The sequence below is a fragment of the Leptolyngbya sp. GGD genome (assembly GCF_026735145.1).
Classification (GTDB): Bacteria; Cyanobacteriota; Cyanobacteriia; order Leptolyngbyales; family Leptolyngbyaceae; genus Leptolyngbya; species Leptolyngbya boryana.
In genome coordinates, this window is record NZ_JAPQKE010000003.1 from 1 (window position 1) to 115,343 (window position 115,343).

Below are 115,343 nucleotides of genomic sequence, written 5' to 3' on the forward strand. Positions count from 1 at the left end.
GCTGAGGTCAACCTGGTTGAGCAATTACTTGAAATCTGGCAACGCAGAGGCACTGTCACATCCGGCTCTGTTAAAGAGCTTTGCGATCCGCTCAAAGCAGTTTATCCAAGTCAGCCTGGACGTTTTTATGCTTCTGCCAACCAGATGGTAACCTACACCTATCAATCCTGGCTGGCACTCCAGCAAACCCGTCGCCGCCGACTGGATGGCAAGCAGCGCTGGTTAGATGCAGTCAAGAGTGATGCGGAACTGCTTGAACTTAGCGGTTCCACGCTTGAAGCCATTCGGCAGCAGGCGCAAGCGATTCTGGATCAGGTCAGGGCAGACGATACAGATCCATCTCAGCCAACCGCAACGAAGCGCAAGCGAGCACAAGGGCAGATCCAATCTGCCAAAGATGGCAGTCTTATAGATCGATTGTTTAAGGCTTATGACGCTACAGACAACATGCTGTCTCGATGTGCCATTGCCTATCTCCTTAAGAATGACTGTGAAGTTTCCACTACCGAAGAGAACCCAGAGAAGTTTGCCCACCGCATTCATCGCAAACAGAAAGAGATTGAACAACTGGAAGCTCAGCTCCAGGCTCGTCTCCCGAAAGAGCGAGATTTAACAGGGGAAGTCTTTCTGGAAACATTAGCGATCTCAACACAACAACTTCCTGAAACGGTCGCTCAGGCGCAAGAGTGGCAAGCTAAGCTGCTGACCCGTCCTGCCTCTCTCCCTTATCCCATCATCTACGGCAGTGCGACCGATATATATTGGGGCAAGACAGCAAAAGGGAGAATAACTGTCACCTTTAATGGGATGGACAAGTATCTTAGCGCAGCAGAGCCTGATATCAAAACCTGGTTCAAGACTGATAAAGAGTATCCATTCCGTTTAGCTTGCGATCAACGGCAACTGCCTTTCTTCCAACGCTTCTTAGAAGATTGGCAAGCTTATCAAGCGAATAAAGGCACTTATCCGGCAGGCTTACTCACCCTGAGTTCAGCCCTCCTAGGCTGGAGAGAAGGCGAAGGCAAGGGTGACCCTTGGAACGTGAACCATCTTGCTCTCTATTGCACCTTCGATACTCGTTTAATGACCGCAGAAGGCACGCTAGAAGCCCAACAGGAGAAGATTGCGAAAACCCTCAAGAAGCTGACCCATTCAAACCCAGATCCTCGCAATCATTCAACACTCGATCGCTTGCAGAACTTACCCGAACGTCCTAGCCGGACTCCTTACGTGGGCAATCCCGAAATTCTAGTTGGCATCAGTATTGGGTTGACTGACCCGATCACAGTAGCGGTTGTCAATGGCAGAACTGGAGAGATACTCGCCTATCGTACGCCTCGTGCATTGCTCGGTGAGCAATACTGCTTGCTCAACCGTCACCGTAAACAGCAGCAGCAGAACCGCTTGCAGCGTCACAAAAATCAACAGCGTAGTGCCACATACCAACCCTCAGAATCAGAACTCGGTCAGTATGTTGACCAGCTGTTGGCAAATTCCACCATTGACCTCGCTCGAACTTATCAAGCAGGGAGCATTGTAGTGCCTAACCTGAAGAACGTTCGAGATTTACTTGCTAGTGAGATTCAAGCAAGGGCTGAAGAGAAGTGTCCAGGATCCGTTGCAGCTCAAAAGCAATACGCTAAAGCGTATCGTCTGACGATACATCAATGGAGTTACAACAGACTGATTCAAGCCATCTGTAGTCAAGCGACTCAACGGGGTATCACCGTTGAAGTCGGATCCCAGCCTCTCAAAGGCAATCCTCAAGAATTGGCAAAAGATATCGCGATCGCAGCTTATCACGCTCGTGCGATCACGGCAAAATAGTCTGACTTTACAGTACGTTCGAACCAAGACAAGTTAAGATGTAAAACAACAGCGCCGCAGTTCAAGCTCTCTGAGCCGCTGAATTGCGAAAAATGAGGGTCAGTTTAGTCGTTGTGAGACGACTGTACTTTCCGACCCTGGTAGCTGTCCGCTCGCTGACTGCCATCCTGGTACAGGTTTCGATTTGAGATTTGTGTGGGGATGGGAAGCTGTAGTTGTGGAATCCGTTCTTCAACTGTAGCGCAGGTGCGCGCCCAGCAGAAGTGAGTCAAGCCTTCACACGGTGGAGGTACAGGGGCGTTATCTCATCAATTACTTGATGGCGATGATGTGACTGAAGTGGCGGCTACTGAATCGCCTCCGAGCAAGGAGGAGTCCTCTAAACATTTTTGGCAAACCAAAGCAAGGGCAAAATGCCTAGGAGGTTCGCCAAAACCCTAAACTTCCCTACTGGCAAGGCTTTCATTCAACTGAAGATTGCCGGAGTAAGCTTTCAGAAAAGTCAAAAGAGCACTTTTTAGTCAGGTTTGCCAAAAGCGAACTTGGAGAGCTTATAGGAAAAGGGTTCCAGCGCTGGGAGTAGCAATCGCCCTCTCAGCAATGGGTGGGCTGAAAGAAAGATTCATCAGAATGCCGAGAGGGGCGCAAATCAGTAGCAATCGCCCTCTCAGCAATGGGTGGGCTGAAAGCGATTGTCGAATTCACTCCACTGCAAGTCGCTTGGAGTAGCAATCGCCCTCTCAGCAATGGGTGGGCTGAAAGACGGCTATGCGAATACGAATCAGATTGACTATCCCCTCGAAGTAGCAATCGCCCTCTCAGCAATGGGTGGGCTGAAAGGTAACAGCGTTGCGGCGACCAGTAGTGGCGGCAACGGGTAGCAATCGCCCTCTCAGCAATGGGTGGGCTGAAAGGTACAAATGAAACTTGCTCGCCAGATGGCAAACGGGTAGGTAGCAATCGCCCTCTCAGCAATGGGTGGGCTGAAAGGGCTTGCTAGTGGCTAGGCGATCGCATTCTTAATTGGTAGCAATCGCCCTTTCTGCAATGTATTGCATCCACAACATTGCAGAGCATTTCAGATTTAAGGTACCTGTAGCATCCTAAGAATCAAAGAAATTGCTTTGCCACCAAAGACTATAAATCAGGAGGACTGAAAGGCGCACTTCAATGGCATGAGGCTATGAAACAAGCTTCGCTATTCATGCAAAAAGGATTGAGGAAGAGACTGGTTATATATTGATTGAGTTTCTACATTATCGAAGATTGTATAGCTGGAATAACGCATAAGTCCCACGATACTAATTTGAGAAGCAGTAGACGAGTTCACTATAACGACGTTAATTTGCGAATCTCAAACAATCTCAGAAAAACGTGAAGAGCGACATCAATTTGCGAATAGAAAAGGATTTGAATTTAGCGACATCAATTTGCGAAGATTGGCAAAAACTAGCAAATTAGTCTAAAAACGACATTAATTTGCGAATCGCGACATCTAATGTGCGAACGTACAGAAAGGTATGGAGCTAAGGGGATTCGAACCCCTGACCCCTTCAATGCCATTGAAGTGCGCTACCAACTGCGCTATAGCCCCCCAAGCTATTATTTATCCTACTGCATTTACTCCGGTAGAGTTGCAAAAACTTGTTCAACAATTTGTTTCGTTTTTTCTTCTAACTGATTCCAATCGACATCGCCTGTTTCATCAATCAAATGGGTATCGATATCAACGGGATGCTCATCCAGCATGGGAGAGCGAAAACAAATTCGGTAGCATAATTCCCACAGATCGACTTTGATTTGGCGATCGTCTTTCTCTAAATGCAACTCATATCCAGGATATGGTGAAGGCATCTGAGACAATTCGGCTTCAATCTCTGCAGTCTGCTCTGGTGAAGCCGTCTCAAGCTGTTGTCGAAGCTGCAAAACTCTGGCTTTCGTCTCATCTGAAATGTTATCTGCCCAGATTTGCACATCCTGATATGTTCCTCGCCAGGTAGAACTGTCTAACTGCTTGCGAAGATTATCAATCAGGCGGATAAAAGCAGGCTGCATTAGAAGTTCTGCCTGCTGCCAGGTTTCGATCGTTGCAAATTTAGGCTTCATGAGTTCAAAATATCAGCTTGAATTAGTGTAAGCGTCTGTCGGGAGCGAGACTCAAATTGATGAAAATTGTATTCTTTGGAACGCCTCAATTCGCAGTGCCCACGTTGGAAGCATTGCTGAAATCCAACTCGTTTGAGGTCGCGGCTGTCGTGACTCAGCCTGATAAACGGCGGGGGCGGGGAAATGAACTGTCGCCTTCGCCGATTAAAGCGATCGCGCTTTCACACGAAATCCCTGTCTTGCAGCCGAAGAGTATTAAAAAAGATGTAGAGGGATTAGAGTATTTACGATCGCTCAACGCAGATGCCTTTGTCGTCGTTGCATACGGGCAAATTCTGTCGCAGGAAATTCTAGATATGCCGCGATTGGGCTGTGTGAACGTTCATGGCTCGATTTTGCCGAAATATCGCGGAGCTGCTCCGATTCAGTGGTGTTTGTATCACGGAGAGGCAGAAACCGGAATTACAACGATGCTGATGGATGCGGGCATGGATACAGGGGCAATGTTATTGATTGCGAAAACAGCGATCGCGCCGTTTGATAGCGCGCATGATTTGGCAGTTCGTCTCAGTACGATCGGAGCGGATTTGCTGGTGGAAACCTTGTTGAAATTCCCAGAGATTACACCGATTCCGCAGGACAACGAACAAGCCACTTATGCGCCGCTGATTAAAAAGCCGGATTACGAATTGGACTGGTCAAGAAGTGCGATCGAGCTTCACAATCAGATTCGAGGGTTTTACCCAAATTGCAACACTCAGTTTCGAGGAACTGGGCTGAAAGTAATGCAGACAATTCCGCTTGAAGGAGAGTTTTTGAATGAGTTTGAGGAATTGCGCGCGTTAAACTTGCCGACTGGAACACCCGGCGAAGTGGTCGAAATTGTCAAAAATTGGGGAGCCGTGATTCAGACTGGATCAGGGGCATTACTGCTTAAAGAAGTGCAGCTAGCCGGGAAACGCGCCCAGTCTGGATGGGATTTTGCGAATGGAATGCGGATTACCATCGGTGAAAAACTCTAAGCAACGCTAGAGCGACTCGATCGCGTCCGCAGGCCCTAATAATGAAATGTAAGGTTCACCAAAATACCGACAAGCAATTTCTTGGGCGGCCTCTGCGGAAACCTTCGCGATCGCGTCTTGAAACTGACTGTCGAATTCCACCCCTAAACCTAGCGTTTCATACCAGCCGAAAATTTGCGCCAGTTGCGAATTAGTTTGTTTGCCAAGCGCGTATTGTCCGAGTAATTTGTTTTTGGCAACTTGGATTTCTTCCGCGCTCAGCGGTGCATCACACAGTCGATCGACTTCTGTTTTTAAGCCGGAAAGTGCGATCGCAGTATTGGTGGGTGCAGTGCCCATGTAGGTGACAAAGTACGACGTATCTAATCGAGTCGGATAGAAGGCTGAGACTTCGTAAGCTAAGCCTCTTTTTTCTCGCAGTTCCACGAATAGCCGACTGGATAATCCATTGCCCAGATAGGTATTCAGCAATTTCAACGCAGCATAGTCTTCCATCGTTTCGGGCGTAACAGAAGGTGCAAGATAGCCCAGAATGACGATCGATTGTTGCGTATCCTGTGGAACAGCGCTGCGAGTCGGATTAGAAGCGACGATCGGTAAATTCAGATTCGGCAAGGGAACTAAGGGCGCGCGCCAACTGCCGAGAATTTCTTCAACTTGTGAGACTGCTTCTTCGGGTGTAATTCGTCCTGCAATGCTAATTGTCAGATTATCCGGACGAAAATGGGTTTGATAGTAGTGCTGTAAATCTTCGCGCTTTAGATTGGCAACGGTTTCGGCTGAGCCTAAGCCTGAGAGTGCGTAAGGATGATCCCCATACATGGCGTGGCGTAAGCGATCGAGTGCCACTGTAAAAGGTTGTTCTTGCTGAGATCGAATTGCCTGTAACGCTAAGCGACGTTCGAGTTCAACTTCTGATTCTGGAAAAGTTGCCGATCGCAGTAGTTCTCCTGCTAATTTCAACATTTCGGGAAAATCAGCAGAAACCGTTTTGATGCTGAGCAAAAAGTAATCTGAAGCCGCATCCGTACTTAGGCTCGCTCCGATCGATTCAACGCGTTCGGCAATTTCTAGAGACGAATGTTTTTCGGTGCCCTTCGTCATCACAGCGGCAACGAGGTGGGAGAGTCCAGCTTGCTCGATCGACTCCCAACGGCTACCCGCTTTGAAGAAAAGCCGCGCTGCAATGATGTCAGCAGACGGATTTTCAGTGACCAGCACGGTGACGCCATTGTCTAAAACCGTGCGATGAATGATGCGATTATGGGGCAAAGCAATAGTTGAAGTCACGATCGTTCTTAAAATTGACGTGTGTTGATTTTAGCAATCGGTCGGGAATCTGCCTTCTCGAATCGATTCGCGGCGACTCAAATCAGGTCTGTCTTGATAGACTCGAAGCGCGAATTTGATGAGCAATGCGATCATTAGTCGCCTGGTGTGACAACGATCGCCGCATAGTGATAAGGCGAAAGATATTGGCTGGCTAAATCGCGCAAATCTTCAACCGTAAAGGACTGAATCAAATGCGGATAAGCTGCAGCAGCAGTAATTTCTGCCAGCGAATGGTAGTAGCCATAGAGTCCGGCAAGTTGTCCAGGTGTTTCGATCGAGAACGCATAATCGTTACACAAAAGCCGCTTGGCGCGATCGAGTTCGGCTTGAGAAATGGGAACTGTCATCAATTGCGATAAGCGATCGCAGATCAAAGCTTCTACCCGTTGAAGATCGTCAGCATCTAACCAAGCCGCGATCGTAAACAAACTGGAATCACGCTGGAGCGAGAAACTACAGTCAATTCCCTGAACTAAATGTCGCTCTTCTCGAAGCTCTTGTACCAACCGCGAGGTGCGTCCTGCTCCTAAAACGGCTGAGATCAAGTCGAGTCCACATGCTGCTCTGAGCGGATCTTGCTGATTTGCTTGTTCAAAGCGTTTCCAGGGGAGCGTTTCGTCAACTTGCCCCACCGGAGCCTCCACACCTGGAGCCATCCAAGCCATTAATAATCTTGCCTGTTCTAAGCGAGGCAACTGAATTTCTTCACGGCGAATCGTTGTAATCGGGGGTTCTGCCTCGGCGATGTGAATTCGACATGCGTCTGCCTCTGGGAAAGTGTGAAAGGCTTGCTCGACTTGCTGTTTCACATGGTCTAGTCGAATGTCGCCTGTGACCACGACCGTCATATTTTCAGGCTGATAATGGGTGCGATGGAACGATCGCATTTCTGCTGCGGAGCGTCTCATCAAACTTTCTTCTGTGCCCAAAATCGATCGCCCATACGGATGCCGCTGATACACCAATTCCGCGAGAAATTGAAATGCGATCGCGTCTGGATTGTCATAAGTCTGCAAAATTTCTTCTAAAACGACTTCCCGTTCTCGCTCAAATTCGTCTTCGGGGATCGCGGCATTTAAGAGAAGTTCGCCCAGATATGGCAGGGTGTCGGCAAAGTCTTGTGCCGCAGTCGTCATGTAGAAATGCGCGTAATCATAGCTCGTTGCAGCATTCGTCATGCCGCCCCGTTTCTCGATCGCTTGATCAAATTCGCCCGGTGCAATTTTCTCGGTTCCTTTGAAAATCATATGTTCGAGAAAATGCGCCATGCCTGACCATTCATCCGGTTCTACAATCGAGCCTGCATTCACCCAGACATCGATCGCAGCAATCCCGGTCGTCGGCAAGTCATGATGAATCAGCGTTAAACCATTGTCGAAGCGATGAACAGTCGCAGGCACGAAAAGAGCGTTTTGGGGCGATCGATAAATGTTCAAGGGCTTAATTGAAGAACGAAGGTTTGGGGATCGATTTCTTAAGAAAGCAGATTGTGATCTAGAAAACTGACAAGCCTGCTTCAAATATGAAAAGCTTAAGAATCATGCAACATCTTTGAATAATTCAGGATGAATTTCTTGCGTCAAAGTGCAGAAGATAAATCGTTCAAAAGATAGATCTCAATTAGATCATTCATTGCACAAAACCCATTGCAAAACACAGTTCAGAATATATTTTTGATAAAACGTAACCTTCGGGATACAGACGTTTAAAAATAAAAACTCCCCTACTAGGTTCTAGTAAGGGATCAAGAAGTAGGATACCGCAACGCCGTCTTACCTCAGTTTTTGACCTGGTTAAAACCAGGTGGGTGTCGAAGTGGCGGATATAAAGTTTCCGGGTACAAGCCCGGTCTACTGCCATCAGCCTTTGTAGACTCCCAGATTCAAAAAACATAGATCATAAAACATTGTTGGCAGTCACCAACGCCGCAGCAAATCCTTCACTTATTCTAGCGGGTCAATCCGAAGTTGGGAAGCAGGGAGATTTTGGATAAAGAGAGGAAATCAGTTTTGGCAGCGATCGCCCATCTAGAGGGATGGAATGTCTTTGCGAGGTTGCAACTTTAGCCCTCTAACCGAGATTAGCCGTTCGCCGATTTGTCAGAGCTTCAAATCGCACTACCAATCCTCTCGCAGAATTGACCAGAGTTTCACATCTTCAAAGACTTCCCCTTTACGCACTCTTTGACGGAGCACGCCTTCTTGCACAAATCCATTATCTTGAAAGAGTTTTCCAGAAGCCGGATTTCTCACCAGATGATAGGCATCAATTCGATTCAGGTTTAAGTTTTCAAATCCAAAGCGAAGTATAGCTTGTAAGGCTTCGCTCATATATCCTTGTTCCCCAAGCGCAACTGCCAGCCAAAACCGCAGTTCTGCCCGAGCATGTTCGAGTTCGATCGAGCCAATTTCGATCACGCCACATAATCCTGGTTCAGCTTTACGCTCAATCGCAAAGGCAAAGGATCGTCCTGCCTCGGCCGCTGCAATTTGTGCTTGGATGTATCGTTCTGCTTCGCCTTCAGGATACGGATGCGGCAGCGAAATCATCATATCGGCAACTTCACGATCGCTTGCCGCAGTCTGGAGCGACGGCGCATCTGCTAGAGATAGAAAGCGAAGACTTAATCGAGGTGTTTCTAGGGGAGCGTGAGTTAGCATGAAACGCTTTCAGTTCGATCAACTGCTATGGGCAAATCCTACCACTGAAAAAGCCGAGTGCTCCTTTAATGCCGATACCAAATCTCTTCGATCGTGCTAGCAATCTCTAACGCTTGTTGCCTCAGATCAGTCACATCGTCTAGTAAAACCGTGACATGTCCTAATTTTCGACCTGGACGTGATTCAGATTTGCCATACCAATGCACAAACGTGTTGGGCAATTGAGCGATCGCGTTGCGTTGTTCTAAATACTCGCTTTCTGCTTGCTCAAATCCGAGCAAATTTACCATCAACGCACCCTGACAATTCAAGGCTGGACTGCCCAAAGGCAAATCGCTCACGGCTCGAAGCTGTTGTTCAAATTGTGAGGTTTCACAAGCATCGATCGTGTAATGTCCTGAATTGTGAGTTCGAGGTGCAATTTCATTGACAAGAACGCGATCGTCTTTCGTCAGAAATAGCTCAAACCCGTAAATTCCGACGACATCGAGCTTTTCTAGTACTGTTTGAGCAATTCGGTGAATCTCTTGCTGAACACCTTTTGAAACTTCAGCAGGCGCAATCACGCGACGACAGACTTGATTTTCTTGCTGCGTTTCCACGATCGGATAGATTGCAATTTCACCCGAACTTGAGCGAGCCGCCATCACCGCTAATTCGCGATCGAACGGAATGAATTCTTCCAGCACGATCGGCACATTCTGCAATTTCTCGATCGTTGGTTCCCAAGTTGCCGCATCGCGAATGATAAATGTCCCCTGTCCGTCGTAGCCTAACCGACGAGTTTTTAAGACTACCGGAAATTCAACATCTCGCTCACCAAGTAACCAGAAATCAGGAGTCGGGAGATCATAAGTTTTGAGAAATTCCCGCTGCACATATTTATCCAGCAACGGTCGCAATGCAGACAAGCTAGGGCGAAAGATCACATTCTGGATTTTAGCGAGCGCATCGAGATCGACAAATTCATTCTCGAATGTAATCACATCGACATGCGTGCTTAAAACCTCGGTTGCACTGGCATCGTTCACCCGCGCAAACAAAGTTTCTTGTGCCACAGACACGGCTGGATCACTTTCATTTGGGGTTTGCACGACCAATGTGAGATTCAGCTTTCTGGCTGCCTCTGCCATCATCCAAGCTAACTGTCCGCCGCCAATCACACCGACTCGGTTCATACTTGCCTCCTAAGACGGGCAACCGAGCGACTCACGAGTCTCGACCCCAGTTTTTGAGTTCGTTCCTTGAGCCACTTTGCACAACTCTCGAATCTGATAGCGATCGAGAATTGCCCCCGTAAAATCTGCCCCAGTGATATTAACATTCAAGAATTCACTGCGCAGCAACATCGCATCCGTTAAAATCGCATCGCTCAGATTCACCCGCACCATTGGAACTTGATCGACCATTGCCTGTTGCAGATTTGCACCATGCAGATTCGTCTCTGTCATATTCGATGCACTCATCGCAGCCCCGGACAAATCCGCATTCGAGAAATCTGCATCTGTGAGATTGGCATTCGTAAATTCTGCCAATCTCAAGGTCTGACCTGAAAAATTCTGCCCTTTCACATCTGCATTGCTATAAGACAACGGCGGGCGATATTGCTGGTCGTAGCGTTTTCCTACAATCGGATCAGCACCAGCGCTTGCCATGATCCAAACGCTGCAAATGAGAGTCAAGCATACGATCGCGATTCGCCGTCCCATAACTATCTTGCCGATTCAACACCCTTCACTGTAGCGAACTTTCCGCGATCGCAATCGTCACCCCTTGGATCACTTGTTTCGGCACTATCAAAATTTGCGTTTGTGCAGCACACATTGCTGCGGCTTCTGCCACACTCGACGTTTGTACAGTCATCGCAACGTGTAAAGAAGGATTGGGCACCGCGATCGTACTCAGCCGATCTGCGGAGAAGCATCGTAAGGGCAAATCGTGATCTCGACAATATTCGACCAGTCCAATTTCATCAGATTTACGATCGAGCGTTGCAATTCCTGCGATCGTCCTATGCTCCAATTGATACAGATCGAGAACTTGATCAATTGCAGTTTGAATGATCAACTTGGTCGCACCTCGACGACAGCCAATCCCAATCCAGAGGCAAAGCGACGACTGTTTCAGGTTAAGCCAATTGTCGAAAAGTTCTTGAGTACGGATTCTCACTGCAGCCAACTTAGTGCAAAATAGAACAAATTAGGGTGCGTTGGGTACGGAAAATGACTTGTCACCAACGTTTTAGGGCAAAAAAGATGCAAGTTTCTAAGCAATCGGCTCTCCCCCTCCTTTTGACTCTAGCAGCAGCAGCACTCACCACCGGATGCGATGATGCTCGTGATGCAGTTCGTGCTTCTACTCCAGAACTTTCAGCAGATCTCTCGCTTGGTGATCCTGCTTACTACGTCAATTTAGGACACGAACTGCAATCGAGTCGCAAATACGAAGAAGCGATCGCGGTCTATCGCAAAGCGATCGTGCTCGACATGGAAAACTCTGAAGCCTATAACGGTCTGGGACAAGCACTGATCGAACAACGTCGAATTGCAGAGGCGATCGCCGCCTATCGCCGCTCGATTGAAATTAATCCACAAAATGCCTCTGCCTATGCCGGATTGGGCAATGCCCTAGCCGATCGCAGACGCAACGAGGAAGCAATCGCAGCTTATCGCCGCTCGATCGAGGCGAATCCGAAGCAGATGATGGCTTATGCGGGTTTAGGGAATGTGCTGGCAGAGCAGAAGAAAATCCCAGAAGCGATCGCGCAGTACGAACAAGCCTTAAAAGCACCCGAGCAAACCGAGAAAGCGCAAGCGATCGCGTATGTCGGATTGGCACGAGCCTTGCAGACTCAAAATCGCACAGAAGAAGCGATTAATCTCTATCGCAAAGCGGCTCAAGTTGCGCCGGACTATGCGTGGGCACATATTTTCCTCGGTCATGCTTTAGCCAATCAGAATCAGTTCGATGCCGCGATCGCAGCTTACCAACAAGTGCTCAATCAGCCCAGTGAGCGCAAAGGCAATCTCGGCAATACCCATGCCATTGCACTGAATGGATTGGGTTCTGCTTTGCAGCGGCAAGGGAAACTCAAAGAAGCGATCGCGGAATACGAAAAAGCAGTCGATACAGATCTCAACTACGAAGCTGCCCAGAACAATCTGAACCGCGCCAAACAGCGTCTCGCCCAAGAAGTTTCCAAAACAACTTCGGCTCGGAGTTAACTCGCCGCATAATGGCAGAGATGACTTAATTCCGATGCCTTATGCGAACTCTGGCTGAAATCAACGAGAAAATTCAACGCGGAAGTGCGATCGTACGAACTGCCGAAGAGGTGAAAGCTCAAGTAGCAGAAATCGGAGTCGCTGCAACCGCAAAGCTCGTTGATGTCGTGACGACAGGCACGTTCGAGCCAATGGAGTCTTCGGGGGCAGTGTTGAACTTAGGACAAACTGATCCCCCGATCAAAATTCGCCAGTGTTGGGTCGATGGAGTGCCCGCATATGCAGGATTTGGCGCAGTCGATTTGTATTTGGGAGCGTCGCAGGTTGTAGAGTATCCGGGCGGATCAGAGCCGTTAGATCATGACGATCGAGAATCCCCAGATGCCAGACAGAGACAGCGCGGTGGAGGGCATGTGATCGAGGATCTGATTGCCGGACGATCGGTGACGTTGCGAGCACTCGGACAGGTGACTGACTGCTATCCGCGATCGTCTTTTGAAACCAGCATTACGCGGGACACGATTAATCAATTCTATTTATTCAATCCTCGGAATCTGTACCAGAACTTTATCGTGGGCGTGAATGGGGGCGATCGCCCTTTATTTACGTATTTAGGAGCACTACAGCCCCAATTGGGCAATGCTGTTTTCTCAAATCCGGGTGCAATTTCGCCGCTGTTGAACGATCCAGATTTGCAATTGATTGGCATTGGGTCACGGATTTTTTTAGGTGGGGGAATCGGCTATGTCGCTTGGGAAGGAACACAGCATTTTCCACTTCAAAAGCGCTTGCCCAATCGGACACCCATTGGACCCGCTTCGACACTTGCATTAATTGGTGATGCAAAACAGATGGATGCGCGCTGGGTGCGAGGCTGCTATTTCCGCGGCTATGGAGCTTCTTTGATGCTTGGGGTGGGAATTCCGTTGCCTGTGCTGAGCGAAGAGGTGATTGCCCATTGTGCGGTGCAAGATCAAGATTTGGTTGCTCCGATCGTTGATTTTTCGATTCCGCGCCGAGTCCGTCCCACCTTTGGACTCGTGAACTATGCCCAGTTAAAGTCTGGGAAATTAACGATCGATGGCAAAGTCGTGAGAGTCGCGCCGCTAGCAAGCCTTTATCTGTCCCGCCAAGTTGCAGTCGAGCTAAAACACTGGATTGAGGCAGGCACGTTCACATTAACTGAAGCTGTTGCCGCCATTCCCCACGATCGCGCATTTATTCCCCAAGATATGCGAGGGATGTAAATCCGTTTGGTGACAAATTTTGAATGGGTTGACCCGAGGAGAGGCAGGAGCGTTACACTGCGATGGAGTTTGACTAGGTAATTAAAGATATGGATACGAAAGCCGCAGTTGCCTACAAAGCCGGAGAGCCTCTCAAGATCGAAACGGTGCAATTAGAACCCCCAAAAGCGGGAGAAGTTTTAGTCGAAATCAAAGCGACTGGGGTCTGTCATACCGATGCTTATACGCTGTCTGGCGCTGACCCTGAAGGCTTGTTCCCAGCCATTTTGGGACATGAAGGCGCAGGCGTTGTGGTGGAAGTGGGAGCCGACGTCAAGAGTGTTAAGCCTGGAGATCATGTGATTCCGCTTTACACGCCAGAATGTCGAAATTGTGAGTACTGTCTCAGCGGCAAGACAAATCTTTGTCAAGCGATTCGATCGACACAAGGAAAAGGGGTGATGCCCGATGGCACTAGCCGATTCTCGATCGGGGGAGAGCCAATTCTGCACTACATGGGCACTTCGACCTTCTCAAATTACACCGTTCTGCCAGAAATTGCCGTTGCTAAAATTCGCGAAGATGCTCCGTTCGAGAAAGTCTGCTTAATCGGCTGCGGTGTGACCACTGGAATTGGAGCCGTGATCAATACTGCCAAAGTCGAACCCGGTGCAAATGTGGTGGTTTTTGGCTTAGGTGGGATTGGGCTGAATGTGATTCAAGCAGCTCGTATGGTCGGTGCGAACATGATTGTGGGAGTCGATCTCAATCCGAGCAAGCGGGCTTTAGCCGAGAAATTAGGCATGACTCACTTCGTCAATCCCAGCGAAGTAGAAGGCGATATCGTTCCGTATTTAGTAGACCTGACGAAAGGTGGAGCAGACTACTCCTTCGAGTGTATTGGCAATCCCAAAGTCATGCGACAAGCGTTGGAATGCTGCCATAAAGGTTGGGGAGTCAGTGTGATTATTGGAGTCGCTGGTGCAGGGCAAGAAATTAGTACTCGCCCCTTTCAACTCGTTACTGGGCGGGTTTGGAAAGGCACAGCATTTGGTGGGGCAAAAGGTCGCACGGATGTGCCGAAGATTGTCGATTGGTATATGGATGGCAAAATTAACATTGATGATTTGGTATCGAAAATTTTACCGATCGACGATATCAATCAAGCCTTTGATCTGATGCATCGAGGCGAAGTCATTCGCTCAGTCGTAACGTTCTAAAATTTCAATGGATTTAGTTAGTCAAACCAAATGCTTCGGAGGCTCGATCGAGGTTTATTCTCATGCCTCGATCGCTTGTCAGTCTCCGATGAAATTCTCGATCTATTTGCCGCCCCAAGCAAAAGCGAGATCGCTGCCAGTGTTGTACTTTCTCTCTGGCTTAACCTGCACCGAAGAGAATTTCATGGCAAAAGCAGGCGCACAACAGTTTGCCGCAAAGTATGGGCTGATCTTAGTCGCGCCAGATACTAGCCCCCGCAACACCGGAATTGCGGGGGAAGATGAGGATTGGGACTTTGGAACTGGCGCAGGATTCTATGTGGATGCCACGGCTGCACCTTGGAGCCAGCACTATCGCATGTATAGCTATATCGTCGATGAACTCCCAGAGTTAATTGGTGAAAACTTTCCAGTCTTACGCGATCGACAAAGCATCACCGGACATTCAATGGGCGGACATGGTGCATTAATCTGCGCCTTGCGAAATCCCGATCGCTATCGATCGGTTTCTGCCTTTGCGCCGATTTGTGCCCCGATACAATGTCAGTGGGGACAGAAAGCATTCTCAAATTACTTAGGAGCAAATCAGAACGACTGGCGATCGTATGATGCGAGTGAGCTAGTTCGAGTCGGGCAATTTCCCGGATCGATTCTCATCGACCAAGGCAGCGAAGACAAATTCCTCGCGAATCAGCTTTTGCCAACCGTATTTCAGCAAGCCTGTGCAGACGTTGGACAATCATTAAATCTGAGAATTCAACCCGGCTACGATCACAGCTACTATTTCATTGCTTCCTTCATTGAAGATCACATTCGCTTTCATGCAGAAATGCTTTGACGGATCGGAATTTCAATCCAAAATTCAGTTCCCTGACCCGGTTCAGAATGACAGTTTAGACTGCCCTGATGGTCTCGCACGACCACTTCATGACTAATCGCTAATCCCATGCCTGTTCCTTTTCCGATCGGTTTCGTTGTAAAAAACGGATCAAAGATGCGCGGCTGAGTTTGGGCTGAAATTCCGCATCCATTATCTGCGATCGAAATGAGCACGCGATCGTCATGAACTTGTTTTGTGCGGATACGAATTGTGGGATTCTCAACCGTTTCAAGCGCATCGATCGCATTACTCAGCAGATTCATAAACACCTGATTCAACTGCCCTGCATAGCATTCAACTGGGGGCAATTCCGCATATTCCCTAATCACCTCGATGCTGCAATCTCCCCCGTTTGGTTTCAAGCGATGCTGCAAAATCAGCAGTGTACTTTCGATTCCTTCATGGATATCAACTGGCTTCATTTTAGCTTGGTCAAGCCGTGAGAAATTGCGGAGAGAGAGCACGATTTCGCGAATTCGTTCTGTTCCGACTTGCATTGAAGCCAGTATTTTAGGTAAGTCTTGGCGAACAAACTCAAAATCAATCGATTCGATCAGATCAATCACTTCTGATCGAGGTTCAGGATAAGCTGCGCGATAAGCGTCAAGCAGCCTCAGCATATCGATCACATAATGATTCAAATAGTTGAGATTGCCATGAATAAAGCTGACCGGATTGTTAATCTCATGGGCGACTCCAGCGACTAATCGCCCTAAGCTCGACATCTTTTCAGTTTGAATCAACTGCGCTTGAGTATGCTTCAAAGAATGCAGCGTTGCCTCGATCTGCTGAGCTTGATGCTGAGTTTGCAAGAGCAATTCGGCTTGCTCAAGTCCGATCGTCAACTGAATCGCAACTTGTTTCACAAATTGAATCTCATGCTCTGTCCAATTGCGCGGACGATCGCATTGATGCACACACAATAATCCCCACAGTTCATCTCCTCGTAAGATGGGCGCAATCAAATGGGCACGAATCGCAAGGCGCTCTAAAATTGCTAAATAACAAGGTTCGATTACGAGTGCTTCCACATCTGAGATCGAACTCACCCGACCATGCCGATATTGGGTTGCAAACCGTTCTCCAAAGCAATAATCTTCGATACGCGTGCCCAAAACAGAGGAAAGTCCTGAAACCATATTTTCAGCAATCACCTGCCCTGTATTGTATTGACGATCTAAATCAAATTGATAAACGCAGACTCGATCGACATTCAACGATCTCCGAAGCTCTTCGGTTGCGGTCGCACAAATCTGCTCAACTTGCAGCGATTTCCGCATATTCGTCACCACACTGAACAGAACATGCTGCTGCTCAGTTGCTTTCTGCAATCGAGCCGTACGCTCTTGAACTTGAATCTCTAAACTGGCATTCAGCTTTTGCACATGTTGATGCGTTTCATATTGTTGAATCGCGCTTGAAAACTGATGAGCGATCGCGCAACCTAGCTCTAAATCTCCTGCTGTCCAAGACTGAATTTGTCCCCGTCGAGATTCACACCACGCCTTAAAAGACTGACGCGGATAAAGCTGCCGCTCGTCGGAGCTAATTTGCCCCGCCCAAAGAATCTCAGTTTCAATTTCATCTCGAAAGATAGTGAGATAGCCAAGCAATTCTCGGCGATACCACAAGGGCAAAATCAGTACCCCTCGGATTTTGAGCGATCGGAATGCAGGGTAGAACTTTTGCAATGCTGGCTCTTGATATAAATCCGCGATCGCCCAAACTGCATCTTGCTCAGACTGAAACTTATCTTGCCAAGCACTGTCTTCTTCGAGCAGCACAAATTCAGCCGTTTCGATACACTCATCTCTAGGAGCCATTGGCTGGCTCCCACATTGAAACAATCTGACACAAGCACTCGGCAGTTTTAGATTGCGAGGAGAATGTTCGACTGCCAATGATGTGGCATTCACCCACAGTCGTCCCCCTGACCCTGCAAAGGCTGAAACTGCTGTTTCTAAAGCAGCTTGAAGTTCAATCGTCGAAAGCGAATGCAGTAAGCAACTAATGCGACGTAGCGTCGATTCGCGATCGGCTTTAGCACGCGCTTGTTCGATCAAATGATACTGAGCAATCGCCACAGTCAGCAAATCAACGACCATCTGCAGTGCACTCACTTGTGCGTCTGAAAACGATCGCGCTTCAGCATGGTGAATGACAAACAATCCCCAAAGCTTGCCTTCTTGCAAAATTGGGACGACCAGCGAAGACTGAATTCCCATTGCCATCAGATATTCAGCATGACAGGCGTTCAGCGGACGATAGCGGATTTCATCGGGTGCAGTAGAATCAATTCCCGTTTGTCCAATGCGACGTTCAGCCACATTGACAATCGATCGCGCTCCGGTTCTTGCAAACAGTTCGCGTGCTCCAGGGGGAATATCATTCGCAGGAAATGTTAACCCTAGCAGCGAAGGGAGGCGTTGTTCGCAAATCCACTCTGCGACTACGGTTCCCGTTTCATCAGGATTAAACTGGTAGATTTTTACCCGATCACAACTTAAAACGGCACCGATTTCCTGAGCGATCGCAGCTAAAAGTTCAGATAAACTTTTCGACCTCCGAATCCAGTGTGTCACTCGCCCAAATAGTTCTGTATTCGGAGATGAAACATTCGTCTGAAACTCATCGCTCGTCATTTAATTCCGCCCTATCCGTACAAGTTAACTTCTATAGAAACTCTTAACTAGCGTGTTTCTATTTTTAGCCTCAGTATGGGCAGAGTTTTTTGGAAATCTACATGCAGAACGCAGGTTTTCGACTAATAATCATTCTTTTTTGAGCGATTAACGACCATTCTTTTTTGAACGATAATCTTGACATTCATTTGCGGCTGATGTCATCACAACATAAGGATTAACAGCACATTTCATGTAATGATTATTACTAAAGAATTGACATTTCTTACAGGGAAGTCGAGCGAGTTCACGGCTAACTCTCGTCGATTTCTGGTTGTACTTCCAAGTATCAGCAATCACATAGATTAAGCCAATCCAAATCGCAATAAAGCATAAGGGAATCAGCACCATTCCCCCGTCTGGCTGAGGAGAATTCGAGGGGGTAGAAGTGCGTTCGGGCGGGATTTGTGCGATTTGAGTGTTGGCAGTTGGGCTAGGTTGTTGAGGAGATAGGTAGAGAGACATAAGGCTAGAGGGGACGCAAAAAGACTGACCTACTCACTGTTTTATCGATCGAGCTTTTTGACTATCTCTATCAAGGGGACTGATTTCTATCAATGTGGGTATATCTACAGATGGACTTGCTGAAAGATGTAACGCGGATCAAAGGTCTGATAACGGATGTGAATCGCAGGTTGCCTCGATAAGATGGCGCAAAACATTGGAGATTAAAATGATTCAGCGACTTCTCTTGAGTGGATGTGTCTTGGTGATAGGTGGACTGTGTCAGATGCCTGTCCAAGCTCAAACTCCAACCAGCAAACCTGCTCCAACAAGCCAGCCTGCGAATCAGACGGTGACTCCTGCCGAAACTCGCCAATTTGCAAATGCAGTTAAACAGGTCTTAGCGATCAGCCGTGAAGCAGAAAAACAGGCAACTCAGGCAATTCAATCGGAAGGATTAACCGAGCAACGGTTTGATGAGATCTTCCGTTCTCAAAACAATCCGCAGCAAAAGCCATCTAAACCCGTGGAAACAGGGGAGCGGCAAAAGTACGATCGTGTAATTGCAAAATTGACCCAAATCAGCAAGGACAATGATTCTAAGGTAGAAACTGCGGTGAAAAAAGAAGGGCTAGAAATCCCCCGATTCAATCAAATTTTCCAGATTGTCCGATCGAATCCCCAATTGCGCCAACAGGTTCAAGACATGATTCGCCAATAGGCAGTTTCGACTACACTTCTCAAGTGCTGCATACCAGCCAATGAGCGTCTGAAAGGAATAGAACTCAGAAGATTTCTATTTAGTCTGCAACTTGATCAAAGCTCATCGGCTTTGATCAAGTTGGTCGATTTTTTGCTATCCCAAAATTTTACTGTCCCAAATAAGCCTCTAGTACCTTTGAATTGGATTGAATCTCAGCAGGACTTCCATCTGCAAGATTGGTTCCTTCTGCCAACACCCAAACGCGATCGCACAAGGACATAATCACATCCATATTGTGCTCAATAATCAAGAACGTTAATCCTTGCCGATTCCAGTACTGGATGTACTCACAGATTTGCTGAATCAACGTTGGATTCACTCCTGCCGCAGGTTCATCGAGTAACACAAGCCTCGGACGCGTCATCAACGCTCGCGCAATTTCCAAAAGCTTCCGTTGTCCCCCAGAAAGTGCGCCTGCATAGTCATTTGCTTTCGCCGCTAAGCCGACTGATTCGAGAATTTCCATCGCTCGATCGCGGTTTTCACGTTCCTCTTTGCGAATCTGTCCCGCTAGTAACCAGGTGTTAAGAAAATTCTCCCCGGTTTGCTTCTGAGCCGCTAACAGCATATTTTCGAGCACCGAGAGTCGCGACAACACTCGCGCTACCTGAAACGTGCGAATCATCCCGCGCTGAGCAATTTCGTGCGGTTGCAGTGACTCGATCGCCTCTCCATCGAATAGAACTTGCCCTTGATCGGGCTGAATGAAATTCGACAGTAAGTTAAACAGCGTTGTTTTTCCGGCTCCATTCGGTCCAATCAAGCCTGTAATACTTCCAGCGGGAACCTCGATCGCCGCATGATTGACCGCTTTAATTCCACCAAAGCTTTTGACCAATCCACGTGCAGAAAGGACAGGAGTACTTGAAGTCTGCATGATTATTTCCCTAGTGTCAGTTCGTCTTTGTTGCCCAAAATGCCTTGCGGTCTAAATCGCATCAACACCATGAGAATCAATCCAATCAACATAATCCGCAGCGCCCCAACTTGATCAGCCCCGAGTCGAAGAACTCCATCTAAATCGCGAGTAAATGCAGTGTAAGCCCAGTAGATGCCCGCTCCCAAAATCGTGCCTGCATTGTTCCCGGCTCCACCCAGAATCATAATAATCCAAGCTTGAAAAGTAACAATCGGTTCAAAATTCGTCGGATAAACCGTACTCAACTGCCAAGCAAAAAATGCACCCGCAATGCCTGCAATAAAGCCCCCAAGCATTAAGGATTGTAGCTTGTAGCTAAACACATTTTTACCTAATGCCTTTGCAACCTGCTCATCTTCGCGAATGGCTTTGAGAACCCGGCCCCAAGGCGATTTTACTAATCTTTCTAATGCCCAATACACAATTGCTAGAGTAATCAGCGACAAGAACAACAGTCCATTGCGCGCTTGATTGTCCCGATAGTTATAGAGTGCTACCGCAGCCACACTGTACAGTCGCAGCGTCAGCAGAATCAGCACTGCTGATACGATCGCTTGAACCGTGTTTTTGCGAGATAAGATCCGCTGCACCAATTTCCAAATCACAACTGCAAAAATTGGAGTGACGATCGCAATCATGCCAATCCGAGTCGCAACAGTGGGGCGAAATTCTGCCAGCGGCAACGGAAAGTTTTGAACCCCAAATGCGCCTTTGGTGAGCCAACTCTCATTCAGCGCCACTAATCGCACTAATTCTGAAACCCCGATCGTGACGATCGACAAATAATCTTCGCGCAATCGCAGTGTTGAAAACCCCATCAATAAGCCCAACAAGGCTGCCAATAGTCCGCCAATCAAAACAGCCAGGAAAATTGGCATTCCGCTTAAGGTGAATAACGAGGTCGCATAAGCTCCGACCGTCATAAAAGCAACATGACCAAAATTGATTAATCCGGTGTAGCCCCACTGTAAATTCAGCCCCAGACTAAAGATTGCATAAATTGCAACGGAGACGAGGAGAAACACTAAATAGCCGATCAATCCGGGATCAAATGAGAAAAGGTAATCTAGCATAAACATGAACAGCGATCGTGTAAGCAAATCGTACCGTAAGCAGGAACATAATCTGTCTTGATTCGCACCAGTTGCGCGGGATTTCCGGCAAGTCGATGGGCATTCTCAAAGGGACTAGTTGCTCCTCCTTAGCTATGAATCTCTATCGCAACCGCGCTCACCATTTAATCGATCGCATGTCTGATGCTGAACTCGAAACGTTTTGGCCGGTTCTAGAAACAGCGTATTGTGATGCATATATGTTGAAAGCAATCGCTGATGGCAGACGGACTCACAATCCGGGGGATACCCTGACGCGCGAAGAAGCGATGCAACTCTTACCGCTCCTCCAACCCGCACCGCGCACATTATGAAACCGACGAAAGCCTCATCGGCAGGTAGCATGATTTTTCCAGCCAGGTTAGAAGTGCGCTACGATCGCGCCTTCTTAATCGATCTCAAAGGACTCGAAACAGCCACGATGCAGAAGCTGCACAGTTTTGTGTTTGACGAGTTTTACAGAACCCATCAGCTTCAAGATTTGCCCGAATTCCAACCGCTTGAGACGAGCGAAATTTGGTATCGATTCACGATCGAGAATTTTCTCATCAGCATCGAAGTGACCGGACAGATTATCAAATTCCTACGCATTCTGCCCAAGCCGAGCGTTTGAGTTCAATTCGTCAAATCCTTGCCAAATCTGCTTTCTGGACTCTTTAAAAGATTTTAGTACCCTCGTACTAAATCTGTGTTATCCTGCTTGCGTTAGAGAGAGTATCAGAACACGGCATGAGTATTGACGACACAACCCAACTGATTCAGCTAATTCTCAATTCGGTGCTAATGCTGCTTGCCTGTGCATTTGTACTGGGTGGTCTACTTCTACGACGCAGTGTGATCGAAAATCGCCTGCAAATTACGAATATCGAATATTTTCAAATTCTCGATCGGTTTGAGCAATCCAATCGCCTCGCCATGCTGCAAAAGCAACTGCGCCATCTCCAGCAGCGAGTCAAGACCGCAAACAATGGCATTTTAGTGATGTACTACGCACTGACGCTATTTGTTGCGAGTACGCTGCTGTTGTCGATCCGAACGGTGATTAGTGCCGAATGGTTAATCACTTCTTCAATGGCAGTGTTCGTGGCTGGGGTTGGAGTTTTGCTGTTTAGCGTTGCGATCGTCTTGCTCGATTTGCATCAATCGGATCGTCCGTTCTGGCAAGAAATGCGAGATATTCTCTCGACAGATTTGCCCAAAAAACGTCGAGTTAAGAAAATTCGCGTTGCCCGATCGATCCGTCGCGTTGCAGTTCGTTAAACAGGTTCGTTACGCTTCCGGTGCGATGACCTTGGCAGATTTGCCCGCAGCATCCACCACGATCCATCCGGTTGCCGTGTCGCTTGGTTCAGCTTGACTCACCCGAAACGGGACTTTTTCGCCCTTTGTACTAATGTAAAAATCGGCATTTTGAGTCGGCTGAACCATAAAACCGCGATCGCGTAAACAAAACATTGCCCAGCCTTTCAGCGTTTGATTGACTGGGTTAAATGACACAGGAGGGTTATCAAATACTGTTTGCATCACTTGGATCAGTTGCGACATATTTCCCAATAGAAATCACTATTTTCAGCGTAAACGGTTATGGGCTGAAAAGATGGAAACCACTCCCTACTCCCTAAATTTGGTACATTGGTATTAGACCTTGGACGTTCGCCAAATTTGAGGAGTTAACTCCATATGTAGGGTTAAAGCTTCAAAAAATTTATAAATATAGCGTTCAAGATCGGTTACGCTAAGACTCATTCCTTCGCGTGGGTTGAGTGAATTATGTCTTTCGTCGGTCTGCACATTCACAGCGATTACAGTTTGCTCGATGGAGCTGGACAATTAGACAAACTGGTCGATCGAGCCGTTGAACTCGAAATGCCTGCGATCGCATTAACCGATCACGGGGTGATGTATGGCGCGATCGAACTCATTAAAACCTGCCAAGGTAAAAATGTTAAGCCAATCATTGGCAATGAGATGTATGTCATCAACGGCGACATTACGAAGCAAGAACGCCGCCCCAAATATCATCAAGTTGTCCTTGCTAAAAATACTCAAGGCTATAAGAACTTAGTTAAACTCACCACGATTTCGCACCTCAAAGGCGTTCAAGGAAAAGGCATCTTCTCGCGTCCTTGCATCAACAAAGATCTGCTTGCCGAATATCACGAAGGTTTGATTGTGACGAGTGCTTGCTTGGGTGGCGAAGTTCCGCAAGCGATTCTACAAGGGAAGCCTGAAATTGCTCGGCGGATTGCGACTTGGTACAAAGAGCTATTCGGAGACGATTACTATCTCGAAATTCAAGATCACGGGTTACTAGAAGAACGAATTGTTAACCCTGAGATTGTCCAAATTGCAAAAGAGCTAGACATCAAACTCGTTGCAACGAATGATTCTCACTATGTGTCTTGCTATGACGTGGAAGCTCACGATGCATTGTTATGTATCCAAACCGGAAAGCTAATTTCCGAAGATAAACGACTGAGATATACCGGAACTGAGTATTTAAAATCAGCGGATGAAATGCGATCGCTCTTTCGCGACCATTTGCCGCAAGACATCATTGAAACAGCGATCGCCAATACCGTAGAAGTTGCAGACAAAGTTGAAGAATACAAACTGCTCGGCGGCGAAGCGCGAATTCCGAATTACCCGATTCCAGAAGGCTACACAGCCGACACATACATTGAAAAAATTACTTGGGAGTCTTTAGTTCAGCGGCAAAAGCTCAACTCACGCGAAGAAATCAGTCAAGAGTATCAAGACCGCCTCGTCTACGAGCTGAACATGCTGAAGCAGATGGGCTTCTCCACTTACTTTTTAGTCGTTTGGGACTACATCAAATACGCGAGAGACAATAAGATTCCAGTCGGGCCGGGTCGAGGTTCCGCAGCAGGTTCACTCGTCGCTTATGCATTGGGAATTACCAACATTGACCCCGTTCATCACGGTCTACTCTTCGAGCGATTCCTGAATCCAGAACGGAAATCGATGCCAGACGTAGATACAGATTTCTGTATTGAGCGGCGGGGTGAAGTGATTCAATACGTCACCGAAAAATACGGCACAGAACGGGTTGCACAGATCATCACGTACAACCGCATGAACTCAAAAGCCATTTTGCGAGATGTTGCCCGCGTGTTGAACATTCCGCTGAGCGAAGCCGATCGCATGGCAAAGCAAATCCCCGTTTTTCGTGGAAAATCCACAAAGCTCAAAAAGATGGTTTCTCCCGAAGAAACCCCCTCGAAAGAATTCAGTCAAAAGTACCAACAAGATCAAGTCATTCCTAACACCAATCCACCGATCACTTATCGGCGTTGGTTAGATATGGCAATCCGCATCGAAGGGACAAACAAAGCAACCGGAGTTCATGCCGCAGGGGTCGTGATTGCGGCTGATCCATTAGATGAAATTGTGCCCTTAGAAATGACGAAAGATGGCGGTGTTGTGACCCAATACGCCATGGAAGACATTGAACAACTGGGTTTGTTAAAAATGGACTTCCTGGGGTTAAAGAACCTCACGATGATCGAAAAAACGATCGACTTAATCGAACAAAGCCGCAACATCAAACTCGATCTCGACACCTTGCCGCTCGACGATCCAGAAGTCTACAAGCTCCTCGCAAGAGGTGAACTCGAAGGGATCTTCCAGCTTGAATCGTCTGGTATGCGCCAAATCGTGCGTGAACTCAAACCGGACGGAATTGATGATATTTCTTCTGTACTCGCGCTCTATCGTCCGGGGCCACTGGATGCAAAGCTCATTCCCAAATTCATCAACCGCAAACACGGGCGCGAGAAAATCGACTATGCCCACGAAATTCTCACCCCAATCCTGAAAGAAACTTACGGCATTATGGTCTTCCAAGAGCAGATCATGAAAATTGCTCAAGACATGGCGGGGTATTCGCTCGGTCAGGCAGATCTGCTGCGTCGAGCGATGGGGAAAAAGAAAAAATCTGAGATGGAAAAGCACCAAGCCATGTTTGTCAAAGGTGCACAAGAGCGCGGTGTATCTGCCAAAGTTGCCGAAGAACTATTCGAGCAAATGGTGTTGTTCGCCGAATATTGCTTTAATAAATCTCACTCAATGGCATATGGATATGTCACCTTCCAAACGGCTTATCTCAAAGCGAACTATCCTGTTGAGTACATGGCAGCGATCCTGACAATCAACAGTGGAGAGCAAGATAAAGTTCAGCGCTACATTGCGACTTGTCTAAGTTTGGGTATCAAAGTTCTTCCGCCTGATATCAATCGATCGGGTATCGACTTTACCCCGATCGGGGATGCGATTCTCTTTGGACTTTCTGCCGTGCGCAACGTCGGTATGGGCGCGATCGAAGCAATTCTCGAAGCCCGCAACCAAGATGGCAAGTTCAAATCATTAGCCGATTTATGCGATCGCGTTGATTCTCGTGCAATCAACAAACGCGCCTTAGAAGCCTTAATCCACTGCGGCGCACTCGATTCAATCAATCCCAATCGCCATCAACTCGCAAGCGATCTGGAACTCGTGATGGATTGGGCACAGTCGAGAGCACGCGATCGCGCCAGCGGACAAGGCAGCCTCTTCGATCTCTTAGGTGCAACCACTCAGCAAGGCAGCTTTGAAACGGCTCCAAAAGCTCCAACAGTTGAAGACTACCCCTCTCAAGAAAAGCTCCGACTCGAAAAAGAAGTCCTCGGCTTCTACATCTCCGATCATCCGCTCAAACAATTGCAAGACGCAGCAAAAGTCCTCGCCCCAATCAGTCTCGGCAACATTCAAACCTGTCGAGAAGGTTCAACGGTCAGCGCCATCATTATGATCACGGCTGTCAAACGAGTCACTACCAAAAAAGGTGATGCAATGGCAGTGATTCAAATCGAAGACCTCACAGGTCGATCGGAAGCGGTTGTCTTCCCGAAAGCTTTTGAGCGAATTGGTAGCTTGATCGAACCCGATGCACGCTTAATGGTTTGGGGCAAAATCGACAAGCGCGACGAAGATCAATATCAATTCATTGTTGACGATGCAGAGCCGATTCAAGATGTTCGCATGGTGATGGTCGAACTCGATGCAAAAGTTGCAGACGATGCAATGGAACGTCATCGCTTAAAGACTGTTTTGCAGCAGCAAGGCGATCGAGACAAAGCCAAAATTCCAGTGATTGCGATCGTAGGTACACCTGTAAAAAATCAAATCGTCCGTTTCGGCTCCCAATTCCGCGTCCAAGATGAAGCTGCAACCGTCGATGCTTTAGAAAAAGCAGGCTTCAGAGCGCATGTTTCCTCATTAGTTTAGGATTGAGATCAGCCCTTGAGGAATTCACTCATGAGTCAGACGACAAACAATTTTCGTTGGACGATTCGCGATATTGAAGCTTTGCCTGACAACGAGTGGATTCGCTATGAAATCATTGATGGAGAATTGTTTGTGACGAGATCTCCTCACCATAAACACCAGCAAGTAACCGGACGCATTTTTGCTGTTCTCGATCAATGGTCAGTTGAAACTGGACTTGGACAAGCTTCAATCATGCCAGGGCTGATCTTTTCAGATTCCGACAATGTTTCTCCAGATGTCACCTGGACAAGTCAGCAACGATATACTCAAATCGTTGACGACGCTGGGCATTACCAAGGCGCACCAGAGTTAGTTGTCGAAGTCTTATCTCCTGGGAGAGTGAATGAAGATCGCGATCGCTCTGCCAAACTCAAGCTTTATTCGACTCAAGGCGTTCTGGAATATTGGATTGTCGATCGCATCTCTCAACGCTTAGAAATCTATCGCCGCAACAATGCCCAACTCACTTTGGTTGCCACATTAGTTGTGGGTGATCAACTCACATCCCCTCTCCTGCCTGAGTTTCACTGCGATATTGCCCGTTTTTTTCTATAAAGTCTGTGGTATCAGATGTTGCGTTGAAATTTGACACCTAGCAATTCCAAATCTGAAAACAATCCGGGAAATCCAACAAATCCCGCCCCAGACGGTATGCTAAATCACAGATTTGAGGAATTTTCATGTCCTGGCAGCGTCCAGATGGTCGGCAATCCGATCAACTCCGTCCCACCCGATTCGATCGCCGATTCACCAAATTTTCGGCAGGCTCCGTTCTCACCCACTGTGGCGACACCCAAGTTCTCTGCACCGTCAGCATCAAACCTAAAGTCCCCCGCTTCCTCGAAGGCAAAGGACAAGGCTGGCTCACCGCAGAATATCGCATGTTACCTGGAGCCACCCCCGATCGCCAAGATCGCGAATTTCTCAAACTCTCTGGTCGCACCCAAGAAATTCAACGCCTGATCGGACGCAGTTTGCGCTCGGTTCTCGACATGCAAGCCTTAGGAGAACGCACCCTGACGATCGATGCCGATGTCCTACAAGCCGATGCTGGAACTCGCACTGCTTCTATTACAGGCGCATTTGTCGCACTGCATGACGCAATTGCCACATTAATCCAATGCGGAGAACTCGACCAGTCTCCCATTCGCCATCAAGTCGCAGCCGTTTCCGTCGGCTTACTCGAAGGCGAAGCCTTTCTTGACCTCAACTATCCGGAGGACGTAAGCGCAGATGTGGATTGTAATGTGGTGATGAATGATGCGCTGGAAATCATCGAAATTCAAGGAACCGCAGAGCAAGGCAGTTTCACCCGACAACAATTGGATCAGATTGTTAACCTTGCCGAGAAGGGGATCAAAGAACTGCTACAATTGCAGCGCGAAGCACTTGAATTCAATAAGATTTGTTGATAAAGCTCTATAGACATCGCCTGTTCTATGTATCAAAAAGTGTGCAATCTCACTGGCTCATTCGTAGAAAATCCAACGAATTGACAGAGAAAAGACACGTATCATAGTTAAAGTTAGGAACTGAACATTACACACCCAGACGCGCGATCGAGTGGACGAATCGGAGCATGTTTCAGCAAGATCATCTGTCGGTTAGTAGTAACCTTACAGTGTTGAACCACGTCCAGAAATGGTTCGAGAGATTCTGGTTTCAACACGATCCTCACTTTCCACGACGGGAAAATCAGCTTCACCGTCTCAATCTCGCTCTTGCAGAAGGCTTTACCAACGCCGTTCGGCACGCTCATTCCGGTTTATCCAACGAAACCCAAATTGATATTCAGGTTGCGCTGCATGACGATCGCATGGAGATTGAAATCTGGGACTGGGGACAGCCTTTTGATCCCAATAATATCCGTGAACCCCAGCCTGGAACTCTTCAAGAAGGAGGATACGGCTGGTTTTTATTACGCCGACTCGCCGATGAAGTCAGCTACAATCGCCAAGGTCAGCGCAACTGCCTAAAAATTGTCAAATATACACCCGAAACCCGTCCTTCAGAAACTCGAGCCGCGCAAGTGTCCAAACTCTATTGAGAAGGCTAGACTAGGGACAGATTATTGTTACCGTCCCTTTACGGGCGATCTGCCCCTTTCGCGTTCCACCAGGCATAAGGCAATCCCATGATCAAAGGTTCTCGTCAATTCGCGCTCTCACTCCGTCTGACAAAAGCCAAATCGAAAGCGGCAAAATCCGCGATCGTCGGCTGGATGCTCCTGCAAAGTGTCCTGATGAGTGTCCCCGCAATGGCTCAAGCCCGCGAATCTCTCAGCTACACTGGATTGCTAAAAAAAATCGATGCCGGAGAAGTCGAGCGGGTCGAAATCGACGAAACGCAGAATGTTGCAAGAGTTCGGCTTCAAGGCAAGAAGCAGAGTGAACCCGATATCGAAGTGCAATTGCTAGAGCGAAATCCAGAACTGATCGATCGTCTCCGCAAAAACAAAGTTACGTTTGAATCGAAACCCACCACCGACAATAGTATTTTGGTGGGTTTGATTGCGAACCTGCTGCTATTTATGCTGCTCATTGCTGGGTTGCTGCTAATTTTACGACGATCGAGCAACTCACCCGGCGGTCCCGGACAAGCCATGAATTTTGGTAAGTCTCGTGCCAGGTTCCAGATGGAAGCCAAAACTGGTGTGATGTTCGATGATGTGGCGGGCATTGAAGAAGCCAAAGAAGAACTTCAAGAAGTCGTGACATTTCTGAAGAAGCCAGAACGCTTTACCGCAGTAGGCGCACGAATTCCCAAAGGCGTTCTCCTAGTGGGATCACCTGGAACTGGCAAAACCTTACTGGCAAAAGCGATCGCAGGAGAAGCCGGAGTGCCATTCTTCTCGATCTCGGGTTCAGAATTCGTCGAAATGTTTGTCGGTGTCGGCGCTTCTCGGGTTCGTGACCTGTTCAAAAAAGCAAAAGAGAATGCTCCTTGCATCGTCTTTATCGATGAAATTGATGCAGTTGGACGACAACGCGGAGCTGGAATTGGCGGCGGCAATGATGAGCGCGAGCAAACCTTGAATCAGTTGCTGACTGAAATGGACGGGTTTGAAGGCAACGCAGGTATCATTATTATTGCGGCAACAAACCGTCCAGATGTTTTGGATTCTGCATTACTTCGTCCGGGACGATTCGATCGACAAATTAGCGTCGATTTACCTGATCGTAAAGGTCGCCTGAAAATTCTTGAAGTTCACGCCCGCAATAAGAAATTAGCCGACGAAGTGGATCTCGAAAAAATTGCTCGGCAAACGCCTGGATTCTCCGGCGCAGAATTGGCGAACCTGTTGAATGAGGCTGCGATTCTCACGGCACGTCGGCGCAAAGACGCGGTGACGATGCTAGAGATTGACGACGCGATCGACCGAGTGTCGATTGGGCTGTCCAAAAATCCCTTACTCGACTCGAACCGCAAGCGCATGACGGCATATCACGAAATCGGTCATGCCCTGCTGACCACGATTTTAGAGAATGCTGACCCCTTGAACAAAGTCACGATCATTCCACGCGCAGGCGGAATTGAAGGGTTCTCTCAAACTATTCCAAACGAAGAAACGATCGATAGTGGGCTTTATACGCGTGCCTGGATGCTTGATCGCATTAAGGTAATCTTAGGCGGTCGCGCCGTTGAAGCAGAAGTATATGGCGAAGATGCGATCGATACAGGAGCCGCAAGCGATATCGGCAAAGTCACACAAATTGCCCGCCAAATGGTGACAATTTTCGGAATGTCTGATCTCGGTTCAGTTGCCTTTGAAAGCATGGGCGATGAGGTGTTCTTAGGACGGAATTTGATGCCTCGATCAGAATACTCCGAAGAATTGGCAAGCCAAATTGATACCAAAGTCCGTGAAATCGCGAAGTTCTGCTATGCGGAAGCGCGGCGCTTAGTGAGTGAAAATCGTCCTTTAGTCGATCGCTTAGTCGATGTCTTGTTAGAGCAAGAAACGATCGAAGGCGACCAATTCCGCAAGATTGTTGAAGAATACCGCCAATCTATCCCCACCGCGAACGTCAGCAGTTAGGAAAAATAGATACACCGATTAAAGGCGGATGATCCTCGGATCATCCGCCTTTATTGCAGTTCGCGTTTACATACAAATTTAACCCGTCAGGCTTGAGGCGAAATGAATCAATCGCCTACTCGAAAAACTTACCCCTGCCGTGGAAAATGCGTCACTTCCGCATATCCACTAAAAATCAGCTTATCGCCCTCCGTATCGAGTCGATTCAACCGCATCGTTACCCCATCCAAATTAAATCGATCGAGATCCACCATATTGTTCAAAATCTGAGCAAACGCATTCGTCAATAACTCTGAAACTCCACGCTGGGCTTCAGGAATTCCCTCTGCCGAAAATTGCGGATTTTGAAACAAAATGCGACGACGACGTTCGATTCCAATCGTCGCTGTCAAAGAAATTGGCACAATACCATTCGGCAAACTCGCCTTTGCTAAAATCCGAATCTGATTCTCCGGCAATAATTTCAGCTCAACATCAGAAAAAGCAACAGGTTCCCCACCCGATAAATCCATCAGAGAAGACTCTGTAATATTTTCCATCCGGGGTTTCACCAATTCGGATTGAAATGCTTTGTTGATTCCAGCTTCAGTCAATATTACCTTCGCCACAGCCTGCGCTGCCTGCTTCAACCGAATTTTCCCAGACAATACCGAGCCAAAATCGATCGAAACTGCATCTGTTTCAAACCACATCTCCTCGACCCAAAATTCGCGACGGATCAAAAGCCCGCGACCGCTCATTTTGAAGCTGTCAATGCTCCCTTGCAGCAACTTACTCGATGGAAAACATTTGAGCGAGACATCCACATTCTCGCTCTCTGTAAATAGATGACGAATGGACTGACTCAGCACTGAATTGAGCATCTGCTCTCCAAAATCGGTTTGATTGGAAGGGGGCTTAAAGCCAGTAAATCCGCCAAACATAAGCACTTTTTATTTCTTCCTTTACCCATTATGTAACACAATATTAAGACTAGCAATCAAGAGTCATTGGGAGACATGATGAAACCCTTCAATGATCCAAATCAATCGTTAGTCAGGAATTCGTGTTCCCCTCGCCTGCATGAAAACTCTGTGAACTTAATTGACGCTACCCGGATATCTAAGCGAAATTACGGAAGTAGGTGATACATTACGTGTCACCTCGTCGAGAATTCGAGCAACAAATCAGCGATCACGCTTAGGTTTGTCTGAATCTTGCAGGGTTCGGTTGAATCTCCCCACAATTGGGTTGCATCACCTTCAACGTAATCAAACGACAACGAACTCACTGAACCGGGAATGCAGTGAAATCTGGAGGTGCTATGACAAGTATTAGCTGTGATACAACATTCAATCCGTCTCAAGGTTGGTTGGGACGTGCGATCGCGCTGAGCCAAAACGGCTGGCACGAAGCCGCGATCGCCTGCCTGGATCAGGCGAATTCAAACGATCCTGATACTCTACACTATCGCGGCTATATTCTGGGCAAATTGAAGCGCTACGAAGCTGCCATTACGAATTACGAGACTGCCCTGCAACTCAATCCAGCTGATCCGAAAGTCTGGTACAACTGCGGACGAGCACTGGCAAAACTGAAGCACTACGATCGAGCGATTGCTTATTATGATCGAGCGATTGAGCTTGATCCGACCCACCTCAAGTCCTGGTATCAAAAAGGCAAAGCCTTAGCGTATTTAGGTCGGTATGCAGAAGCACTCCGCAGCTTAGAGAAAACGGTCAATCTCCAGCCCGATTACTACAAGGCATGGGGCTACCAGGCGCAGATTCTCGGCAAATTGGGCAATTACGAAGATGCAATCAACCGCGTCGATCAAGCCATCAAATTCGAGCCGAACGATGTGCAGTTATGGAATTTCCGCGCCTATGGATTGTGGAAACTCGATCTTTACCCTCAAGCGCTCACCAGCATCAATACAGCGATCGCGTTGACACCAGACCGTTTCCAGCCTTGGTGTATGCGGGGCATGATTCTTGGCTCAATGGGCGAATTCAAGCAAGCTCGATCGAGCTTTGACGCAGCCCTTCAGATTCAGCCGGGTGAAATGTCAGCTTTATTCAATCAAGCGATCGTGCTGCGCAAATTGGGACAATTGACAACCGCACTTAGCTTTATCGAGCAGGCGTTATCGATCGATCCGCAAAACTTCAAACTCTGGGTGCTCCGCGCTTTGATTTTCTGGGAACTCAAGCAACCCGAAGAAGCGATCCAGAGCCTCGACCATGCTTTGATGCTGCATCTGAATCATCCTAAGGTGTGGCAATATCGCGGCACGATTCTCGATAGCATTCACCGGCATGATGAAGCGATCGGCAGTTACATTCGCGCCCTGATGATCGAGCCTTACGATTCTCAAGGCTGGATCTCACTTGGCTCAGCCCTACAAAGTGCTGGACGATACGAAGAAGCCATCGCCAGCTATGACAAAGCGCTCGGCATTGAACCCGATGATGCAGAAGCTTTTTACCACGAAGCGTGCTGCTATGCGATGCAAAACAATTCAGAATGGGCACTAGAGCACTTAAGACGGGCGATTGCGCTCGCTCCAGGCTATCGAGAAATTGCCGCCAACGATCGCGTCTTTGCGAGACTGCAGAAAGATTTGAGATTTCAAGCCTTGCTGCAATCGCGTTCTACCACAAGCGTGATGACAGGCTCTTGCTGATCCACGTTTAATCAAGTTAAAGATTGAGCATTGATTCAGAATGAAAAGGCTGCTCGTAATCCTTAGCAGCATTGCGCTAATGCTGCTTGCCCTTCAAACTTTTTTCCCCGCTCAGGCACAAGTTGGACTCGTCGAATCACGACTTGCCCGAGTTGAATCAGAATTAGCGGGCATTCGCTCGCAATTAAGCCAACTCTCTGCTCTTCGTGCGAGTCCAGGAGTTTCAGTGCCTGCTCCGAGAAACGCCTTGCCCCCGCAACGCCCAACGAAGTTTACAGATGCTCAATTTGATCGGCTTGCCACCTTGGTGATTGAATCGCGCGATCGCATCGAAGCACTCGAAGCAAAAGTCGCCCAACTCGAAGGTCGCTAATTTTTCTCCGCAAGTGCAAGACGGCAAGGTATATTAAATTGCGCTTACCACAATAGACTTTTCTCTGGAACTAAATTCAGAAAAACTCTATCTTGTTCAACAGCACGCAGTATTTCTTACATACAGTAATTTTTTAGGCATGAAGAGGTTCTTTCAAGCATTTGCGATCGCGATTATTGGACTATCCGGTTTCTTAATTGCGATGCAAGCCGGTCAAGCATCCTGGCTAGACGGCATTCAAATCCGGAATTCGCCATTGCAATTGATCGCACAGCGTCAACCCATTGCCGATACAACTGACCTCTTATCCAGTGCTTGCGCAGTTAAACCAAACCCGAACAAAAATAAACTGAGAAATCTGCCTGCAATTCGAGGCACAGTCCCTTTGACTCGTTTCCGACAAGAGTCTCCAGACGCTGATTCTACTTATCGTCCCAGAGAAGAAGTTGCACTCGCCCATCCTTCTAACTTTGGACGACGATTCACCCAAGATTTATTCGGTCGCCCTGTAGACAATGAACCGATCGTGGTTCTGCACGAAACAGTGGGTTCAGGCAGTTCTGCGATTAATTATTTTCAAACCCCGCATCCGAGAGATGATGACCAAGTCAGCTATCACGCCCTGATTCGGGAAAATGGCAATGTTGTCTATTTAGTTCCGCCTGAGCGACGCGCTTTTGGGGCTGGCAACTCGATTTTCAACGGTACAAAAGGCGATGAAGCGGTTAAAACAAATCCGGTATTTCCCCCTTCAGTCAATAACTTCGCCTATCACATTTCGTTAGTCACACCACCTGATGGTCGGGGAAATGGATCACGCCATAGCGGATATACGCGTGCTCAGTATCAATCATTGGCATGGCTAGTTGCAAAAACAGGGGTTCCGAATAACCGGATTACGACGCATCGATTGGTGGATCGATCGCGCCAACGTCTCGACCCGCGCAGCTTTGACACTAAGTTATTTGCTCAACTCTTAGAGTCGTTCCCCAAAACAAACGATATTTCGATGCAGTGTACGACCCCAGCGATCGCCCAAGAAGAATAAAAGACAGGAATGCCTTTGCAGCATTCCTGTCTTAACTCAGTTCTTGCGCAGACTAGGAGAGCGTGAACTTGAGGTAGTTCTTACCTAGGGTGTCTTCCGCCGTTTCAGGGTTGAGTTTGTTGTCGAGGGGATCGTCTAATGGAACGCTGTTGTTCAGCGGATCAATCCAAGACGCAAGGTAGAAGGTCGTCGATCCATCAGTCCATCCACTCCAGTCTGCGGACGGCAGTTTCAGGTCAACCATAAAGGTGAAGGTATTCGAGACTCCACCCGCACCATTCTTGCCACCCAAAGCAGGCACTGGAACCGGATTATTCGGATCGAGAGGACGGCTCACTATGTAGGAGGAGAACAGATCTGAATCCTCCACCACCATTGCAGTGCGATCGCCACCCTCTGCACCCTGTTGAGTAATTACAGTATCAGTTGACAAGAGAAACTGGATTGGGATACCGACACCGTTGGGGGATGATCGGTTGCCCTGATTTTGGAGCGTGAATTCCACTGTCACAATTCCATCGGGTGCGAAGGTCGATGGATTTGAGATCAGAGTCATTTGTGAACCGACGATAGCAATTGTGTCTGTGTCAAGAATCTCAAGTGTCACTCGATCGGTTCCCAAAGCACCATTGAAGTTATTCCTTTCATTAGTCTCAGTCAGACGATTGTTTGGATCGACGACTAAACCGATCGTATATTCACCGTCCACAAACCAGAAAGAAGAGTCAGTATTCGGCAGCAGCAGTTGAATATTCTGAAATTCTCGTTCTTCGCCTGGGTCTAACGGAGTTGCGATCTTGAGAATTGTCTTATCTGGAGCCGTTGAACCCAAAAATTCCAAACGAGTATCCGTTGTGCCCGTATCCAGATCAATCACACCATCACGCGAGATGACAAAGCCCACTTCAATGTCGCTGATTGCCATTGAGCTATTGTTCTTCACCTTGAACGTTGCGGTAATCACGTTCGGCGTTTGGTTTTGTCCAGACGGATTGAGATTCACCGTGCTAACCGTTGTCGTCAAGCCTGCGGTCGCGATATCAGTAGACTCGGGTTGCCCAAACACTCTCAATTCGTAATTGGTTGGTGTACCTGTGGTCGTGAACACGCGAACCGCATAGGAACCAAGCTCAAGCGCCATGTCCTTGCTATAGGTCAGTGCAGATCCTAAGGAGCCGTCTGACAGAATCGGGAAGAGTGCAAACTGTACGGACGGACTGTTGAACAACTCCAATCGAATATTCGATTTCACAGGGGTTGTGAATTTGAAGTAGTCATCAAAGCCCGATCGCACATCATTTTTGTACGTACCGCGCCCTTCAAGCGTTCCCATATCAAAGGCAAGCGCACTGGCAAATCCACCGGCTGAAGTGCGATCGCTAATGTCGAATGGTTCCGAGGAGACATTGCGCTCCATAATTCCGCGCACTTTCCAACCCGCACCAATTCCACTATAGGATTGGATGTCAGTGATAGTGGTTCCATCCATCAGCAGCACTTCGACAAGTCCTTGCTGCTCATTGCGATAAAGAATGTCTGCTTTGCCATCGTTGTTAAAATCGCCCACGCCTGCGATCGTCCAGTCTGCACCTTTGTTGTAGGCAGCACTATTTAAGGTAATTCCTGCTTGCTTGGTAAACCCAGTCCCTTGTGAGTTAAACAACCAGATGCCCATTTCGCCGGTTCGACGATTGCGCCAGAGCAGATCTGCATTGCCTCCGTTGGCAGTTCCATCAAAATTGCCAATCGATTCAATTTGCCATTCCTGGCTGATCGCACCGGTCAGCCAAGAATTTTTGATGGTGACACCATCCATTTGCCAGAACGCGATCGCGCCACTGTTCGTGTCGCGCAGTAGAATATCGTCCTGCAGATCTCCGTTGAAATCCCCATAGAACTGAGGAATCCAAGTCGGGCCTGTGTTGACGATCGTGCCTTCTTCAATCACAGTTCCATTCAGCTTCCAGAACGCAATCTGCCCTCCCACTGAATTGCGCAGAACAAAGTCAGCTTTGGTGTCCGCATCCAGATAAGCAGGTGCAAGAGGCTGCCAACTTGCACCCACATTAATCGTACTCGAGCTGATTAATGCCCCAGCTTTGAGCGTCCATAGCCCAATCAGTCCAGCTTGAGGATTATGCCAAACCAAATCCGCATTGAGGTCACCATCTAGATCTTTTACAGCAACAATTTTCCAATCTAGGGGAATCGGCGCACCAAAAGAGATTCCCGTCGAAACGCGTTGCCCATCCTTAAACAACCAGTACGCAACATCACCAGATTTCATGTTGCGCCAAAGCAAATCATCTTCTCCATCCCCATCCAAGTCTTCAACGCCTTGGATTTCCCATTCTGCTGGAAGCTGACTGTAAAGCTCTGTGCCAGCAATATTGATGCCGTTCATACGCCAAATTGCGGCTTGGGCAGCAGCAGAATTGCGCCACCAGATGTTACTGAGGTCTGCTTCAGCTTTGGCAAGAACATTCAGGGTGTAGGTCGCGTTGCTCGTTCCTTCAGCCAAGGTGACTTCGATCGTATAAAGATCAGGCGCAAGGAGATTTTGCTGGGAACCCAGCAGAATCGATTCGGACAGCTTACCAGTGTTTTCAGAAGATGCAAGAACCGTGCTGTTTCGGAGCACTTTGAGATTGACATCATCAGACAGGTTCGTTAGGGAGAGGCGAGCCGAACTGCTGCTAAAAGAACGTAGATCAATCTGAAAGGTATCTGTTCTGTTGCCAGGGCTGAGAGAACCGTCCAGTGCCGAAGGAATCAGAGGATTTTGAATCAGTTGTGGAGAAGACATAGTGGGTTGGTTTTAGGCTGAATTGTTACTGACTTCTGCTATAGTGTTCCCTGGTTTGGGAAAGGCAGAAGCTTTTGATATGGACGCGATCAACTCAGCCGAACTCAACAGAGCAAAACAATTGCTTAGAAGAATTTATACATATAGAACCGGAATAGCTACAGAATAAATACTGACGGATTTTCATAAAAAATCGCATCGCAGTCTTTCAACCAATCTGCGGTGCGAGTCTAAGTGCAGTAAATTGCAATTTAGAATTCGATGCCGGGCTGTGCTTTAATCCCTTGTTCTCGGAAGGGATGTTTTACGAGAGTCATTTCAGTGACGAGATCCGCTCGATCGAGCAACGCATTTGGAGCACCTCGTCCGGTCAAAATGACATGGGAATCTTCTGGCTTTTGATCTAATCCTGCGAGGACTGTTTCAACTTCTAGATAGCCAAGCTTGAGAGCGATATTCACTTCATCAAGTAGAACTAAGCGAAACTCAGGGTTTTGGATAAATGAACGTGCTTTTTCCCAAGCGGCTGTCGCGTGGAGAATATCACGATCGCGATCTTGAGTTTCCCAAGTAAACCCTTCTCCCATTGCGTGAAATTCGATTTGATCGCCCCAAGGTGCAAAGGCTGCTTTTTCAGCAGGTTCCCAGGCTCCTTTGATGAATTGTATGATCGCGACTTTATAGCCATGCCCCAGCGATCGTAAAACCATGCCCAAAGCCGCTGTTGTTTTACCTTTGCCGTTGCCTGTGTTGACGATAATCAGTCCTTTTTCACGCGTGCGATCTGCTATGCGCTGGTCTTGAACTTCCTTGCGGCGCTGCATCTTGAGGCGATGCTGTTCGGCGTTGAGCGTATCAGACATATCTAAGCCAGAATGACGAGAAGCTGATTTTAGCGCAGTGCTGAAGCACAAGCCAAGATTCTCACTCAGGATTGATTAGGGCGTTTGAGGCGCGACAGTCCCTGGAGCAGTTTGAGGAGCAGTACTATTTGGGGATAAGGAACTTCCGGGAACGGTCGGCTGAGGAATCGTATTTCCGGGTGCAGGTTGTACAGGTGCTCCAGGAGTCAGCGTCGGATTTGTACCGGGAGAGGTAGGAAGAGAATCTGTTGGATTTGGAATCAGTTGGGGGGCAGGGGTCAGTTGGGGAGAAGAACCCGGGAAAGGAGAAGAACCCGGTTGCGGCTGTTGTCCAGGCTGATTGTTAGGTGCAGTGGAGAGGGCAACACGATCAGCAGCGACTGAGCGCATCACATCTAAGACTTGAATCACATCGTTATAAAAAGCCGTTTGAGAGGCTTCGAGAACCAGTAGACCTTCGGGCTGTTGTTGGTGATAAGACTGCACGAGTTGAAAGAGTTGAGTGCGATCGATAAGTTGTCTCTGCCCTTGATTCGACAGATAGGTTTGACCATTAGAATCGATGCCAATGATCAACATTTCACTCATCAAAACACTGCTCGTCTCAGCTTTCGGAAGTTCTAATCCGATGCCTTGCTGACGAGTTAATTGCAATGCAGCAAGGATAAAGAACGTCAAAATACAAAAGATCACGTCGATCAGCGGAATGATCTGGATCTGAGCTTCATCGGCGGGAGAGTCAAGATTGATTTTCATAACGCTGACAAGAAGGGTCTATAAATCGTTGGGAGGCAAAGCTTGATCGTGAGTAATCTGCCATTTCTGACGGTACAGCAATTCTAAATCGTTGCCTGTCCGGCGGAAAATCTTTGCTTGGTTGAAAATAAGACCCTGAAAAATGCGATAGAACACAAGGCTAAAAATTGCGACAACTAGCCCGGTTGCAGTACTGATGAGCGCTTCACCAATCCCAGTTGTTACGCCAGCCGTTGAAGCCGTTCCAATATCCCCAATCCGGATCGATCGCAGTGACAAAATTAGACCGATAACTGTCCCAAGTAGACCCAGCAACGGAGAAAGCGCGATCACGGCTTCTAAAATTTTGTCGCCACGACGCATAGAGGCGATTTCTTCATCCGCAGAGGATTCTAGGGCGAGACGGAAGAGTTCAGGATCTGGATTTTTCAGCCGCATCGGGGCATATAAGAACCGTCCGATCGGTTGATCATAAGATTGACGTGCAATTTCAACTGCAGATTCCCAATCTCGCCGGGAGGTTTCGAGAATTCTTCCCGCAACTTCTTTCTCTTTATTGAGGACGTTAAACCAAAACCACGATCGCTCAATAATGGCTCCTAGGGACAAGATTGAAAGAACAAACAGCGGGAGCATCGTCACGCCGCCTTTCTGAAATAATTCGATGATGTTCATGTTCCGCCTTCCTGCACGTCCCTCTTTGATCTGAGTGATTTTAAAAAGAGTCCATAAAATCTTACTGCGCGATCGAAGCGATTTCCGTCGATTTCTCAAAGAAAAAAGAACTTCAAGCTAGAAATTCCAGCTTAGAAGTTCTTTTTCAATCCCAAAAACCCGTTAAAACGATCGATTTAATTCCTCCCAAGCTGCGATCGTTTGCGGAACGATCGGCTGAATTAACTGCTCGATCGCACTGGCATAAGCATGGATTTCTTGCTGTGCACCTTCGCCTTTGCGTAATCCAATAAAGTGCAAGACGGTTTGCAAAGAAGCTGTCCAAACCCAAGACGTATAAACGCTTGGAACCAATACACCTCTTGCCTGTTCCCGCCCGACTCCTAACTCAAGCAGGTCTTTGTAAGCTTTGTAGCTGGCTTCGCATTGTGCCTGATAGATTGCCAACGCCTTTTCGTTATTATCTTCAGGAATTTCGCCAAAGGTCGCTTGGCGGTTGCTCTTTGACTGTTGGCGAAACGATTGCGGAATGTAGAAATCTTCAGAATCCTCGATCGCGACATAGCGAAAACTCTTTTCATTCCAGCCGACTTGCTCATCGTTATGGCTACTTGCGATCACATGCTTCCACCATTGGCGCGCAACAAACAGCGGGGCTTTGACTTTGAATTTGAACACAACGCCTCGGAAAGGAGACGTGTGATGATGCTGAATCAAGTAGCGAATCAGTTTGATATCTTTTTCATCGAGTTCGGTTGAGAGTTTGTCAAAACTCGCTCTCGCATCATTGACCACATCGAGATCGCTGCCCATATGTGACAAGAGCGCAATCCGGCTTTTGCCATCGTTGAGCGGATCAATCTCAGGAACCGTAGAAATTGAATCATTCATTTTAGGAAGGGTAATCGATTGAACCATGAAAGGATTCCTCAAACGATGGAGAATTTAGTGACGCTAGATGTAGCGTGTAATTTACCCTTACTTTCGGAAAAGTTCAAGATGTAGAGTTCAAATTTAATAATCGCGCCGATATTCCCTGAGCGCTAGCCCCTTGAAAACGAACTTCTTTCTCGATTCCAGCGTCCCAAACTCAGTAAGATCGATTAAGCTAACGGAAAGTTTCATCTCTCGTCGTTTTTCAAAGGCTTTGTTGTGCCCAAACGTGTCTCTCTCTTCTCAGCCTGCTTGATCTTAGGGTTGTGGACAGCCCAACCCGCTTTCGCTCAAGCTCTGATCCCCCATGCTCCTCAAGTTGATTTTGAAAAACTTGAACAGCAAGGTCTTGGCTTAGTTCAGGAAGCGTCGCAGTTGGCGCAGTTCAATCAGAATCAACTGGCGCTAGCACGAGCGAGATTAGCAGTTGAATTGGCTCCGAAGCGACCCGAAGCTTGGGCGGTTTTGGGTGGATTGTATTTAGAGACAAACCAAGCAGAGCAAGCGATCCCCGCTTTGAATCAGGCGGCAGCGCTCGATCCCCGCAATGCCGCGATCCCATTTGCGTTGGGAACTGCATATTTTCAAAAGCAGCAATACGAAGAGTCGATCAAGCATATTCAGGCAGGGCTGAAACTTAAGCCGAATGTGCCAGGGGCTTACTTCGATATGGGCAATGCCTATCTGATGTTGAAGAAAAATCGAGAGGCGATCGCGAGTTACGAAAAAGCGATCGCACAAGAGAAGCAGTTTTGGCCAGCGATCAACAATATTGGTTTGATTCGGTACGAAGAAGGCAAAATCGACGAGGCAATCAAGCTGTGGCGGCAATCGGTCGCGCTAGATCCCAAAACGACCACCGAGCCGCAATTAGCGATCGCAGTTGCGCTTTTCCGCAAAGGCAATCAAACCGAAGCAACGACCCTAGCTGAAGCCGCGCTGAAAACCGATGCAAGATACGGCGAGATGAAATTTCTCAAGGATAATCTTTGGGGTGAAAAGTTATTAGCAGATACGCAGAAATTCTTTGCTTTGCCTCGGATTCAAGCCGCGATCGCTCAAGCTCAGTCCGAACAAGCTGCTCAAGAACGTCCGCGCGGTCAGTAATCGCTTGAGAAAAGCCAAACTCTCTGATAGGTTAAGCTTGAGTTTTTTCAATCCGTAGGGGTGGCATCGTGCGCTTGAGAGCCGTTTCGCCGAATCAATTTCATCAGTCCGCTCGAAGACGAAAGCGCTCGTTTCCTTTGTTGCTCCTGCTTACACCTTTTTTTCTGTGGATGGGAGTGCGATCGCTGAGATTACACTTTGAGAAGCCCGACGCAATTCTGGTGCTAGGTGGCTCAGAGGATCGAGAGCTTTTTAGTGCCCAATTTGCGAAATCGCATCCCGATTTACCAGTTTGGATTTCATCTGGTGCGCCTCGCGATTATGCGGAACGCGTTTTTCGCAAAGCGGGAGTTGATTTAGAGCGTTTAAATTTAGATTATCAAGCGGTCGATACGGTTACGAACTTCACGTCGGTCGTCGATCGTTTACGCCAACAAAATGTTCGCAGTGTCTATCTGATTACATCCGATTACCATATGCGACGAGCACAGGTGATTGGAGAAATCGTGTTAGGCAGCCGTGGGATCAATATTCAGCCCATCTCGATCCCGTCTACTCAGACAGAAGAACCGATGAGTAAAGCAGTTCGAGACGGGGGGCGAGCCGTGTTATGGGTTGCAACTGGAAAAACCGGAGCAGGGTTTTCGATGCCGAAGTTTGAACTTCCTACAGAGATTAAGCAGCTAGTTCCTGAACCAGAACATAAGGCTGAAGAATAAGGGCTTTGAATCGTTTCGTTTGATCGCTATCCCAAACGATTTTTTGCTCGATCGACGGCTTGTAGAGCAAGCTATCTTGAATCCATTGATTGACAGAACTCGCTTGATCATTGGCGATCGCGTAGCCAACTTCTACCAAATCGAGCGATTTCGAGACAATAATGACAGCATCGCGATCGGCGTGCGGGATCAACCATTCCCATTGAGCTTCATCGATCGCGTCTTTTAGTTCGTCTTTCAAATCTGACATCTCAAAAATGATCCGAATAATTAGAGTGATGTTAGCGATCGCAGTCGTATGTTTCTGCGTTCTAGCTAACCCTAGCGCACTTTGGGCAGCCACAGAACCTGCCGAAATCTCGATCGTATCCGATGCAGTTGCCAGTCCGGGGATCAATGCAGATACGATCCCATCCGAGAAGTTAAATCAGTTCGTGCAAGCGTGTCTACAAGTCGTTGCCTTAATTGAGCGCCGAGAAGGAGAACTACAAGCCGCAGAAACCGATTCAGAATCCGTCAGAATCCAGCAAGACATCGAAGCCGACGCGATCGCCATCATTGAAAAAGCCGGACTAACCCGTCAAGAATATTTGCAACTTTTAAGCCTCGCCAACGTCGATCCAGATTTCGGAGAAAGAGTCGCCACCCTACTACAAGAAACCCCAAGCTAACCCAGTCCCCACTCCCTACTCCCCACTCCCCACTCTCTTCACTAAAAAACCTTGCACTTTCAAGGAAATCGATTAAAGTAAACCTCTGAAACCCAAGACCGGAAAGGACACCAGGTTTGACCATTTAAACCTTGAGTTCCATCCCCAGTCCTGTCAGAATGGCTTCATTCAGTTTCAGTCCGCTCTTGTTGCCTCACGCACTCCATGACAAGCATCGCCCCCGTGTCTCGCATCGAACTTTCCCAGCGTCGCAAAACCTTGCGTCGTCAACGTCGGACTCGATTTTTTCAAACCAGTTGGCGCAATATTGCGATCGCATCGCTTGCCATTGGCGCAGTTTGGGTTGCAACTTTACCAGAATGGGTGATTCGCAAACCAGAGCAGGTTACAATCAAAGGCAATCGATTTATCTCTGAGCAGACAATTCGTAATCTGTTACCGATCGCCTACCCGCAATCGCTCTTGAAGGTTCAGCCACAAGCGATTTCAGATGCTTTAAAAGAAAAAGCTCCCATCGCTGAAGCGACTGTCGATCGACAATTGATGCCACCGAGTTTGACCGTCCGAGTGCAAGAGCGCATTCCGATCGCCCAAACGATCTCCAAAACCGCTCAGCCCGGATTGTTAGACGAAACAGGCATATGGATTTCGCAAGACAATTACAAAGCCTTAAATCCCAATCTGCAACTTCCCCCTCTGAAAATCGTGGGTGATCCAGAGCAATATCGATCAGACTGGGCAGAGTTTTATCGCACTCTGCGCCAAAGTCCTGTAAAAGTGCTTGAAGCAAACTGGGAAGATCCGACAAATTTAATTCTCAAAACAGAACTGGGTGCGGTACAGTTTGGTGTCTATGGCTCTAAATTTCCGACGCAGTTAAAAGTATTGGATCAGATGCGGCGACTGCCCAACCGCGTCAGTTCGGGTCAAATTCTGTCGATCGACCTAAGAAACCCGAATTCTCCCACTGTGCAAATGAATGCGACGAAAACTCCGGTAAAATTAAGTACTCCATAGAGCAAAAAGTGTGGAAAAATTTCCATTCCAGTTGCCGCGAGTCCTGCTAAGCTAATGTGCTAATCGAGTTCAGTCGTTTTTTAGACTTCTCTCTGTTCATCTCCACCGCTTGTAATCCCAATGACGCTTAATCATAATGAGTCGAATTCCAACCCAATGACGCTGAATCACCCGCAAGAGCAAGGCTACGTAAGCTCGAATGTGGAAGGTCAGCCGAATAATTTTTCGAGTCCAGATAGCTCGAATCCTTTTAATTCGGGTCTGTACCATGCCCAAAATAATGCCGGTTTAAAGGCGGTTCCTGAAGATGGAAGGAGTGGGGATATCGTGCCAGGAAGTGTTGCAAAGATTAAGGTAATTGGCGTTGGTGGCGGTGGCAGTAACGCGGTCAATCGAATGATTGCCAGCAATGTCTCAGGCGTTGAATTCTGGTCAATTAATACCGATGCTCAAGCTCTTGCTCAATCAACCGCCTTGAAACGGTTGCAAGTGGGTCAAAAGTTGACCCGTGGCTTAGGTGCAGGGGGTAATCCTGCGATCGGTCAAAAAGCAGCCGAAGAATCCCGTGATGAGATTGCAGCAGCACTAGAAAATGCGGATCTCGTCTTTATCACTGCAGGCATGGGCGGCGGTACAGGCACAGGGGCAGCGCCGATCGTGGCTGAAGTTGCCAAAGAATTAGGCGCTTTGACCGTTGGAGTCGTGACGCGCCCGTTTACGTTTGAAGGTCGTCGTCGAACCGGGCAAGCAGAAGACGGAGTTTCAGCGCTCGCAAGTCGAGTCGATACGCTGATTATTATTCCAAACGACAAGCTGTTAACGGTGATTTCTGAGCAAACGCCTGTACAAGAAGCATTCCGAACTGCGGATGATATTTTGCGGCAAGGGGTTCAAGGCATTTCCGACATCATTACGATCCCTGGCTTGGTCAACGTTGACTTTGCAGATGTGCGCGCCGTGATGGCAGATGCAGGATCAGCTTTGATGGGCATCGGGATCGGATCTGGCAAATCGAGAGCGCGAGAAGCAGCAGTGGCGGCAATTTCTTCACCGCTGTTAGAAGCCTCGATCGATGGTGCAAGAGGAGTCGTCTTCAACATTACAGGCGGTTCTGACTTGACCTTGCATGAAGTAAGCGCAGCTGCCGACATTATTTATGAGGCAGTTGATCCGAATGCGAACATTATTTTTGGAGCGGTGATCGACGATCGCTTACAAGGCGAAGTGAGAATTACTGTGATTGCCACCGGATTTACGCAAGAAGCACAGCCTCAAGCTGTGGGTAAAGGGGCAGCGGCTCCCGCAAAACCGCGATCGATTAGTGCGCCTGCGGTCAGCCCGAATCCTGTACAGCCTGCGGCTGAACCCCAAAAGCCTGGAAGTGGTGGTTTAGATATTCCTGAGTTTCTACGTTCTAGAAGAAAACCGCAATAATTCCATATTTTGCAGAGTCAGAAGTCGGGGTTTTAGTAAAACTCCGGCTTCTTTGCTGTTTGGTAATCAAATCAGATGTTCAAATCAAAAGAAATTTGACCGCTTCGCCAGCATTGATCGCAGTTTCCCCAATTGCCATCACACCTAGCGCATTCGTTCCTGCTAAATGAATCAGATTCCCGGATAATCGGCTGCCTCCAGCAGGTGTGAATTGAAATCCACCTTGTTCGATCGATACAGATCCCCACAAATACAGTTCTCGCTTACCATCGGATTTCAAATCATGAGTTGTCGTTGCCGTGAGAAATTTCGGCTCCCATCCCTGCGCCAATCCTGATAATTTTTGAATTGCAGGTTTTGCAAATCGCCAAAACGTGACAAATGCGGAAGCCGGATTACCCGGAAGTCCAAAGTAGAGAGCCGCATTCGGAAATGTTGCAAAAGTCAGCGGTTTACCCGGCTTGATTGCGATCGCTCTGACCTGAATTGTTGCACCCAATTTTTCTAAAATGCGATCGACATAATCGTAATCTCCCACAGAAACCCCGCCTGAAGAGATCACGACATCAGCCGACTCGATTGCATGAGCGATCGCATCTTCTAAGACTTTGGGATCGTCTTGAACAATCCCAAGCGAAATCACTTGCGCGCCCAGTTCAGCCACCAGCGCTTCTAATCCGTATTGATTCGAGTCAACAATTTGCCCAGGTTGCAGCGGTTGATTCGGCAAAACTAATTCGCTCCCCGTCGAAAGAATTGCCACGCGGGGACGGCGAAATACCGGAACCTCAAGACATTGAGCCGCAGCAAGAATCGCGATTTCAGGTGCTTTGAGAACCAGTCCAGGCGACAGTAATGGATCTCCCGCTTTGCAATATGTTCCTTGATAGCGAACGAAAGCACCGCGATCGCGGGGTGGCGTCAAAATCGAAACTCGATCGCCTTGTCGAGTTGTATTTTCTTGCATAACGATCGTATCTGCCCCTTGAGGGAGCATCGATCCAGTGAGAATTCTTGCGGCTTGTCCTGATTGAATCGTTTTTTGAGGAGGGGAGCCTGCCGGAATTTCTTCAATGATGTCAAGCGTTACAGGCGTTTTCACATCCTCGAATCGCACAGCATAGCCATCCATTGCGGAGTTGTCCCAGTGGGGAAAGTCGAGCTGACTACTGATCGACGCTGCCAGAATGCGATCGCGTATCCGTACAGCAAAGCTATCGCCACCGTCCTCTAATTTCACGACCTCCACATCCTGAATCACCTGAACCGCATCAAAAATAAGCTTTTCTGCTTCCTGAACTGATAGCATCAGCATCAACCCCAAATCGCCGTAAGATAATCAATACTTCAGAGTAAAGCGAATCTATGCTGCCGAATCAGGTTTATCCCGTTGTTTGGAATCACGATCGCGTGTTGCTGATCGACCAGAATCGTTTGCCGAGCGAGTACACCTTGGTTGAAATTAGCCGCTGCGATGACATGGCACATGCGATTAAAACGATGATTGTTCGGGGTGCACCCGCGATCGGCGTTGCTGCCGCTTATGGTATGTATCTGGGTGCAAGAGAAATTGAAGCGACAAATCGAGACCAATTTTTAGCAAAATTAGAGCGAGTTGCAGAACAATTGCGATCGACTCGTCCAACAGCAGTAAATCTATTTTGGGCGATCGAGCAAATGCTGAAAACAGCACGGCACACGATCGGATCGCTCGATCATCTGAAGCAAGCTTTACTCGATGCAGCACAACGAATTCAACAGGCGGATTTAGAAACTTGTCGATCGATTGGCGATCACGGACTCGCAGCATTGCCCCCCGGAAAGTTGAGACTTCTAACCCATTGCAATGCGGGTGCTCTGGCAACGGCGGGATATGGAACAGCATTGGGCGTTGTGCGATCGACTTGGAACGCAGGTCGTTTGGAACGACTTTATGCCGATGAAACTCGCCCCCGCTTGCAAGGTGCAAGACTCACAGCTTGGGAATGTGCTCAAGAAGGAATTCCAGTCACAGTGATTACCGATAGCATGGCGGCTCACTGTATGCAGCGAGGCATGATTGATGCAGTAGTTGTGGGAGCCGATCGCATTGCCGCAAATGGAGATGCAGCGAACAAAATCGGAACTTACAGCGTCGCACTGATTGCGAAAGCACACAATATTCCGTTCTTTGTAGCGGCTCCCGTTTCAACGATCGATTTCAATATTGCCAGCGGAAAAGACATTCCGATCGAGGAACGCGATGCGTCTGAGGTGTATCAAGTCGGCGAAACAATGCTCTGTCCACCTGGAGTCGAGTATTACAATCCAGCGTTTGATGTGACGCCAGCCGAATTAATTACGGCAATCGTGACCGAATTCGGAGCCTTTCCACCGGAGCGAATTCAGGCAGAATTAAGTCCGATCAGTTGACACGTCGCGCACTGGAATCACGGGTTCGACGGGTTCGATCGGATCTAAAGTTTCGAGCGGGGGTTCGGGTTCGATTTCGACTTGAGGAGCAGGCTGAACTGGAGGAACTTCTGGCTCGATTGGAGATGCAGGTTGAGTCTCTTCATTTCCAGAGTGGCGAACGATGGGCGCATCCTCTTTCGGTGTCCAGATTGGACGTTGCGATCGCGCAATCTTCGGCAATTCTGGCAAATTCTGCTCTATTTCTTTGAGGGGCTTCTTAGGTTCAACTGGATTTTTAAATGTTTCATCGCGCAGTTCGCGATCGCGCTGAATCTGCTGGCTCAGCGAATCGTACTGCTGGTTCGCCCAATACTCATTGTCTAATTGCCGTAATTGCCTTGCAGTTTGAAAAGCCTGTTGCCATTCGCGTTTTTCAACCTGAGATTGGGCAGTTCTCATCAGAGATTCGCCCTTTCCCCAAACAGATTTCCAAGCTTTGATTTTTGGATCTTGCGGCAGCACTCTCAGCATTGAAATTGCTTTATCCAAGTTTCCGGCTTGAAATTCGGATTCTGCCTGAGTGATCAATTCCAGTGACCAGCGTTCGATCAAGCGTTGACTTTGGTCGTAATACGGATCGTCAGTTGCAACATTGTCTAAAAGCTCGATCGCGGCAGCTAGACTTTCGGGAGTTTGGCGCTGAGCGCGTTGTTGAGCACAATGCAGCCGAGTCGAAATCTCTGTGTTTTCAGAGAGAGAATCACATGAGATGGAAACCGGAGTATTAAGAAATCCGAATGCGATCGTACCAACGCCCAATGGCAAACTCACTAACCCAGTCAGACAGGCTTTTTCCAACCGATTCATCGGCTCTGCTCCTGAAACGCTTGCTCTCAGAGTTGGCAATTTCAGAAACGAATTCTCTATGCGATCGTTAAAATTCATCTTGACTTTAACTGATTGCCCTTACCTAGTTCGCTACGATCGAGAATCTTTTCAACGAAAATAGCCCTGTCGTCTCCAATACTGATGAACCCGCGCTTCCCACTGCTGCCAATATTCTTCGATCGCACTTGGCTCGAACCAAAACACCTCCGCAGGCATCTCTGGAATCGCAACGACGAGCAAAGCATGGCGAATATTCAGGTCATAGTCGCGGTAAAGCTGGTTCACTGCGCCACAATACGCCACAATCTGCAGCGGGTAGTCAAACAAGCGATCAACTGTTTTTTTGGGTCGATCGCTGGTCTTCCATTCACAAATACAAGGCACACCCTCATAGCTGGCAACGCAATCGACGACACCTGCGTAACCCAGTTGATCATGAATCACGACACCTTCGACCAGCCGCACTGCTTCTACCGCTTGGACAATCGGCTCCACACTTTCCCAATACGGGCGAATCGACTCAGGACACTCCACCTCCTGACCTTGCAGAAATTTTTGAATATAGCGATGCGTTCCCGTACCGCGCCGACTCGCTGATTTGGTAATTTCTGCCGCCTGTTCTACTCCAATCCGTTGCTGCCAACTGAATAATCGATCGCGATCCTCACGGGACTTCGTTGCATTCAAAATCGTCGTCACACTGGGAATCCGCAATCCTTGAGAATTTACATAAAACTGCTTCCCCGCTTCCCGGACAGATTTCGACTCATATCGAGGCAATTCAGACACCGATTTCTCCTTTTGAAAACATGCTCGATCGTATCGGAAAATGAAACGAAGAAACTGCAAAACATCGAGTTTCTTCAACCACTTTGGAAAGTGTCCTAAGTTTAGAAACTTCTTAAGGAATCGAGCGGTCATAGGTGAATATAAAGAGTAGATAACTGAGCGAAGAAACCGCATCTCCTACTAAAGAAATAGAGATCAAATTGATTATTTCTACCGCAAGATGCAGGAACTTTTCAACTCAATCAAACATCTACTTAGTTAACAAGAAAAAACACTCTCTCGCTTGGGGAACCGCTACCTATGTATAGCTCTGTAAAATCTGGTTTGGCTCTAACTTTAGCACTCGGCACAATCGCAGGCGCAGCGGCTCCAATGGTAATGACCGCACCTGCTTCAGCACAAGCTGCCTTCTCTGATGTCGCGTCTGATAACTGGGCTTCTCCTTTCATTCAAGAACTCGCTTCTCGTAACATTATTGCTGGATTTCCTGATGGCACTTTCCGACCGAATGATCCGGTCACTCGCGCTCAATTTGCAGCCTTGCTTCTCAAAGCATTTCCCAATGCTCAGCGAGTGAATACTCCGATCAATTTCGCAGATGTTCCTAGCAATTATTGGGGTCTTCAAGCCATTCAAACTGCGTATGCAACTGGCTTCTTAGCAGGCTTCCCCGGTGGCACTTTCCGACCCAATGACAACATTCCTCGCGCTCAAGTCCTAGTATCCCTCGCGAACGGTTTGCGATATGCCAGCACTCAACCGGCTGACAGTTTGCTTGACCAAGCTTATTCTGATGCTTCCAGCATTCCTGGTTTTGCGCGCAACAGTATCGCGGCTGCAACTGAACGCCGCATCGTCGTTAACTACCCGGATGTTCGTTTCCTCAACCCGAACCAAACTGCAACGCGTGCAGATGTTGCTGCGTTTATCTACCAAGCCCTTGTTAGTACTGGACAATTAGCTGCGATTCAATCTCCTTACATCGTCGGTCAAGTTGCACCTCAACCGCAAGCGATCAACATTCCTGCCGGAACTGCCATTCCTCTGCGCTATGCAAATGCTGAACGGATCTTGCTGGCACAAAATGAACCGCAACCCACTCCGATCACGCTTACAGTTGCTCAAAACATTGTCACTGCTGATGGTACGGTCTTGATCCCATCAGGTAGCCAAGTCTCTGGTCAATTAACCGTGTCTCAAGGTGCAGCACAGTTTACTGCGTCTGAACTGACGTTGACCAATGGTCAGAAGGTTGCGATCGCAGCGACTTCTGATCCGATCACCACAACTGAATCGATCCGCCGTGGCGCAAACACAGGCACAATCCTCAAAGATGCTGCATTAGGTAGCGCTGCTGCTGCGGGTATCGCAGCTGTTACAGGCGATCGTAACGTCAGAGCAGGTGAAGTTCTTATCGGCACAGGAGTCGGTGCATTAGCTGGCCTGATCTTTGGCGGCGATCGCATTGACCTGATTTCAATTCGCCCCAACGCAGATCTCAATCTCCGTCTCACCAGCGAATTGATCTTGCCTCGCTCATAATTGCGTAGCGACTCTGCTGACCAAGATCTAGGGCGATCTTGAGCTGTGAATACTCAAAAAGATCGGGAGTGGGGAGCCACTCAAAGAACGATTCCTCCTCCCCACTTCACAGCTCAGGACTGCCATCGGTCTCAATCTTCTGAGTTTCAGAAGACCCAAAACTTAGATCTCAAGACTCAGGCTCGCGATGAGTCTGAAGTATCACTAAAAAACTTGTCCCCTGTTTAGGGGGCTGGATGCCTTGAGGAATCCAGCCCTCTTTTTTCAATGGGCTGAACCCCTGAATCGAGCCATTCATCTGTTCCACCAATCGACGCGCGATCGCTAACCCCAACCCCGTGCCTGGAATATCTCCCTTTGCCTGCACTCCCCGATAATGCCGCTCAAACAAGTGCTCTAAATCTTCCGGTGGAATTCCCAATCCGGTATCACTGACCCAAATACAGATGCGATCGTAATGAGAATATGCCCTAATATGCACTTCTCCGCCGCTAGGCGTATATTTCAATGCATTATCGATAAGATTACTCAATACCTCTCTTAAAGCCCCAGAATTGGCGGAAACAAGGGGCAGAAATTGTGGTATTTCTGTTCGCAGGAGAAGATTGCGATCTTGCGCGATCGCACGAGCCGTTTCCACTAAGGGCAGCAAAATCTCGTGAATCGAACAAGGCGCTAATTCTAAACTTGATGCCGTCAGCACTCCAGCCGGAAGCAAGGGAATCGGGCGGATTGGATTTTCTGATAAAGCATCCACGGGATTTAAATCGATCGCTTGGTCAAATTGCTGTAAGAGTTCCTGCACGCGATCACTTTCCCGCAAGATACTGCCTGCAATATTGCGATTCGGATCTTCCGGCTGTAACCGCTTCACTAACAATTTGCCAAACGTTCGCAATGCTGTGACGGGACTTTTCAACTGATGTAGCAAATTATCTAAAACGTCATGCTGCTGCGTTTGCATCGAGCGATGTTGTCGCTGAGCCTGATCCAACCACTGCGCCCGTTGATCCATCACACAAGCGAGGGCTAACGTACTCGCAACTCGTTCAACTTGCGATCGCTCCCAAGTTGTCCAAGGTCGATCTTCGCGCTCTGTCACTAACAACCCAAAGACTAATTCTTCATGAATCAACGGCAAGACGAGTTGCCGGGGTTGAACCAGTCCTGTTGTCACTAGATCCAGTTCTGGAATGTCCGAGGAAGGAAGAGCCAAACGGTTCGATCGCTCCAATGCCACAGAATTATCCGGATACGCTGCAACTGGGATCAAACGGGCTTGAGAACTTTCAACTAATTCTTCCGTTAGATAGATTACGCTTAGTGAAGCGCCTAACGCCTGAGTCAGCAATGCAATTTGTGATCGACACAACTCAATGAATTCGGAACTTGTAGGCATTAGCATCGACTTTTCTGCCGGATGAATCTAAGAAATAGGATTGACGTTGAGTAATTTTTCTTATTAATTTAATAGATAGTCCTGATCCCCAACTCTTTCGCACCAGTTTTTCTTAACTTTTGCCCGACTTTCCGCAACTTTTGCTGACGTAAGCGCTCATTTTAGTCGTTACATAGCAAAAGAACTCGGAAAACAACCTTAAGAAATTATGTAGATGCGTTAAGAGAAGTTGAAATCCAGGGCTGAAGCTGATATATTTTCGACGGATTTTGTAACGATCATTACAACTTTTAGGCAGTTTGGAACTTAAGGAGGTACGGGGTTTGGCAAGGAGACGTAAGCGGAAAAGTCGTCGTCGGCAGGAAGGAAGACGGATCTTAGAAAGCGTTCCTCAGTTTAGCATTGAGTGTGGCGAAGATAAGCCCGTTACCGCTGCCCGCAAGTTTATCCACGCTGAAGGCATTCTGCCGCCTGCGCTGTTACTGGTTAAGAGAAACGAGCATACTACAGATCGCTATTTTTGGGCAGAGAAAGGTTTGTTTGGCGCACAATACGTCGAAGAAAATCACTTTTTATTCCCAAGTCTGAGAACATCTGAGGATGAAATCGATGCGGTTGCTGTTCCTTCACGGAGCCGCTAAGCGTTCAGATCTCGATCCGGATCAAGTTCGAGTTTTCCAAATTTTGCTTGCCCTGAATGCAGATTTGGTGGTAGTGCCAGTCGCTACTGACCTAGTTGGGCAAGCTAAACTCAGTTACCCAGCATTCACTTCATCAAAGCTCTCCTCAACGCAACGAGGAGAGCTTTTGTCTAGAAATTCCCGTCTAAAAATTTTCTATTCCGCTTGCAGTTCCAACGATCGCTGCAATTCTGCCAATTCATCACGATGTGCTCTGACAGTAATCACACTGCGCGCATCTGTGCCCCCTTCCAATTTCAGCGAAACCTGCTCCACTCGCTCTGCCCCTTTCCAATAAAAAACACCAGCTAGAGGCGACACGAGCAACAAGCCCCACCAGAAATTCGACCCATCGGGTAGCACCATCGTCAGGACTAACGCAAAACACAGCGCTCCCACCGAAGCAAGCAGCGACAAAAATACCGCCAGGAAAACGCTTGGACGGACAACTCCTTCAAACGTCACCTGATTTAAATCGGCATCGATCGCAGCTACTCGGTAAGAGCGCTGTCCAAAATATTGGCGCAGTTGCACCATCAGAGAATCTTCAGGCTGCTCAGAGAGCAATCGCACCTCCTGGGTTCTATCTTTGACTGAGGCGCGAATGAAGAAAAACAGCCCAATCATTAATAGAACCGTGAGGAGAAACGTCGAGGCAATTATAGGCTGATTCATGGCGCAAGAAGACAAAATCCCAGTTACACCACAAGTTTAGACAACAATGGGGATCATTCTCAGATCTCCACTGTTATTTCTCAGCCCCACTGACTGCGGGCACGCCCGAATTTTCTCGTGCATTTTCGCGTTTAACGGCATACTCTCGCCAAAGCCGAGCCAGATCTTGCGCCTGCTGCATTGCCTCAGACTTAATCTGATACATGCGGCGAGGACGACCCCGACCTTCGACTTTTTTCCAGTAGCCGGTGACCATTTCTTCGTCTTCAAGAAACTTTAGGGCACTATAGAGAACCGTATCCGATAAGCGGTACAGCGGATATTCGGTTTCGAGCAATTGGATTAGCTCGGTTCCGTAGGAGTCTCCGCGTAAGAGAACCGCTAACACATAACAGACCGCCAGTTCTTTATTGAGATAGAAAGGGGGCGGATCTTTGAAAAATTGATAGATATCCTCAAATTTCATCTGTCTGATTCCAGGCATGTGAGAAACGACTTGTTTGAGAAAGCGATCGATTAAATCAATTCAATCAATCGAAATCACAATGAGTAGGGTCATAACCCTACATTAACAATCACGCGATAGGGTTTGCCGTCCTCCCAAAGGATTAATCCTCCTGCGTGAAATATTAAATTAACGCGAATTGCCGAGATATGTAGGCGAGTTTGGGAAACTCTACAATTCGCGGAGTACCCACATCGCAGGATCAAGTTAATGATTCGCGAAGTTGGGGGTTATCATCGCAGCACCGTTGCTTTGAACGAGCCAAAATGAGAAATCAGTGGTTAAGAAGCAGGAAAGCAATGTGCCTTTCTGAACTTGTCTATTCGTAGATCAAGCTGCGCATCTCAAATCGTCTTCTTAAGCAGTAATTTCTTTAACTGGCTTAACTGACTACAAATTGTACATCTTGATTCTAAACTTGGATCGTTAATTTGTGGGTCTTGAAGTAAATTAGTTTGTACTGTAATCGATGTTGGGTTAGGGATTTGATGCTATTTGAAGAATTATTGCAATTCTGGTGAATCTTTTTCATGATCCTTACGGTCGATTCAGGATGTTTATGGTCGAGCTAAGCTTATCTTCTGCCGTTTTGGGACTTCGGATCGACATTTCAGAAATTCCAGAATCGCGCCTGCTCATCAGCGGTCTTTCTACCGAGAAAAATGATGAATTTTTGGCAAATGCGCCACAGATCGGGAACAAACTTTAAAGAATAGCTTCAACAATTTGCGCAATTCGGTTTAAGCTTCATACCCGAAACAATCGAAGAAATTTTATTTTCTCTAAAGCTAAAATTTTCAGACTAATCCTGTTCTCAAAGCAACAACCGCAGCTTGAACTCGATCGTCTACTGCGAGTTTATTCATGATGCCTCGTACATGAGTCTTCACGGTGTTGGGACTGAGATAAAGCTTTGCGGCAATTTCTGGATTGCTCAAGCCATCAACCATTAATTTGAGGACTTGATGTTCACGTTGGGATAATTGCCCGATCGTATTGTCCGCTGCGGGGGGTTTGAGATGTTCGATCACGCGACGGGCAATTTGGGGATCAAGATAAGTCGCGCCCTCACAAGCTGCTGCGATCGCAGCAATTAAACGCGTCACATCTGCGCCCTTAATACAGTAAGCATCCGCTCCACTTGATAGCGCTGCAATAATTTCGTTCTCAGACGTATGCGAAGTCAGCATGACGATCCGAACATTCGGGAGTGCAGCTTTGATCTGCTGTGTTGCAGCAATGCCATCCAATCGAGGCAAGCCAATGTCCATGACAACCAGATCGGGGCGATGTTTGAGCGCCGCTTCAACTCCCAAATAGCCATCATTGGCTTGATCGACGATTGTTAACTCTGGATAGTCCTCTAAGGACTGCTCCAACCCCAATTGCATCATAGGGTCATCTTCTACAATCAAAACCCGTAAAGCTGGAAGGGTGATTGATGACATAGAGCACGCTAAAAAATGGCTATCATCCATGATAGCGGGGCGGATTCCCAGAAATTAAAAGCGTCGCCCTAAAAGTCGCTGCTTCACGCCTTCGGCAATCTTCTGACCCAGATATTCTGGAATCAAGCTTTCGTTTGGTCCTAACAGATATAAAATCAGCCGCGTTCGTCCCCGCCAGACTAGCAAATTGGCATTGACAACCAGCAAATCTTCTTGCCAAATCGCATACATCACTTTGTAGAAGAGTCCCGGCTGGTTGTCGGCTTCGATCAGCAAAGCAGGCAAATGGAAAACTGGATCGACATAGAACTCTGTCTCTACCTGTTCTAGACCTGCATCTAGATTGAACTCAACCGCCAGCATTTCTTCGACTTCAAACCGCCCCGCGAGCGCTTCTCGAATTGCCCGACAGACGTTTTCAGAGGTTTTGTCGGTGAGAGCTTTTCCACTGCGAGACACGATCAGTTTGATAAACACCAGCATCGGGGGATAAATCTGCCCGTACAGGCTGAGGCTGTGAATCGTCAATCCATATGCTGCTAAAACCCCAAAAATATCGCTGAGCAAGAACGACTGATTTCGGTAGGCAAAATGGAGCGCGCTTTTTGTGCCCTCAGATTTCAGTTCAATCACCGCCTGCTTCGACTTATAAAGTTGATAAGCCAGTCGTAGATTTTGCAGTTGGATTTCGCTGCTGACAAATTGCTCATAAAACTGCGGAAACGCTCGGTTGAAACGCTTTAACAGTTCTAGTGTGGACGATTTTAGACCCAGAGCCATAGTGGTGGAGACTGACCTTAGACGACACGCGGATAGAAATTTGGGGTGGAATTTAGAATGGAGACGATATTGGAAAGCGCAACCCCAAGATACGAATTGCCAACATTTCCATAAAATCGGCAGAATGCAACCTAAATCCGAGAGATATACTAACTATTACTGCTTCACTGTTATCACCACGCTTGCATGGGTTTTTGGAAAAGCTTATTTAGTAGTACGGATGCTTCGATCGAGAAACCGACTTCGACGGAGAGCTATGTTGTCCCCGGCTCCGGTGAGGGAGCGAGCGATCGCGCCACTCCTCGGATTTTCTTCTCAACAGAGCGAGAGATCGATTTGTATGAGCTTGAGGAATTGTGCGATGCAGTCGGCTGGTCGCGCCGTCCGCTGAGGAAAGTAAAAAAGGCAATTCAGCATAGTTTTTTGGTGGCTTCGATGTGGGAGCAGCGAGGAGTCCAACGACGGTTGGTCGGATTTGCGCGCGCCACTTCTGACCATGCGTTTAACGCGACGATTTGGGATGTGGTCGTGCATCCGGACTTCCAGGGCAAGGGGCTAGGTAAGGCTCTGATGAAGTTCATGATTAAGAAGCTTCGCAGTGAGGATATCAGTAATATCACTTTGTTCGCTGATCCCCATGTTGTCAATTTCTACCGAAATTTGGGCTTCATGCAGGATCCAGAAGGAATCAAAGGGATGTTTTGGTATCCGGATTAAGGTTATATCCGCGATTCCACTTCAATAAGAGTGCCCACTTCCTGCTAAGTCTCTCGATTTGCACAAAGGTGTTTGGCTTGATGAATCCATAGTCCAATAGAGTCGGCGCTGGGGCAGAGATCACGGCGCTGCATCGTAGAAACATGGAGACGGAGTAGTTGGCGGTGTAGCGCTGCGATCGAGGTTTGAGCCAATTGAGCGGGAGAGGCGATCCCGGCATGCAGCAGTAAGCCTGAATATTCGCATCCTACACTGGGAATTCGAGCCAGATCAGCCAGCGCAACCCACTTATTTAATTGACGAATTGGCACTTGAAGATGGGTTGCCAGCAGATTTCTTTTGTCTTGAGTTTGACCGAGCTTGAGTAACTCTAGCGTCGTCCGAATTTCATGATCCATTAATCGAGTTGCATCGTCAGCAGCAAGTCCCGGTAGTTGCACGATCGCCCAGCTAGCAGAGACGAGTCTCGCTCGTTTTGGAGGATTAGAAGAGTAAGCCACAAGAAATCCGCAAGAATTGAGATATTTCAGTGTAACGAACTCTCTTCGTGAAAGGAATCATAAAAAGCAAAGTTGTAGCGATTTCGCTTTAGCATGTGATAGAAATAGTACAGATAATTGATCATCACGCAATTGGTAGACTCTTACTTTAAGAGTTACAAAATAATTTGACTCTACACTGTTTCAAAATTTTCAATCGATCGATAAACAACCCACTTCAAATCCGTATTGCTCACCGATGAACACTGAAACCTCGTCAGACCTCAAACCGATTCGTTGCCTAGATGACGCGATCGAACGCTGTCAAGTCTTGGGAATGCGTCTGAGCCGCCAGCGCCGCTTCATTCTGGAATTGCTGTGGCACGACCAAGAACATTTGTCAGCACGCGAGATTTACGATCGTTTAAATCGGCAAGGCAAAGACATTGGGCATACCTCGGTGTATCAGAACCTAGAAGCTCTCTCTGAGCAAGGCATCATCGAATGTATTGAGCGCTCTGATGGCAGACTCTACGGAAATATTAGCGATGCTCACAGTCATGTGAACTGTATTGACACTCAGCAAATTCTCGACGTTCACATCCAGCTTCCAGAAGAAATTATTCAACAAGTCGAAGCGCAGACGGGTGTGAGAATCACGGAATATCACATCGATTTCTATGGTTATCGAGCGAATTAAGCTGTATCGCAATAGAGCGATCTTTTATACGTAACCTGTTGCGTCTTTCGGAGTGCAGATCGAGAGATTCGTGTTTCAATGAAGCAAAACTCGGCTTTCTCAAAGTATCCGCATCAACGCTTACAAAACTTGATGTTTTGTGAGTACTGTTTTGCGCGATTATTCCCGGAAACCGTGATCCCCCTGCGGATCACGTAAAAGCATTTAATGTCGAGGGTTCCATCGGCAAAATCGCTTGTAAAATAGCCGAGACTCTGAACTTCCGCTTGATATACGGTTTCGCAGCGATAAATGGCTAGAAAACTCCCAACCCAATGGCTTCGGGCATTCCAGAAGCCGAAAGCTGACATTGAGCATCCACCTGCCCCGATCGAGAATTACCAGCACCAGCCTTACAGTGACCATTCTCCAGTCTTGCTGGAAGATGATCTTGATGCCGAAGCGTTGCCTGAGCCGGAAACCGAGAAGTCGTCTCGTCCGGTTCAGCATCGGGTTGCCAAGTTAGGACATCGCGCCGCTAGCACTGCGTCCTCCGCAACTCAGGTGACTGCACGTCGCTTGGGCAAGTTTGCGAAAGCTTGGAGATGGCAACTGATCTGGTTAGGGATTTTTGGCGTGTTTGGTGGGACTGGTGCGATCGCGCTTCATTGGCTATCGAGCGCTCCGCCTGCGGTGGACTGTCAGCAAGTCACAGCGCAATCTCTAGAAGCGGAGCAGCTATTTTGCGCTCAGCAAGCCGCTCAGACTGGAAATGCGGATCAGATTCTTGCGTCGATCAATTTGGTCAAGGGTTGGACGACAGAACATCCTTTGTATGGGCAATCTCGACCGCTGCTGCAAGATTGGTCGAATGCGGTGTTGATTTTGGCTCGCGATCGCGTTGCTCAGCGAGACATCAAAGGGGCTGTGAATCTTGCTAGTCAGATTCCTCAAAGCAGTCCTGTTTATAAAGATGCTCAAGCCGCGATCGATCGTTGGCAAGCAGAATATCGTCGCGGCGAAGCCATTTACGCCAAGATCCTGGAAGCCCTGAAGAAACGAGCTTGGGAGAGCGCCTCACAACAAATGGCGCAGTTGGCACTGGTCAATGATCCCGGTTGGCAAGAGCGCTTAGGCGAAGTTCGAGAACGATCGAATCAAGAGAAAAAAGCCTGGAAATTCCTGCAAGATGCGCGGAATTTTGCGAAAGCGAATCCGCCTGCTCAATTAGGACAAGCGATCGCGATGACGGATGGGATCGATCGCAACACTTTTATTTGGACTTTGCAGGCGAATCAGGAAGTTCTGCGCTGGCGGAATACGATCATTGGATTAGCGATCGCGCAGTTTGATCAGCAAAATATTCCCGCTGCTGTCGCGCTGGTCAATTCGATTCCGACTAGCGTTCAGTTGACGACTGCAAACCAGGATTTGATTCGATTAGTCCGCGCCAGAGAAATCGAAACGGTTGATAACTATAGAGCGCCTGGATTAGAGCGAATTGTGCCGCTGATCATGGCAACTCAGATGGTCAAACAGATTGACGCTCAAAGTCCGTTTGCCAGTCGCGCTAAAACTTTGATTCCCAGGTTGGAGCAAAAAGTACAAGACCTGACGCAGTTGAATCTGGCGAGTTCGGTTGCAAACTTACAACAGATTCCCATGCTGCATTTTGCGATCGCTCAAGCGAGTACCATTTCGCCGAAACGTCCCGGACGGCTCCATGCTCAAACCCTAGTTGCACAGTGGCAAAAAGAGTTGGAATCCATGCAGGATCGTCCCTTGCTCGACCGCGCAAAACAAGTGGCAAAATCGGGGAATCTTGGCAATTTGAAATCTGCCGTGGCAATGGCAACGTTGGTGAAGCCGAAGCGGAGTTTGCGGATTGAGGCACAGACTGATATCGCCAATTGGAGCAATCAAATTCAAATCATTGAAGATCGTCCGATCTTGAACAATGCAAGATCGATCGCGAGTGCTGGACAGCTTGGGCGCGCCATCGAGGTTGCAGGTAGTATTCGACCGGGACGGGCACTATACGCGGAAGCACAAGGGTTGATTGGCGAGTGGGTTTATCAGATTCAGATTGCAGAAGATCGATCAATTCTGGCTCAAGCAAGTCGCTTGGCAAGCCAGGGGTATCTGACACGCGCGATCGATGTGGCTTCGGGAATTGGATCGGGTCGCCCCTTATTTGGTGAGGCACGAGGTGCGATCGCGCAATGGGCAGCAGAACGGGCAGCGATTTGGCGACAACGAGAGGAAGAGTCTCAATCTGTTCCCAGTGATGAAGATCCAGAGCAGAGTTCAGGGTTTGAGTCGCCGATACCTGACCCGACCCCACCCGCTTCAGAACCGACTCCGCCCTAAAACTGCGGTAGATTAGAGTTCTCTCTTAAAAAGAGCTTTATATGAAGCGAGCAGTCAGAGTCTTTAAAGAACTTTGACTGCTGGTTAGGCATTCCTGACCTAGGTGTTCTTGCGCTTTGGGAGTGGGAGTTTGTTGGGATGCGAACCTATTCAACATATTTCACCCAACCATTCGCCTAATTCTATATTGCAAATCTTGTATTTGAAGTTTTTAGGATGTTTAATCGATAGAAATGCGCTGGCAAATGGATGAGTAGTTTAAGTGGAATAGCGCGACTAATGCTTGTGGAGCAAGATCCGGTGTTTCGATCGGGGTTGCTCAACTGTTTGAGTCGGTTTGCAGAATTTCGAGTCGTTGCAGAAGCAGAAACCATTCCAACGGCATGGCGCAACCTGACGGAACTGGCACGAGACGAATTAGATGCCGTTTTAATTGGAATTGGGGGCGAATTTGCTCAACAGGTGAAAGCCCAGTATCCGGATTTGCCTGTTTTAGTGATTGAGCCGTTAGCCGAACGGGAGCTACTCGCGGCGTTTCAGGCAGGCATTGAAGGGTATTGTCCCAAGGGAAGCTCAATTTCTGAATTTGTTGCTGCCGTTCGACAGATCACAACGGGGCAAAATTATTGGCGATCGCAAGTCTTAGATCAGATTCGACTTGTCAGTTCACGGTCGCAGTCAGTCAGTATTTTGAAAGTGATTCGGCAAAATTGGCGATTGTCAGGGTTAGGGCAGATTGAAGCTGCCTTGAATGAGATTAACGCTCAGCTCAAATCGACCTCCCTGTCTAACCTCGATCGCGCTTTTTTAGCTGGACGAAGACGAGAGTTAAAAGCGGCACAGTGGTTAATTCAGAAAACACTTCCGGCTGAGGAGATTGCACCGACCCCGCGCGCGATTGTGCCGGTCGAGTCATCGCTTACTGTGTCTGCACAGGAGATCGAACCTGTTCTAGAAATGCCGCGCCCGAAGGCATGGCAGGGGGAATTGTGCGATCGCATTGCAGCAAAACTTCAATCAAATTTAGAAAATTTAACCGACACACCCCTAGAAATTGACATTCTCAAATTAGAAAAGAAACGGGAATTATTTTTTATCATTCTGCGGCAATTTGAAGATTTGCTGGACGAATTGAGATTTTCGCAACTTTTGCCCGACCAATTTGCGGCAAAGCAATCGCATATTTTGCGCGATTTATGGCAAGCCGTTGTGATGCAATTCTTCGGGCGTTATTCCACAATTCGAGTGAAGAATCGCGACTTTGAAATTGTTGCGACTTTACTTGAAGAAGGCAATACGGTTCAAACTGAAATTCTGGATAAAATTCCCTTGGTTCAGGAGATTTTTGAGCATTTATTGTTTGAAACGCCGCTGATTGTCGATCAAATGCAACATGAAATCGGCACGATCGAAGCGCGCGATCGCGCCCTTGATCTTCTAGAAAATCTGATCATTCAGCTTGCAAATGCGACGATTCAGCCTTTATTGAATCGGTTTGCTACCTTAGAAGCAATTAAACAAGGCTTCTACGATCGCCGACTTTTATCCACTCGTGAAATCGAGCGATTTAGAAATGATTTATCCTGGCGAGTGCGATCAGAGCGATTATTTTCTGAGCCAAAAGCCATTTTTGAAAGTCGATATCGGCTGTTTGTCTTAGAAGAGTATGGGATTAATCGCATCGTGATTTATTCGCCTAGAACTGAAGAATTAGCAGAGCTTTCTGGTCTACAACTTGCAGTCACTCTCGCCCTAGAAACGCGAGATGCAATTTCACCCCGATTGAGGAGTGTAATTGCATTTTTAGGCAGTGGAATTGTCTATGTTTTAACCGAAGTGATTGGACGTGGGATTGGGCTAATTGGTCGGGGAATCCTCAAAGGGATTGGTAAATCAGTTCGTGGCTAGCAAACGCAACGACCAACAGGCACAATAATATCGGTTAAACCTGCCAAAGGTCTTGAATTTCAGCCCCGAATCTGCAACATTTTCAGGTAGAGAGATTAGACTAAACTTGCAACCTCTATTTTGAAAAAGTCATCGATAATTTGGCTCGGCGGGAGCACAACATATGATTGAGATTACTGGTGCATTGTGTCTTATTGTTTTGGGTTACATCATAGGTTCTATCCGCATCGTTGAACAAGGCGATCAAGCGATCGTGCAACGTCTCGGGCAATATAAGCGCATCCTCAATCCAGGACTCAATTTCGTGATCCCGTTGTTGGATACGGTGTTAGTCGAGACGATTCGGGAGCAGTTGTTAGATATTGAACCGCAACGGGCTTTTACGAAAGATAATGTGCCGATCGAAGTCGATGCGATCGTGTCTTGGCAGATTCTCGATTTGAGAAAGGCTTATTACGCTGTCGAAGATCTCGAAGAGTCGCTGAAACAGATTGTGATTTCGACGTTGAGAAATGAAGTGGGGCAATTGACTTTAGAGGAATCTTTCTCATCGGCGAGCAAGATTAATCAGGCTTTGTTACGTCAACTCGATAAGTCCACGGCTAACTGGGGCGTAAAGGTGATTCGTGTGGAGGTGCAAGAGTTTATGATTTCTCAAGCGCTGCGAGATTCACTTGAGAAAGAGCGGGCAGCGCGAAGTGAGAAGCAGGCAGAACTGACTCGAACAGAAGGAACGGTGAAGTCGATTCAGCAGCTTTCAGCAGCCTTGGAAGGACAGAATGCGGATGTGTTGCGCTACTTGGTTGCGAAGGATTACGTCGATGCAAACCGCGAACTGGGTAAGAGTGAGAATTCCAAGATTGTCTTCCTTGACCCGCGAGCACTCAATGAAGCAGTGACAGATTTGATGGGACATACGGGCGTAATTGACGCGCGCAATCGCGGGAATATCGATGGGGATATTGATACTTAATGGTGTGAAGACGAGATTTGGAATTTGGAGGGAGGCAATTGCCTCCCTTTTTTAGCGGCTTTTTAGCGCCAGATCGCATCTGCAACGCGGCAGGCATCTCTGAGTTCGGCGACATCGTGAACGCGAACCATATCGGCTCCATTGGCGATCGCGCTGACACAAGCGGCGGCAGTTCCCCACACTCGTTTCTGAGGATCAGGTTGGTCAAGAATATGACCAATGAAGCTTTTTCGCGATGCGCCGAAGAGAATCGGGCAATTCAAGGATTGCAACGCTTTGAGATTGCGGATGATTTCTAAGTTTTGATCGAACTGCTTGGCAAATCCAATGCCTGGATCAATGATGATCTGGGTGATGCCATGGGCGATCGCGCTTTCAATTCGCGTGTTCAGGAATTCATAAATCTCTGGCATCAGATCTTGATACTCGGTCAGCGATTGCATGGTTTTGGGAGTTCCTCGCATATGCATCAGAACGATCGGAACGCCTAATTTGCCGACAGTTGAGAGCATTTCTGAATCGAACACGGCTCCAGAAATATCATTGATCAAGTCGGCTCCTGCCGCGATCGCATGTTTCGCAACGACAGCACGAGTTGTATCGACTGAAATCGGGATTTCAAAATTCTGCCGAATTGCCTCGATGATCGGAATGACGCGATCGAGTTCGGCTTGAAGTGAAATTTCTTCGGCATTCGGGCGAGTAGACTGTCCACCGATATCGAGAATATCTGCACCGTTTTGAATCATGTGAGCGGCTTGAGCGATCGCGCTTTCCAACGTGTTGAACTGTCCGCCATCACTAAAACTATCGGGCGTGACGTTCAAAATCCCCATGATGTAGGTTTTCTGTCCCCAATTAAAAGTCGATCGCCCTAGATTCCAAGCTTGCATATCGAGTCGATTGAATCATTGCCTTAAAATTATCCGTCTTTGTGCAGAACTCAGACCCCGCATTCAGAAAGAGGTTCGCTTGGGAGAGCGCACTCATCATAGGTGCATCCCATCTATGGAGTTATTGTCTATGTTTGAACTGCCTCCTTCTGGTGAACTGTGGAACTGGCAAGGTACGCCGTTTATTGTCGGTGCTTGTTTGCTCGTTCTATTAATCGGTTCGCGGACTATCAAACACCCTCATACGGGTGCAAAGATGCCGCTGCCATTTTCTAAATCTTTATTCAATAACATCAGTGTTGCTGGTTTTCTTGCTTGTATGAGCTTTGGGCATATTTTGGGCTTTCTCCTAACTTTGGGCTTTGCGAATACCGCATTGAGATAGATAACCAAGTAAAAACTCCGAGTCTTAAACCGCTCGGAGTTTAAGCATATCAGCGCGAATCTATTTGAGCAGAGTGATGATCTCATGAATCACCTGACTCGGTTCAATGGGTTTAGCTAAGTGTCGCTGAAATCCGGCGGCTAAGATTTGATGCTGATTTGTTTCTCCTGCATAAGCCGTTAACGCGATCGCAGGCACATCACTCTGCTGCCGAACTCGCTGGATCAACTCATACCCATCGAGATCCGGCATGGCAATATCGCTGATGACTAAATCTGGCGAGAATTCAGACAACTTTTCTAGCGCCAGTTTTGCACATTGAACCCCTTGTACAATTGCGCCTGCGGCTTCGAGCACAAAGACTAAGAAATCCAGATTATCTGGTTCGTCATCGATCGCTAAAATTTTCACCCCTAGAAGATCTTGGGATACTTCAGATCCGCGCTCAGGTTGATCAAGTTGAGTTTGAATCATGGCAATCGGCAATCTGACGGTGAAGGTGGCACCTTGATTTTCTCCTAGACTTTCAGCAGAGATCGTCCCCCCATGCAGTTCGACGAGATGACGTGCGATCGCAAGTCCCAACCCTAACCCCCCAAACTGCCGAGTTGTCGAAGAATCGGCTTGACGGAAGCGCTCGAAAATATACGGTAACACTTCAGCCCGAATGCCTTTGCCCGAATCACGAATCTGAATCTGAGCTTCCGTCTCAACCTGCGAGAGCGTGACTTCAACGCGTCCTGAAACCGGCGTAAATTTCACAGCATTCGATAGCAAGTTCCAAAAGACCTGCTGCAATCGGTTGGCATCCCCCCGAACTGAGCCAAGCAGTGGATCAACCGTGAGCACAAGCTCGATCGCCTTCGATTCTGCGGCTAAGCGAACCGTTTCGACTGCGGCTGTCACCGTTTCGGCGAGATTGATCCAATCGCCGTTGAGGACAACCTTTCCTTGCAAAATCCGAGAGACATCCAGCAAATCTTCGATCAATTGAGCTTGCAACACTGCATTGCGCTCGATCGTGTCGAGCGCTTGGGGCACTCGTTCTGGGGGACATTTCCCGCCTTTGAGCATTTTCACCCAGCCGAGGATCGGATTGAGGGGCGTTCTCAACTCGTGCGAGAGAACCGCGAGAAATTCATCTTTGATCCGATTCGCTTGTTCGGCTTGTTCGCGCAGCAGCTTTTCTCGATCGAGCAGTTCTTGTCGTTCCGCTTCACGGCGTTTGACTTCGGTGACATTGAGCAATGTGCCAACCCACCGGATCGGATTGCCGACGGAATCCGTAAAAACTTTACCGCGACAAGCAACCCACCGCTCGATCCCATCCGAGAACCCAATGACTCGGTACTCGATTACCTCATCGCCTGAGCTTTGTCGATCGAGTACGGCTTGGACAAATTGATTGACGCGATCGCGATCATCGGGATGCATTCCAGCTTGCACCGTGTCGAAGGTAATTTCGTCCTCGCCGGTTGTTGCGAACATTGCCTTACAGCCGTCATTCCAAATGATCCGTCCGGTCACGAGATTAAAATCCCAAGTCCCGAGTTCAGCCGACTCGATCGCCAGTCGTAATCGCTCTTCCGTCTCTTGTAATGTCGCTTCGATTTGTTTGCGTTCGGTAATGTCAGAGAGAGCACCTGGAAACGAAATGGGCGTTCCGTCTGCGTCATATTCGACCCGTCCTCGTGCTGTGACCCAACGCTCTGACCCATCGGCTGAGCGCACTCGATATTCTGTGAGATAGTCTTCTCGGGTCTCGATCGCAGTCTGAATCGCGGTTGCAACCGACTCGTGATCGTCTGGGTGTATGGCATTTAAGAAAATTTCGAGCGGTAATCCCCGCATTGCAGTTTCAGGATCAACCCCCAATAACTGCGCCAATGCAGCGTCCACTGAGATGACATTTTCCTGCATTCGCCAGCGCCAGGTATAAATCGATCCGGCAGCGAGCGCTGAAGACAGAAGCGAGTCTGCTTCTCTTAATTCGGCTTCGGTTTGCTTGAGTTGAGACAGATCGATCGCAAAGAAAAACCCACTTTGAGACGCTTGATCAAATTTGCCGCCCCCTAGCAAAATTGGAACCCGATGCCCATTTTTGTGAATGTATTCTTTCTCAAATGCTGTGCAATAACCTCGCGTCATAATTTCTTCAACGGCTTCGGCATCTCGCTTTTCCCATTCAGGTGGGGTCAGCGATTTCCAAGTCAGGAGTCCGGCTTCAAGTTCGGCGCGGGTATAGCCAATGAGATCCAGCAGTGCATCATTCCCGTCCGTTAAGCCCCCGTCTTTTGTCCAAATGCCGATCGGAATAATATTGCACTCAAACAAGCTGCGAAATCGGACTTCGCTTTCAAGTAGGGCTTGCTGCGTTTGTTTGCGCTCGGTAATATCCGACACAAACACAGATATGCCCGTGGCTGAAGGGGAAACCCGATTCAGAAACCAACGATTCCAGGTGGAGTAGAAGCATTCAAACTCGATCGTTTTTTGCTCAGCCAGACTCCGACAATATTCGGTATAAATCGGGGTGTGAATCGCTTCGGGAAATACCTCCCAAATGCAATGACCCACTAATTCCGCTTCAGACTTGAGAAACAATCGGGTTGCCGCAGCATTGACATAAACATAGTTCCATTCTCGATCGAGCACAATGAATGCATCGGTGATGCTTTGCAAAACTGTTTCAGCTCGTGTTTTTTCGGCTTCTGCTGCTTCGCGCAGGAGGCGTTCTCGCTCAGCGACTTCCTGCTGCATTTTTGCATTAACTTTCTCTTGGGTAATGTCTCGAACTTCGATCACGGTTCCGATCGTTTGACCGGCTTCTCGAATGAGACTGGCTGTATAAGCAACCGGATAAAAATGTCCATCCCGATGAACAAAGACTTCTTCGCCTTGCTCTTGGTTGTTTTGCGGAAAGACTTGATCGATCGGGCATTCACATAATGGGTAAGGGCTACCATCCGGGCGAGTATGGTGAATCGCATCATGTAAAGCCCGCCCCTGAAGCTCGTGCAACGCATATCCAGTGAGCTTTTCAGCCGCAGGATTCATATAAACGCACTGCTGATGTTCATCCATCACAAACAGCGCTAGGGTTGCATTGTTGCAGACCGTTTCTAGATACTGCTTGTAGTACCGAGAATCTGCTGATGAGTTTGGAAATTGCTGAAATTCACTCAAAGACTGGCGAGGCTGGGTCATGAATCGCGGAGACGAGAATCGCAAATCTATCATAAGATAGAGCACTGTGGCTTAGAGTCTACCGATCGATAGAATTGAGTAGGGTTTGATATAGCTCAATATAGCGCTGTGCTTGAAGTTCTAGCCGATATTCTGACACTGCGATCGTTCGGCAATTCTCGCGCATCTGTTGACGCAATCGGTCGTTTTCGAGCAGGACTAAAATTCCAGTTTTGAGATCCTGAACGTCTTCTGAGTTTGCCAAGTAGCCTGTGACGTTGGGGCGAACTAAATCAGGCACCCCTCCGACACGGCAAGAAATCATCGGCGTACCACAGGCAAGACTTTCTTGGAGAACGAGCGGTAAGTTATCGGCGCGGGTCGGAAATACGAGCAGATCTGCGGCGGAATATACGATCGCTTTTTCTGCGTCATCTTGGATATAGCCGAGTGAGACAGTTTGAATTCCAGTCTGCTCGGTATCGCCGCTGCCGAATGTGACAAGTACGAGTTGAGATTTAATCGCGTCTGGTAACTGTTGCAATGCGGCTAAAACTAAATCACCTCCTTTGCGGCGTTCCTGAAGGTGAGTCGCGACAAAGAGTAAAACTCTCTTATCTTTTGGCAGGTTCAATCGCGATCGACAGTACTCTGGATCAAGCGGTTTATAGACATCCACATCTATTCCGTAAGGAATATGATGCACGGCAAATCGTCTAAATAGTGGGCTTTCTCTCGCAACGGTTTCCAGCCAGCGACTCGGAGCGACGATCGTTAATCGAGCTTTGTGATACGCCCATTTTTTCAGGTTCCATTCCCAATGGCTACTATCGCGCTGCATCGGTGGAAAGATGGTGAGATCGGGACAGTTGCCACAGCCGATTTTCCAGCGATCGCAGTCATAGCTAAATGAGCAATGCCCGGTCATTGACCACATATCATGCAGAGTGAGAACCGCAGGCTTGGGTTGGGTGAGATGTGCGATCGCTAGATAGTTAAAGTAGCCATCATGTAAGTTATGAAAATTGAGCAAATCAGCACTTTGATAGCTCGGATGTTGTTTGAGATTGAATGTCGAAAGTAAATGAATCTGAGCCAATCCAAACGGATCAGTAATGCTTTGAATTCGTCTCTCTGTCCGTGAAGGCGAAGGAAGTTGAGTAACGAGATCGCTTTGAGTAACCTTACGAGCAACGAGGAATCGAGAATCAATCTTCTGATCTAATAGTCCTTGATGCAGTCGATAGCCTGCCAGTGCTGCACCTCCTGCTACATCCGTTTGGTTGAAATGGAGAACTTGCATGGATCGGAATACTATCTCTAAGGTGAAGTCGATCGCACATCAAAATAGCTCGGGTTCTTGAGACGGAAGCAATTGAGCTTAGAGAATTTTGAGTGTATGGACGATCAGTTTTTGAGCGATCGTTCAAGTTTTTTGAGCGATCGACAAACGCAGATTCAACTCATTCAAAAGATCAACAAGCATCAGGAGATTCGGCATCTCTCCTTGTTCTAATAATTCATAGCATTCTCGCCATTTGACAGCATTTGATAGCTCAGTCAAACTTGCTCGTGCCTCAGCAACGTTCTTCAACGCTAGGCGAATATGCTGCGGATCGCCATCTTCTAGAACAGAATCCAGATATGCTGCGGCGGCTTCTGGATCTTGCAGCGAACTAACTAAGAACGCATGATAACTTTTAGTCGTTGGCATTGGCTTGAATTTACTTATGGAGAAGCGCAGCCTAGAGCCTAAGCTGCGCTTCCAAAGGTTAGAGCGGGCGATAAACGCGATAGTTAATATCGGGGAAGATATTGTCGATCGCTTCTACTTTTTCAACCCAGCCCGAATCAACCTTGCCGTGGTTGATATCTTCATAGAGCTTGTTGAAGCGCATTAAATGCGATCGTGTTCTTCTGACAGCATAAGGAACCATTGTGCCCGTTCGCATAATAAACGCCCAGTCCGAAGACTGTGCAAGCAACAATTCGCGGGCAGCTTGATTCAGTGCTTTCCACTCTAGTTCATCCGCAGGCTCACGTTTTGCAAGTTCGATCATGCGTTCTGCGGCTTTGTGCAAATGCGGATAGATCCAAGCATTCGTCTCATTTAACCAGTATTCGTGGAAGCCCTTGTATCCCCAACTCGATTGAGACGGGCGACACACTTGCTGAGTCGGATGCGTTCTCAAATAGTCAGCGAGGTGAGTCATCTCAAAGGTACTTTGATCGAACCACGATTTGCGGAAGAGGTAATCGATGAACATCGGACCTTCATACCACCAGTGCCCGAAAAGCTCTGCATCATAGGGCGAGACAATGATCGGCGGACGGTGCATGATGCCAAATAAATGCTCGACTTGGCGTTCGCGGTTGTAGACAAAATTCGCGGCATGTTCTGTGGTTTTCTCACGTGCCCAGTAAGGATCGTAAAGCTGCTTATCGCCCAGACCTAAGCCTTTTCCGGTAATTTTGTGGTACTTGATGCCGACATTTTTACGCTGACCGTTGGGCATAACGTACGGTTTGATGTATTCATAGTCCGCATCCCAACCCAAATCGCGATAGAACTCTCGATATTCAACCGCGCCCGGATAGCCGACCTCTGAAGACCAAACTTGCTGCGAGGATTCGTGATCACGTCCAAATGCTGCGACTCCTGGCTCCGTGAAAATCGGTGCGTAGCTGCCATAACGCGGACGAGGACGGGCATAGAGAATTCCATGTCCATCCGTGAGGAAATAGCGCAGACCTGCATCGGCGAGCATCCGCTCGACCCCTTCGTAATAGGCACATTCAGGGAGCCAAATGCCTTTCGCAGGACGACCAAAGGTTTTTTCGTAATGTTCACAAGCGACCTGGATCTGTGCCCAGACGGCTTGCGGATACATTTTCATCAGCGGCAGATATCCGTGGGTTGCGCCGCAGGTGATGATTTCAAGGTTGTTGGAGTCGAGAAACTGTTTGAAGGCGTTGATTAAATTACGATCGTACTTCTCCCAAGTATTGCGAACCCCGTTGAATTCTTTGGCGTTGTATTCCGCCAGATATTTCATGTGCCCAGAATGAGCGTGACGCTCGACTTCCAGTTCTGCTAATTCTTCGAGCTTGGACAAGTGCTCGTCATAGCGTTCTTGGAGCAGTGGATCTGCCAACATCGAGCAGAGCGGCGGGGTCATGCTCATGGTGATTTTGAAGTCTACGCCGTCGCGTTTTAAGCCTTCAAAAACTTGAATTAAGGGAATATAGGTTTCAGTAATTGCTTCATACAGCCATTCCTCTTCTAATACAAAGTCACTCTCCGGATGACGGACGAAGGGCAAGTGAGCGTGCAGAACGAGGGCAACATATCCAATACTCATAAAGACGCTGGGGTAAGTGGGCGGGATCGTTGCCAAAATTGTACGGCAAAATTGAGACTAAGTTTTGTTAAATGGGGAGCAGATTTTTAGATCGGGGATCAAGTTGCAAAATTGGGGATCAAAATGATTTGAGGCGCTAGAGCCGCAGGTGGACTGCCAAAAACTAGAGGCAGTGAGAAAATCGCTGCCTCTAAAAGCGGTATGAATTTGGATGTAGGCGAGTTTAGGCTGCTCAATCTCCCATTCTGGGAAACACAAAGAACTACATCCGGTTAATAATGTTCTGCACGATTCCCACGCCTGTGACAGCCTGCCAGCCAAACAGTCCAGTAATCACTACGTTGATAACGATGTGGCTGAGTCGCGCCCATTCTTGTCCTTTCTGCATGAATGGTGTAAGCGAAGCTGACATTGCAATCAGACAGGTCATTCCTAATCCTGTTATCAAGTGCGGATTGACAAAAAGTTTACCGCTATTGATATAAGTCGCACCCATTGCCCCGACTGAACCAACCACCATCAACGTGAGTACGATCGCACCGATTTGGTGATGCTTGATGTTGAATCTTTGCTTGACGAGCTCTTTCTTCAAATCGCCTTGAGCCGATCGAGTGCGTCGCCATTGCAGCCCGGTATACATTGCGTAACTGGTCAGCGCTAGCAAAACCCACATCAAAACAGGATGGACAAACTGACTGTAAACCTTAAGGGTTTGAAAGATATCGGCAGGCATAGGAACGTGTTCTTGTGAGGAATGTAATAGAACTTAACACAATCTAATGTAAGAAGTGCCGAATTCCTGTAAGAACCATAACAATTCCGAGTTCGTTGGCAGCTTTGATCGAGTCTGCATCGCGCATACTTCCACCGGGTTGAACGATCGCTTTAATTCCCGCTGCGGCTGCCGTTTTCACGGAGTCATCAAATGGGAAAAATCCGTCCGATGCGAGAATTGCGCCTTGGGCTTTTTCGCCTGCTTGTTCGAGGGCGATTTTGGCAGAGCCGACTCGATTCATTTGTCCAGCCCCGACTCCTAAAGTTGTGCGATCGTTGCTCACGACAATGGCATTCGATTTCACATGTTTACAGATTTTCCAGGCAAATAAGAGTTCTGCAAGTTCTTCAGGGGTGGGCTGCTTCTCGGTGACAAATTGCCAAGCATTCGGATCAGCCACAATGTCATCCGCGGCTTGAACTAAGAATCCGCCTGCAATCTGTTTGACATTGTTCTTAGCGCCATCAGTCAAATCTGGAAGGATCAGCACTCGAAGATTTTGTTTGGCTTGCAGAATCGTTTGAGCTTCCGAATCAATTCCAGGTGCAACGACGCATTCTAAGAAGGTTTTGGTCAGAGCCGTTGCGGTTGCAGCGTCGATCGCTCGGTTTAGTGCAACAATTCCACCGAATGCGGAAGTCGAATCTGCATTAAATGCCTTTTCGTAGGCTTCAGCGATCGATGATCCCATCGCTGATCCACAAGGGTTGTTATGTTTAATGATCGTTGCGGCTGGATCATCATTGGCAAATTCTGCAATGATCGATCGAGCGGCTTCTAAATCAACTAAGTTGTTGTAGCTGAGTTCTTTACCCTGCAATTTTGTTGCGGCTGCCCAACCTGTGGGAGTTGCTCCAGTTTGATACCAGGAAGCAGGTTGATGTGGATTTTCCCCGTAACGCAGTTCTTGGATTCGGGTTCCCGTCAGGGTGAAAGTTTCTGAGGTTTGTTCGAGTTGCTGTTCGAGATAGGCTGCGATCGCAGCGTCATAGCTGGCTGTGTGTTTGAAAGCTTGAAGTGAGCAGGTCTGCCGGAATGCGATCGAGGCTTCTCCGTTTTTGCGGAGTTCTTCTAGGTACGTGTCGTACTGGTTGGGATTGCAGAGGATGGTCAGGTTTGCGAAGTTTTTAGCCGAAGCGCGAACCATTGCAGGGCCGCCGATATCAATTTGTTCGATCGCGTCTTCTAATGTGACATCGGGTTTTGCGATCGTTTGTTCAAATGGGTAGAGATTGACGACGACTAAATCGATCGGGCGAATGTTCTGAGCTTCCAAGTCTGCGACATGTTCCGGCAAATCGCGTCTGGCTAAGATTCCGCCGTGAATTCGAGGATGTAGGGTTTTGACGCGTCCGCCTAAAATTTCGGGCGATCCGGTGTAGTCGGAGACTTTCGTCACGGGTAAGCCTGCTGCTTTCAAGGCTTGAGCCGTTCCGCCGCTGCTGATAATATCGAAGCCAAATTCTTCGACTAATTGTTTTGCAAATTCGACTAATCCTGTTTTGTTGGAGACGCTTAATAGTGCCAAACGTGCCATCGATTTAGTTCCCAAGTAAAAAGAGATCTCTAAGCATACAATCGACTGGATGAGATAGGAATTTTATGCTGAATACGATGACAATTCCCGCCAAGTCGGGCACTGCAACTGCTGCGATCGTCATATTGCATGGCTGGGGTGCAAATGCTCAGGATGTGGCGTTTCTCTGTTCTTTGCTGAAATTGGATCAGGTGCAGTTTATTCTGCCTGATGCGCCGTTTCCGTTTCCTTATAGTCCTGAAGGTCGGATGTGGTACGGCTTGAGCGAGTCAAATTTTTCGAGTGATTTTGGTCAGCGATCGGACTTGCTCAGCAGTCGCCAACAGTTAACGGATTGGCTCAATTCTTTAGAGGCAACAACCGGAATTCCTTTATCGCGCACGATTTTAGGGGGCTTTTCTCAAGGCGGAGCAATGACGTTGGATGTGGGATTGTCTTTGCCTCTGGCGGGGTTGATGATTTTGAGTGGGTATCAACATTCTACGCTGCATCCTGGGACGACGGTTCCGCCGATTTTGATGGTGCATGGTCGGCAAGATATGGTGGTTCCTCTGGCAGCAGCGCAGCTTGCGAAGCGGAATTTAGAGAATTTGGGTATCGCGATCGACTATCAGGAATTTGATATTGGGCATGAGATTTCGCCGTTGGTTTTGAATGAAGTTTATGAGTTTGTGCAGAAGATATTGCCAGGAGTGGGGGGAAATTAGTCGGCAATTGCATGAATTTTGCGGGGTGGGGAGATTGTTTCGCTGCGTTGCAATTCCGCCCGTGATTGAAAATCCGGGTTAACAGAGAAAAGTCTGCTGAAGGGACTGAAAGGCTCTCATGTTGGCTGTTTTAGTCCCTTTAGTGGACTTCATTTTATTAGCCCCGATTTTAATCGAGGGTGAGGCAGAATCGGAGCTTAGGATCGTGAATTAAATAATATTGGTTATTGCCTGACGAATCGTGCCCCCTAACCCCCAATTCTGGGGGAACCGGACTTGGCTCAAAGTCCCCCAGAATTGGGGGATTTAGGGGGCTGAAGCTGCTAGAAACGAAGCGAAAAGCAACCGCGAGAATGTGCAAGTTAATAAATTCTCATTCCTTAGGGACTTTGTTAAACTGTAAGGCTTCTATCTCCCTATCCGTTTTTGGTGAATCGTTCTAGCGAGACTTGTTGCAACAATGCGTCTGGGGTTCCTTTTGACTGAATGGCAAATCTTCGAGCTAAAGGAGGGACGATCGCTAAAGGGTTTCCAAATCCTGAGAACACGTGCAGCGTCTCGTGTCCTGGGATTTTGCCGACTAAGGGTAAGCGATCGCCGCTGAATGCGACGAGGCAATGTTGCCAGGTTCCGGCTAGTTCGCCGATTTTGGGTAAGACGCGGCTGATTTTTTTTCGCAGATCGGCTTCACTTTGACGGGCATCGATCGCGGCATTTGGGTCAGTTAAGGTTCGGCTGACTTGTCCGATTAGGATTCGGCTATCTCGGAATTGAACTGCGCCAGCATCGAGAATTGCAGGGGCAGGTTCTTGTCCGAGTTGATCCCAGATTGCATCATCACGACTGGCATTTGCTTCTAGGGTGAATCGCTCGGCTTCGGCTGGCATAACTAAGGTACTAAGCTGCACCGTGCTAGAAGGGATTTCGATGATTTCGGCGTGGGTGAAGTACTGAGCGATCGAGATACCTGCGTTTTTCAAGAATTGGCGTGTCAAGCCTCCCATACAAAGCACAATATTGGCTGCAAAAAATTCGCCTTCGGTGGTGAGAACGCTGGTTTTGAGGAGTTTGGTGACGGTTGCGATCGTATAGGTTCCGGTCGATCGCTGCATGGCTTGAATGTATGCCTGTGCTGTTTTTTCAGCATTGATGTGTCCGTGTTTGACGGTTAAGGCTCCAGCGATGCCGTTTGGATCGAGTAAGGGTTCTAGCTCACACGCGGCTTCGATCGTGAGAAATTGCGGAGGGGTTGCAAAGTTGGCATAGGCGGCAGTCAGGGTTTCGGGGTTGGATTCGGGGGCGATCGTTAACAGCAGATCGATCTCGCGAAATTCGGTGTCGGCATCGAGTTCGGCGGAGAGGTTTTGATGAATGATTTTTGCTTCGGTGCAGAGTTGGCGGGTGAGGTCGGTTGTGCCTGACCAGTAAGCGATGCCGCCATAGCTAAAGCGGGTTGCAGAGGGGGGATTGCGATCGGCATCGAGTAAGAGGACGGAGTAGCCTTGTTGGGTGAGTTCGTAGCTGAGGGATGCGCCTGTGATTCCTGCGCCGATGACGATCCAATCGTAGGTTTGCATAGGTGAGTGTGTTGTGGATGGGTGTGGAGTGCTATCACTGCTCAGAACTATGAATCTCAACAGTGACAGTGAGTGAGTCTGGCAAGCTTTTTCATCGTATTGGGTAATTGGGTTTCAGTTGATAGATCAATTCTGCGGTGGAGCATTTTCTTCTGCCCTTTCCTCCGGATCAAACTGTAAGCTTTCATCGATCTCTTGAGCTTGGTGATATTTGGCGATCGCGTCTTCAATTTTGCCTGCTTTTGCTAAGCGATCGGCTTCGTCAAGAAGTTGAGCAGCAGTTGAAAGATTCTGGGCATGGGTTTTGGGGTCAAAGGTAAGGTTGGGATTCCAGGATTTGGCGAGGGTTAAGTTGGCGATCGCGTCTTCAATTTTGCCTGCTCTGGCAGCATCTTCGCTCTGGTTGACTAGGGTTAGCGAACTGGCGAGGAGTAAGGCAGGCTGATGGCAGGTGGAAAGCGATTTGAGAACCTGGGGATTGACGATCAAATAGTTTGTTAGCCATCGGCAGCCACGAGCTAAAAGCATGTTGAGGTCTTCTACAGGTACAATCTGTGCTGTGTTGTCGAGTGAGGCAGTCAGAATGCGTTGTCCATCGGGGCTGAACTTGGCTGCACTTACCCAGGATTGATGTCCGGTGAGCGTGGCAATTTCCTGTCCGGTGTTTGCATCCCAAACTCGAGCTGTGTTATCAGCTGATGCCGTCACGACGTGTTGTCCATTGGGGCTGAACTCGGCTGCACCCACGCTGCTTTGATGTCCAGTGAGCGTGGCAACTTCCTGTCCGGTGTTTGCATCCCAGACTCGAGCTGTGTTATCGGCTGATGCAGTAATGATGCGTTGCTTATTCGGGCTGAACTCGGCTGCACTCACACTGCCTTGATGTCCGGTGAGCGTGGCAACTTCCTGTCCGGTGTTTGCATCCCAGACTCGAGCTGTGTTATCGGCTGATGCAGTAATGATGCGTTGCCCATCAGCACTAAACTTGGCTGCCCACACTGTGCCTTGATGCCCAGTAAGCGTGGCAATTTGCTGTCCAGTTTTTGCGTTCCAGACTCGAGCCGTTTTGTCGTCTGATGCAGTCACGATGCGTTGCCCATTCGGGCTGAACTCGGCTACCCACACAGCGCCTTGATGCCCGGTGAGCGTAGCAATTTGCTGTCCAGTTTTGGCATCCCAGACTCGAGCCGTTTTATCGGCTGAAGCAGTCACGATGCGTTGTCCATTCGGGCTGAACTTGGCTACAATCGCCCATCCTTGATGCCCAGTGAGCGTGGCAATTTGCTGTCCAGTTTTTGCGTTCCAGACTTGAGCCGTTTTATCGGCTGAAGCAGTCACGATGCGTTGTCCATCAGGGCTGAACTTAGCTGCCCATACAGTGCCTTGATGCCCGGTGAGCGTAGCAATTTGCTGGCCGGTATTTGTATCCCAAACTCGAGCCGTTTTATCGGCTGAAGCAGTCACGATGCGTTGTCCATCAGGGCTGAACTCGGCTGCACCCACACTGTCTCGATGTCCGGTGAGCGTAGCAATTTGCTGGCCGGTATTTGTATCCCAAACTCGAGCCGTTTTATCGGCTGAAGCAGTCACGATGCGTTGTCCATCGGGGCTAAACTCGGCTGCACTCACACTGCCTTGATGTCCGGTGAGCGTGGCAACTTCCTGCCCAGTTTTGGCGTCCCAGACTCGAGCTGTGTTGCCCCACGATGGAGAGAGGATGCGTTGCCCATCGGGGCTAAACTTGGCTGCACTCACCCTGCCTTCATATCCGGTGAGCGTGGCAATTTGCTGGCCGGTATTTGTATCCCAGACTCGAACTGTGTTGTCATCTGAAGCAGTCACGATGCGTTGTCCATCGGGACTGAACTTGGCTACCCACACAGTGCCTTGATGTCCGGTGAGCGTGGCAATTTGCTGGCCGGTATTTGTATCCCAGACTCGAGCCGTTTTATCGGCTGAAGCAGTAATGATGCGTTGCCCATCGGGACTGAACTCGGCGGCAGTGTCAGTGCCTTGATGTCCGGTGAGCGTAGCAACTTCGTCTCCAGTGTTTATATCCCAGACTCGAGCTGTGTTATCAGCTGCTGATCTAGTGAGGATGTGTTGCCCATCGGGACTGAACTCGGCGGCACTGACACTGCCTTGATGTCCGGTGAGCGTAGCAACTTCGTCTCCGGTGTTTGCATCCCAGACTCGAGCTGTGTTATCAGCTGCTGATCTAGTGAGGATGTGTTGTCCATCGGGACTGAACTTGGCTGTACTCACACTACCTTGATGTCCGATGAGCGTAGCAACTTCGTCTCCGGTGTTTGCATCCCAAACTTGAGCCGTTTTGTCATCTGATGCCGTCACGATGCGTTGCCCATTCGGGCTGAACTCGGCTGCCCACACATTGCCTTGATGTCCGGTGAGCGTGGCAACTTCCTCTCCGGTGTTTGCGTCCCAGACTCGAGCCGTTTTATCGGCTGATGCCGTCACGATGCGTTGCCCATTGGGGCTAAACTTGGCTGTTAGCACATTGGATTCATGTGCTAACAGTATTTGTCTTTGAAAAGGTTGCCGCGATCGATTTTCCACCCTATCCAAGATCGTTTGTAGTGAAAAAATCGGACTCGCCGCAAATCCATCTTGCCCCTTCGTTTTGATCAAACCCTGTAGGCGCTGCCCTGCTTGCATCGCATCTATTAACCCTCGGATTTGTTCGACATTAGAGAGCTTTAGCGCTGCCACGCCGTCTTTCTCCAAAGCATTCGCAGTCAAAATCGTATTGCGTTTATCCTCAGCTACCCTAAGACTCGTCTCTGCCCGTTCAGTCTGTTGCTGTGCAGCTGTCGTTGCGGCTTGCGCTTTCCCTAACTGCACCTGTGCTACCTGAATCTGCTGCTGTGCCTGTTGCAATTGCTGTTCCGCCTGCTCTTTCGCCACAGCCACAACTTCCTTCTCCTGGTTCACCTGCGCCAACTGCTGTGCTGCAACCTTCGCCTGCTGCTGCGCCTGAGTAAATTGCTGCTGCGCCACCCGTGCTTTTTCTGCCGCCTGTTTTGCCTGCGTTTCTGCTGCCTGCTTCTGCTTTTGTGCCTGCTCAAATTGCTTTTGCGCTAATAGCGCTTTCTCATTCGCTGCCTTCTCTTTTTCCTGAGTCTGCACTAAACTCTCATTCGCTTCCTGCATCTGCGATCGCGCTTCTGCTGCCTGCCGCTGCGCCTGGATTGAAGCTGGAATTGCGATCGCTGCCACAGTTACCGCTGCCCCAACTGCCAATAAACTCAGCAAACTCACCCGCTTCGCTTTCGCTACCGCCTGTTCTAGAATCCGTTTTGCCTCTGCTGTCGCATCCTCCGTCGATCGACTCGCCCGAATATAGTTCTGCTGCAACTCAGTCGGCTTCGGCTCTTTCGCTTCCCCCTGACTCAGCCATGCTTCCGCCGATCGCAAATCATCGCCCTTCAGCCCAAAACTCTCATTCCGCTTTTGTTCTTGCCACTCGATCGCTTTTTCCAAAATCCGAGTGTGTGCTCTGACATACTCCAAATCGGTATCGATCGCCTTCAACAAAACCCGCATTCCTGACTCAAACTCATCTGTTTCGCGAAAAAACAGCCAATTATGCATCGAGAGGTTGGGATGTACCTTTGCCATCTCAAAATCATCTCGGCGCACGATTGGAACCAGTCGCTTATTATGCTGAACGGCGTGCTCAATTTCGTCTCGACAAACCTTCGACTCGATCGAATCGCGGCTGATCACAAACACAAATGTATTTGCACTTTCGATGCCACGCTGAATTTCATGCCACCATTCTGCACTGAGGGGAATATCTTCCCAATCGACCCACGCATCCCGATTCTGCGCTTCGAGTGCCTGATGTAACTGTTCTACAAATGACTTATCCTTCCGGGAGTAGGAGATGAAAACGTCACGCATTTTGCCCCTGATAATTTCTGATTTCTCAGCTTTTTAGACTATAAAGCCTTCGTATTTAATTAATGAATTGGGTGCTAAGTGTTTTGACGGGCGAAACACAACTGAACTCTGCCGATCGTATTGAGTTGGATCGCGATCAAATTAAGTTAGATCATGATCGTATCGAGTTGAATCACGATTGCATTAAGTTAGATCGCGATCGCGTCAAGTTGAATCATGATCGTATTGAGTTGAAACGCGATCGCATTAAGTTGAAACGCGATCGCATCAAGTTGAAACGCGATCAAATTAAGTTAGATCGCGATCGCATCAAGTTGAAACGCGATCAAATTAAATTTAGCTAAGCGGGTACTTCAAAGTATAAAAAACTCTTCGCTCACGCTGTCCTCCCACCCCCGAATTCATTCCGTGGCGAGATAGAACGGAGCGAGGAAACTACTGATACTTCTCAAACACCCTCTAAGCAACTGCCCAATAGAACAATTCAAATCGCGATCGCATAGAGCAAAATAACTAAGTTTTTTCTTACGAACAATTACTCCTTACTTGCCTTAGACATTTCTACTCAGCCTCCACAAAAGTGACAAACAGTAGAGTGCAGAAAAGATTAAATTTTTTCAGGAGTAACTCATGGCAAGACAAAAACGAGGCTCACAAATTCTCGTCCAAGCCGAACAGCGCGCCGCAGGCTTAACCACCATCGATCCCAACCTAACCCTCAGCGACGAATTGACCCTCTCCAACTATTCAAAGCTGATCCAAAAACTGCGGACTCAAATCGACACCTACAACGCCACCCTTTCCACCCTCGACGAACTCACCCGCGACATCAAAGCCACCGAAACCCTCTTACGCGATCGTTCCGAACGAATGCTCGCAGGAGTCGCTGCCAAATACGGTAAAAATAGCAACGAATACGGCAAAGCAGGCGGCACACTCAAAAGCGAACGTCGCCGCTCAACCAAAAAGAAAACGCCTATCCTTGCCCCAGTCGAAGAATCCCCCGTCAAAGAGAGCGACTCTCTGCAAATGCTAATCTCTGCCCTCAAAACCGAAGAAGCACCCACTTCAACCAACGGCAACGGTTACAAACCTACCCTATTCGAGCTTCAATAGTCCAACCCATCAAACCCAAGAAAAAGCACTGCGAGAGTTTGATCTCAGCAGTGCTTTTTCTTATAAACCCAATTGATAAACCACATCCAAGATCAAATCAGCTTGAAAAGTATCGTTTATCGTATTCACCCGCCCCCGGATTGGATGTCGGGGCTAGTTGAACGAAGTCTACTAAAGGGACTAAAAGCCAATTAGAATCAGGTCTTCAGTCCTTTGAAAAGGACTTCGCACTGTTAGCCCCGAATTCATTCCGGGGCGAGATAGAACGGAGCGAGGAAACAATTGATACTTCTCAAACATGCTCTAAGCGTTCTTCGGCTCCACCAAATTCTCCAACCCATCAACCACTTTCATCGACTCAATCTTATCCCCCGCCCGCAGCTCTCTTAAAACATCTGCGCCTTCCGTCACAAATCCGAAAATCGAATAGCGACCATCCAGCAGATTCGCACCCGCAGGCGTTAACTCCGGCTCAAACAAGAAGAAGAAAAACTGAGACGATCCCCCATTCGCATCAAAATCAGGACGCGCCAAAGCCATCGCCCCATAAGCAGAAAACGGCAGCACAGGCGGATCGAGATAGCGTCCCGCATCCTCTAACGTGATGCCATACGTCGGAACCTTATCGCCTTTGACTAAAACTTCCAAAGGAATCGCCCGATACTTCTTCGTCTTCGGATCGACAAAGCCAACCTCATCTCCAGGTGGGTCACCGACTTGCAACACGTAAGACTCTTCCGCACGAGTAAACGGCAACCCGTTATAAAAACCGCGCTGCACCAAATCAACAAAATTCCCTGCCGTCACAGGCGCACTAAACCCATCTACCACGATCGTTAAATCCCCTTTCGAGGTCTTCGCCGCGATCGTTGCGCGTCCCTTTAACTGCGGCAAATTGCTATACTCTTGCGGCACTTCATACGGGAACTTAGAAACCATTGCTGCTTCCAAGTCGCCTATTTTATCTAATAGTTCTGCTCGCTTCTCTAGCGTTTTGGTTTTATCTTTTGCAGTAGCAATTTCGGTCATCTCCGCAATCCCAGCTTTCAGTTGCTCGAGCAACTGCTCCGCTTCAGACTTGCGATCGTCCACCACGCTTGCCAATAATTTGTCACTTTTCTTCGTCAAAATGTTATTCGCACGACTCAAATCCGAATTCACCGCACCCCAGCGTCGATTTGCCCGCAACTGAGCCGCGACATCCTCCAAACTGTCCTGAAGTTGACGCACTTCAGGATTCTCGATCGGTAACGCATAGCGCAACAACGCTTTCGGATCTTTAATTGCATTCCCCTGCGGCAGTGCCAACACTGGTGGCTCAAATCCCACCAAAATCACCACCACGCAGAGCAAGGCAACTCCGCATTGGCTCAAGCGCACGATCGCGCGTTTCCATGAATCATTACAAAAAGACATACAGCTTCAACCCTAGAGATCAGTCAGCCACTCCGATTGTCCCATGTCGAGTCGCGATAAAAAGCGGTCGGGGGACGGTAAAATGAAGTGCCGAATGTTCTCCCCCAATTAGTAAGTTAAAGTCATGATTTCCAGTAACGATTTTCGTCCCGGTGTCAGTATTGAGCTAGACGGCTCAGTCTGGCGTGTAGTGGAATTTTTACACGTCAAGCCGGGTAAGGGTTCTGCATTTGTTCGTACCAAGCTCAAAAACGCCCAAAATGGCAACGTGGTCGAGCGCACATTCCGAGCCGGGGAGACCGTACCGCAAGCAACGCTCGAAAAAAGCACGATGCAACACACCTACAAAGAAGGTGATGAGTTCGTGTTTATGGACATGGAAACTTACGATGAAGGTCGGCTCAGCGCGGCTCAAATCGGCGATCGCGTCAAATACCTCAAAGAAGGCATGGAAGTGAACGTCGTCCGCTGGAACGAACAAGTTTTGGAAGTTGAACTTCCAAACTCTGTCGTGCTGGAAGTGACTCAAACTGATCCCGGTGTCAAAGGCGATACCGCAACGGGTGGCACAAAGCCCGCGATCGTCGAAACGGGCGCACAGGTCATGGTTCCGTTATTCATCACCATCGGTGAAAAGATCAAAATTGACACTCGCAACGATACATATTTAGGTCGCGAGAAAGAATAGCGAACCCCCGATCTGAGATCAGAAAGATCCTCTACATATCTTTCTGATCTCCCATCTAATTTTTGAGGAGTATAAGAACTGTGCCACTTGATCTGACTGAGCTACGCGAATTATTAACCACGTTAAATCAAACTGATATCTCGGAATTAACGTTAAAAGCAGACGATTTTGAATTAGTCGTACGCCGAGGAACGCGAGTTGAAGTTGCGCCTGTTGCCGCGATCACAACGACTGCACCTACCCCTGTTGTGATGTCCCCGGAACCCGCGAAGGCAGAAACGCCGGTGGCACCCAAGAACGATCGTAAACTAGTCGATGTTGTCTCGCCGATCGTGGGTACGTTTTATCGCTCTCCTGCGCCCGATGAACCTCCCTTTGCCGATATCGGCAATCGCATTCAAAAAGGACAAGTCGTGTGCATCATCGAAGCGATGAAAGTGATGAACGAAATCGAAGCCGAAGTCTCCGGCGAAATCGTCGAAGTCCTCGTGCAGAATGGACAGCCTGTGGAATACGGACAGCCCTTGATGCGCGTCAATCCGGCTTAGTCTTGTCGAGCATTGCCGGGGTCTCAATGCGATGGACACGGATCTGATGCAAGCGTGGCCCCTCCACCGAAACCACGGTTAATTCATAATTGGCATATTGCAGCGTTTCTCCAGGCTGCGGAATTTTTTGCCATTGATAAAACAGAAAGCCGCCTAAAGTCTGATACTCCTCAATCACAGGTAGATTCAGATCTAATCGATCGTTAATTTCTTCTAGATTCATCTGTGCCTGAATCATAAAGGTATTTTCATCGATCGTTTGAATCGGCTGCTCCTCATCGCTTTCTTCTGTCTCCCCAATAATTTGAGTCACGAGATCTTGAATCGTGACCAATCCCGCTGTGCCGCCAAACTCATCGACCACTAAAACCATATGTTGTCGATCGCGCTGCATCAGCGTCAGTAACTCTCCCAAACTCGTATACTCCGGGACAAATCGCGCTGGCTGAATCCAAGACTTCAAGGGACTATCCATGTTTAACGTCCCTTGCACCAAAGGCTCAGCCAGCTCTTTCAAATGCACAAACCCACAAATATCATCCAGCGATTCTCCCGTAATGGGAAATCGCGAATGTCCGCTTTCAGCAACTTCGACCAACAAGTCGCGCACCGTTGCCTCGATCGGTAAAGTAATCATGCTCGGTCGCCGCACCATCACTTCTTCCGCCGAAACTTCCGCAAATTCAAACACATTGCTGAGCAATTCGCGTTCTTCCTGCTCCAACCCGCTCGACTCGCTAGAAGTCGCAATAATCAGCTGTAATTCTTCCGGTGTGACCTGGTTGTACCACCCTTGCCCGGTATACTGCACCCCAATCAAGCGCAATAAGAACTGAGTCGATTGATTCAAAATCCAGATAAAAGGATTGAAAAATCGCGCGATCGCCAAACTAAACGGACCCAAAAACCGCGCAATTTCCTCGGAGTACCGCATTGCCAGAGACTTTGGGCACAGTTCACCGAGCACAATTTGCAGATAAGCAATCAGCAAAAACGAGATCGGAATCGAAGCCGAGTGTGACAAAGGCTGTATCCAGGATTGCGGCAAAGGAAGCTGCGTAATCCACATGGACACGATCACCGCCATCGATGATTCACCAATCCAGCCCAGCGCTAGACTCGATAACGTAATGCCAAGCTGAGTGGTAGACAGTAAGCGATCGATACTTTGTTGTAAAGACTGTACGGTGCGAGCTTGAATATCCCCTGCATCGACCAATTGATTAATTCGAGAGCGACGCACTGACACGATCGAGAACTCAGCCGTCACGAAGAACGCATTAATCGCGATCAAGAGCAGCACCGAGAGAAATCGCAAACTGACATCGGTAAAATTTAGAGGCTGAAGCACTACCGCTAGAGCAAGCGGAATGGGGGCAGTCATTGGGCAATCAGAGTAAGAAAATTCGGGCTGAGAAGTTGAGTTTAGCGTTATTTAATGGGAATGTCTGCCATCTTCAGTTGCAGTTTTTGGTCAGGATAATCACTCAGTTGAATTGAGAGCTTCTGAGCATCATCTAGCATCGAAGTTGGAATACTAATCGTCCCACTTAGGCGATCGCTCTTGGCAGGCAATTCCGATGGCAATCCGGTTGTTTCTGCAACGATCAGGCGACCTTTATCATCCGTGACATTCAGGAAACTATAGAGAAATTTCACGGGTTGACTGCCATCATTTTTCATCGCTACGTCGAGCAGCATCGAATCACCCTGTTTGCGAATCCCCGTTACTTCCATCGCAACATCATTCGATCGTGTAAGAATGGGCAGCTTTGCCGTTGTCACAGTCGCCACAGATTTCTCAGATTTTGCTGGAGGTGCTGCGCTTGTATTCGAGCTTGTACTCGCTGAACCTGCCCGACCCGTCGCATTGATTTTTTCTTTGACCGATTTGATGATGTCTTCTTCTTTCAAGATCACCAATTCTTCTCGTCCACTCGAATTTTTGGCAGTGCCCTTATTCGTGGGGCGAGAGTCGGGTTGGGTAATGCCTTTGAGTGCTTCTCGTCCGATCGCGTATCCCCAAGTCGCGGTAAAAACTCCTGCTCCTAACATCAGGGCAAGTAACGTAAAGGTTAGGGCAACGGTGGAATTAACTTTCATGGGCGATCCAACGCAATGGGAACTGGAAATTTATATCAGCAATTGTATGCTGCAATTCTCATTCTTGGACAATTTGAATTTTTGAGGCTGGACAGAGCGAGAGATAGGTGAAGCGCGGCGTTATCAATCGCAAAAATCGATCGGTTCAATTTTTCTAAGCGAGGCGTTAAAACCGAAAAAGTCGAGTTAAAATACGGCTAATTCCCAGGGTTGGCCGAGCGGTTTAGGCAGCGAACTCATAATTCGCCTCAGGCGGGTTCAACTCCTGCACCCTGGATTCAGTTAATTTTGGATTCAGTCAATTCAAGAACTGAATCCAAACTCCAAATTCCTAGTATCGCTGCGGCAATAGTGAATTCGGCGGGGTCATCGGCTGGACTGGAAATTGTGGATCGAGCGGCTGTTCGATCGCAAATTCACTTCCCACAACGCGATTGCCAGAAGTTGGCAGCGTTTGCACCGACAGATTAAATGGGTTGGGCAAATCGGCTGTCCGAATCAACGGATCGCTTGAATTTTGCTGATTCATTAAGTCTAAGTAAATGCGATGAATCCGCTCCCCATCGCGAGAAATTTGATTTTCCGGATACCCATAAGGCGTTCCGATGATGGTTTGGGTATACCGTAGGGGATTGCGATCGGAGAATTCGCCGAGTGCTCCGAAATAGGCACGATCGATCGCATTCGGAATGGTTTCGTTCGGACGAAATACGGGTGCCTCTTGCGCGCTGGCTGCGATCGCCATCAAACTAGAAGAGGCACTGAGCGCAATTGCGCTAAATAGGCTCTTGATCCTCACGCCCATAGTTCTTTATCCTCAATGATTGGCTAAAAGGTAGAAAAGATTGGGTGGTTTCACAATTAACTGCGTGTTTTTACCGCATTCATGTATGAAATTTAACCAAATCCATGCTTTTTGACACGTAATATTCATTAGTTTGCCCGCATATGACAAATGTGACTAAGTTCGACGCAAAAACATTTCCTTGGTCAACGGCTGAGATTGAGGAAGTGCGCGATCGCCTTTTGGATCTGTTCTGTTTGGGTGCTTATCGGGAGGGAGATTTTCTCTTGTCTTCGGGTCAGCGCAGTTCGTATTACATCAATGGGAAGCAGGTGACCTTGCATCCCCAAGGTGCTTTGGCAGTCGGACGAGTGTTGTTAGCGTTATTGGAGCCGGATACCGTTGCTGTGGCGGGTTTAACGTTAGGGGCTGATCCGATTGTAACGGCGACGAGTGTGGTCGGGGCTTATGAAGGAAAATCGATCTCCGCGTTGATTGTCCGTAAAGAAGCGAAAGGGCATGGAACGCAGGCCTATATTGAGGGATTAACATTACCGGAGGGAAGCCGGGTTGTTGTTTTAGAAGATGTCGTGACCACGGGGCAATCGGCGATGAAGGCGGTTGAGCGATTGCGCGATGCCGGATATCAAGTCGATGAGGTGATTTCGCTCGTCGATCGCCAACAGGGAGGCGCAGAATTTTATCAGCAGCAAGGGTTAAAATTCCGAGCGGTTTATACGATCGAAGATCTCCAAAAACGTTGGAAGCAATTGCAAGCTTAGACGCAGAAGAGATTCAACTTTCTGCATGAATCCCTCCGAAGTTAATTCGCAGAGGCACTCATGCAGAAAGAAATGATTTGCACGGCTTGACCCATTGTTTGGTCGCAAGCCGTCGAGGCATTTTCACTTGAAAGATCGAGTTCACGCCTAACCCGAATTACCCCACCTATTCCTTCTGCTTCTGCTTAATCTTGATGTTCTGCGATCGGGACTCCCAATCAACAAAGCTGAGATTATCATCCTAATTATTACAATTTGTTATACGAATGAAATCACTTGATCGTTGCCGCATTCCAGCGAAATGACGGCAGGATGCACAAATCATTCTTGAGCTATATACCAGGGATGCACAACAAAACTCTATATTTGTGACTATGTTTAAAGTGTTTAAAGTTGAACATTAGTAGCCGCACATCCGGTTAGTGGTCGGCTGAACAACTGTACAAAGAATCGTTATTTTTCTATGCAAATTTGATATTTTCTAAACATTGTGGGAGTCTTCGTATATGAATGATATTCGCATTACGCTGATTGAAGATCATGATCTAACGCGAGTCGGTATGAAAACGGCTTTACAGCAAAGACCCGGCTTTCAAGTGGTTGGCGAGGCTGCAAATGGCACAGATGGGCTAAAATTGCTGCTCCAGCATAAACCCGATGTTGCGATCGTCGATATTGGTTTACCGGATATCGATGGCATCGAGTTGACGCGCCGCTTCCGCCAAGCTCAAGCTGCCTCGGAGGATCAATCCGATACGAGAGTCTTAATTCTTACCCTACAAGATCAAGAAGATACGGTTTTAGCAGCATTCGCGGCAGGTGCAGATTCTTACTGCATGAAAGATGTCAGTCTCGATCAGTTGGTCGATGCATTGCGGGTAACGAATGAAGGAAATTCTTGGATTGATCCTGCAATTGCGAGAGTCGTGCTCCGTCAAACTCAGACGCAGACCCCGCCTACCCCGATTACAGACGAACTACAGCAGGTTGCGATTACCGCTGCCGAACCGGAATACAACCAAATTATTGAAGCCTATCCGCTGACTGAGCGTGAGTTAGAAGTGCTGCAACTGATTGTCGATGGCTGTAGTAATGCTGTGATTGCAGAAAAGCTCTACATCACAGTAGGTACAGTCAAAACACATGTCCGCAATATTCTCAATAAGCTCTGTGCCGACGATCGGACTCAAGCAGCAGTGCGAGCGCTGAGAGCAGGATTAGTTGGCTAACGTGAATTCGAGATAAGAGATTTCGCTCATTCGCCAGCTGCCCAAACGTTAACCCGAGCTGACATTGACTAGGTTACTCAACTCAGATTAAATACGACTGATATTCTTTAATCGATCGCAGTTAAACCGCGATCGCCAATCGGCAAAATCTTCCGTTTCATCCCAGTTAAATTGTCAAATCGAATGGCTAATGTTGCTTTGCTCCCACTGCCAAACACGTTAGTCACTTCGCCGATGCCAAATTGACTGTGCATGACGCGATCTCCCACGCTCCATTCAACATCGTTCTGTAAAACGGGTGCAGGCTTAGATTGAGGTTTCTTTTCTGTGAACTTTTTAGGAATAGCAGCTTTTGTATTGCTATCCATCAATTCACGCGGGAGTTCTCCCAGGAAAAGCGAAGGACTCGCAGGTTCGCGGTTTCCATACAATCGACGTTCGCGAGCATGAGAGATAAATAACCGCTCTTGAGCACGGGTAATGCCCACATAGCAAAGGCGACGTTCTTCTTCGATCGCGGCTGGATCATCAAGCGATCGATAACTAGGGAATAGTCCTTGCTCTAAACCGACGAGAAATACGATCGGAAATTCCAACCCTTTCGACGAGTGCAAGGTCATCAGCGAGACTTTCGTCGATTCTTCCTCGGTGTCATCCAAATCGGAGGCTAAAGAGGCGCTTGCTAAGAAGCCGATCAAACTCTTGTCGTCTTCGTTTTCTTCTTCGTATTGCAGAACCGCGTTATATAACTCCTGTACGTTCTGTAAGCGATCTTCTGCTTCGTCGGTGCCTTGAGCTTTCAAATCTCTGACATAGCCTGAATCTTCTAAAACCCCTTGAACGAGTTCTGAAGCGCTTACGGTGTCAATCTGTGCGCGCCATCGCTGGATGATTTCGACAAATTGAATTACCCCTTTTGAGGATCGACCCGCTAGAGTTTTAATCGAAGTTTCATCACTGAGAATTTCCCACAATGGAGTGCCAAGTTCGATCGCTGCTTTTTGCAAGGCTTCGATCGTGGTTTTGCCAACGCCCCGACGCGGAGTATTAATCACACGCAGCAAACTTAATGAATCCGATGGATTTGCGATCGCTCTCAAGTAAGCTAGAACGTCTTTGATTTCTTTACGATCGTAGAATCGCAGCCCGCCCACAATCTTGTAAGGAACTCCCCACCGCACCAAAATTTCTTCAAAGGCTCGCGATTGAGCATTCGTACGATAGAGAATCGCAAACTTACCCCAATGCAGATCAGAATTGACCGCTTCTAATCTCCGCATTTGTTGAATTACAAATTCGGCTTCATCGATCTCATCTTGAGCGCGGTAGCAGAAAGTCGGTTCGCCTTGTCCGCGAGTCGGTTTGAGAACTTTGTCGATGCGTTCTGTGTTGTTCTCGATCAGGTCGTTTGCAAGTTGGAGAATGTTCTCTGTCGATCGATAGTTCTCTTCTAATTTCACCATCGTTCGCGTATCATCATCGGGCAATCCATCGCCAAAGTCTTGCTGGAAGCCCATCAGAATCGTGAAATCTGCCATACGGAACGAGTAAATCGACTGATCCGCGTCGCCGACAACGAAGATCGATCGATAATCCCACTCTTTAAAGCTGCGGGCAGATTCTCCATTCGTTGTCAGAAGTTGCAGCAATTCGTACTGTGTGCGATTTGTATCTTGATACTCATCTACTAGAATGTGACGAAAGCGTTTGTGCCAGTATGCGCGAATCTGTTCATTCTGGCGAAAGAGTTGTACTGGAATCCAAATCAGATCATCAAAGTCAACCGCATTGTTTTCAGCGAGTTTATCTTGATAAACGCTGTAAATATTTGCAATCACTTTTCCTTTGAAGTTAGATTGCTCTCGCTCGTAATCTCGCGGGGTTAACCCCTTATTCTTAGCGTTGCTGATTGCATACCGAACGCTGCGTGGATCAAATTTCTTATCGTCAATATTCAGTTGATTGATGATGATGTCTTTGACTAAGCTCTGGGCATCGGATTCATCAAAAATCGAGAAAGACTTTGTCCATTTCCGCCCTTTCTCATCTTGGAATTTCTCAATATCGAAGCGCAGAATCCGGCAGCAGAGTGCGTGGAAGGTTCCGATCCAGAGATCTTTCGTGATCGATTTGTAGACTTGCGATCGTAATTTCGTCTGCATGTGTCCTGGAAGCGATTGCAACGATTGCCCATGCTCAGTCAGTGCCTGCTGTTCTGCAAACAGGCGTTCGATGCGATCCTTCATCTCCCGCGCTGCTTTGTTCGTAAAGGTTACAGCCAGAATATTTTCAGGATCAACTCGATGGGTCAGCACCAAGTTGGCAATCCGATAAGTCAATGCGCGCGTCTTTCCTGAGCCTGCACCTGCAATCACGAGCAGAGGACCACAAAAATGCTGAACGGCTTGTTTTTGGGACGGATTCAGATGACTCAGAAAATCGACAGCCATAGGACGACTAGCACAAATCTACTTCCATTAGATAGGCTATCCTATCTCGCCCCAGAATGTTGTGCAATTTTCGGTACGTATCTCTCTACTTCCAAACTCACTGAACGGATGGCTCTACTGCGGATTGGAGGATGGAGTTTTATCTATCTCTGATTCAACTGTGTTTGAGTGCTGTTGAATCGCTCCACTAAGCTCGATGAAAGCTTTTGGCAAACCGCAGTATACGCATCTTTTTAATGGTTCAGCGTTTGTGTGAACTGAGCGCTGATTCTAGAGAGATGTGAAAAATCCAATGATTCCGTGTCCGGTGAAGACTTCCAGTGCTAAGAGGGAAACGAATCCAATCATTGCGAGACGACCATTCAAGCGTTCTGCATTAATGTTGAAGCCGAATTGGGGCTGATCGGTGACGTACATTTGAGGCTCGATCGCGAAATTGTTCAGTTTGCCTTGATCGTCGATGATTGAACCGCTTCTCATAATTTTGATCTCAATGGATGTTTTACGTTGTTCTTTACAAAGCGTAACATCAAGTATTGAGATTTGTAAACAAAACTTAAAATGATGTGAGTTGGTTTGGGGTTGCGTTGAGGTTCCAGGGCTGAAGTCCTTATAAATTGAGAAATTCAGGATCGAGCTTCATCAGAGATCGATCCTGAAGCTGGTTAACCTCGCGGATTGAGCCGCGAAGATTTCATATCAAATTAATTCCACCTGTAAACTTCGGGTTGATTTGTCGATCGCGCTCTCCCGCACGAGGTTTTAAACCCCGTGCTAACTGTGCGAAGTCCACTGAAGGGACTGGATCGCTGTATTCTGTTAGTCCCTTTAGGGAGTTCGCACAGTTAGACTGTGATTTCCAATCACGGGCGGGAAAGCGCAATTAAAGATCAATTTGGTATCAGGTTTAGAGCGGTGAGCAGAGTCAAACTACGGCTTGGAGATGTTTGTTAAACCTGAGCGATCGCATCTTCAACGATCGCGATCTCTTGGGGATCGAGTCGAACTTCTGCGGCTTTGACAGAATCCGCAATACTCTCAGGCTTGCTTGCACCTGGAATCGGCACAATACAAGGCGATTTCGACAACATCCACGCCAAAATCAAGCTGTAAATCGAGATATTTTTCTCGTTTGCCAAGTCGGAAATTCCATGAATCTCTTTTAACTGAGACACACGCTGGCTGCCACCTAACGGACTCCAAGGCAGAAAAGTGATTCCTTCCGCTTCACAATATTCCAGAACGCCATCATATTCAGGATTGCGATGCCAAGGATTGTATTGATTCTGCACAGAGACGATTTCAACGACATCGCGCGCTTGCTTGATTTGTTCGACGCTAAAGTTCGATACGCCTACATAGCGAACAATCCCTTGGTGAACCGCTTCTTTCGCAGGCGTGAGCGCTTGAGCGATCGAATAATTTGGATCGGGTGAATGATACTGCCAAATATCGATCGGTTGATCTCCACCGAGGGCTTCAAAACTTTCTCGAATGGTCTGTCGCAGATGATCTGGATTCCCATTCTGTGTCCAAGCTCCGTCTGGACGCATCAAACCACCTTTGGTTGCAACCATGACTTGGCTTTTGTCACCCGAATATTGCTGTAATGCCTTGTAAATGAGTTTTTCGTTGTGATGCTTATCGGATTCATCGATGCAATAAGCATCGGCGGTATCAATCAATGTGACACCCAGTTCTAAAGCTCGATGAATTGTAGCGATCGCTTGAGATTCCGACGGGCGATCGCGGATTGACATTGGCATTCCACCTAGCCCGATCGGAAAGACCATTTCCCGAGTGTTTCCTAACTCTCTAAGATGTGCAAGTTCTGCAACTTTATCCTGAGTTGCCATGACACTACCTCGATATACTGTTTTTCAGTAAAATCGATATTGTTATGATCTCACGTCACACTCTAGAAAGAGTTTTGAAGTGATTCAAGTGCAAGATACAGGAATTGGGATTGTAACAGCACAGTAGAAGCGAGTTTACGATCGCTGACCCTAATAAGCTAATGGAATCTCTACTATAAAAATACTCCCTTGCCCAACTTGACTTTCAACCTTGAGTGTCGCTTGATGATGGTGAGCGATCGCCTGTGCAATGGCGAGTCCTAGCCCTGTTCCACCTGTTTTGCGAGAGCGATCTCTATCGACTCGATAGAAGCGATCAAAGATTCGATCCTGATCCTTGGGGGCAATGCCAATTCCGGTATCTTTCACCGTAATGAATGCTGTGCGATCGCGAGCGATTAAGCTGATAATAATCTTTCCATTACTGGCTGTGTACTGAATCGAATTTGCAATCAGGTTTGAAACTAAACGGTAAAGCTGAGACTCGTTCCCTAAAACGTAAATATCGGGGTCGGGAACTTGATGGATGAGATCAAGGTTTGCAAGGGTCGCTAACTCTAAAAATTCTTCAGTGAGATCATTGATTAGATCGTTTAAGCAACAGCGCTGTGCGGGCTTGAGTGATGAATGGTACTCAAGACTCGTTAGAAAGAGCAAGTCTGTAATCAAATGGCTCAATCGTCTTCCTTGCCGTTCAACCGTGTGCAGCATGGTTTGCATCTCTTGTGGATCAGACTGAGGGACTCGCAAGATTGCCTCTACGGTTGCTAAGAGACTAGCTAGGGGCGATCGCAGTTCGTGTGCAGCATTTGCGGTAAACTGCTGCTGCTGTTGGTAAGACTGATAAATCGGTTGCATCGCTAAACCGGAAAGCCACCAGCTTGAAACCGCGACTAAACCTAACGCGATCGGAAATCCAACCAGTAAGATCCATCGCATTTGCAGAATTTCGGTATCAAACACCTCTAAGTTTCGTCCAAGTTGGAGATAGCCCCATGATCCATGAGGTTCTGAAGGATTGTGATTGCCATGCAAGATGATTGTAAATTGGCGATAGCGCGTTCCTGATGCGGTTTGAAATGTTTGCCACGGAGTCGGATTGAGCGTTTGAGGCAGTTCAGTTGGGGGATTCGGAGAAAAAGCAAGCAGCTTACCTCGGTGATTGAACAGGCGAATGTAGTAGGTGCTGCGATCGCTAATTCCAATCGTGTGCCGCTGAATGAGTGTCGGATTTGCATTACAAGGTTGTCCAACTAAACAAAGCTCTGGCAAAATTTGCCGCAGTGCGGCTGTGGGCGTTTCTGAAGCAGGGAGCATCGGTTCTAAACTGTCGTGCAGAGTTCCCGCGATCGATTCAACTTCTCGCTCCATTGCCGCCCAATTTGCTTGCGCGATCGAGCGATAGAGACCGAATCCTGACAAGCTCAAGATCACTCCCATCACCCCGGCATACCAAAGTGCTAACCGAATCCGACTGCGCCGAAAAAGCTGATGACTATTCATGATTGGACGTGTTGAATCGGTAGCCTTGGCCCGGAATCGTCTCGATCGGACAATTGCATCCATAGCTCGCAAGCTTACGCCGCAGTAACCGCATTTGGGCAGCAACAACGTTACTGACAGGTTCAGCATCAAGATCCCAAAGCTGATGACGGATTTTGCTACTCGAAAGAATGCGATCGGGATTTTGCATCAAATACGCTAGGATTTGGAACTCTTTCACTGTCAACGGAATCGGTTGCATGTGTTCGCTGAACAGTGTGTTGTTCGCATAGTCGAGCGTCAAGCTTCCAATTGTGAGGGTTTGAGGTTGGAGACTCGGCGATCGCCGTTGTAACGCTCTTAATCGTGCTAGAAGTTCTTCCATGACAAATGGCTTCACTAAGTAGTCATCGGCTCCTGCATCTAGCCCTGCAACTCGGTTCTCTGGCTGCCCGAGTGCCGTCAGCATCAAGATCGGTAAAGGATTGTTCTGCGCTCTGAGTCGCTGACAGAGTTCGATACCCGATATTTCAGGAATGAGCCAATCGACGATCGCAACAGTGTAGTCTGTCCATTGGTTTTCTAGATAGTGCCAAGCCTGCATTCCATCTTGTACCCAATCGACGATATATTTCTCGCTAACTAGAACTTGCTTAATCGCCCGCCCCAAATCTGTTTCATCTTCTACCAGTAGAATTCGCATCGCTTCAGATCATTGCTCTGAGCTTGATTTTACCGAAACGTTCTTTATTTCACCCGAATTTCATCTCGCTGCTGGCAGACTGATGGAGATTTTATTCGGCTCAAGTTAGCGTGAGGACTTCCCATGAAACCCTTTCGATTCATCAGTTCGATTCTTACTATCAGTTTGACGCTCAGCGCGCCTACGATCGTGTTTGCTCATGCGGGGCACGGCGACGAATTCCAAGCACAAGGCGGGATTCAGCGGGTGAAGGTGAATGCTGAAACGGATTCGCTCTTGGGGATTTCAGTGGCTCCGATCACGCAAAAAAGTGCGACTGGGGTGATGATTCCTGCGACTGCTTTAGTGGATGCAGATGGGAAAAAGCTGGCTTTTGTGCAGTACGAAAATTTTTATGAGCCTGTTCCTGTCAAGACGGGCGCAACCAAGGGCGATCAGATTGAAGTGACAGAAGGCTTATCTGTTGGCGAAAAGTTGGTAACACAAGGTAGCTTATCGCTGTTTGCAGAATCGCGCAAAACGCAATCGACTGCGGCTTCTCCCAGTCCTTCCGCATCCCCGATCGCACCCAAATCCGAGCAAGCACAGTCTCAAGGAACAGCACAAAGTCCCGATCAGCCGAGCGGAATGCCGATCAAAACAGCCGCCGCGATCGGGGGTGGGGTGGTCTTACTCGGTGGAGTCGGTGCATTTCTAGTAACCCGCAAGAAAAAGAGCGTTTTCTCGGACAAGGGAGATCTGTAATGTATGCTGAATTCTCTACTTGACCAGATTTTAAAAGGCTCGATCGTTCAGCGCTGGCTGATTGTGATTGGCTCGATTCTGGTGACACTCTGGGGGATTTTTAGTGTCACACAGATGCCGCTCGATGTCTTTCCCGAATTTGCACCGCCGCAAGTTGATATTCACACCGAAGCATCTGGACTTGCTCCAGAAGAAATCGAATCACAAATTACTGTCCCGATCGAGAGTGCGGTAAATGGACTTCCCGGTGTGACCACGGTGCGATCGTCCTCGAAAGTGGGACTCTCAATGGTACAGATCGTCTTCGATCAAAACGCGGACATCTATAAAGCCCGCCAAGCGGTGACAGAAAGCTTGCAGCAAGTGACGAACCAACTTCCTGAAGGTATTCATCCTCCGGAGATTTCGCCATTAGCTTCACCACTCGGCACGATTTTACAATATGCCTTCACGGTGAACGGACAGGGTAAGACGACACTGATGGATTTGCGACGGTTGGTCGATACGACACTTAGTAGCCAAATCCTTTCCGTTCCAGGGGTCACTCAGGTGACGCTGTATGGTGGAGACGAGCGCCAAGAGCAGGTCTTGGTTGATCCAGACAAGCTACGATCGCGCAAAATCTCCTTGTCTGAAGTGACCGCAGCGGCTCAAGGCGCAAACTCTAATGCTCCAGGAGGCTTCCTGACTGGCGGTGGTCAAGAGCTACTCGTGCGCGGAATCGGACAAGTGAAATCGATCGAGGACTTACAGCAGTCTGTGGTGAAAGTTCAAGACGGTAAACCTGTCCTGCTCAAAGATGTGGCAGAAGTCAAAACGGGTGCGGCTCCCAAACGTGGGGATGCCAGCTTTAGGGGGCAGCCCGCGATCGTCTTGATGGTCAACAAACAACCGGATATCGACACGCCAACGGTGACGCAATCGGTTGAAACGATGATGAAATCGTTGCAAGCCACCTTACCCGCCGATGTGCAAGTCGCGCAAACGTTTCGGCAAGCGAACTTTATTGATGTGGCGATCAGGAATGTCGGGGGTTCACTGCTCGAAGGCATTGTCATTGTTTCGGTGATTATGCTGCTGTTCTTAATGAACTGGAGAACAGCATTGATCACCTTAACCGCAATTCCGTTATCGTTGCTGATCGGATTGCTATTGATGAAGTGGATGGGTCTAGGCATCAATACGATGACGATCGGAGGCTTAGTGGTTGCACTCGGAGGCTTTGTGGATGATTCGATCGTCTATATGGAGAATTGCTATCGCGGACTGAGAAATAATCAAGCTGAAGGTCATCCAAAACATCCGTTTAAGGTTGTGCTGGATTCATTTGTCGAAGTGCGATTAGCCGTAATTTTCTCGACGGTGATTATCATTGTGGTATTTGCTCCGATTTTTAGCTTGACTGGCGTAGAAGGGCGGATTTTTGCTCCAATGGGATTGGCTTATTTGTTGTCGATCGTAGCTTCGTTGATCGTCGCAATGACTCTAACGCCAGCACTCTGCGCGATTTTGTTAGCCAACCAAACCTTGCCACAAGAAAACACCTTTGTTTCTCGCCTCGCACAGCGGCTTTACCGCCCACTCCTGAATATCTCTTTGCGATCGCCGCAGGTGATTTTAGGAGTCGCTCTTGCTTCACTGATTGCTGCGGTTGCGATCGTGCCTTCTTTGGGTCGAGTCTTTCTACCAGAGTTCCAAGAAAAATCAATGGTGAACTCGATGGTGCTCTTTCCCGGTGTTTCTCTCGACATGACCAATCGAGCAGGCATCGCGCTGAATAACTCGCTCAAAGATAATCCGCTGTTTGAGTGGGTGCAGGTGCGATCTGGACGTGCTCCGGGAGATGCAGATGGCGCAGGGGTAAACATTGCTCACGTCGATGTTGAACTCAGCGATCGCGCAATGCAAAACCGAGAAGCGAGCATCAAACAACTGCGCGAAGCTTTCACGAAGTTACCTGGAGTGGCTTCTAACATTGGTGGGTTTATTTCTCACCGGATGGATGAAGTGCTCTCTGGAGTAAGAAGTGCGATCGCGGTGAAAATCTTCGGCCCTGATCTCGCTGAACTGAGAAAGATCGGGGAACAAGTTCGCGATGTGATTCAGCCGATTCAGGGTGTTGTAGACTTGCAGCTTGAACCTCAGTTGCCAATTCGACAAGTACAAATTCAATACGATCGGGCTGCCGCTGCGACTTATGGCTTGAGTATGGAGCAGATCTCGAACACTGTTGAAACGGCGCTCAATGGTCGTGTGGTTTCTCAAGTCGCAGAAAATCAACAGTTAATTGATATTGCAGTTTCGCTGACAGAACCCGCCCGTAACAACCTAGACGCGATTCGGGCGATTCCGATCGTTGCTCCAACTGGACAAACGATTTCGCTTGGTACTGTCGCCAAAGTAGACTACGGCATGGGCGCGAATATTGTGAATCGGGAAGATGTTTCTCGCTTGATTGTGGTTTCTGCGAACGTTGCAGAACGCGATCTCGGGAGCGTGGTCGGTGACATTCAATCGCAGATTCAGCAAAAGGTGAAACTGCCGCATGGCTACTTTATCCAGTACGGCGGACAGTTCGAGTCTGAGCAGCGGGCAACTAATAATCTACTGGTGTTTAGTATTTTGGCAGCCGTTATGATTGCGGTGCTGATGTTCTTCTCAGTTCGATCGCTGCCTGCTACGATCGCTATCATGATCAACCTTCCCTTAGCACTTGTGGGTGGTATTGTCTCAATTCTGTTAAGTGGGGGTGTGATGTCTGTTGCTTCTTTAGTAGGCTTCATCACATTGTTTGGGGTTGCAGTTCGCAATGGGTTGTTGCTGGTTGATAACTACAACAACAAATTTGCGCAAGGAATGCCGCTGAAAGATGTTATCGTCAAAGGCTCGCTTGAGCGGATTGATGCCATTTTGATGACGGCTTTAACTTCGGCGTTAGGAACCTTGCCGCTGGTACTCTCGAGCGGAGCCGGAAACGAAATCCTGCAACCGTTAGCTATTGTGGTGTTAGGGGGCTTGTTTACGTCTACGGCGCTAACACTACTCGTCATTCCTGCCATCTATGCGAAGTTTGGCAAGCGATTGATTCCGAGACAGCGGGATTCTACTGTTGACGAAAGCTTTTCACGCAGTTCAACTCAGCCTTCCGCAGACTCCGTGCTGTAATTCTGTTAATCCCAAAAGTAGAGGCGCGATTGTTTCTGGATTAAAGAAGCGATTGCGCCTCTGCATCTAGCATGAATCAGCGATTGCTATCAGCAAGTGGTTTTTGTCTGAATATTCTGAAGCGTTTAATGGACTTTTCTAGCAGATTAAAGTAACACGCTCCTGTTTCGAAATTGCTACTCTATTAATTTTCAAATAGCAATTCAAATTCGGTTTTGAGCGCATCAATATCTGCGACACGGCTGACTAAAAGACTGTCTTTTCCTGCATCTTGAAGTCGATCCTTCCAGTGAGAAATCGCATCTGAATTTTTCACCCAAAAGCTCACAACAGTATCAACCACTTCATCTAGATTCCACGGATGGTGAGGGCTGACCGTTTCCACGGAATAAATCAGTGCATCTAAAGTACACTCAAAGCTCGATAAGTATTCAACTCCTGTTTCTAAATCTTTTTGAAGAAGGTCTTGTTGTTGATTGAAGAAAGACAAAATTGGAGAGACTCCAACAATGTTAAACGTATACATCTATACTTTTTCTCCTCAAAATTGCGAACAATCTTTTTATGAGAATAGTTTAAGTAGTTCTAAATAGATTTGAATAGATTTGTATCACAAATTTAATGTTGATTCGTCACCCATGCATCTATCTCTAGGTATTGATTTCGGCACTTCTGGCGCACGCGCGATCGCGATTCGCCCCGATGGCAAAATCGAGGCTCAAGCCGCAGTCTCTTATACTTCTAATCTTGCCCAGACTTGGAGTGAAACACTGTGGCAATTGCTACGAAATCTACCCGAAGCGGTGAGAAATCATCTCGATCGCATCGCAATTAATGGGACATCTTCAACCGTACTACTGTGCGATCGTTCAGGTTGCCCGATTACCGAACCTCTGCTGTACAACGATGCACGTGGAGTGAGTGTTTTAGAGAGAATTCGAGCGATCGCACCTGCTGATCATCCGGTTGTGAGTTCAACGTCTACACTGGCTAAATTGCTGTGGTGGCAAGAGAACTGCGAGGATTTTTCCCAAGCGAGATATCTATTGCATCAAGCTGACTGGTTAGCATTTCAACTGCACGGTCAATGTGGAATTAGTGACTATCACAATAGTTTGAAGCTTGGATATGATGTCGAGCAATTCAACTATCCAAGCTGGCTCCCACTGCAAGAACTCTTGCCAATTGTCCAAGAGCCAGGAAGCGCGATCGCACCGATTCAATCCTCGATCGCTCGAGCATTTAACATTCCTGCTGACTGTCGAATTCATGTAGGTACAACCGATAGCATTGCAGCTTTTATTGCTAGTCGAGCGAGTACCTCTGGAGAAGCTGTGACTTCACTCGGATCAACGCTTGTTCTGAAACTCCTCAGTGATACTCGGATTGATGATGCTCGTTACGGAATCTATAGTCATCGATTTGGCAAGCGCTGGCTCGTCGGTGGCGCTTCAAATACGGGTGGAGCAGTGTTAAAGCAGTTCTTCACGACGGAAGAATTGATTGAATTGAGCGATCGTATTTCTGCTAGTCAAGAAAGTCCGTTAGATTACTATCCGTTGTTAAAACCGGGAGATCGATTTCCAATCAATGATCCTGAATTAATGCCGAGATTAGAGCCGCAGCCGCTCGATCGTGTTGAGTTTCTACATGGCTTACTCGAAAGTATGGCAAGGATTGAAGCTCAGGGATATCGATTACTTGAATCGTTGGGTGCAACGCCGTTAAAGCAGGTTTTCAGCGCGGGAGGCGGAGCAAAGAATTCGGCTTGGACAACGATTCGACACAGACAGCTTGGTGTGTCTGTGCGCGAGGCAGTCCAGACAGAAGCGGCATATGGGACGGCTTATCTTGCCTTGGAGGGGATTTGTTAGGAGGTAAATGTGTTGATTGTGGAGGAGTGGGGAGCCGTAATTATAGATTGCACATCTTTCCCCTATCTCCCTATCAGATTGATGACGAGCAAAATCAATCTATCATCGCTTATTCTTCCTCTGAAATTCGCGACTTCCGTTGCATAATTTCTTTCACGATGAGCGTGACGACTGCAAGCAACGCGAGCAACACTGCTGCTGAATAAGCTGACTCGGTTGCATACTGCTTATACTCTTCCTCGATAAACAGCGGTAAGCTTTGCGTCTTACCTGCCAAATTTCCTGACACAACTGACACAGCCCCGAACTCACCCATCGCTCTGGCATTCGTCAAAATGACCCCATAAAGCAAGCCCCAACGAATACTCGGTAACGTGACTCGCCAAAACGTTTGCCAGTGACTAGCACCTAAAGTACTTGCTGCTTCTTCCTGCTCTGGGCCAATCTCATCTAAGACTGGAATCACTTCTCGTGCTACAAACGGCAAGCTCACAAACATCGTTGCCAGTACCATGCCCGGAAACGCAAAAATAATTTTAATATCAGCAGCATTCAGCATTGGTCCAAACCAGCCATTCCGTCCATACAGCAAGACCAACATCAAACCTGCAACTACAGGCGAAATTGCAAACGGCAGGTCAATAATGCTCAACAATAAAGCACGACCTCGAAACTGCTTTCGTGCGAGTGCCCAAGCTGTACACAATCCAAAAATGATGTTCAGCGGTACAGAAATAGCGGCTAATGCGATCGTCAATCTCACGGCTGCCATAAAGTTCGGCTGTCGTAAATTCGCGAGAAATGGAGCAACCCCATTCTTAAAAGCCTGATAGAAAACATTGATCGCGGGAATGTAAATGATCAGCGCGAGAAATGCGATCGCGATCGTAATTAAAACGGCTGGAACCCATGCGACTTTCTTCCTTGAACGAGTTGAACTCACGATCGTACTCATCTCATGCACTCCTTAATGTCCTACTCGTTTACTCGAAGAACCCGAATCGTAACGTCTACCCCACGCTTGCAGTAGATTGAGTCCCAACAGCATCAACAGCGAAATTGCGAGTAGCACAATTCCGATCACAGTTGCACCCGCATAGTCATACTGTTCCAACCGTTGAAAAATCAACACAGGTGCAATCAAATCCCTAAATGGCGTATTCGAGGCAACAATCACCGTCGAACCATATTCACCCACTGCACGCGAGAATCCCAAAGCAACCCCGGTTAAGATTGCAGGTAACAGAGGCGGCAAAATCACATGCCGAAACGTCTCCCATTCAGAAGCACCCAAACTCCAAGCAGCTTCCTCAGTTTCTTTTTCCATCTCAGCGAGGACTGGTTGCACGGTGCGAATCACAAATGGCAGGGAAATAAACACCATCGCAATCCCAACACCCAATCGAGTGAACGCAATCTTAATGCCAAAAGGAGCCAACAGCGAGCCAATCCATCCTTCCTCGCTATACACTGTTGCCAACGTTAAACCTGCAACGGCTGTTGGCAAAGCAAACGGCAAATCGACTGAAGCATCGATGAACTTTTTGAAAGGAAAATCGTATCGGACTAAAACCCAAGCAATCAATGTGCCAAACACGCCATTAATTAAAGCTGCGATTAAAGCAGTCGTAAACGTGATGTCATACGTTGACAAAGCGATCGGGCTAGTAGCAATACTCCAAAACTTCTCTACTCCGACGGTTGATGCTTTCAAGAACATTGCAACTGTTGGAATGATTAGCATCACAGTGAGATAGCCAATCATGATCCGCCATGTCCAAGGAGCCTGAACAATCGATCGGAATGCGACCTTCCAAAATGGGACTTTCTCAGAGCTAGAAGTAACCATCAATTTCCTCTTATGACTGTTTTGATGCAGTGATCGTTTGATCAAAAATGCCGCCGTCTTCAAAGAATTTTTTCTGAACTTTGCCCCAGCCGCCAAAGTCCTGAATCGTTGCTAAATCCTTGACAGGCTGGAATTGTCCAGCATCTTTGCTAAAGGGACGAAATCCTAATTTGACAAACTCTGCTTGCGCTGCGGGCGTAAATAAGAACTTTGCATACGCTTCCGCGGCGTCGCGAGTTTTATTGCGATCGACATTCTTATCGACCACTGCTAGAGGTGTATCGATCGAAATATTCACGTCTGGAACAATGTATTCGAGTGGAATTCCTTTCTGCTGCGCGAGGATTACCTCATTTTCATAGTTGATCAGCGCATCTCCCTGTCCCTGTTTTGCGAAAGCATCGGTTGCTTCCCGCGCATCTCGAGCGAGGACTGCAACATTCTTAAACTCCTTCGCAACTAAGATTTTCGCTTTCGCTTCATCATTGTTACTGCGTTTCAAGGCATCATTCCACAGCGCCATAAAATTCCAACGTGCGCCTCCTGATGTTTTGGGATCAGGCGTTACCCACTTCACATCATCGCGTGTCAGATCTTGAAAGGACTGAATATTTTTAGGATTTCCAGGTCGCACCACGATCGCGACAACCGTTCTAGCAACAATGCCTTGATTTGGAACTCTCGCTGCCCAGTCTTGACGAATCAATCCCTCTTTGACAATTCTCTCCGTGTCGGCTGCCACTGCTAAATGTGTAATATCAGCATCGAGTCCATCAATCACAGCCCGAGTTTGAGAGCCTGATGCGCCATAGCTATAGCTGAAGATCACATCTTGACCCTTTTCTTTTTTCCACTGTTCGATGAATCTTGGAATAATGGCATCATGCGCCGCTTTGGGAACTGCATAGCCAACCAGTGTCAGTGCCACATTCGAGCCAGCATTGCCACCACTACAGGCAGCAACCGTCATACTCAATGTCACGCCTAGCAAAAATAGGGCGATTGATTTGATTCCAAGTCGTCGAAACTGCATCGTGCTCTCCCTGCCTTTTACGGTTGATCACAGGTGTTACCGTAATTAGGCGATCCCTATCCTATCGGGGAATGAGCGCGATCGCAATAGAATTCCTCATTTTCTGACCGGAATATGCGGGATTAGATATAAATCGAGTTTGAACTGTTATCTTGGCGGAAGATGATGTCTTTTCAGGAACAAGTATGCTCAAGCTCAACTTCCGATGGCTAGCGGCTCTTTTTGTGAGTTGTGTCTTATTTATCAGTTGCGCGGCAAATTCTCAGAATATCGCAGAGCCTCCAATCCAAACTCAACGAGAACTTGCAAAAGCAGTGCTGGCTGAAGCTGGAATTGATCAAAGATATGATCTATATCTCGGCAACAGTATTGATATGGCAATGTTTTCACCAGAGCCCAGAAACTTAAAACTGATGGCATGGCTCAAATCACTCGTCGCCAAAGAAGCAGGATGGAAATTTGCTGAAACAACCTACGTGACTCAGTTAGAAGCAAATTTTTCAGCACCGGAACTCAAGGAACTCTTAGCTCTAGCAAAGCAGCCATTGATGAAAAAACTGCTCCAGGCTGATTTAGATGCCTATGTTGCAGCAGGTGGAGAACGGCGCAAGCGATTCTTTCAAGTTTGGGATGACTACAATTACGGGAAGTTCGATATCCCTGCTGAAGTTCGCAACGATCACTCAAACTAGCGCAACTCACAGTTATGACTTGCAAGTCAACCCTATTGCCTACAGCATTAACCTCCAAGCTTACTCAGAACGAATGCAGCGAGAAATCCGCACACTGTAATTAGTCCTGCGAAATCATGTGTGTATTCAAACGCCTCAGGAATCATCGTATCTGCAATCATGGCGAGAATGGCTCCTGCTGCAATCGCATCCGTCGCTGCGATAATCTCCGTGGAAACGTGGCTAAACACAACATAGCCAAATAATGCAGCAATGCCTGATGAGATCGCAATCAAGCTCCAAATTCCGAAAATATATTTGAGCGATCGACCCGCTTGCTTCATGCCCGCAGCGCTGGACAATCCTTCAGGAACATTCGATAAAAACACGGCTGCTACCGTCACCCAACTCACCACACCCCCACCGAGCATACTCACACCAATCACGATCGATTCAGGAATACCGTCGAGTAGCGCGCCGACTGCGATCGCGGCTCCGCTGCCCGAATTATCCGCTTCACTCGGTTGCTTTTGCCCAGACCGCTTGCGATGTTTTGCACCTTGAGTCGAGAGAAACCAATTGGCTAAGGTGTAAACGCTAGCTCCGCTGATAAAGCCGATCGCAGTTGAATCAAATCCACCGCGCTGAAAGGCTTCGTCCATCAATTCAAAAGACAACGCTGAAATTAGTACTCCAGCACCAAACGCCATAATTGCAGCGATGAGGCGTTGGGGTAATCGGGCAAAATAGCCTACTGCCGCTCCTAAAACAAGCGCTGAACCGCCAAGTAAGCCCCATAAGCCTGCAATGAACCAAGAAGGCATGGTTCTCTCACTTAGAATTGATTGTTTTCTAATAAGCGTGCTAGAAAAGCACTACTGATTGCGCCATAACCCACGATTAATAAGAGTCCAGTTAACATAAGGTTCGCTCCTAATGCTTAGAATAGCTACACTTTAGAGCGACGAATTAACATTGACTTCCTCACTGGGATATTATCCGATCGAGAGAGTTCTATGTCCGAAGCTGAAGAACAGCCTTACCTAGAAATCGCCGATCAGTTAGTTGCTGCGCGACTTGAGCAACCTCTTGCCATGAAGCTTCTAAATCGATGTGAGGCTTCAGTAAGCCTTGTTCCACGAGTTTGACTAGGCGCGTCAGTCCAGCAGCAGCAGTTTGCTTGGTCAGTTCATGAAACAGAATAAACCCATACAGACTCAAGCCACCTTTGCCATAGAATTTGGAGACGTTGAAAGTTACTTCTGAACCTGCTGTCGCTCCGAAGGTTACGCAGGTTCCATCGAGTGCAAGGTTTTCTAGCACGCCAGGTAACACATCTCCGCCCACAGAATCGAGTGCAAGATCATAAGGCGCAAACTGATCAAATCGATTGCCGACAATCACTTGATGCGCTTTGGCGGTTTTGACAAATTCTACTAACTCAGAGCGACGCACTTGAGCCGTGACGATCGCGCCTGCTGCTGCCGCGAGTTGACAGGCAAAATACCCCACCCCGCCCGATGCACCCGTAACAAGAACAGAACGATCGAGTAAATTTCCACCCTTCTCCAACGCTAACAATGCGGTCAATCCGGCTACAGGGAGTGTCGCAGCAGTTTTAAAATCAACCGAATCTGGTAAAGCCGCGATCGCATCGGTTGAAACGGCAACTTCTTCTGCCCAAGCTCCCCCGCTCAAAAATCCTACAACCCGCGTTCCAACCGGAAATCCAGATCCATCAGCGGCAGCGACTGAAATCGTTCCGGCAAAGTCCCAACCGGGTCGCCAACCCGCTTCAGCACTCAGCGATCGTCGAACTTCACCGCGATTCAGCGAAATGGCAGCAACTTCAACAATTGCTTGATTCGGCAAGGCTGAAGGGGGATCAACTAATGCGATCGCTAAGCGTCCAGGTACATCTGGGTCAACAACAACGGCTCGAATCATATCTGTACCCATGCACTTTTTCGACGATCAGTTTATCAGATTCACATCCCCACAAAATCCTCCCGCACCCAACCTCTTGCCTTAGAAGCTGGAAATTCAACGAAATACCAGGTTCTATTATCCTCGCCCAGCGTTTGCTCCAAGACAACGACTCGATCCCCAACTAATCCATAGCTTGGCGCACTCGCAGTAGTCGAAGGTGCAGAACGGATATTCACACGGCTTCCAATCGTTTCGCCCAGCAATCGTCCCTCATGAGGAAATTGAGAAATTTCAGATGGATCATTGATGGAATCGGTTTGTTCTGCTTGAATCCAGCCCTCCGCACCTGAGGGAAACTTCACATAGTACCAAAGCTCTTGAGTATCATTTTCTGTCAGTCGGGTAGCAATCACTTGATCACCTGTCAGACCGTAATGGGGGGAATTCGATCGCGTAGAAGGCTGAGCATAAACTTTTACCTGTCCTCCAGCAATTCCTTTAAGAACAAGCGGCACAGAAATCACTTCCCCGGGTGGATTATTGTCCGTTGGAGAGGGTTTAGGATTGCTAGAAGTAATAGGACTCGGCTCAGGAGAAGCAGTGCGAACCCGAGGACTTTCAACCGGCGATGGGGATGGGCTTGCTTCCGTGAAAGGCTTCCCGGTTGGGTTAGGACTCGCAATCGTAGATCGAACAATGGGCGGCAGAGTGAGAACATGAGGATCACGACTAAGGAAAAAGCTCACTGTTCCAACGGCTGCAAGTAATCCACCGCCAACAATTCCAGCCGTGATCAGTTTTGAGCGATCAGGTTGAGTCGATGAAGCAGACACCACACTCGATGAATTCGAGGCGAGCATGACAGTGCCGACCTCAGTGCTAGCTTGATGAATCTGAGTCGAAGGGACGGTAGACGTTGGAGATTCTAGGACGGCTCGAAGTTGAGTCGCACTCGCATATCGATCGCGTGGATGCGAGTGCACCATTTTGGTTAGAATCGCCGCAAATTCAGGGCTTAACTGAGGTGCGTTCTGCTGCCATAAAATATCTCCAGTTTGCGGATCGGTTTCTAACAGTTGAGGCGATCGACCTGTGAGCAGATAGATTGCAGTCAATCCTAAACTGTAAAGATCACTTGAGGGAATGGGTCTACCTGCGGCTTGTTCAGAGGGCATATAGCCTGGTGTGCCAATCACGATCGAACTGGTAGGATTTCCTCTCGAATTAAACACCGTTCCCATTGTTTCGCGAACCGCTCCATAGTCGATCAGCACTGGCTCCTGATTAGAATTTCGCAGGATGATATTTTCAGGTTTGATATCGCGGTGAATCATGCCCTGAGCGTGGATAAATTCCAGTACAGGTAAAAGATCGAGCAAGATCTTACGGACAGAATTTTCGGTGAACAGTGCTTTGCGATCGACGAGTTGTTCTAACGTTTCGCCTTCAATCCATTCTTGTACGAGATAAAACTGCCCCGCATCATTGAAATAGGCGTAGAGTCTAGGAATTTGGAGATGATTTTCGCCTAGTTTTTCTAAAATCGCAGCTTCTCGCTGAAATCGGTCTTGAATCACTTGATAAACGCCTGCTTCAGTCGTGACAGGCTTGAGTTGTTTAATCACACAAATCCGTCTAGAGGGCATTTGGGTGTCTTCTGCTAAGAAGGTCTGACCAAATCCTCCTTCGCCTAACGTTCGTAAGATCTGATATCGATTCGCAAGCAGCATTGTCAAGTTTTTAAGGGAGTTGAAGAACCTAGACCCTGATGTGGAGACATTTTCCCAACTATATCAACAGAAGCCAGTTTGTCTCTATGCCTCTCCTCGATACAATGAGTACAACCCATCGGACAGAAAGATAGAATCCATGACTGCTCCCTCGGAACTCGAAACGACTCAATCCACCGATATCACTTCAGATACGGCGAAGGATCTCGCGCCTGCTGATCCACCGACCCTAGCAGATGATGGAGACATTCTCGATGATGTTGAGATGTCGCTGTTTGATCATTTAGAAGAATTGCGGCAGCGAATTTTTTATTCGTTAATCGCGATCGTCGTTTGCATTATTGGGTGTTTTGTCTATGTCAGACCGCTGGTGCAATTCTTGGAAGTGCCAGCCGTTGGGGTGAAATTCCTCCAGCTTGCGCCAGGAGAATATTTCTTTGTTTCGATGAAGGTGGCAGGATATAGCGGTCTGGTGCTGGCTGCGCCGATGATTTTGTATCAGATTGTCGCGTTTGTGCTGCCGGGGCTGACACGCCGAGAGAAACGGTTTTTAGCGCCCGTGATCTTTGGGTCAAGTATTTTATTTCTGGCAGGATTGGCATTTGCTTATGCGTTGCTGATTCCGGCAGCGTTGAATTTCTTTATCTCTTACGGTGCGGAAGTTGTTGAGCAGGCTTGGTCAATCGATCGCTATTTTGAGTTTGTGTTGCTCTTGATGTTTAGTACTGGATTGGCGTTTCAAATTCCAGTTGTGCAGGCATTGTTGGGATTTTTGGGAATTGTTTCTTCTCAAACGATGCTGTCAGGATGGAAATATGTGCTGTTAGGTTCAGCGATTTTGGGTGCAGTGATTACGCCTTCAACTGATCCATTGACGCAGAGTTTATTAGGTGGAGCGGTTTTAGGTTTGTATTTTGGTGGGATTGGCTTGGTGAAACTGTTAGGCAAGTAATTGCATTCAACACAAAAGCGGCAAATGATTCAGTTTGCCGCTTTCGTCTTAAATTGAGGATTATGCCGATCGAGATTGCTGACGCTGTTGAATGCGATCGATTGAACCGACTGGAATTGCAGAAATTAATTGCCGTGTGTAAGGGGTTTGCGGTTTGGAGTAGATCGTATCGGCTGTGCCAATTTCTTCAATCTTGCCGCGATTCATCACGATAATGCGATCGCTCATGAACTTAACCACACTCAAGTCATGTGAAATGAAAATGTAAGTCAAGCCGAATTCTGCCTGCAATTCCTTTAATAGGTTGAGCACTTGTGCCTGCACAGAAACATCGAGAGCAGAGACAGACTCATCGCAAATAATGAATTTAGGATTTAGGGCAAGCGATCGCGCAATACAAATCCGCTGCCGTTGACCGCCTGAGAATTCATGCGGATAGCGGCGCATCCATTTCGGGTCAAGTCCGACTCGCTGCAAGAGATATTCGGCTCGCTCTCGATACTGCTTGCGATTGCCTCGACCATAAATCACCAAAGGCTCCATCACCGCATCCCCAATATTCATCCGCGGATCGAGGGAGCTAAATGGATTTTGGAAAATAATTTGGGCTTCTCGACGCAGTTGACGCAATTGGGATTTTGACAACTTGAGAATGTCTTGATCCTCAAAAAAGATCTTGCCTTGCTTCGGCTCGATCAATCTCAGCAGCGTTCGTGCCAAGGTGGACTTGCCACAACCCGATTCACCTACTAATCCTAGGGTTTCCCCAGGATAGACATCGAATGAAACATCATTCACTGCCATGAGATATCGCTTGGTTTGCCCAAACACGCCACGAACTGGAAAGGCGACTTGCAAATTTTGCACGGAAACGAGCGGAGCATGTTTCTGGAGGTCTTGCAGTCTTTGAGCAAGTTCCGTTTCGCTGACTTCTTGAGCTTCCGCTAGAACTGCCTGAACATCCTGTTTTTTTGCCTGGATCAATTTTTCACCCGTTGGCAACATGGAGACTTCCATGAAATCTGAAACTGTGGGCAAGAATCTCAACCGTCGATGAGGCTGTGGGCGGCAAGTCAACAATCCGCGTGTGTAAGGATGTTTGGGATTGGAGAAAATTTCTAGAACCGAACCATACTCAACGATTTTGCCTTCGTACATCACCGCTACGTCATCCGCGATTTCTGCAATCAAGCCTAAATCATGCGTGATGAACATCATTGCCATTCCCCGACGATCGCGCAATTCTCGCAGCAGATCCAAAATCGTGGCCTGCACCGTTACATCCAATGCAGTCGTCGGTTCATCTGCAATCAGCAGGGTTGGGTTACACGCGATCGCCATTGCAATCATGATCCGCTGCAACTGTCCGCCGGAAAGTTCGTGCGGATAGCGATCGAGCATCGAGGTTTTTTGGCGATTCAATTCGGCATCGATTTCGGATTCAGCGATCGATTGCTCTTCTAAAATGCGCCGCTTCATTTCGTCGTCGGGCGGCAAGACGCGGACTTCTTGCAGCAGTGCAGCCGCACGACGACGGGCTTCGGATTGAGAAATATCTTCATGCTGCCGAATAGCTTCGACGAGCTGAAAACCGCATGTGTAAACCGGATTCAGCGAAGTCATCGGTTCTTGGAAGATCATCGAGATCTGCTCACCCCGATACTTCTGGATTTGTTTTTCGGGAACCGTGAGTAAATCAATTGGCTCTTGGGCATCTCTCGCCTGAAACCAAATTTCGCCGCTTGTAATCCGTCCAGGGGGATTGGGAATTAATTGCATCACTGCAAGAGAAGTCACCGATTTCCCTGAGCCTGATTCGCCGACAATTCCTAAAGTGCGTCCACGTCTGACCTGAAATGAAATACTATCAACAGCTTTGATGATTCTTTCATCGGTTTTGAATTGAACCTGCAAGTTGCGGACATTCAGGATAGTGTCGCTCATGAGAATCGGTGCACTCTAGAGAAGATTAATGATGTGATTTTAACAACGCGATCGTCATTTGGAAGGTTCCAAGTGCAACTAAAGCATGGAAAGTTCGCCCGCGACATCGAGTCGCTTATATTGTCCGATCGTGATGTACTTCTCCGAGAGATTTTCCGCAATGGCAGGGGTAATCCACCCCATTTGGCGCAAAACGTGAATGGCGATCGCGTATTTGGCACGTTTCGCACCGTCCATCACTTTAATCGCCAGTCCCATGCCTTCCCCGACTCGCCCAATACATTGAATGCCTTCTGCACCTGATTTGCTGACGAGTTCGCCTTCGCTGAGTCGCATTAATTCGGTGTCAAACTCGCCTTCTCCCGCCACCAAGGTTGGGTGATGGGTCATGGCTCTGACAATGCGTTCCATGTCGAGATTTCCGCCAGAAGCAAGCTGACCATAGAGCCAAGCCAGTTGGCGAAGCTGCATAAAATAAGTCGGTGCGCCACAGTCGTCACGGGCAGGAATGAATTCTTCGGCAGGATTTTTGAGAAATTCTGCGAGCTTACTCAGAATCAGTTGCTGCACCGGATGATGGTAGTTCAGATAGTCAGTAAACGGAAAGCCTAGTTGTTGAGAGACTGCCAACATTCCCGCATGTTTGCCTGAGCAGTTGTATTCTAGGGGGCTTTTCTTGCCAGCAGGAATAGGACATTGCAGGGCGCTCGGATCGATATCAGCACGCCAGAGAATGTTAAAAGCTTGGCGAACTTGTTCGATCGAGCCTTTGTGCGAGCTACAAATAATGGCTAAATCGCGATCGGTCAAGTTAAACCGCTCCAATGTGCCAGATGCAGTCACAGCAATGGCTTGAAACGGTTTGAGTGCGGATCGAGCAAATGTGGCGGTTTCAGGATTGCCCGCGCATAGGAGCAATCGACCGCGATCGTCACAAATGACCGCTTGAGCATGATGTACGGATTCGGTGATCCCTTCGCGCAGTAACCGGACTTCGAGTTCTGCGGTAGTTTGAATTTTTCTTCCCCTTGTCATACGTAGAAATCTAGCATATGGACTCAAATCCGATTCATGAATGTTAGGAATTGCAATGCACTCAACAACCAGATTTCTCTATACCCCCTATCTACCCGCCTCAATGATCTAGTTTGATCGATTGTCAAGAAGTTTAAGAAATGTTACGTTATGGAGAGTAATCTATCTTGAGAAAGAGGTCACGAAAGATGGAGAAGAAAAGCACTTTTGGATTTACCGATTTTGCTGAGAACTGGAATGGTCGCTTGGCGATGTTAGGTCTTGCGATCGGACTTGCAACTGAGTTGATGACTGGAAAAGGGATTTTGGCTCAGTTGGGTTTGATGTAATTTTTCACGGCTAGTTTTTATCGTTACTGTGCCTGGGGATGTTCTGTCCCCAGGTTTTTTAGCGTCGTTTCCACCAGAGCGCGCCTGCGGTAATGAAGCCGAAAAGCGGCACGATCGCTAAAGCGAGGAATCCGAGCAGTAAGGCTTGCTCACCGCTAAGAGCAATGCGGCGATTTTTTACATCTTTAGGTCGAATGGAGAGCGGTTGCTGCTGATCTGGAGTCAACCAATTCACAGAATTCAGAAAAACATCCGCATTCAACTGCTGAGCAAAAAATCCGTTCACCATAAAGGTTGAATTGCCAAACACAACCATGCGTGAAGGTTTGGCAGGTGCAGAGGTCGGACTGGGAACTGGATTTGGAGAAGCGGAGGCGGTCGGAGCTGGACTTGGAGATGAAGTCGCAGTAGGGCTTGGAACTGGACTTGGAGATGGAGTCGCAGTGGGGCTTGGAGAAACGGTTGGAGTAACCGTGCGTTCAAGTGCTACTGCAAGCGCTAAAGGCCCAGGCCGATCGCCACCATCTAGCTTTAACGGTTGTTCTTTGAGATTGCTTTCTGCCCAGCTATTGGGATCAGTCAGTAAGAGCGGAGTGGCTTGAACGCCTGGAGTCGGTGTGATATCGATCGGGCGAGCAACCGGATAGAACGAAATGCCCTTGCCGAAGGGGGCAGTAATCGGATGATTTCCGTATTGAGTGACGATCGCGACAGCCGGGCCTGCGTTGCTCAATCGCTGGTTTGGCGCATTAATCGCAACGCGATCGTCGAGTTTCACACCCCAGGAATTGAGAAACGTATCGAGTCCAGATTTCGTATTTGGATCGACTGCGATCAGGAGATTTCCGCCTCGGTTCGCATAGGCTTCGAGGGCTTTGGCTTCCCCTTCTGCTAAAGGACGAGTTGAGCCAATGACCAGCACAACAGAAGCATCTTCGGGAACAGTCCCTAGTTGCGCGAGATTCAAAGGTTCATTGATAAAATTCTTGTCTTCTAAAGCTTTGACCGATTCTGAAATCGAGTTGTCTCCTGCTGTGAGCGATTTTTCTCCATGACCTTGCACGAAATAGGCTTTGGAGCGGCGATCGCTAGTAATCTGCAAGATTCCATTCGTGATGCGATTTTCAGAGAGACGGATTTCAGGTGAAATACTCTGGAGAAACTGTCGCCGTTTACTCGATTGCAGTTCGATAAACACGTCGCGGTTGTCGCCTGCGTTCTTGATGCCAAAGGCTTGAGCCACGCCAGGATTAGAGTTGGGGTCTAGATACTCAAATGAGAATTTAGGCGTGATCCGCTGATAGTTTTCGAGCAACGCTCGATCTTGAGGATTTTGATCATTTGTGAAAATCCAGAGCTTTACGCCTTGCTGCATTTCGCGCAAGACTTGCTGAGATTCTGGCGAAAGCGTGAACAGTCCTGATTCGGTCAGGTCAAATCGCTGTACCGATCGCACCGCGAGAAAATTGATCAATCCGAGAATTGCTAAAACCGCGATCGTACTCACTAACGCATTCGTGCTGGCTTGTGTCGATCGTCTTCGCCAAAAGCTCGGCTCTAACGGATCGTCAAATTGCCCAATCAGCAGCATCCACAGCCCAATCACGACAATTCCAGCAATGATCAATCCCAGCGGAATCGATCCCCAAGTGCCTGAAACAATCCCTGCGGAGATGCCCGCCAAAATCAGCATGAATCCTGGCAGGATGAGGAATTTTACAAAATTAAGTCGTCTTTTCATGAGCGTTGGAAGCGGAATGTATCGATCGATTGAGCAGTGAGGAAAATTCCCAGCAGAATGTAGCTTGCAAAGACCACTAAGCTACTGGTATCAACAATGCCTTGAATTAAATTCGTGTAGTGCTTGAGTAAAGATAAATGCCCGATCGCATTACCAACAACTCCACCAAAATTTTGAGCGATTAGATCCACAACCCACAAGGCGAGAACCAAAGCAAAGGTCAGAATTGCAGCCACGATCGTGCTATCGGTGAGCGACGACATAAACATACCGAGCGAGAGCACTGCACCCGCAAGAAGCAATAACCCCGCGTGACCGAGCAGTAACACACTGATTTGAATCGGTGGATTGAGATTCGCAAGTGCGATCGCTTCATATAACAACAGCGGCAACGACATGGTGAAAAAGAAGGTCATCACACCTAGCAATTTCCCGACTGCAACCGACCAATTCGTCAGCGGTGATGTTGCTAGCAATTCTAATGTGCCGCGTTTTCGTTCTTCGGCATATAGACCCATAGACAGCATGGGTAATACAAAGAGAGATAACGAACCAATCACGCCGAGCAGCAAGCGAATAAATTCGTAAGGAATATCGACGGGAGCAGTATTAATGCCCGATGCAGTAGCTTGGTCATACTGTGCTGCATTCGCAATCACACCATCTAAAGTCGCTGTAAACAGAAAGCCAGAAATTAACCAAAATACAGCCGCGATCGTATAAGCGAACGGCGAAGTAAAGTAGCTCAGAAGCTCCCGTCGATAGATC

General features: G+C 48.0%; 103 protein-coding genes, 2 tRNA genes, 1 other RNA gene and 1 CRISPR repeat array (1 of these 107 running past the window's edge). Of the genes, 47 read left to right on the forward strand and 59 right to left on the reverse strand.

All coding sequences use genetic code 11. From position 1 onward, the window contains the following. Positions 1-1,827 (forward strand): type V CRISPR-associated protein Cas12k (gene cas12k / locus OU814_RS14915; protein WP_268183989.1); only part of this gene is annotated, 1,827 nt, incomplete at its 5' end. 578 nt (positions 1,828-2,405) lie between these two features. Next, a CRISPR array of direct repeats spans positions 2,406-2,817; the repeat unit is 38 nt; unit sequence AGTAGCAATCGCCCTCTCAGCAATGGGTGGGCTGAAAG. A 531-nt stretch (positions 2,818-3,348) separates the two neighbouring features. On the opposite strand, the gene OU814_RS14920 is transcribed toward cas12k, so the two are convergent. Both OU814_RS14920 and OU814_RS14925 read right to left on the reverse strand, forming a co-directional pair. Then, a tRNA-Ala gene (locus tag OU814_RS14920) sits at positions 3,349-3,421 on the reverse strand. Positions 3,422-3,447: 26 nt separating this feature from the next. Further along, a complete protein-coding gene (locus OU814_RS14925) occupies positions 3,448-3,933 on the reverse strand; it encodes a hypothetical protein (RefSeq protein ID WP_268183992.1) in 486 nt (161 codons plus the stop codon). Between the two features lie 59 nt (positions 3,934-3,992). On the opposite strand from OU814_RS14925, the gene fmt reads away from it, so the two are divergent. Beyond that, entirely contained in the window at positions 3,993-4,955 is a 963-nt protein-coding gene (fmt, locus tag OU814_RS14930) for a methionyl-tRNA formyltransferase (RefSeq protein ID WP_268183994.1), read from the forward strand. Between the two features lie 6 nt (positions 4,956-4,961). Here the strand turns inward: fmt and OU814_RS14935 are convergent, their stop codons facing one another. The 7 genes from OU814_RS14935 to OU814_RS14965 all read right to left on the reverse strand — a co-directional run bounded on the left by OU814_RS14935 (position 4,962) and on the right by OU814_RS14965 (position 11,116). Then, entirely contained in the window at positions 4,962-6,245 is a 1,284-nt protein-coding gene (locus OU814_RS14935) for a M16 family metallopeptidase (protein WP_268183996.1), read from the reverse strand. Positions 6,246-6,379: 134 nt separating this feature from the next. Next, the gene (locus OU814_RS14940) at positions 6,380-7,687 is read right to left on the reverse strand and encodes a M16 family metallopeptidase (protein WP_225885701.1); all 1,308 of its coding nucleotides are present in this window, start codon (positions 7,685-7,687) and stop codon (positions 6,380-6,382) included. 352 nt (positions 7,688-8,039) lie between these two features. Next, positions 8,040-8,224, reverse strand: a non-coding RNA gene (ssrS, locus tag OU814_RS14945) — 6S RNA. A gap of 180 nt (positions 8,225-8,404) precedes the next feature. Beyond that, positions 8,405-8,947 carry a GNAT family N-acetyltransferase gene (locus OU814_RS14950; protein WP_190653358.1) on the reverse strand — a complete coding sequence of 181 codons (543 nt, stop codon included), beginning with the start codon at positions 8,945-8,947 and terminating at the stop codon, positions 8,405-8,407. 65 nt (positions 8,948-9,012) lie between these two features. Next, the gene (locus OU814_RS14955; protein WP_268184008.1) at positions 9,013-10,125 is read right to left on the reverse strand and encodes a 5-(carboxyamino)imidazole ribonucleotide synthase; all 1,113 of its coding nucleotides are present in this window, start codon (positions 10,123-10,125) and stop codon (positions 9,013-9,015) included. A 9-nt stretch (positions 10,126-10,134) separates the two neighbouring features. Beyond that, positions 10,135-10,656, reverse strand: coding sequence for a pentapeptide repeat-containing protein (locus OU814_RS14960; RefSeq protein WP_017287509.1), 522 nt, complete (start codon positions 10,654-10,656; stop codon positions 10,135-10,137). A 25-nt stretch (positions 10,657-10,681) separates the two neighbouring features. Then, complete coding sequence (locus tag OU814_RS14965) at positions 10,682-11,116, reverse strand: cobalamin biosynthesis protein (protein WP_268184011.1); 435 nt, start codon at positions 11,114-11,116, stop codon at positions 10,682-10,684. An 86-nt stretch (positions 11,117-11,202) separates the two neighbouring features. On the opposite strand from OU814_RS14965, the gene OU814_RS14970 reads away from it, so the two are divergent. The 4 genes from OU814_RS14970 (at position 11,203) to fghA (ending at position 15,455) form a co-directional block, all read left to right on the forward strand. Then, a complete protein-coding gene (locus OU814_RS14970) occupies positions 11,203-12,171 on the forward strand; it encodes a tetratricopeptide repeat protein (RefSeq protein ID WP_268184013.1) in 969 nt (322 codons plus the stop codon). A 41-nt stretch (positions 12,172-12,212) separates the two neighbouring features. Then, positions 12,213-13,418 carry a homocysteine biosynthesis protein gene (locus OU814_RS14975; protein ID WP_268184016.1) on the forward strand — a complete coding sequence of 402 codons (1,206 nt, stop codon included), beginning with the start codon at positions 12,213-12,215 and terminating at the stop codon, positions 13,416-13,418. An 89-nt stretch (positions 13,419-13,507) separates the two neighbouring features. Then, entirely contained in the window at positions 13,508-14,617 is a 1,110-nt protein-coding gene (locus OU814_RS14980) for an S-(hydroxymethyl)glutathione dehydrogenase/class III alcohol dehydrogenase (RefSeq protein ID WP_268184018.1), read from the forward strand. 7 nt (positions 14,618-14,624) lie between these two features. Further along, a complete protein-coding gene (gene fghA, locus OU814_RS14985; protein ID WP_268184021.1) occupies positions 14,625-15,455 on the forward strand; it encodes an S-formylglutathione hydrolase in 831 nt (276 codons plus the stop codon). Here fghA and OU814_RS14990 read toward each other — a convergent pair. Further along, a complete protein-coding gene (locus OU814_RS14990) occupies positions 15,437-18,139 on the reverse strand; it encodes a GAF domain-containing protein (protein WP_268184023.1) in 2,703 nt (900 codons plus the stop codon). The two genes, fghA and OU814_RS14990, sit on opposite strands and share 19 nt — an antisense overlap. Positions 18,140-18,286: 147 nt before the next feature. Next, positions 18,287-18,643 carry a hypothetical protein gene (locus tag OU814_RS14995; protein WP_017287516.1) on the reverse strand — a complete coding sequence of 119 codons (357 nt, stop codon included), beginning with the start codon at positions 18,641-18,643 and terminating at the stop codon, positions 18,287-18,289. A gap of 208 nt (positions 18,644-18,851) precedes the next feature. Between OU814_RS14995 and OU814_RS15000 the strand changes: the two genes are divergently transcribed. After that, positions 18,852-19,343 (forward strand): DUF4168 domain-containing protein, encoded by a 492-nt coding sequence (locus tag OU814_RS15000; RefSeq protein WP_017287517.1) that lies wholly within the window; start codon positions 18,852-18,854, stop codon positions 19,341-19,343. Between the two features lie 148 nt (positions 19,344-19,491). Here the strand turns inward: OU814_RS15000 and OU814_RS15005 are convergent, their stop codons facing one another. Further along, positions 19,492-20,262: an ABC transporter ATP-binding protein gene (locus tag OU814_RS15005; RefSeq protein ID WP_190648302.1), complete on the reverse strand. Its 771-nt coding sequence runs from the start codon at positions 20,260-20,262 to the stop codon at positions 19,492-19,494. A 2-nt stretch (positions 20,263-20,264) separates the two neighbouring features. After that, positions 20,265-21,377, reverse strand: a complete 1,113-nt coding sequence (locus OU814_RS15010; protein WP_051077787.1) for a branched-chain amino acid ABC transporter permease — start codon at positions 21,375-21,377, stop codon at positions 20,265-20,267. A gap of 134 nt (positions 21,378-21,511) precedes the next feature. Here OU814_RS15010 and OU814_RS15015 point away from each other — a divergent pair, with 134 nt between their 5' ends. The 3 genes from OU814_RS15015 to OU814_RS15025 all read left to right on the forward strand — a co-directional run bounded on the left by OU814_RS15015 (position 21,512) and on the right by OU814_RS15025 (position 22,676). Continuing rightward, entirely contained in the window at positions 21,512-21,730 is a 219-nt protein-coding gene (locus OU814_RS15015) for a hypothetical protein (protein WP_017287520.1), read from the forward strand. Next, positions 21,727-22,029 (forward strand): hypothetical protein, encoded by a 303-nt coding sequence (locus OU814_RS15020; RefSeq protein ID WP_017287521.1) that lies wholly within the window; start codon positions 21,727-21,729, stop codon positions 22,027-22,029. The genes OU814_RS15015 and OU814_RS15020 overlap by 4 nt, the downstream gene beginning before the upstream one ends. A 116-nt stretch (positions 22,030-22,145) precedes the next feature. Then, positions 22,146-22,676, forward strand: a complete 531-nt coding sequence (locus tag OU814_RS15025) for a DUF2721 domain-containing protein (RefSeq protein ID WP_017287522.1) — start codon at positions 22,146-22,148, stop codon at positions 22,674-22,676. A 9-nt stretch (positions 22,677-22,685) separates the two neighbouring features. Here the strand turns inward: OU814_RS15025 and OU814_RS15030 are convergent, their stop codons facing one another. Then, the gene (locus OU814_RS15030) at positions 22,686-22,961 is read right to left on the reverse strand and encodes a hypothetical protein (protein ID WP_017287523.1); all 276 of its coding nucleotides are present in this window, start codon (positions 22,959-22,961) and stop codon (positions 22,686-22,688) included. A gap of 225 nt (positions 22,962-23,186) precedes the next feature. Between OU814_RS15030 and OU814_RS15035 the strand changes: the two genes are divergently transcribed. From OU814_RS15035 to ftsH, 5 genes are all read left to right on the forward strand, one after another. Continuing rightward, positions 23,187-26,702 carry a DNA polymerase III subunit alpha gene (locus tag OU814_RS15035; protein ID WP_017287524.1) on the forward strand — a complete coding sequence of 1,172 codons (3,516 nt, stop codon included), beginning with the start codon at positions 23,187-23,189 and terminating at the stop codon, positions 26,700-26,702. 30 nt (positions 26,703-26,732) lie between these two features. Beyond that, the gene (locus tag OU814_RS15040) at positions 26,733-27,299 is read left to right on the forward strand and encodes a Uma2 family endonuclease (protein WP_017287525.1); all 567 of its coding nucleotides are present in this window, start codon (positions 26,733-26,735) and stop codon (positions 27,297-27,299) included. A gap of 125 nt (positions 27,300-27,424) precedes the next feature. Further along, positions 27,425-28,156: a ribonuclease PH gene (gene rph, locus OU814_RS15045; RefSeq protein ID WP_017287526.1), complete on the forward strand. Its 732-nt coding sequence runs from the start codon at positions 27,425-27,427 to the stop codon at positions 28,154-28,156. Between the two features lie 167 nt (positions 28,157-28,323). Next, entirely contained in the window at positions 28,324-28,791 is a 468-nt protein-coding gene (locus OU814_RS15050) for an ATP-binding protein (RefSeq protein WP_017287527.1), read from the forward strand. Positions 28,792-28,878: 87 nt separating this feature from the next. Further along, positions 28,879-30,783, forward strand: coding sequence for an ATP-dependent zinc metalloprotease FtsH (ftsH, locus tag OU814_RS15055; protein ID WP_017287528.1), 1,905 nt, complete (start codon positions 28,879-28,881; stop codon positions 30,781-30,783). Between the two features lie 128 nt (positions 30,784-30,911). Here ftsH and OU814_RS15060 read toward each other — a convergent pair whose 3' ends face one another. Then, the gene (locus OU814_RS15060; protein WP_017287529.1) at positions 30,912-31,706 is read right to left on the reverse strand and encodes an LmeA family phospholipid-binding protein; all 795 of its coding nucleotides are present in this window, start codon (positions 31,704-31,706) and stop codon (positions 30,912-30,914) included. Between the two features lie 380 nt (positions 31,707-32,086). On the opposite strand from OU814_RS15060, the gene OU814_RS15065 reads away from it, so the two are divergent. The 3 genes from OU814_RS15065 (at position 32,087) to OU814_RS15075 (ending at position 34,869) form a co-directional block, all read left to right on the forward strand. Continuing rightward, on the forward strand, positions 32,087-33,448 hold the full coding sequence (locus tag OU814_RS15065) for a tetratricopeptide repeat protein (RefSeq protein ID WP_017287530.1): 1,362 nt from the start codon (positions 32,087-32,089) through the stop codon (positions 33,446-33,448). Between the two features lie 79 nt (positions 33,449-33,527). Further along, a complete protein-coding gene (locus OU814_RS15070; protein ID WP_268184033.1) occupies positions 33,528-33,821 on the forward strand; it encodes a hypothetical protein in 294 nt (97 codons plus the stop codon). Positions 33,822-33,960: 139 nt separating this feature from the next. Next, positions 33,961-34,869, forward strand: a complete 909-nt coding sequence (locus OU814_RS15075; protein WP_190648284.1) for a peptidoglycan recognition protein family protein — start codon at positions 33,961-33,963, stop codon at positions 34,867-34,869. Positions 34,870-34,921: 52 nt separating this feature from the next. Here OU814_RS15075 and OU814_RS15080 read toward each other — a convergent pair whose 3' ends face one another. The 5 genes from OU814_RS15080 to thyX all read right to left on the reverse strand — a co-directional run bounded on the left by OU814_RS15080 (position 34,922) and on the right by thyX (position 40,887). Beyond that, the gene (locus OU814_RS15080; protein WP_268184037.1) at positions 34,922-37,675 is read right to left on the reverse strand and encodes an FG-GAP-like repeat-containing protein; all 2,754 of its coding nucleotides are present in this window, start codon (positions 37,673-37,675) and stop codon (positions 34,922-34,924) included. Positions 37,676-37,926: 251 nt separating this feature from the next. Next, positions 37,927-38,538, reverse strand: a complete 612-nt coding sequence (gene cobO / locus OU814_RS15085) for a cob(I)yrinic acid a,c-diamide adenosyltransferase (RefSeq protein ID WP_017287534.1) — start codon at positions 38,536-38,538, stop codon at positions 37,927-37,929. A 75-nt stretch (positions 38,539-38,613) separates the two neighbouring features. Continuing rightward, the gene (locus OU814_RS15090; protein ID WP_268184039.1) at positions 38,614-39,294 is read right to left on the reverse strand and encodes an ExbD/TolR family protein; all 681 of its coding nucleotides are present in this window, start codon (positions 39,292-39,294) and stop codon (positions 38,614-38,616) included. Positions 39,295-39,312: 18 nt separating this feature from the next. Further along, positions 39,313-39,969: a MotA/TolQ/ExbB proton channel family protein gene (locus OU814_RS15095; protein WP_268184042.1), complete on the reverse strand. Its 657-nt coding sequence runs from the start codon at positions 39,967-39,969 to the stop codon at positions 39,313-39,315. A gap of 162 nt (positions 39,970-40,131) precedes the next feature. Beyond that, positions 40,132-40,887 (reverse strand): FAD-dependent thymidylate synthase, encoded by a 756-nt coding sequence (thyX, locus tag OU814_RS15100; protein ID WP_190648278.1) that lies wholly within the window; start codon positions 40,885-40,887, stop codon positions 40,132-40,134. A 234-nt stretch (positions 40,888-41,121) separates the two neighbouring features. Between thyX and OU814_RS15105 the strand changes: the two genes are divergently transcribed. Continuing rightward, entirely contained in the window at positions 41,122-42,009 is an 888-nt protein-coding gene (locus OU814_RS15105) for a tetratricopeptide repeat protein (protein ID WP_268184047.1), read from the forward strand. Positions 42,010-42,146: 137 nt separating this feature from the next. Beyond that, positions 42,147-42,728, forward strand: coding sequence for a YdcF family protein (locus OU814_RS15110; protein ID WP_239741311.1), 582 nt, complete (start codon positions 42,147-42,149; stop codon positions 42,726-42,728). Here OU814_RS15110 and OU814_RS15115 read toward each other — a convergent pair. After that, positions 42,685-42,978 (reverse strand): DUF2288 domain-containing protein, encoded by a 294-nt coding sequence (locus OU814_RS15115; RefSeq protein ID WP_017287540.1) that lies wholly within the window; start codon positions 42,976-42,978, stop codon positions 42,685-42,687. The genes OU814_RS15110 and OU814_RS15115 overlap by 44 nt on opposite strands. Before the next feature lie 7 nt (positions 42,979-42,985). Here OU814_RS15115 and OU814_RS15120 point away from each other — a divergent pair, with 7 nt between their 5' ends. The 3 genes from OU814_RS15120 (at position 42,986) to ftsZ (ending at position 45,850) form a co-directional block, all read left to right on the forward strand. Beyond that, positions 42,986-43,399, forward strand: a complete 414-nt coding sequence (locus OU814_RS15120) for a DUF4168 domain-containing protein (protein ID WP_071596155.1) — start codon at positions 42,986-42,988, stop codon at positions 43,397-43,399. 204 nt (positions 43,400-43,603) lie between these two features. Next, positions 43,604-44,416, forward strand: coding sequence for a cell division protein FtsQ/DivIB (locus OU814_RS15125; RefSeq protein ID WP_190648272.1), 813 nt, complete (start codon positions 43,604-43,606; stop codon positions 44,414-44,416). 120 nt (positions 44,417-44,536) lie between these two features. After that, positions 44,537-45,850, forward strand: a complete 1,314-nt coding sequence (gene ftsZ / locus OU814_RS15130) for a cell division protein FtsZ (protein ID WP_239741313.1) — start codon at positions 44,537-44,539, stop codon at positions 45,848-45,850. Between the two features lie 79 nt (positions 45,851-45,929). Here ftsZ and OU814_RS15135 read toward each other — a convergent pair whose 3' ends face one another. Continuing rightward, complete coding sequence (locus OU814_RS15135; RefSeq protein ID WP_026148546.1) at positions 45,930-47,159, reverse strand: molybdopterin molybdotransferase MoeA; 1,230 nt, start codon at positions 47,157-47,159, stop codon at positions 45,930-45,932. A gap of 56 nt (positions 47,160-47,215) precedes the next feature. On the opposite strand from OU814_RS15135, the gene mtnA reads away from it, so the two are divergent. Beyond that, positions 47,216-48,262 (forward strand): S-methyl-5-thioribose-1-phosphate isomerase, encoded by a 1,047-nt coding sequence (gene mtnA / locus OU814_RS15140; protein WP_017287545.1) that lies wholly within the window; start codon positions 47,216-47,218, stop codon positions 48,260-48,262. Here the strand turns inward: mtnA and OU814_RS15145 are convergent. Both OU814_RS15145 and OU814_RS15150 read right to left on the reverse strand, forming a co-directional pair. Beyond that, positions 48,245-49,111, reverse strand: coding sequence for a hypothetical protein (locus OU814_RS15145; RefSeq protein WP_268184054.1), 867 nt, complete (start codon positions 49,109-49,111; stop codon positions 48,245-48,247). The genes mtnA and OU814_RS15145 overlap by 18 nt on opposite strands. Positions 49,112-49,240: 129 nt before the next feature. Next, entirely contained in the window at positions 49,241-49,921 is a 681-nt protein-coding gene (locus OU814_RS15150; RefSeq protein ID WP_026148547.1) for an exonuclease, read from the reverse strand. Positions 49,922-50,221: 300 nt separating this feature from the next. Here OU814_RS15150 and OU814_RS15155 point away from each other — a divergent pair, with 300 nt between their 5' ends. Beyond that, positions 50,222-51,463 (forward strand): S-layer homology domain-containing protein, encoded by a 1,242-nt coding sequence (locus OU814_RS15155; RefSeq protein WP_017287548.1) that lies wholly within the window; start codon positions 50,222-50,224, stop codon positions 51,461-51,463. 169 nt (positions 51,464-51,632) lie between these two features. Here the strand turns inward: OU814_RS15155 and OU814_RS15160 are convergent, their stop codons facing one another. After that, the gene (locus OU814_RS15160) at positions 51,633-52,862 is read right to left on the reverse strand and encodes a GAF domain-containing sensor histidine kinase (protein WP_268184057.1); all 1,230 of its coding nucleotides are present in this window, start codon (positions 52,860-52,862) and stop codon (positions 51,633-51,635) included. Between the two features lie 323 nt (positions 52,863-53,185). Here OU814_RS15160 and OU814_RS15165 point away from each other — a divergent pair, with 323 nt between their 5' ends. Continuing rightward, the gene (locus tag OU814_RS15165) at positions 53,186-53,503 is read left to right on the forward strand and encodes a DUF3155 domain-containing protein (RefSeq protein WP_036044536.1); all 318 of its coding nucleotides are present in this window, start codon (positions 53,186-53,188) and stop codon (positions 53,501-53,503) included. Positions 53,504-53,698: 195 nt separating this feature from the next. Here OU814_RS15165 and OU814_RS15170 read toward each other — a convergent pair whose 3' ends face one another. Continuing rightward, positions 53,699-54,217 carry a cofactor assembly of complex C subunit B gene (locus OU814_RS15170; protein WP_268184061.1) on the reverse strand — a complete coding sequence of 173 codons (519 nt, stop codon included), beginning with the start codon at positions 54,215-54,217 and terminating at the stop codon, positions 53,699-53,701. 73 nt (positions 54,218-54,290) lie between these two features. Then, entirely contained in the window at positions 54,291-54,683 is a 393-nt protein-coding gene (locus OU814_RS15175; protein ID WP_036045667.1) for a PadR family transcriptional regulator, read from the reverse strand. Positions 54,684-55,281: 598 nt separating this feature from the next. Here OU814_RS15175 and OU814_RS15180 point away from each other — a divergent pair. Continuing rightward, positions 55,282-55,431 (forward strand): hypothetical protein, encoded by a 150-nt coding sequence (locus OU814_RS15180; RefSeq protein WP_154660826.1) that lies wholly within the window; start codon positions 55,282-55,284, stop codon positions 55,429-55,431. Positions 55,432-55,519: 88 nt separating this feature from the next. Here the strand turns inward: OU814_RS15180 and OU814_RS15185 are convergent, their stop codons facing one another. Together OU814_RS15185 and OU814_RS15190 are read right to left on the reverse strand one after the other, a co-directional pair. Beyond that, the gene (locus tag OU814_RS15185; RefSeq protein WP_017287554.1) at positions 55,520-56,170 is read right to left on the reverse strand and encodes a response regulator; all 651 of its coding nucleotides are present in this window, start codon (positions 56,168-56,170) and stop codon (positions 55,520-55,522) included. A gap of 54 nt (positions 56,171-56,224) precedes the next feature. Then, positions 56,225-56,950 (reverse strand): hypothetical protein, encoded by a 726-nt coding sequence (locus OU814_RS15190; protein WP_017287555.1) that lies wholly within the window; start codon positions 56,948-56,950, stop codon positions 56,225-56,227. Between the two features lie 186 nt (positions 56,951-57,136). Here OU814_RS15190 and OU814_RS15195 point away from each other — a divergent pair, with 186 nt between their 5' ends. Then, entirely contained in the window at positions 57,137-57,667 is a 531-nt protein-coding gene (locus OU814_RS15195) for a GNAT family N-acetyltransferase (protein ID WP_017287556.1), read from the forward strand. A 44-nt stretch (positions 57,668-57,711) separates the two neighbouring features. Here OU814_RS15195 and OU814_RS15200 read toward each other — a convergent pair whose 3' ends face one another. Then, entirely contained in the window at positions 57,712-58,167 is a 456-nt protein-coding gene (locus tag OU814_RS15200; RefSeq protein ID WP_017287557.1) for a DUF4332 domain-containing protein, read from the reverse strand. Between the two features lie 238 nt (positions 58,168-58,405). Between OU814_RS15200 and OU814_RS15205 the strand changes: the two genes are divergently transcribed. From OU814_RS15205 to OU814_RS15220, 4 genes are all read left to right on the forward strand, one after another. Further along, positions 58,406-58,846: a Fur family transcriptional regulator gene (locus OU814_RS15205; protein WP_017287558.1), complete on the forward strand. Its 441-nt coding sequence runs from the start codon at positions 58,406-58,408 to the stop codon at positions 58,844-58,846. A gap of 291 nt (positions 58,847-59,137) precedes the next feature. Then, a complete protein-coding gene (locus OU814_RS15210) occupies positions 59,138-61,195 on the forward strand; it encodes a hypothetical protein (RefSeq protein WP_268184067.1) in 2,058 nt (685 codons plus the stop codon). A 279-nt stretch (positions 61,196-61,474) separates the two neighbouring features. After that, positions 61,475-63,103 carry a DUF3685 domain-containing protein gene (locus tag OU814_RS15215; RefSeq protein ID WP_268184069.1) on the forward strand — a complete coding sequence of 543 codons (1,629 nt, stop codon included), beginning with the start codon at positions 61,475-61,477 and terminating at the stop codon, positions 63,101-63,103. A gap of 163 nt (positions 63,104-63,266) precedes the next feature. Next, complete coding sequence (locus OU814_RS15220; protein WP_017287561.1) at positions 63,267-64,076, forward strand: SPFH domain-containing protein; 810 nt, start codon at positions 63,267-63,269, stop codon at positions 64,074-64,076. Positions 64,077-64,138: 62 nt separating this feature from the next. On the opposite strand, the gene folP is transcribed toward OU814_RS15220, so the two are convergent. After that, positions 64,139-64,969, reverse strand: coding sequence for a dihydropteroate synthase (gene folP, locus OU814_RS15225; RefSeq protein ID WP_268184072.1), 831 nt, complete (start codon positions 64,967-64,969; stop codon positions 64,139-64,141). A 130-nt stretch (positions 64,970-65,099) separates the two neighbouring features. On the opposite strand from folP, the gene OU814_RS15230 reads away from it, so the two are divergent. After that, the gene (locus OU814_RS15230) at positions 65,100-65,354 is read left to right on the forward strand and encodes a hypothetical protein (RefSeq protein ID WP_017287563.1); all 255 of its coding nucleotides are present in this window, start codon (positions 65,100-65,102) and stop codon (positions 65,352-65,354) included. 60 nt (positions 65,355-65,414) lie between these two features. Here OU814_RS15230 and OU814_RS15235 read toward each other — a convergent pair whose 3' ends face one another. The 6 genes from OU814_RS15235 to purH all read right to left on the reverse strand — a co-directional run bounded on the left by OU814_RS15235 (position 65,415) and on the right by purH (position 74,214). After that, entirely contained in the window at positions 65,415-68,561 is a 3,147-nt protein-coding gene (locus OU814_RS15235; RefSeq protein WP_268184075.1) for a hybrid sensor histidine kinase/response regulator, read from the reverse strand. 58 nt (positions 68,562-68,619) lie between these two features. Continuing rightward, on the reverse strand, positions 68,620-69,843 hold the full coding sequence (locus OU814_RS15240; protein WP_268184077.1) for a glycosyltransferase family 4 protein: 1,224 nt from the start codon (positions 69,841-69,843) through the stop codon (positions 68,620-68,622). A gap of 123 nt (positions 69,844-69,966) precedes the next feature. Then, entirely contained in the window at positions 69,967-70,254 is a 288-nt protein-coding gene (locus tag OU814_RS15245; RefSeq protein WP_268184079.1) for a helix-turn-helix domain-containing transcriptional regulator, read from the reverse strand. A gap of 58 nt (positions 70,255-70,312) precedes the next feature. Further along, positions 70,313-71,902: a glycoside hydrolase family 57 protein gene (locus OU814_RS15250; RefSeq protein WP_190648244.1), complete on the reverse strand. Its 1,590-nt coding sequence runs from the start codon at positions 71,900-71,902 to the stop codon at positions 70,313-70,315. A gap of 262 nt (positions 71,903-72,164) precedes the next feature. Then, complete coding sequence (locus OU814_RS15255; RefSeq protein WP_190648241.1) at positions 72,165-72,635, reverse strand: DUF4079 domain-containing protein; 471 nt, start codon at positions 72,633-72,635, stop codon at positions 72,165-72,167. A gap of 43 nt (positions 72,636-72,678) precedes the next feature. Beyond that, entirely contained in the window at positions 72,679-74,214 is a 1,536-nt protein-coding gene (gene purH / locus OU814_RS15260) for a bifunctional phosphoribosylaminoimidazolecarboxamide formyltransferase/IMP cyclohydrolase (RefSeq protein WP_268184082.1), read from the reverse strand. 65 nt (positions 74,215-74,279) lie between these two features. Here purH and OU814_RS15265 point away from each other — a divergent pair, with 65 nt between their 5' ends. Further along, complete coding sequence (locus OU814_RS15265; RefSeq protein WP_268184084.1) at positions 74,280-74,921, forward strand: alpha/beta hydrolase; 642 nt, start codon at positions 74,280-74,282, stop codon at positions 74,919-74,921. 416 nt (positions 74,922-75,337) lie between these two features. On the opposite strand, the gene OU814_RS15270 is transcribed toward OU814_RS15265, so the two are convergent. Then, positions 75,338-76,498, reverse strand: coding sequence for an NAD(P)/FAD-dependent oxidoreductase (locus OU814_RS15270; RefSeq protein WP_268184086.1), 1,161 nt, complete (start codon positions 76,496-76,498; stop codon positions 75,338-75,340). Positions 76,499-76,624: 126 nt separating this feature from the next. Further along, complete coding sequence (locus OU814_RS15275) at positions 76,625-80,422, reverse strand: eIF2A-related protein (protein ID WP_268184089.1); 3,798 nt, start codon at positions 80,420-80,422, stop codon at positions 76,625-76,627. 62 nt (positions 80,423-80,484) lie between these two features. On the opposite strand from OU814_RS15275, the gene OU814_RS15280 reads away from it, so the two are divergent. Together OU814_RS15280 and OU814_RS15285 are read left to right on the forward strand one after the other, a co-directional pair. After that, positions 80,485-80,766, forward strand: a complete 282-nt coding sequence (locus OU814_RS15280; protein WP_268184092.1) for a DUF874 family protein — start codon at positions 80,485-80,487, stop codon at positions 80,764-80,766. Positions 80,767-81,052: 286 nt separating this feature from the next. Further along, positions 81,053-81,538: a hypothetical protein gene (locus OU814_RS15285; RefSeq protein WP_268184094.1), complete on the forward strand. Its 486-nt coding sequence runs from the start codon at positions 81,053-81,055 to the stop codon at positions 81,536-81,538. Positions 81,539-81,841: 303 nt separating this feature from the next. Here the strand turns inward: OU814_RS15285 and OU814_RS15290 are convergent, their stop codons facing one another. Then, the gene (locus tag OU814_RS15290) at positions 81,842-82,954 is read right to left on the reverse strand and encodes a peptidylprolyl isomerase (protein ID WP_268184096.1); all 1,113 of its coding nucleotides are present in this window, start codon (positions 82,952-82,954) and stop codon (positions 81,842-81,844) included. A 124-nt stretch (positions 82,955-83,078) separates the two neighbouring features. Between OU814_RS15290 and efp the strand changes: the two genes are divergently transcribed. Both efp and accB read left to right on the forward strand, forming a co-directional pair. After that, positions 83,079-83,642, forward strand: coding sequence for an elongation factor P (gene efp, locus OU814_RS15295; protein ID WP_086371030.1), 564 nt, complete (start codon positions 83,079-83,081; stop codon positions 83,640-83,642). A gap of 80 nt (positions 83,643-83,722) precedes the next feature. Beyond that, entirely contained in the window at positions 83,723-84,190 is a 468-nt protein-coding gene (gene accB, locus OU814_RS15300; protein WP_268184098.1) for an acetyl-CoA carboxylase biotin carboxyl carrier protein, read from the forward strand. Here accB and OU814_RS15305 read toward each other — a convergent pair. After that, positions 84,177-85,574 (reverse strand): hemolysin family protein, encoded by a 1,398-nt coding sequence (locus OU814_RS15305; RefSeq protein ID WP_268184099.1) that lies wholly within the window; start codon positions 85,572-85,574, stop codon positions 84,177-84,179. The two genes, accB and OU814_RS15305, sit on opposite strands and share 14 nt — an antisense overlap. A 47-nt stretch (positions 85,575-85,621) precedes the next feature. After that, a complete protein-coding gene (locus tag OU814_RS15310) occupies positions 85,622-86,293 on the reverse strand; it encodes a hypothetical protein (protein ID WP_017287580.1) in 672 nt (223 codons plus the stop codon). Positions 86,294-86,497: 204 nt separating this feature from the next. Between OU814_RS15310 and OU814_RS15315 the strand changes: the two genes are divergently transcribed. Further along, positions 86,498-86,570, forward strand: a tRNA-Ile gene (locus OU814_RS15315). 54 nt (positions 86,571-86,624) lie between these two features. Here the strand turns inward: OU814_RS15315 and OU814_RS15320 are convergent. Continuing rightward, a complete protein-coding gene (locus OU814_RS15320; protein ID WP_051077789.1) occupies positions 86,625-87,098 on the reverse strand; it encodes a hypothetical protein in 474 nt (157 codons plus the stop codon). Positions 87,099-87,241: 143 nt separating this feature from the next. Here OU814_RS15320 and pyrE point away from each other — a divergent pair, with 143 nt between their 5' ends. Together pyrE and OU814_RS15330 are read left to right on the forward strand one after the other, a co-directional pair. After that, the gene (gene pyrE / locus OU814_RS15325) at positions 87,242-87,859 is read left to right on the forward strand and encodes an orotate phosphoribosyltransferase (protein ID WP_026148551.1); all 618 of its coding nucleotides are present in this window, start codon (positions 87,242-87,244) and stop codon (positions 87,857-87,859) included. A 506-nt stretch (positions 87,860-88,365) separates the two neighbouring features. After that, positions 88,366-89,088, forward strand: coding sequence for a response regulator (locus OU814_RS15330; RefSeq protein WP_017287583.1), 723 nt, complete (start codon positions 88,366-88,368; stop codon positions 89,086-89,088). A gap of 107 nt (positions 89,089-89,195) precedes the next feature. On the opposite strand, the gene pcrA is transcribed toward OU814_RS15330, so the two are convergent. The 5 genes from pcrA to rppA form a co-directional block, all read right to left on the reverse strand. Then, a complete protein-coding gene (gene pcrA / locus OU814_RS15335; protein ID WP_268184101.1) occupies positions 89,196-91,538 on the reverse strand; it encodes a DNA helicase PcrA in 2,343 nt (780 codons plus the stop codon). A 270-nt stretch (positions 91,539-91,808) separates the two neighbouring features. Continuing rightward, complete coding sequence (locus tag OU814_RS15340) at positions 91,809-92,018, reverse strand: chlorophyll a/b-binding protein (protein WP_017287585.1); 210 nt, start codon at positions 92,016-92,018, stop codon at positions 91,809-91,811. Positions 92,019-92,488: 470 nt separating this feature from the next. After that, the gene (locus OU814_RS15345) at positions 92,489-93,394 is read right to left on the reverse strand and encodes an aldo/keto reductase (protein ID WP_017287586.1); all 906 of its coding nucleotides are present in this window, start codon (positions 93,392-93,394) and stop codon (positions 92,489-92,491) included. Between the two features lie 150 nt (positions 93,395-93,544). Next, positions 93,545-94,897: a two-component system sensor histidine kinase RppB gene (gene rppB, locus OU814_RS15350; RefSeq protein WP_268184102.1), complete on the reverse strand. Its 1,353-nt coding sequence runs from the start codon at positions 94,895-94,897 to the stop codon at positions 93,545-93,547. Continuing rightward, positions 94,890-95,579: a two-component system response regulator RppA gene (rppA, locus tag OU814_RS15355; protein ID WP_190653648.1), complete on the reverse strand. Its 690-nt coding sequence runs from the start codon at positions 95,577-95,579 to the stop codon at positions 94,890-94,892. The genes rppB and rppA overlap by 8 nt, the downstream gene beginning before the upstream one ends. A 123-nt stretch (positions 95,580-95,702) precedes the next feature. Between rppA and OU814_RS15360 the strand changes: the two genes are divergently transcribed. Both OU814_RS15360 and OU814_RS15365 read left to right on the forward strand, forming a co-directional pair. Then, positions 95,703-96,323 (forward strand): cobalt transporter, encoded by a 621-nt coding sequence (locus OU814_RS15360; protein WP_268184104.1) that lies wholly within the window; start codon positions 95,703-95,705, stop codon positions 96,321-96,323. Positions 96,324-96,326: 3 nt separating this feature from the next. Next, positions 96,327-99,488 carry an efflux RND transporter permease subunit gene (locus tag OU814_RS15365; protein WP_268184105.1) on the forward strand — a complete coding sequence of 1,054 codons (3,162 nt, stop codon included), beginning with the start codon at positions 96,327-96,329 and terminating at the stop codon, positions 99,486-99,488. Between the two features lie 184 nt (positions 99,489-99,672). Here the strand turns inward: OU814_RS15365 and OU814_RS15370 are convergent, their stop codons facing one another. Beyond that, positions 99,673-100,014: a hypothetical protein gene (locus OU814_RS15370; RefSeq protein WP_017287589.1), complete on the reverse strand. Its 342-nt coding sequence runs from the start codon at positions 100,012-100,014 to the stop codon at positions 99,673-99,675. Positions 100,015-100,126: 112 nt separating this feature from the next. Here OU814_RS15370 and OU814_RS15375 point away from each other — a divergent pair, with 112 nt between their 5' ends. Further along, the gene (locus OU814_RS15375; RefSeq protein ID WP_268184107.1) at positions 100,127-101,362 is read left to right on the forward strand and encodes an FGGY-family carbohydrate kinase; all 1,236 of its coding nucleotides are present in this window, start codon (positions 100,127-100,129) and stop codon (positions 101,360-101,362) included. A 109-nt stretch (positions 101,363-101,471) separates the two neighbouring features. Here OU814_RS15375 and cysW read toward each other — a convergent pair whose 3' ends face one another. Genes cysW through OU814_RS15390 form a run of 3 tightly spaced genes read right to left on the reverse strand, consistent with a single transcriptional unit; the run spans position 101,472 to position 104,244 of the window. After that, positions 101,472-102,317, reverse strand: a complete 846-nt coding sequence (gene cysW, locus OU814_RS15380) for a sulfate ABC transporter permease subunit CysW (RefSeq protein ID WP_017287591.1) — start codon at positions 102,315-102,317, stop codon at positions 101,472-101,474. A 12-nt stretch (positions 102,318-102,329) separates the two neighbouring features. Beyond that, a complete protein-coding gene (gene cysT, locus OU814_RS15385; RefSeq protein WP_017287592.1) occupies positions 102,330-103,211 on the reverse strand; it encodes a sulfate ABC transporter permease subunit CysT in 882 nt (293 codons plus the stop codon). Between the two features lie 10 nt (positions 103,212-103,221). Then, a complete protein-coding gene (locus OU814_RS15390; protein WP_190652173.1) occupies positions 103,222-104,244 on the reverse strand; it encodes a sulfate ABC transporter substrate-binding protein in 1,023 nt (340 codons plus the stop codon). 185 nt (positions 104,245-104,429) lie between these two features. On the opposite strand from OU814_RS15390, the gene OU814_RS15395 reads away from it, so the two are divergent. Beyond that, positions 104,430-104,936, forward strand: a complete 507-nt coding sequence (locus OU814_RS15395; RefSeq protein ID WP_017287594.1) for a hypothetical protein — start codon at positions 104,430-104,432, stop codon at positions 104,934-104,936. 47 nt (positions 104,937-104,983) lie between these two features. Here the strand turns inward: OU814_RS15395 and OU814_RS15400 are convergent, their stop codons facing one another. From OU814_RS15400 to OU814_RS15410, 3 genes are all read right to left on the reverse strand, one after another. Beyond that, positions 104,984-105,739, reverse strand: coding sequence for a ZIP family metal transporter (locus tag OU814_RS15400; protein ID WP_268184110.1), 756 nt, complete (start codon positions 105,737-105,739; stop codon positions 104,984-104,986). A 190-nt stretch (positions 105,740-105,929) separates the two neighbouring features. Then, positions 105,930-106,874, reverse strand: a complete 945-nt coding sequence (locus OU814_RS15405) for a zinc-binding dehydrogenase (protein WP_268184111.1) — start codon at positions 106,872-106,874, stop codon at positions 105,930-105,932. A 29-nt stretch (positions 106,875-106,903) separates the two neighbouring features. After that, the gene (locus tag OU814_RS15410) at positions 106,904-108,574 is read right to left on the reverse strand and encodes a serine/threonine protein kinase (protein ID WP_268184112.1); all 1,671 of its coding nucleotides are present in this window, start codon (positions 108,572-108,574) and stop codon (positions 106,904-106,906) included. A 139-nt stretch (positions 108,575-108,713) separates the two neighbouring features. Between OU814_RS15410 and tatC the strand changes: the two genes are divergently transcribed. After that, positions 108,714-109,526 carry a twin-arginine translocase subunit TatC gene (tatC, locus tag OU814_RS15415; RefSeq protein ID WP_268184114.1) on the forward strand — a complete coding sequence of 271 codons (813 nt, stop codon included), beginning with the start codon at positions 108,714-108,716 and terminating at the stop codon, positions 109,524-109,526. A 60-nt stretch (positions 109,527-109,586) separates the two neighbouring features. Here tatC and OU814_RS15420 read toward each other — a convergent pair whose 3' ends face one another. Both OU814_RS15420 and OU814_RS15425 read right to left on the reverse strand, forming a co-directional pair. Further along, entirely contained in the window at positions 109,587-111,470 is a 1,884-nt protein-coding gene (locus tag OU814_RS15420) for an ABC transporter ATP-binding protein (RefSeq protein ID WP_268184115.1), read from the reverse strand. A gap of 78 nt (positions 111,471-111,548) precedes the next feature. Next, positions 111,549-112,505, reverse strand: a complete 957-nt coding sequence (locus OU814_RS15425) for an asparaginase (RefSeq protein ID WP_017287600.1) — start codon at positions 112,503-112,505, stop codon at positions 111,549-111,551. A 188-nt stretch (positions 112,506-112,693) separates the two neighbouring features. Here OU814_RS15425 and OU814_RS15430 point away from each other — a divergent pair, with 188 nt between their 5' ends. Beyond that, positions 112,694-112,834: a high light inducible protein gene (locus tag OU814_RS15430; RefSeq protein ID WP_017287601.1), complete on the forward strand. Its 141-nt coding sequence runs from the start codon at positions 112,694-112,696 to the stop codon at positions 112,832-112,834. A gap of 58 nt (positions 112,835-112,892) precedes the next feature. Here the strand turns inward: OU814_RS15430 and OU814_RS15435 are convergent, their stop codons facing one another. Both OU814_RS15435 and OU814_RS15440 read right to left on the reverse strand, forming a co-directional pair. Beyond that, on the reverse strand, positions 112,893-114,527 hold the full coding sequence (locus OU814_RS15435; protein WP_268184117.1) for a GldG family protein: 1,635 nt from the start codon (positions 114,525-114,527) through the stop codon (positions 112,893-112,895). Between the two features lie 44 nt (positions 114,528-114,571). Beyond that, positions 114,572-115,343: the 3' portion of an ABC transporter permease gene (locus tag OU814_RS15440; RefSeq protein ID WP_268184118.1), read on the reverse strand. Its footprint extends 29 nt past the window's final position; only the last 772 of its 801 coding nucleotides appear in the window; the start codon falls outside the window, past its right edge; its stop codon occupies positions 114,572-114,574.

Excerpts from the sequence above, each read along its gene's own strand:
- OU814_RS14925 (WP_268183992.1), bottom strand. The coding sequence starts at position 3,933 with ATGAAGCCTAAATTTGCAACGATCGAAACCTGGCAGCAGGCAGAACTT.
- fmt (WP_268183994.1), top strand. The coding sequence starts at position 3,993 with ATGAAAATTGTATTCTTTGGAACGCCTCAATTCGCAGTGCCCACGTTG.
- OU814_RS14950 (WP_190653358.1), bottom strand. The coding sequence starts at position 8,947 with ATGCTAACTCACGCTCCCCTAGAAACACCTCGATTAAGTCTTCGCTTT.
- OU814_RS14955 (WP_268184008.1), bottom strand. The coding sequence starts at position 10,125 with ATGAACCGAGTCGGTGTGATTGGCGGCGGACAGTTAGCTTGGATGATG.
- OU814_RS14960 (WP_017287509.1), bottom strand. The coding sequence starts at position 10,656 with ATGGGACGGCGAATCGCGATCGTATGCTTGACTCTCATTTGCAGCGTT.
- OU814_RS14970 (WP_268184013.1), top strand. The coding sequence starts at position 11,203 with ATGCAAGTTTCTAAGCAATCGGCTCTCCCCCTCCTTTTGACTCTAGCA.
- OU814_RS14975 (WP_268184016.1), top strand. The coding sequence starts at position 12,213 with ATGCGAACTCTGGCTGAAATCAACGAGAAAATTCAACGCGGAAGTGCG.
- OU814_RS14980 (WP_268184018.1), top strand. The coding sequence starts at position 13,508 with ATGGATACGAAAGCCGCAGTTGCCTACAAAGCCGGAGAGCCTCTCAAG.
- fghA (WP_268184021.1), top strand. The coding sequence starts at position 14,625 with ATGGATTTAGTTAGTCAAACCAAATGCTTCGGAGGCTCGATCGAGGTT.
- OU814_RS14990 (WP_268184023.1), bottom strand. The coding sequence starts at position 18,139 with ATGACGAGCGATGAGTTTCAGACGAATGTTTCATCTCCGAATACAGAA.
- OU814_RS14995 (WP_017287516.1), bottom strand. The coding sequence starts at position 18,643 with ATGTCTCTCTACCTATCTCCTCAACAACCTAGCCCAACTGCCAACACT.
- OU814_RS15000 (WP_017287517.1), top strand. The coding sequence starts at position 18,852 with ATGATTCAGCGACTTCTCTTGAGTGGATGTGTCTTGGTGATAGGTGGA.
- OU814_RS15005 (WP_190648302.1), bottom strand. The coding sequence starts at position 20,262 with ATGCAGACTTCAAGTACTCCTGTCCTTTCTGCACGTGGATTGGTCAAA.
- OU814_RS15010 (WP_051077787.1), bottom strand. The coding sequence starts at position 21,377 with ATGCTAGATTACCTTTTCTCATTTGATCCCGGATTGATCGGCTATTTA.
- OU814_RS15015 (WP_017287520.1), top strand. The coding sequence starts at position 21,512 with ATGAATCTCTATCGCAACCGCGCTCACCATTTAATCGATCGCATGTCT.
- OU814_RS15020 (WP_017287521.1), top strand. The coding sequence starts at position 21,727 with ATGAAACCGACGAAAGCCTCATCGGCAGGTAGCATGATTTTTCCAGCC.
- OU814_RS15025 (WP_017287522.1), top strand. The coding sequence starts at position 22,146 with ATGAGTATTGACGACACAACCCAACTGATTCAGCTAATTCTCAATTCG.
- OU814_RS15030 (WP_017287523.1), bottom strand. The coding sequence starts at position 22,961 with ATGTCGCAACTGATCCAAGTGATGCAAACAGTATTTGATAACCCTCCT.
- OU814_RS15035 (WP_017287524.1), top strand. The coding sequence starts at position 23,187 with ATGTCTTTCGTCGGTCTGCACATTCACAGCGATTACAGTTTGCTCGAT.
- OU814_RS15040 (WP_017287525.1), top strand. The coding sequence starts at position 26,733 with ATGAGTCAGACGACAAACAATTTTCGTTGGACGATTCGCGATATTGAA.
- rph (WP_017287526.1), top strand. The coding sequence starts at position 27,425 with ATGTCCTGGCAGCGTCCAGATGGTCGGCAATCCGATCAACTCCGTCCC.
- OU814_RS15050 (WP_017287527.1), top strand. The coding sequence starts at position 28,324 with ATGTTTCAGCAAGATCATCTGTCGGTTAGTAGTAACCTTACAGTGTTG.
- ftsH (WP_017287528.1), top strand. The coding sequence starts at position 28,879 with ATGATCAAAGGTTCTCGTCAATTCGCGCTCTCACTCCGTCTGACAAAA.
- OU814_RS15060 (WP_017287529.1), bottom strand. The coding sequence starts at position 31,706 with ATGTTTGGCGGATTTACTGGCTTTAAGCCCCCTTCCAATCAAACCGAT.
- OU814_RS15065 (WP_017287530.1), top strand. The coding sequence starts at position 32,087 with ATGACAAGTATTAGCTGTGATACAACATTCAATCCGTCTCAAGGTTGG.
- OU814_RS15070 (WP_268184033.1), top strand. The coding sequence starts at position 33,528 with ATGCTGCTTGCCCTTCAAACTTTTTTCCCCGCTCAGGCACAAGTTGGA.
- OU814_RS15075 (WP_190648284.1), top strand. The coding sequence starts at position 33,961 with ATGAAGAGGTTCTTTCAAGCATTTGCGATCGCGATTATTGGACTATCC.
- OU814_RS15080 (WP_268184037.1), bottom strand. The coding sequence starts at position 37,675 with ATGTCTTCTCCACAACTGATTCAAAATCCTCTGATTCCTTCGGCACTG.
- cobO (WP_017287534.1), bottom strand. The coding sequence starts at position 38,538 with ATGTCTGATACGCTCAACGCCGAACAGCATCGCCTCAAGATGCAGCGC.
- OU814_RS15090 (WP_268184039.1), bottom strand. The coding sequence starts at position 39,294 with ATGAAAATCAATCTTGACTCTCCCGCCGATGAAGCTCAGATCCAGATC.
- OU814_RS15095 (WP_268184042.1), bottom strand. The coding sequence starts at position 39,969 with ATGAACATCATCGAATTATTTCAGAAAGGCGGCGTGACGATGCTCCCG.
- thyX (WP_190648278.1), bottom strand. The coding sequence starts at position 40,887 with ATGGTTCAATCGATTACCCTTCCTAAAATGAATGATTCAATTTCTACG.
- OU814_RS15115 (WP_017287540.1), bottom strand. The coding sequence starts at position 42,978 with ATGTCAGATTTGAAAGACGAACTAAAAGACGCGATCGATGAAGCTCAA.
- OU814_RS15120 (WP_071596155.1), top strand. The coding sequence starts at position 42,986 with ATGATCCGAATAATTAGAGTGATGTTAGCGATCGCAGTCGTATGTTTC.
- OU814_RS15125 (WP_190648272.1), top strand. The coding sequence starts at position 43,604 with ATGACAAGCATCGCCCCCGTGTCTCGCATCGAACTTTCCCAGCGTCGC.
- ftsZ (WP_239741313.1), top strand. The coding sequence starts at position 44,537 with ATGACGCTTAATCATAATGAGTCGAATTCCAACCCAATGACGCTGAAT.
- OU814_RS15135 (WP_026148546.1), bottom strand. The coding sequence starts at position 47,159 with ATGCTATCAGTTCAGGAAGCAGAAAAGCTTATTTTTGATGCGGTTCAG.
- mtnA (WP_017287545.1), top strand. The coding sequence starts at position 47,216 with ATGCTGCCGAATCAGGTTTATCCCGTTGTTTGGAATCACGATCGCGTG.
- OU814_RS15145 (WP_268184054.1), bottom strand. The coding sequence starts at position 49,111 with ATGAATCGGTTGGAAAAAGCCTGTCTGACTGGGTTAGTGAGTTTGCCA.
- OU814_RS15155 (WP_017287548.1), top strand. The coding sequence starts at position 50,222 with ATGTATAGCTCTGTAAAATCTGGTTTGGCTCTAACTTTAGCACTCGGC.
- OU814_RS15160 (WP_268184057.1), bottom strand. The coding sequence starts at position 52,862 with ATGCCTACAAGTTCCGAATTCATTGAGTTGTGTCGATCACAAATTGCA.
- OU814_RS15170 (WP_268184061.1), bottom strand. The coding sequence starts at position 54,217 with ATGAATCAGCCTATAATTGCCTCGACGTTTCTCCTCACGGTTCTATTA.
- OU814_RS15175 (WP_036045667.1), bottom strand. The coding sequence starts at position 54,683 with ATGAAATTTGAGGATATCTATCAATTTTTCAAAGATCCGCCCCCTTTC.
- OU814_RS15180 (WP_154660826.1), top strand. The coding sequence starts at position 55,282 with ATGGTCGAGCTAAGCTTATCTTCTGCCGTTTTGGGACTTCGGATCGAC.
- OU814_RS15185 (WP_017287554.1), bottom strand. The coding sequence starts at position 56,170 with ATGTCATCAATCACCCTTCCAGCTTTACGGGTTTTGATTGTAGAAGAT.
- OU814_RS15190 (WP_017287555.1), bottom strand. The coding sequence starts at position 56,950 with ATGGCTCTGGGTCTAAAATCGTCCACACTAGAACTGTTAAAGCGTTTC.
- OU814_RS15195 (WP_017287556.1), top strand. The coding sequence starts at position 57,137 with ATGGGTTTTTGGAAAAGCTTATTTAGTAGTACGGATGCTTCGATCGAG.
- OU814_RS15205 (WP_017287558.1), top strand. The coding sequence starts at position 58,406 with ATGAACACTGAAACCTCGTCAGACCTCAAACCGATTCGTTGCCTAGAT.
- OU814_RS15210 (WP_268184067.1), top strand. The coding sequence starts at position 59,138 with ATGGCTAGAAAACTCCCAACCCAATGGCTTCGGGCATTCCAGAAGCCG.
- OU814_RS15215 (WP_268184069.1), top strand. The coding sequence starts at position 61,475 with ATGCTTGTGGAGCAAGATCCGGTGTTTCGATCGGGGTTGCTCAACTGT.
- OU814_RS15220 (WP_017287561.1), top strand. The coding sequence starts at position 63,267 with ATGATTGAGATTACTGGTGCATTGTGTCTTATTGTTTTGGGTTACATC.
- folP (WP_268184072.1), bottom strand. The coding sequence starts at position 64,969 with ATGCAAGCTTGGAATCTAGGGCGATCGACTTTTAATTGGGGACAGAAA.
- OU814_RS15230 (WP_017287563.1), top strand. The coding sequence starts at position 65,100 with ATGTTTGAACTGCCTCCTTCTGGTGAACTGTGGAACTGGCAAGGTACG.
- OU814_RS15235 (WP_268184075.1), bottom strand. The coding sequence starts at position 68,561 with ATGACCCAGCCTCGCCAGTCTTTGAGTGAATTTCAGCAATTTCCAAAC.
- OU814_RS15240 (WP_268184077.1), bottom strand. The coding sequence starts at position 69,843 with ATGCAAGTTCTCCATTTCAACCAAACGGATGTAGCAGGAGGTGCAGCA.
- OU814_RS15245 (WP_268184079.1), bottom strand. The coding sequence starts at position 70,254 with ATGCCAACGACTAAAAGTTATCATGCGTTCTTAGTTAGTTCGCTGCAA.
- OU814_RS15250 (WP_190648244.1), bottom strand. The coding sequence starts at position 71,902 with ATGAGTATTGGATATGTTGCCCTCGTTCTGCACGCTCACTTGCCCTTC.
- OU814_RS15255 (WP_190648241.1), bottom strand. The coding sequence starts at position 72,635 with ATGCCTGCCGATATCTTTCAAACCCTTAAGGTTTACAGTCAGTTTGTC.
- purH (WP_268184082.1), bottom strand. The coding sequence starts at position 74,214 with ATGGCACGTTTGGCACTATTAAGCGTCTCCAACAAAACAGGATTAGTC.
- OU814_RS15265 (WP_268184084.1), top strand. The coding sequence starts at position 74,280 with ATGCTGAATACGATGACAATTCCCGCCAAGTCGGGCACTGCAACTGCT.
- OU814_RS15270 (WP_268184086.1), bottom strand. The coding sequence starts at position 76,498 with ATGCAAACCTACGATTGGATCGTCATCGGCGCAGGAATCACAGGCGCA.
- OU814_RS15275 (WP_268184089.1), bottom strand. The coding sequence starts at position 80,422 with ATGCGTGACGTTTTCATCTCCTACTCCCGGAAGGATAAGTCATTTGTA.
- OU814_RS15280 (WP_268184092.1), top strand. The coding sequence starts at position 80,485 with ATGAATTGGGTGCTAAGTGTTTTGACGGGCGAAACACAACTGAACTCT.
- OU814_RS15285 (WP_268184094.1), top strand. The coding sequence starts at position 81,053 with ATGGCAAGACAAAAACGAGGCTCACAAATTCTCGTCCAAGCCGAACAG.
- OU814_RS15290 (WP_268184096.1), bottom strand. The coding sequence starts at position 82,954 with ATGTCTTTTTGTAATGATTCATGGAAACGCGCGATCGTGCGCTTGAGC.
- efp (WP_086371030.1), top strand. The coding sequence starts at position 83,079 with ATGATTTCCAGTAACGATTTTCGTCCCGGTGTCAGTATTGAGCTAGAC.
- OU814_RS15305 (WP_268184099.1), bottom strand. The coding sequence starts at position 85,574 with ATGACTGCCCCCATTCCGCTTGCTCTAGCGGTAGTGCTTCAGCCTCTA.
- OU814_RS15310 (WP_017287580.1), bottom strand. The coding sequence starts at position 86,293 with ATGAAAGTTAATTCCACCGTTGCCCTAACCTTTACGTTACTTGCCCTG.
- OU814_RS15320 (WP_051077789.1), bottom strand. The coding sequence starts at position 87,098 with ATGGGCGTGAGGATCAAGAGCCTATTTAGCGCAATTGCGCTCAGTGCC.
- pyrE (WP_026148551.1), top strand. The coding sequence starts at position 87,242 with ATGACAAATGTGACTAAGTTCGACGCAAAAACATTTCCTTGGTCAACG.
- OU814_RS15330 (WP_017287583.1), top strand. The coding sequence starts at position 88,366 with ATGAATGATATTCGCATTACGCTGATTGAAGATCATGATCTAACGCGA.
- pcrA (WP_268184101.1), bottom strand. The coding sequence starts at position 91,538 with ATGGCTGTCGATTTTCTGAGTCATCTGAATCCGTCCCAAAAACAAGCC.
- OU814_RS15340 (WP_017287585.1), bottom strand. The coding sequence starts at position 92,018 with ATGAGAAGCGGTTCAATCATCGACGATCAAGGCAAACTGAACAATTTC.
- OU814_RS15345 (WP_017287586.1), bottom strand. The coding sequence starts at position 93,394 with ATGGCAACTCAGGATAAAGTTGCAGAACTTGCACATCTTAGAGAGTTA.
- rppB (WP_268184102.1), bottom strand. The coding sequence starts at position 94,897 with ATGAATAGTCATCAGCTTTTTCGGCGCAGTCGGATTCGGTTAGCACTT.
- rppA (WP_190653648.1), bottom strand. The coding sequence starts at position 95,579 with ATGCGAATTCTACTGGTAGAAGATGAAACAGATTTGGGGCGGGCGATT.
- OU814_RS15360 (WP_268184104.1), top strand. The coding sequence starts at position 95,703 with ATGAAACCCTTTCGATTCATCAGTTCGATTCTTACTATCAGTTTGACG.
- OU814_RS15365 (WP_268184105.1), top strand. The coding sequence starts at position 96,327 with ATGCTGAATTCTCTACTTGACCAGATTTTAAAAGGCTCGATCGTTCAG.
- OU814_RS15370 (WP_017287589.1), bottom strand. The coding sequence starts at position 100,014 with ATGTATACGTTTAACATTGTTGGAGTCTCTCCAATTTTGTCTTTCTTC.
- OU814_RS15375 (WP_268184107.1), top strand. The coding sequence starts at position 100,127 with ATGCATCTATCTCTAGGTATTGATTTCGGCACTTCTGGCGCACGCGCG.
- cysW (WP_017287591.1), bottom strand. The coding sequence starts at position 102,317 with ATGAGTACGATCGTGAGTTCAACTCGTTCAAGGAAGAAAGTCGCATGG.
- cysT (WP_017287592.1), bottom strand. The coding sequence starts at position 103,211 with ATGGTTACTTCTAGCTCTGAGAAAGTCCCATTTTGGAAGGTCGCATTC.
- OU814_RS15390 (WP_190652173.1), bottom strand. The coding sequence starts at position 104,244 with ATGCAGTTTCGACGACTTGGAATCAAATCAATCGCCCTATTTTTGCTA.
- OU814_RS15395 (WP_017287594.1), top strand. The coding sequence starts at position 104,430 with ATGCTCAAGCTCAACTTCCGATGGCTAGCGGCTCTTTTTGTGAGTTGT.
- OU814_RS15400 (WP_268184110.1), bottom strand. The coding sequence starts at position 105,739 with ATGCCTTCTTGGTTCATTGCAGGCTTATGGGGCTTACTTGGCGGTTCA.
- OU814_RS15405 (WP_268184111.1), bottom strand. The coding sequence starts at position 106,874 with ATGGGTACAGATATGATTCGAGCCGTTGTTGTTGACCCAGATGTACCT.
- OU814_RS15410 (WP_268184112.1), bottom strand. The coding sequence starts at position 108,574 with ATGCTGCTTGCGAATCGATATCAGATCTTACGAACGTTAGGCGAAGGA.
- tatC (WP_268184114.1), top strand. The coding sequence starts at position 108,714 with ATGACTGCTCCCTCGGAACTCGAAACGACTCAATCCACCGATATCACT.
- OU814_RS15420 (WP_268184115.1), bottom strand. The coding sequence starts at position 111,470 with ATGAGCGACACTATCCTGAATGTCCGCAACTTGCAGGTTCAATTCAAA.
- OU814_RS15425 (WP_017287600.1), bottom strand. The coding sequence starts at position 112,505 with ATGACAAGGGGAAGAAAAATTCAAACTACCGCAGAACTCGAAGTCCGG.
- OU814_RS15430 (WP_017287601.1), top strand. The coding sequence starts at position 112,694 with ATGGAGAAGAAAAGCACTTTTGGATTTACCGATTTTGCTGAGAACTGG.
- OU814_RS15435 (WP_268184117.1), bottom strand. The coding sequence starts at position 114,527 with ATGCTGATTTTGGCGGGCATCTCCGCAGGGATTGTTTCAGGCACTTGG.